The sequence below is a fragment of the Paenibacillus sp. FW101-FHT12H11 genome, assembly GCF_058790355.1.
In genome coordinates this window covers 1-98,576 of sequence record NZ_JBYTCO010000008.1, presented here as the reverse complement: position 1 = coordinate 98,576, position 98,576 = coordinate 1, and the positions used below count along the sequence as shown (strand labels likewise).

Annotated in this window: 90 protein-coding genes and 2 pseudogenes; 65 read left to right on the top strand and 27 right to left on the bottom strand. The window is 46.8% G+C overall.

Annotated features, from left to right (window positions below):
- Positions 1-328: 328 nt before the first annotated feature.
- On the bottom strand, positions 329-976 hold the full coding sequence (locus tag AC3WTJ_RS24870; RefSeq protein ID WP_492524104.1) for a transcriptional regulator: 648 nt from the start codon (positions 974-976) through the stop codon (positions 329-331).
- 516 nt (positions 977-1,492) lie between these two features.
- On the opposite strand from AC3WTJ_RS24870, the gene AC3WTJ_RS24865 reads away from it, so the two are divergent.
- The 6 genes from AC3WTJ_RS24865 (at position 1,493) to murI (ending at position 7,371) form a co-directional block, all read left to right on the top strand.
- Positions 1,493-2,572, top strand: a complete 1,080-nt coding sequence (locus AC3WTJ_RS24865) for a lactonase family protein (protein WP_492524103.1) — start codon at positions 1,493-1,495, stop codon at positions 2,570-2,572.
- 1 nt (position 2,573) lies between these two features.
- Complete coding sequence (locus AC3WTJ_RS24860; RefSeq protein WP_407868067.1) at positions 2,574-2,891, top strand: MGMT family protein; 318 nt, start codon at positions 2,574-2,576, stop codon at positions 2,889-2,891.
- Positions 2,892-2,984: 93 nt separating this feature from the next.
- Positions 2,985-4,985 carry an MASE4 domain-containing protein gene (locus tag AC3WTJ_RS24855; RefSeq protein WP_492524102.1) on the top strand — a complete coding sequence of 667 codons (2,001 nt, stop codon included), beginning with the start codon at positions 2,985-2,987 and terminating at the stop codon, positions 4,983-4,985.
- A 151-nt stretch (positions 4,986-5,136) separates the two neighbouring features.
- Positions 5,137-5,667, top strand: a complete 531-nt coding sequence (locus AC3WTJ_RS24850; RefSeq protein ID WP_492524101.1) for an ATP-dependent Clp protease proteolytic subunit — start codon at positions 5,137-5,139, stop codon at positions 5,665-5,667.
- A gap of 125 nt (positions 5,668-5,792) precedes the next feature.
- Entirely contained in the window at positions 5,793-6,614 is an 822-nt protein-coding gene (locus tag AC3WTJ_RS24845) for a Cof-type HAD-IIB family hydrolase (RefSeq protein WP_492524100.1), read from the top strand.
- Positions 6,595-7,371, top strand: coding sequence for a glutamate racemase (gene murI, locus AC3WTJ_RS24840; protein ID WP_492524099.1), 777 nt, complete (start codon positions 6,595-6,597; stop codon positions 7,369-7,371). The genes AC3WTJ_RS24845 and murI overlap by 20 nt, the downstream gene beginning before the upstream one ends.
- A gap of 80 nt (positions 7,372-7,451) precedes the next feature.
- Here the strand turns inward: murI and greA are convergent, their stop codons facing one another.
- A complete protein-coding gene (greA, locus tag AC3WTJ_RS24835) occupies positions 7,452-7,922 on the bottom strand; it encodes a transcription elongation factor GreA (RefSeq protein WP_315952457.1) in 471 nt (156 codons plus the stop codon).
- A 152-nt stretch (positions 7,923-8,074) separates the two neighbouring features.
- Here greA and AC3WTJ_RS24830 point away from each other — a divergent pair, with 152 nt between their 5' ends.
- A complete protein-coding gene (locus AC3WTJ_RS24830; RefSeq protein WP_492524098.1) occupies positions 8,075-10,063 on the top strand; it encodes a hypothetical protein in 1,989 nt (662 codons plus the stop codon).
- Positions 10,064-10,573: 510 nt separating this feature from the next.
- Positions 10,574-12,325, top strand: coding sequence for a sensor histidine kinase (locus AC3WTJ_RS24825; RefSeq protein ID WP_492524097.1), 1,752 nt, complete (start codon positions 10,574-10,576; stop codon positions 12,323-12,325).
- Between the two features lie 51 nt (positions 12,326-12,376).
- On the opposite strand, the gene AC3WTJ_RS24820 is transcribed toward AC3WTJ_RS24825, so the two are convergent.
- On the bottom strand, positions 12,377-12,886 hold the full coding sequence (locus AC3WTJ_RS24820) for a metal-dependent hydrolase (protein WP_157321961.1): 510 nt from the start codon (positions 12,884-12,886) through the stop codon (positions 12,377-12,379).
- 300 nt (positions 12,887-13,186) lie between these two features.
- Here AC3WTJ_RS24820 and AC3WTJ_RS24815 point away from each other — a divergent pair, with 300 nt between their 5' ends.
- From AC3WTJ_RS24815 to AC3WTJ_RS24785, 7 genes are all read left to right on the top strand, one after another.
- Positions 13,187-13,456 carry a late competence development ComFB family protein gene (locus AC3WTJ_RS24815; protein WP_127450117.1) on the top strand — a complete coding sequence of 90 codons (270 nt, stop codon included), beginning with the start codon at positions 13,187-13,189 and terminating at the stop codon, positions 13,454-13,456.
- 228 nt (positions 13,457-13,684) lie between these two features.
- Positions 13,685-14,716, top strand: a complete 1,032-nt coding sequence (locus AC3WTJ_RS24810; RefSeq protein ID WP_127450115.1) for a BMP family lipoprotein — start codon at positions 13,685-13,687, stop codon at positions 14,714-14,716.
- 90 nt (positions 14,717-14,806) lie between these two features.
- Positions 14,807-16,306 carry an ABC transporter ATP-binding protein gene (locus AC3WTJ_RS24805; RefSeq protein ID WP_492524096.1) on the top strand — a complete coding sequence of 500 codons (1,500 nt, stop codon included), beginning with the start codon at positions 14,807-14,809 and terminating at the stop codon, positions 16,304-16,306.
- Complete coding sequence (locus AC3WTJ_RS24800) at positions 16,299-17,366, top strand: ABC transporter permease (protein ID WP_157321957.1); 1,068 nt, start codon at positions 16,299-16,301, stop codon at positions 17,364-17,366. The genes AC3WTJ_RS24805 and AC3WTJ_RS24800 overlap by 8 nt, the downstream gene beginning before the upstream one ends.
- A complete protein-coding gene (locus AC3WTJ_RS24795) occupies positions 17,350-18,273 on the top strand; it encodes an ABC transporter permease (protein WP_492524095.1) in 924 nt (307 codons plus the stop codon). The genes AC3WTJ_RS24800 and AC3WTJ_RS24795 overlap by 17 nt, the downstream gene beginning before the upstream one ends.
- A 21-nt stretch (positions 18,274-18,294) precedes the next feature.
- Positions 18,295-18,972 (top strand): sulfite oxidase-like oxidoreductase, encoded by a 678-nt coding sequence (locus AC3WTJ_RS24790; RefSeq protein WP_157321953.1) that lies wholly within the window; start codon positions 18,295-18,297, stop codon positions 18,970-18,972.
- 1 nt (position 18,973) lies between these two features.
- Positions 18,974-19,696: a nucleoside phosphorylase gene (locus AC3WTJ_RS24785; RefSeq protein ID WP_492524094.1), complete on the top strand. Its 723-nt coding sequence runs from the start codon at positions 18,974-18,976 to the stop codon at positions 19,694-19,696.
- A 109-nt stretch (positions 19,697-19,805) separates the two neighbouring features.
- Here AC3WTJ_RS24785 and AC3WTJ_RS24780 read toward each other — a convergent pair whose 3' ends face one another.
- On the bottom strand, positions 19,806-20,453 hold the full coding sequence (locus AC3WTJ_RS24780) for a response regulator transcription factor (protein ID WP_127450103.1): 648 nt from the start codon (positions 20,451-20,453) through the stop codon (positions 19,806-19,808).
- On the bottom strand, positions 20,450-22,774 hold the full coding sequence (locus AC3WTJ_RS24775) for a sensor histidine kinase (protein ID WP_492524093.1): 2,325 nt from the start codon (positions 22,772-22,774) through the stop codon (positions 20,450-20,452). The genes AC3WTJ_RS24780 and AC3WTJ_RS24775 overlap by 4 nt, the downstream gene beginning before the upstream one ends.
- A 74-nt stretch (positions 22,775-22,848) precedes the next feature.
- Between AC3WTJ_RS24775 and AC3WTJ_RS24770 the strand changes: the two genes are divergently transcribed.
- The 4 genes from AC3WTJ_RS24770 (at position 22,849) to AC3WTJ_RS24755 (ending at position 25,725) form a co-directional block, all read left to right on the top strand.
- Positions 22,849-23,034 (top strand): hypothetical protein, encoded by a 186-nt coding sequence (locus AC3WTJ_RS24770; RefSeq protein WP_492524092.1) that lies wholly within the window; start codon positions 22,849-22,851, stop codon positions 23,032-23,034.
- Positions 23,035-23,258: 224 nt separating this feature from the next.
- Complete coding sequence (locus tag AC3WTJ_RS24765; RefSeq protein WP_157321945.1) at positions 23,259-23,429, top strand: hypothetical protein; 171 nt, start codon at positions 23,259-23,261, stop codon at positions 23,427-23,429.
- On the top strand, positions 23,419-23,793 hold the full coding sequence (locus AC3WTJ_RS24760) for a hypothetical protein (protein ID WP_492524091.1): 375 nt from the start codon (positions 23,419-23,421) through the stop codon (positions 23,791-23,793). The genes AC3WTJ_RS24765 and AC3WTJ_RS24760 overlap by 11 nt, the downstream gene beginning before the upstream one ends.
- 165 nt (positions 23,794-23,958) lie before the next feature.
- Positions 23,959-25,725 (top strand): methyl-accepting chemotaxis protein, encoded by a 1,767-nt coding sequence (locus tag AC3WTJ_RS24755; protein WP_492524090.1) that lies wholly within the window; start codon positions 23,959-23,961, stop codon positions 25,723-25,725.
- Positions 25,726-25,778: 53 nt separating this feature from the next.
- On the opposite strand, the gene AC3WTJ_RS24750 is transcribed toward AC3WTJ_RS24755, so the two are convergent.
- The gene (locus AC3WTJ_RS24750; RefSeq protein WP_492524089.1) at positions 25,779-26,996 is read right to left on the bottom strand and encodes a PASTA domain-containing protein; all 1,218 of its coding nucleotides are present in this window, start codon (positions 26,994-26,996) and stop codon (positions 25,779-25,781) included.
- 466 nt (positions 26,997-27,462) lie between these two features.
- Between AC3WTJ_RS24750 and AC3WTJ_RS24745 the strand changes: the two genes are divergently transcribed.
- From AC3WTJ_RS24745 to AC3WTJ_RS24735, 3 genes and pseudogenes are all read left to right on the top strand, one after another.
- Complete coding sequence (locus tag AC3WTJ_RS24745; protein ID WP_492524088.1) at positions 27,463-29,115, top strand: hydroxysqualene dehydroxylase; 1,653 nt, start codon at positions 27,463-27,465, stop codon at positions 29,113-29,115.
- A gap of 103 nt (positions 29,116-29,218) precedes the next feature.
- Positions 29,219-33,907 (top strand): annotated as a pseudogene (locus AC3WTJ_RS24740) (AAA family ATPase); the annotation flags it as partial.
- A gap of 54 nt (positions 33,908-33,961) precedes the next feature.
- Positions 33,962-34,414 carry a sensor histidine kinase gene (locus AC3WTJ_RS24735; RefSeq protein ID WP_397369258.1) on the top strand — a complete coding sequence of 151 codons (453 nt, stop codon included), beginning with the start codon at positions 33,962-33,964 and terminating at the stop codon, positions 34,412-34,414.
- Positions 34,415-34,487: 73 nt separating this feature from the next.
- Here AC3WTJ_RS24735 and AC3WTJ_RS24730 read toward each other — a convergent pair whose 3' ends face one another.
- Entirely contained in the window at positions 34,488-34,826 is a 339-nt protein-coding gene (locus tag AC3WTJ_RS24730; protein ID WP_492524087.1) for a L,D-transpeptidase, read from the bottom strand.
- 138 nt (positions 34,827-34,964) lie between these two features.
- On the opposite strand from AC3WTJ_RS24730, the gene AC3WTJ_RS24725 reads away from it, so the two are divergent.
- The 9 genes and pseudogenes from AC3WTJ_RS24725 to AC3WTJ_RS24685 all read left to right on the top strand — a co-directional run bounded on the left by AC3WTJ_RS24725 (position 34,965) and on the right by AC3WTJ_RS24685 (position 41,971).
- Complete coding sequence (locus AC3WTJ_RS24725) at positions 34,965-36,131, top strand: iron-containing alcohol dehydrogenase (protein WP_492524086.1); 1,167 nt, start codon at positions 34,965-34,967, stop codon at positions 36,129-36,131.
- On the top strand, positions 36,128-37,051 hold the full coding sequence (locus AC3WTJ_RS24720) for an EamA family transporter (RefSeq protein ID WP_492524085.1): 924 nt from the start codon (positions 36,128-36,130) through the stop codon (positions 37,049-37,051). Before AC3WTJ_RS24725 ends, AC3WTJ_RS24720 begins: the two co-directional genes overlap by 4 nt.
- Positions 37,052-37,350: 299 nt before the next feature.
- Positions 37,351-37,485 (top strand): annotated as a pseudogene (locus tag AC3WTJ_RS24715) (hypothetical protein); the annotation flags it as partial.
- A 100-nt stretch (positions 37,486-37,585) separates the two neighbouring features.
- Positions 37,586-37,879, top strand: coding sequence for a hypothetical protein (locus tag AC3WTJ_RS24710; protein WP_492524317.1), 294 nt, complete (start codon positions 37,586-37,588; stop codon positions 37,877-37,879).
- A gap of 158 nt (positions 37,880-38,037) precedes the next feature.
- Positions 38,038-38,832, top strand: a complete 795-nt coding sequence (locus AC3WTJ_RS24705) for a hypothetical protein (protein ID WP_492524084.1) — start codon at positions 38,038-38,040, stop codon at positions 38,830-38,832.
- Positions 38,833-39,419: 587 nt separating this feature from the next.
- The gene (locus AC3WTJ_RS24700) at positions 39,420-39,803 is read left to right on the top strand and encodes a carbohydrate-binding family 9-like protein (protein WP_492524083.1); all 384 of its coding nucleotides are present in this window, start codon (positions 39,420-39,422) and stop codon (positions 39,801-39,803) included.
- Positions 39,804-39,981: 178 nt separating this feature from the next.
- Entirely contained in the window at positions 39,982-40,392 is a 411-nt protein-coding gene (locus AC3WTJ_RS24695; RefSeq protein WP_492524082.1) for a pentapeptide repeat-containing protein, read from the top strand.
- 23 nt (positions 40,393-40,415) lie between these two features.
- Positions 40,416-41,174: an AAA family ATPase gene (locus AC3WTJ_RS24690; RefSeq protein ID WP_492524081.1), complete on the top strand. Its 759-nt coding sequence runs from the start codon at positions 40,416-40,418 to the stop codon at positions 41,172-41,174.
- A gap of 2 nt (positions 41,175-41,176) precedes the next feature.
- Entirely contained in the window at positions 41,177-41,971 is a 795-nt protein-coding gene (locus AC3WTJ_RS24685) for a sporulation protein (protein ID WP_492524080.1), read from the top strand.
- Between the two features lie 65 nt (positions 41,972-42,036).
- Here AC3WTJ_RS24685 and AC3WTJ_RS24680 read toward each other — a convergent pair whose 3' ends face one another.
- Positions 42,037-43,824 carry a cache domain-containing sensor histidine kinase gene (locus AC3WTJ_RS24680; protein ID WP_492524079.1) on the bottom strand — a complete coding sequence of 596 codons (1,788 nt, stop codon included), beginning with the start codon at positions 43,822-43,824 and terminating at the stop codon, positions 42,037-42,039.
- On the bottom strand, positions 43,825-45,468 hold the full coding sequence (locus AC3WTJ_RS24675) for a response regulator (protein WP_492524078.1): 1,644 nt from the start codon (positions 45,466-45,468) through the stop codon (positions 43,825-43,827).
- A 220-nt stretch (positions 45,469-45,688) separates the two neighbouring features.
- Between AC3WTJ_RS24675 and AC3WTJ_RS24670 the strand changes: the two genes are divergently transcribed.
- The 6 genes from AC3WTJ_RS24670 to AC3WTJ_RS24645 all read left to right on the top strand — a co-directional run bounded on the left by AC3WTJ_RS24670 (position 45,689) and on the right by AC3WTJ_RS24645 (position 51,589).
- Entirely contained in the window at positions 45,689-47,074 is a 1,386-nt protein-coding gene (locus AC3WTJ_RS24670; RefSeq protein WP_492524077.1) for an ABC transporter substrate-binding protein, read from the top strand.
- A gap of 74 nt (positions 47,075-47,148) precedes the next feature.
- The gene (locus AC3WTJ_RS24665; RefSeq protein ID WP_492524076.1) at positions 47,149-48,045 is read left to right on the top strand and encodes a carbohydrate ABC transporter permease; all 897 of its coding nucleotides are present in this window, start codon (positions 47,149-47,151) and stop codon (positions 48,043-48,045) included.
- Positions 48,046-48,054: 9 nt separating this feature from the next.
- Positions 48,055-48,948 (top strand): carbohydrate ABC transporter permease, encoded by an 894-nt coding sequence (locus AC3WTJ_RS24660; RefSeq protein WP_492524075.1) that lies wholly within the window; start codon positions 48,055-48,057, stop codon positions 48,946-48,948.
- Positions 48,949-48,991: 43 nt separating this feature from the next.
- The gene (locus tag AC3WTJ_RS24655) at positions 48,992-49,918 is read left to right on the top strand and encodes a dihydrodipicolinate synthase family protein (RefSeq protein WP_492524074.1); all 927 of its coding nucleotides are present in this window, start codon (positions 48,992-48,994) and stop codon (positions 49,916-49,918) included.
- Complete coding sequence (locus tag AC3WTJ_RS24650) at positions 49,915-50,598, top strand: N-acetylmannosamine-6-phosphate 2-epimerase (protein WP_492524073.1); 684 nt, start codon at positions 49,915-49,917, stop codon at positions 50,596-50,598. The genes AC3WTJ_RS24655 and AC3WTJ_RS24650 overlap by 4 nt, the downstream gene beginning before the upstream one ends.
- A 16-nt stretch (positions 50,599-50,614) precedes the next feature.
- Positions 50,615-51,589, top strand: a complete 975-nt coding sequence (locus tag AC3WTJ_RS24645; RefSeq protein ID WP_492524072.1) for an ROK family protein — start codon at positions 50,615-50,617, stop codon at positions 51,587-51,589.
- A gap of 154 nt (positions 51,590-51,743) precedes the next feature.
- Here AC3WTJ_RS24645 and AC3WTJ_RS24640 read toward each other — a convergent pair whose 3' ends face one another.
- Both AC3WTJ_RS24640 and AC3WTJ_RS24635 read right to left on the bottom strand, forming a co-directional pair.
- Positions 51,744-52,202, bottom strand: coding sequence for a discoidin domain-containing protein (locus tag AC3WTJ_RS24640; protein WP_492524071.1), 459 nt, complete (start codon positions 52,200-52,202; stop codon positions 51,744-51,746).
- 104 nt (positions 52,203-52,306) lie between these two features.
- Positions 52,307-52,726, bottom strand: a complete 420-nt coding sequence (locus AC3WTJ_RS24635) for a phage lytic cycle repressor MrpR family protein (RefSeq protein ID WP_492524303.1) — start codon at positions 52,724-52,726, stop codon at positions 52,307-52,309.
- 277 nt (positions 52,727-53,003) lie between these two features.
- Between AC3WTJ_RS24635 and AC3WTJ_RS24630 the strand changes: the two genes are divergently transcribed.
- Positions 53,004-54,335, top strand: coding sequence for an APC family permease (locus AC3WTJ_RS24630; RefSeq protein ID WP_492524070.1), 1,332 nt, complete (start codon positions 53,004-53,006; stop codon positions 54,333-54,335).
- On the opposite strand, the gene AC3WTJ_RS24625 is transcribed toward AC3WTJ_RS24630, so the two are convergent.
- The 3 genes from AC3WTJ_RS24625 to AC3WTJ_RS24615 form a co-directional block, all read right to left on the bottom strand.
- The gene (locus tag AC3WTJ_RS24625; protein ID WP_157321893.1) at positions 54,319-55,206 is read right to left on the bottom strand and encodes a LysR family transcriptional regulator; all 888 of its coding nucleotides are present in this window, start codon (positions 55,204-55,206) and stop codon (positions 54,319-54,321) included. The two genes, AC3WTJ_RS24630 and AC3WTJ_RS24625, sit on opposite strands and share 17 nt — an antisense overlap.
- Positions 55,207-55,287: 81 nt before the next feature.
- Positions 55,288-56,046, bottom strand: coding sequence for a twin-arginine translocase subunit TatC (gene tatC, locus AC3WTJ_RS24620; RefSeq protein WP_492524069.1), 759 nt, complete (start codon positions 56,044-56,046; stop codon positions 55,288-55,290).
- 28 nt (positions 56,047-56,074) lie between these two features.
- Complete coding sequence (locus AC3WTJ_RS24615) at positions 56,075-56,302, bottom strand: MerR family transcriptional regulator (RefSeq protein ID WP_492524302.1); 228 nt, start codon at positions 56,300-56,302, stop codon at positions 56,075-56,077.
- A gap of 231 nt (positions 56,303-56,533) precedes the next feature.
- Between AC3WTJ_RS24615 and AC3WTJ_RS24610 the strand changes: the two genes are divergently transcribed.
- The 7 genes from AC3WTJ_RS24610 to AC3WTJ_RS24580 all read left to right on the top strand — a co-directional run bounded on the left by AC3WTJ_RS24610 (position 56,534) and on the right by AC3WTJ_RS24580 (position 61,936).
- Entirely contained in the window at positions 56,534-58,141 is a 1,608-nt protein-coding gene (locus AC3WTJ_RS24610) for a flavin monoamine oxidase family protein (protein ID WP_492524068.1), read from the top strand.
- 20 nt (positions 58,142-58,161) lie between these two features.
- Positions 58,162-58,722: a RidA family protein gene (locus tag AC3WTJ_RS24605; protein WP_492524067.1), complete on the top strand. Its 561-nt coding sequence runs from the start codon at positions 58,162-58,164 to the stop codon at positions 58,720-58,722.
- 20 nt (positions 58,723-58,742) lie between these two features.
- Positions 58,743-58,955 carry a twin-arginine translocase TatA/TatE family subunit gene (gene tatA, locus AC3WTJ_RS24600; protein WP_127450046.1) on the top strand — a complete coding sequence of 71 codons (213 nt, stop codon included), beginning with the start codon at positions 58,743-58,745 and terminating at the stop codon, positions 58,953-58,955.
- Positions 58,956-59,255: 300 nt separating this feature from the next.
- Positions 59,256-59,561 carry an AraC family transcriptional regulator gene (locus tag AC3WTJ_RS24595; protein ID WP_492524066.1) on the top strand — a complete coding sequence of 102 codons (306 nt, stop codon included), beginning with the start codon at positions 59,256-59,258 and terminating at the stop codon, positions 59,559-59,561.
- A 44-nt stretch (positions 59,562-59,605) separates the two neighbouring features.
- Positions 59,606-60,307 (top strand): right-handed parallel beta-helix repeat-containing protein, encoded by a 702-nt coding sequence (locus AC3WTJ_RS24590; protein WP_492524065.1) that lies wholly within the window; start codon positions 59,606-59,608, stop codon positions 60,305-60,307.
- A 189-nt stretch (positions 60,308-60,496) separates the two neighbouring features.
- Positions 60,497-61,339 carry an SDR family oxidoreductase gene (locus AC3WTJ_RS24585; RefSeq protein WP_492524064.1) on the top strand — a complete coding sequence of 281 codons (843 nt, stop codon included), beginning with the start codon at positions 60,497-60,499 and terminating at the stop codon, positions 61,337-61,339.
- Positions 61,340-61,426: 87 nt separating this feature from the next.
- Positions 61,427-61,936: a hypothetical protein gene (locus AC3WTJ_RS24580; RefSeq protein WP_492524063.1), complete on the top strand. Its 510-nt coding sequence runs from the start codon at positions 61,427-61,429 to the stop codon at positions 61,934-61,936.
- 298 nt (positions 61,937-62,234) lie between these two features.
- On the opposite strand, the gene AC3WTJ_RS24575 is transcribed toward AC3WTJ_RS24580, so the two are convergent.
- Positions 62,235-62,546 (bottom strand): hypothetical protein, encoded by a 312-nt coding sequence (locus tag AC3WTJ_RS24575; RefSeq protein ID WP_492524062.1) that lies wholly within the window; start codon positions 62,544-62,546, stop codon positions 62,235-62,237.
- 134 nt (positions 62,547-62,680) lie between these two features.
- Entirely contained in the window at positions 62,681-63,688 is a 1,008-nt protein-coding gene (locus AC3WTJ_RS24570) for a LacI family DNA-binding transcriptional regulator (protein ID WP_492524061.1), read from the bottom strand.
- Positions 63,689-63,809: 121 nt separating this feature from the next.
- Between AC3WTJ_RS24570 and fucU the strand changes: the two genes are divergently transcribed.
- The 7 genes from fucU to AC3WTJ_RS24535 all read left to right on the top strand — a co-directional run bounded on the left by fucU (position 63,810) and on the right by AC3WTJ_RS24535 (position 74,034).
- Entirely contained in the window at positions 63,810-64,235 is a 426-nt protein-coding gene (fucU, locus tag AC3WTJ_RS24565) for an L-fucose mutarotase (protein WP_492524060.1), read from the top strand.
- 83 nt (positions 64,236-64,318) lie between these two features.
- Positions 64,319-66,109: an L-fucose isomerase gene (locus AC3WTJ_RS24560; RefSeq protein WP_492524059.1), complete on the top strand. Its 1,791-nt coding sequence runs from the start codon at positions 64,319-64,321 to the stop codon at positions 66,107-66,109.
- A 1,281-nt stretch (positions 66,110-67,390) separates the two neighbouring features.
- Entirely contained in the window at positions 67,391-68,713 is a 1,323-nt protein-coding gene (locus AC3WTJ_RS24555; protein WP_492524058.1) for a response regulator, read from the top strand.
- A gap of 112 nt (positions 68,714-68,825) precedes the next feature.
- Positions 68,826-70,250 (top strand): ABC transporter substrate-binding protein, encoded by a 1,425-nt coding sequence (locus AC3WTJ_RS24550; protein WP_492524057.1) that lies wholly within the window; start codon positions 68,826-68,828, stop codon positions 70,248-70,250.
- A gap of 66 nt (positions 70,251-70,316) precedes the next feature.
- Positions 70,317-71,228 carry a carbohydrate ABC transporter permease gene (locus tag AC3WTJ_RS24545; protein WP_492524056.1) on the top strand — a complete coding sequence of 304 codons (912 nt, stop codon included), beginning with the start codon at positions 70,317-70,319 and terminating at the stop codon, positions 71,226-71,228.
- Positions 71,225-72,106, top strand: a complete 882-nt coding sequence (locus AC3WTJ_RS24540) for a carbohydrate ABC transporter permease (RefSeq protein WP_492524055.1) — start codon at positions 71,225-71,227, stop codon at positions 72,104-72,106. The genes AC3WTJ_RS24545 and AC3WTJ_RS24540 overlap by 4 nt, the downstream gene beginning before the upstream one ends.
- 143 nt (positions 72,107-72,249) lie before the next feature.
- Positions 72,250-74,034: a sensor histidine kinase gene (locus AC3WTJ_RS24535; protein WP_492524054.1), complete on the top strand. Its 1,785-nt coding sequence runs from the start codon at positions 72,250-72,252 to the stop codon at positions 74,032-74,034.
- 361 nt (positions 74,035-74,395) lie between these two features.
- On the opposite strand, the gene AC3WTJ_RS24530 is transcribed toward AC3WTJ_RS24535, so the two are convergent.
- Entirely contained in the window at positions 74,396-74,590 is a 195-nt protein-coding gene (locus tag AC3WTJ_RS24530; RefSeq protein WP_157321866.1) for a hypothetical protein, read from the bottom strand.
- 112 nt (positions 74,591-74,702) lie between these two features.
- On the bottom strand, positions 74,703-75,575 hold the full coding sequence (locus tag AC3WTJ_RS24525) for an AraC family transcriptional regulator (protein WP_492524053.1): 873 nt from the start codon (positions 75,573-75,575) through the stop codon (positions 74,703-74,705).
- Positions 75,576-75,819: 244 nt separating this feature from the next.
- On the opposite strand from AC3WTJ_RS24525, the gene AC3WTJ_RS24520 reads away from it, so the two are divergent.
- The 6 genes from AC3WTJ_RS24520 to AC3WTJ_RS24495 all read left to right on the top strand — a co-directional run bounded on the left by AC3WTJ_RS24520 (position 75,820) and on the right by AC3WTJ_RS24495 (position 81,662).
- The gene (locus AC3WTJ_RS24520; RefSeq protein WP_492524052.1) at positions 75,820-77,013 is read left to right on the top strand and encodes an LLM class flavin-dependent oxidoreductase; all 1,194 of its coding nucleotides are present in this window, start codon (positions 75,820-75,822) and stop codon (positions 77,011-77,013) included.
- Positions 77,014-77,059: 46 nt separating this feature from the next.
- Complete coding sequence (locus tag AC3WTJ_RS24515; protein WP_492524051.1) at positions 77,060-78,361, top strand: ABC transporter substrate-binding protein; 1,302 nt, start codon at positions 77,060-77,062, stop codon at positions 78,359-78,361.
- A 1-nt stretch (position 78,362) separates the two neighbouring features.
- Positions 78,363-79,238: a carbohydrate ABC transporter permease gene (locus AC3WTJ_RS24510; protein WP_492524050.1), complete on the top strand. Its 876-nt coding sequence runs from the start codon at positions 78,363-78,365 to the stop codon at positions 79,236-79,238.
- A 20-nt stretch (positions 79,239-79,258) separates the two neighbouring features.
- Positions 79,259-80,074: a carbohydrate ABC transporter permease gene (locus AC3WTJ_RS24505; RefSeq protein ID WP_492524049.1), complete on the top strand. Its 816-nt coding sequence runs from the start codon at positions 79,259-79,261 to the stop codon at positions 80,072-80,074.
- A gap of 269 nt (positions 80,075-80,343) precedes the next feature.
- A complete protein-coding gene (locus tag AC3WTJ_RS24500; RefSeq protein WP_492524048.1) occupies positions 80,344-81,351 on the top strand; it encodes an LLM class flavin-dependent oxidoreductase in 1,008 nt (335 codons plus the stop codon).
- 92 nt (positions 81,352-81,443) lie between these two features.
- Positions 81,444-81,662, top strand: a complete 219-nt coding sequence (locus tag AC3WTJ_RS24495) for a hypothetical protein (protein WP_315952367.1) — start codon at positions 81,444-81,446, stop codon at positions 81,660-81,662.
- Positions 81,663-81,715: 53 nt separating this feature from the next.
- On the opposite strand, the gene AC3WTJ_RS24490 is transcribed toward AC3WTJ_RS24495, so the two are convergent.
- The 4 genes from AC3WTJ_RS24490 to kduI are packed head-to-tail and all read right to left on the bottom strand — an operon-like array spanning position 81,716 to position 84,942.
- Entirely contained in the window at positions 81,716-82,546 is an 831-nt protein-coding gene (locus AC3WTJ_RS24490) for a sugar phosphate isomerase/epimerase family protein (RefSeq protein WP_492524047.1), read from the bottom strand.
- Positions 82,547-83,299, bottom strand: a complete 753-nt coding sequence (gene kduD / locus AC3WTJ_RS24485; protein WP_127450001.1) for a 2-dehydro-3-deoxy-D-gluconate 5-dehydrogenase KduD — start codon at positions 83,297-83,299, stop codon at positions 82,547-82,549.
- 18 nt (positions 83,300-83,317) lie between these two features.
- Positions 83,318-84,073 carry a DeoR/GlpR family DNA-binding transcription regulator gene (locus tag AC3WTJ_RS24480; protein WP_127449999.1) on the bottom strand — a complete coding sequence of 252 codons (756 nt, stop codon included), beginning with the start codon at positions 84,071-84,073 and terminating at the stop codon, positions 83,318-83,320.
- A 35-nt stretch (positions 84,074-84,108) separates the two neighbouring features.
- Entirely contained in the window at positions 84,109-84,942 is an 834-nt protein-coding gene (gene kduI, locus AC3WTJ_RS24475; protein ID WP_127449997.1) for a 5-dehydro-4-deoxy-D-glucuronate isomerase, read from the bottom strand.
- Positions 84,943-85,116: 174 nt separating this feature from the next.
- Here kduI and AC3WTJ_RS24470 point away from each other — a divergent pair, with 174 nt between their 5' ends.
- Complete coding sequence (locus AC3WTJ_RS24470) at positions 85,117-85,272, top strand: hypothetical protein (protein ID WP_315952360.1); 156 nt, start codon at positions 85,117-85,119, stop codon at positions 85,270-85,272.
- Positions 85,273-85,558: 286 nt separating this feature from the next.
- Here AC3WTJ_RS24470 and AC3WTJ_RS24465 read toward each other — a convergent pair whose 3' ends face one another.
- On the bottom strand, positions 85,559-86,425 hold the full coding sequence (locus AC3WTJ_RS24465; protein ID WP_492524046.1) for an AraC family transcriptional regulator: 867 nt from the start codon (positions 86,423-86,425) through the stop codon (positions 85,559-85,561).
- A 132-nt stretch (positions 86,426-86,557) separates the two neighbouring features.
- Here AC3WTJ_RS24465 and AC3WTJ_RS24460 point away from each other — a divergent pair, with 132 nt between their 5' ends.
- Positions 86,558-87,394, top strand: coding sequence for a phytanoyl-CoA dioxygenase family protein (locus tag AC3WTJ_RS24460; RefSeq protein ID WP_492524045.1), 837 nt, complete (start codon positions 86,558-86,560; stop codon positions 87,392-87,394).
- Between the two features lies 1 nt (position 87,395).
- On the opposite strand, the gene AC3WTJ_RS24455 is transcribed toward AC3WTJ_RS24460, so the two are convergent.
- Positions 87,396-88,619 (bottom strand): aspartate aminotransferase family protein, encoded by a 1,224-nt coding sequence (locus tag AC3WTJ_RS24455; protein ID WP_492524044.1) that lies wholly within the window; start codon positions 88,617-88,619, stop codon positions 87,396-87,398.
- Between the two features lie 217 nt (positions 88,620-88,836).
- Between AC3WTJ_RS24455 and AC3WTJ_RS24450 the strand changes: the two genes are divergently transcribed.
- The 5 genes from AC3WTJ_RS24450 to AC3WTJ_RS24430 all read left to right on the top strand — a co-directional run bounded on the left by AC3WTJ_RS24450 (position 88,837) and on the right by AC3WTJ_RS24430 (position 94,508).
- Positions 88,837-89,796, top strand: a complete 960-nt coding sequence (locus tag AC3WTJ_RS24450) for an AraC family transcriptional regulator (RefSeq protein ID WP_492524043.1) — start codon at positions 88,837-88,839, stop codon at positions 89,794-89,796.
- Between the two features lie 67 nt (positions 89,797-89,863).
- Positions 89,864-91,369 (top strand): alpha-glucosidase/alpha-galactosidase, encoded by a 1,506-nt coding sequence (locus AC3WTJ_RS24445; protein ID WP_492524042.1) that lies wholly within the window; start codon positions 89,864-89,866, stop codon positions 91,367-91,369.
- 139 nt (positions 91,370-91,508) lie between these two features.
- Positions 91,509-91,826 carry a cupin domain-containing protein gene (locus AC3WTJ_RS24440; RefSeq protein ID WP_145657127.1) on the top strand — a complete coding sequence of 106 codons (318 nt, stop codon included), beginning with the start codon at positions 91,509-91,511 and terminating at the stop codon, positions 91,824-91,826.
- Positions 91,827-91,900: 74 nt separating this feature from the next.
- Complete coding sequence (locus AC3WTJ_RS24435) at positions 91,901-93,745, top strand: cache domain-containing sensor histidine kinase (RefSeq protein WP_492524041.1); 1,845 nt, start codon at positions 91,901-91,903, stop codon at positions 93,743-93,745.
- 4 nt (positions 93,746-93,749) lie between these two features.
- Positions 93,750-94,508 (top strand): response regulator transcription factor, encoded by a 759-nt coding sequence (locus AC3WTJ_RS24430; protein ID WP_492524040.1) that lies wholly within the window; start codon positions 93,750-93,752, stop codon positions 94,506-94,508.
- 29 nt (positions 94,509-94,537) lie between these two features.
- Here the strand turns inward: AC3WTJ_RS24430 and AC3WTJ_RS24425 are convergent, their stop codons facing one another.
- The 3 genes from AC3WTJ_RS24425 to AC3WTJ_RS24415 are packed head-to-tail and all read right to left on the bottom strand — an operon-like array spanning position 94,538 to position 97,428.
- Positions 94,538-95,599, bottom strand: coding sequence for a TRAP transporter substrate-binding protein (locus AC3WTJ_RS24425; RefSeq protein ID WP_492524039.1), 1,062 nt, complete (start codon positions 95,597-95,599; stop codon positions 94,538-94,540).
- A gap of 33 nt (positions 95,600-95,632) precedes the next feature.
- Positions 95,633-96,925 (bottom strand): TRAP transporter large permease, encoded by a 1,293-nt coding sequence (locus AC3WTJ_RS24420; protein WP_492524038.1) that lies wholly within the window; start codon positions 96,923-96,925, stop codon positions 95,633-95,635.
- Positions 96,925-97,428 (bottom strand): TRAP transporter small permease, encoded by a 504-nt coding sequence (locus AC3WTJ_RS24415; RefSeq protein WP_492524037.1) that lies wholly within the window; start codon positions 97,426-97,428, stop codon positions 96,925-96,927. The genes AC3WTJ_RS24420 and AC3WTJ_RS24415 overlap by 1 nt, the downstream gene beginning before the upstream one ends.
- Between the last annotated feature and the right edge of the window lie 1,148 nt (positions 97,429-98,576).

Here is a 98,576-nt window from a genome sequence, read left to right as displayed (position 1 = left end):
GAAACCAGCCAAATGTGAAGAAATAAGGCCCTGTAGTTCCCCAACTCTGTTTGCCCCCCCACTATTCGGCGAAATAGTGGACTGTAGTTCCGCTCTGTGGGCTGAGCAGCCAACTTAGCTCAATTGGTGACGTCGCACCCAACCGCCAGCCCCTAATAAAGCCATTATCACCCACGAATATTCGCTGATGCTGCGCTCTTGAACAAACTTAACTAGCAGAGGAGAGGAGAGGAGAGGAGAGCTCCTCCTAACGCTACTGTCGCGAATGGGACCGGAGTTCCCTACAGCCGTCATATAGTAATTCCGCTATGTTGGCAGCTTCCTCCCACTAATCATTCAACCGATACGTGCGAGCACGAGATTGCCCGCTCGAGACAACAAAAAGCTGCTTGTCGCACAAGCCATGCAAAATTTTTCTGGCATATTTGCTGCTTACTTGAAGATGAGAGGCAAGGTCCGAGGGGGAGAGGGGGCGCATCATTCGTCTTGCGAATCGAATTGCTTCGCTTTCGGCCCATGTGAGGGGGAGCGGAGTATAGGCAGAAGAGATGAATAGCCCAACTAAAGAAAGTATCAGCTGCTGACACAACTTAGGCGAATCCACAATTGACGGGTAAGCGATAGGCATGACCAACCAGCCGTCTAAGGCAAGATGGCAATGCCGCTGGCAGAGATCCTTGAACCGCCAAAGTTCAATATCTCGTGCATGCGTGCTGTAGCCTTGGACTTCGATCGCCCCTCTAGCATCTCCTGGCATGTACGCAAAGTCCAAATAACGGTATCCGTTCGCCAAGTCGCGCACTTCCCATTCCGGATACAAATGGTCAAAGTGTCCAATAATCGGAAACCATACCGCACGTAGAAATTCCATTTCCGCGTGTCCCAAACCCTGCTCCAAGCGCTCTCGCCTGCGCCTGTTAGTCTCCGCTGCAATTTGTGACGCCATGAAATCTTCAAATGCTTGTTCAAATCTCATTATGAATTCCTGCTTTCTCCATTAGATTTTGGTTGTGATAAAACACAAAACGCCGCCTCCACCTGTTCGTACAGGAGAGAACTCCTGCGAACCAGATGAAAGCGGCGTGTGCTTCACGACCAGCTAGTACTATAATTTTTAGTATAATGAAAACCCGGCCATTACGCCAGTCTTTTTAAAGGAACTACAGGACACTATTTCTTCGAAATACGCCCTTTCCGCGATGAGTGGGAACTACAGTCTGTTATTTCCTTGCATTTTGACAGAAACCAGACAAATGTGAAGAAATAAAGCCCTGTAATTCCCCTCCGGACACATATTCCCCGCTGTTCACCGGAATAACAGCCCGTAGTTCCCTACCATGATTATGTATATGCAGTGGAGGAGAAGGTCACGTTTTTCCTATGGAACCCGCCCCATCACCCGTCCAACGTATCCTAATCCCAGACATATTGCTCCTGAGGACGGGATTTGAGATAATGCACATAGGAAATTGATAGATAGGAGATGGTTATTATGTCTAAGTCCCAAAAAACGTTAGCATTTATTGGTTCCTATGCGGATTCAAGCAATCCAGGCGTGTATACCTGCCAATTTGGAGAAGGGAATGGAAGTCTGGAAGTCCTTCATGAAGTGGATGGCTTGCAAAATCCTACGTTTTTATCCGTTGATAAAGAAAATTGGAGGCTTTACGCGATATCGGAAGGAACGGGTGCAAACGGTCAACGCTGCGGAGCAGCAAGCTCCTATGACATCGACACGGTCTCGGGGAAATTAGCCTTTTTGAATAATGAGATTACGCTTCCAGCAACGACTTGCCATATCCAGCTTGATCATTCGAATCAAGTCGTTATGGTTTCGAGCTATCACGGGGGCATGGTGGGCTTATCGCCTGTTCTGGCGGACGGACGAATTGGCGAAAATGCAGATATTCAGCAGCATGAAGGCTCCAGTCTTTTGGATGTGCAGGATAGACCGCGTGCTCATTCCGTTTTCTTGGATCGTACGAATACTTATGTAGGCGTTTGTGATTTAGGATTGGATAAAATAAAGCTGTACAAGCTGGATCTTGCTGCGAAAAAGCTGCATCCTCATAGTGAAGTGTCCGTCGCTCCAGGGTCAGGCCCGCGGCATTTTGCCTTTCACCCATCTTATACATATGGTTATGTAATCAACGAGTTAGGCTCAACTGTAACAGCTTTCAGCTACAAAGAGGAGCAGGGCGAACTTACTGAAATTCAAACGATTTCTACGCTGCCAGAGGCGTTCGAGGGTGAAAATGCTTGCGCGGATATTCACGTTTCTCCGGACGGCAAGTATCTTTACGGCTCGAATCGCGGGCATGACAGCATAGTTGTGTACGCCATTGATGCGGATACAGGCAAATTGTCTCCTGTTGAATATGCGCCTACGCTAGGGAAGCATCCGCGCAATTTTGCCCTTTCACCGGACGGGGCGCATCTTTTAGTCGCAAACAAAGACTCCGATAACATCGTATCGTTCGCAAGAGATGCAGCAACTGGGAAGCTGTTGCCAACCGGAAGTGTGCTGACGCTGTCCAAACCGGTATGCATCAAATTTGCCATCGTAGATTAACATGACACCATACACGGAGCGTGTGATCCAAATTATCCGTTCTATTCCTGAAGGGAAAGTGATGACCTACGGGCAGATTTCGCGCCTTGCAGGAAGTCCTCGAGGAGCCCGGCAGGTTGTGCGAATATTGCATGCCATGGGCAAGAAGTATAAGCTGCCCTGGCATAGAGTCGTGAATGCGAAAGGTGAAATTGCGATTCCAGATGATGAAGGAGCGGAGCTGCAAAGCTTTCTGCTTCAATCAGAGGGCATTGAGCTCATTGAGGATCGCTTAATCTCGCTTGAACGCTACCAGGCTCACATGGAAGAAAATACGTAATCTGTCACATAAGAAGCCTCATTTCTTGCCACAATAAGAAGTGAGGCTTTCGTACCGTGTAAGCACTAAGCTTAGCATTATCGGGGGTTTATCATGAGTCAACATCAAGCGCTGCCTGTGGCGGTATACAATTTATTAACGATGCCGTCCAATCGTGCGCAGCGGCGGTTTGCATATATCATTGGGGTTCTAGTAACCCTTATCTCTTTGTTCTCAGTACCTTTTGTCCGCATGCAGCTAGGAGAAATGGCGGCTTTCCAGCCGGCTATTTTTTCTACGGTCGTTTGCTTTGAACTCATTACAGCTTACGTAATCTATAGTCAGTTTAAAATCTCCCGCCAACTCGCCGTGCTTGCTCTTTTTGCGGGTTATTTGTTCTCGGCGGGCATGAGTTTAGTTTACATCCTCGCATTTCCCCGTGTTTTTGCTGACAATGGGGTGTTCAACTCGGGACCACAAACGTCCGTGTGGGTGTATGCGCTTTGGCACATAGGTTTTCCCCTGGCAGTCCTGCTTTATTTGCGGCTTGACGCCAAACATCGAAATGTACGGTACAGCGCTCGCAAGGCAAAGATAGCCGGCTGGTGTACATTTATCGGGACAATCGTTTTGCTGGCCGTATGCACGTTGTTTACGACGCATTTCGTCGAGCTCCTGCCAACCGTTTTGTCACAAGGACAGCTGTCTCCCGCATTTGTTAAGCTTGTTGGGATTCCAATCGTTGTGCTTACGTTCATCACGTTGCTCGTCTTTTACATTCGGACTAAAGCTAGTACGGTAACCTCAACATGGCTGTGCGTAGCAATCCTAGCGATGATGCTGGATGTGATCATTGTTCTTTGCGGGGGAGGGCGTTTCAGTCTAGGTTGGTATGTGGCGAAGTGGAACTCCTTTGTATGCTCGAATGTTGTGCTGGCCGGCATGATCTATGAATTTACGAAAATGTATCTGAACATGGCGGATCTTTTTAGAAAAGTCAAAGACAGCGAGTATAGCTATAAAGTGCTTCTTGGGGAAAGCCAGCAAGCGGAAAGGACGATCTCCGAACAGAACACGATTATCGAACAAATGTTGGAGTCCAGTCATGAAGCTATCATCATGTGTGATACCGTAGGCAGAGTTATTTTTGCAAACCGCCGCGTCGAGCTTTTTTTTGAAAAGCCGATTGGCAAAGGGGACTGTTTGTCCACGTATTGCGAAGGCATGCTAGCGTCAGACACTGCTTTTAAAGTCGTCGTTGAGGCCTATTTCAACCAAAGTATACCGCCTTTTCAAAAAAGGATTTCAAGAGTATCGCTTTCCGGCGAAATGAAGCATTATGAATGTTACGTCAATCCCATTGTGGACGAGGGGGCTGACACGCTCAGGGGTCATTTGTTCGGATTCAGGGACCGGACCGAAGAGGAGCGGATCGATGAGATGAAAAATGAATTTGTCTCCATCATTTCCCATGAAATCCGAACTCCGCTATCTTCTATTATGGGATTTATTGAGATTTTGGCGACCCGGAACGTTACGGAGGACAAGCGAGTCAAGTACGTAGAGACGATTCATAAGGAATCAATGCGGCTGTCCAATCTAATCAACGATTTTTTGGACTTGCAGCGATTGGATTCAGGACGGCAGCTCTTTCATTTTCAAACGCTCAACGCAGCTCATTTGCTAGGTGAAATCGTGGATCAATGGCAGGGGAAAGACAATCATGAGATTGAACTGCATGTCCTTGATGATTTCCCTATTATTCACGGGGACGAAGAACGTCTCAAACAGGTTTTTCATAATTTGATCTCCAATAGCATCAAGTACTCTCCTGATCGATCGAAGATAGATGTGTATGTGGAACGTGAGAATGGCCGTGTCCTCATCAAAATTCAAGACTATGGACTCGGCATTCCGGCCGATGCGTTGGATAAATTATTTGCGAGATTTTACAGGGTAGACAATTCGGATCGCAGGAAAATCGGGGGAACGGGACTCGGGCTGTCTATTGTTAAAGAGATTGTAGAAGCTCATCACGGTAAGGTGTTGGTGGAGTCCGAGTTAGGCAGGGGTTCGATTTTTACGGTTCAATTCGATGAGCACATAGATAGGTAGCCTGCTTACAAAAACCTAAATGAATCTGGCCCCGTGCCAGGTTCTTCTCTTTTTCGCCCAAAAATAAGCAAAAACAAACAAAAGTGTTACAAAGTCCAACTGTCGGGAATAGACTAACTGTATCATAGGCCATAGGACAGGAGGCATTTCGATGAATGAAAGAACCTTATATCTATTCGATGGCATTAACAAAAGCTCTGTGAAAACGATTGTCGAGCAAATCATGAAAATAAACCAATTTGATGATGACAAAGATAAGAAGGAAAAAGATTTTAAACGCGTTCCCATCGACGTCATTATTAATAGCAACGGGGGGAGCGTCTACGACGGTCTAGGCCTCATTAATGTGATCGAAAATAGCAAGACGCCTGTACACACCTACGTGTATGGACTAGCTGCCAGCATGAGCTTGCTGATCGCTGTGAGTGGCCACAAAAGGTATGCCGGCAGGCTCAGCACCTTTATGTATCATGCCGTTTCTACGCATATTGACGGTCATCTGGAGTATTTGAAGAATAGAGTGGATGAAACGCAGAGGCTGCAAAATATTTATGATGAATACCTTTTATCTAAAACAAAGCTAACCCAAGATGAGATCCTTCGTGTTCAGGAGCATCAGCGAAATTGGTATCTGAGTCCTGAGGAGGCTTTATCCTACGGTGTGATTGATGAAATTGTATAGAAATTGGAGAGAGAAGCCTGGGGGATTCTCTTTTTCTTTGTTTTTTATCTCTTTTTGGTGTTTAATGAGAGAAAGAGAGAAGGCTGACAGCGACAGCTGCCGCCAAGTGCAAAGGAGACCCAACTGTGTATAAAATTGTGTTTTTTGATATCGACGGTACGCTTGTCAATGAGGAAAAACAGGTTCCAGCTTCCACAGTAACCGCTATTCACCAGTTAAAGCAGCAAGGCATTGAACCGGTGATTGCTACCGGACGAGCCCCATACTTCATTAAGCCCTTGGCTGAGCAGCTCGGGATCGATTCCTATGTTTGTTTGAACGGCGGATATGCCGTGTATCGTGGGGAGCCGCTGTACAGACGCATCATTGCCAAAAGCAGCATTGAAGCTTTGGTCAAACTTGCCGCGAAGTACAAACATTCTCTCGTATTCGAGGGGGAGCATCAGTTTTTTACGGACACGGAAGATCATCCATTCGTAACAGGATCCGTTTCGTCGTTGAAGGTGGATTTGCCAGGGTATGACCCGGATTTCTGGAAAACGAACGATATTTATCAGATTTTCCTGCATTGTGAAGATACGGATGAACATTTGTATGAAGAGCTTCAAACGGAATTTAAGCTGATTCGCTGGCATCAGCATGCGATTGACGTTTTACCGGCTGGAGGTTCCAAAGCCCAGGGGATTGCAGCACTGCTTGAGCTTGTAGGCATTAAACCGGAAGAAGCGGTTGCATTTGGCGATGGCTTGAATGATATGGAAATGCTTTCCTTTGTTGGGATGGGCATCGCGATGGGGAACTCCCACAAGGATTTGCTTCCTTATGCCGATCATGTGACGACGCATGTGGATGAAGATGGCGTTCGCAATGGACTTATTACAGCAGGATTGCTCTATCATCGAAAGAACAAGATCAGGGTGAAAACAAATGAGAATAGCTTTTTTTGATTCAGGAATAGGCGGAATTTCCGTCTTACACGAAGCCATGAAGCAATTGCCTCATGAAGACTTTCTATATTTTGCAGATACGCTGCATGTGCCATATGGAACGAAATCGAAGGATGAAGTCCTTTCTTTCGTGAAACAAGCGGTTGAAACCATCAGCAAGGAAGAGGTTAGTGCACTCGTTATTGCTTGTAACACGGCAACGAGCATTGCGATCGCAGAGCTTCGCAACATCTACGACATGCCGATTATCGGTATGGAACCTGCGGTGAAGCCGGCGCTTGCCATGAACCGTTCTTCGGGAAAACGAGTGCTTGTGCTCGCTACACCGTTAACGCTCAAAGAGTCCAAATACCGGGAGCTTGTTTCCCGTATCGATGACATGCACATGGTGGATTCGCTGCCAATGCCGGAATTAGTTCAATTCTGTGAGCAATTAAACGTGGATAGTCAGCTAATTATTGATTATTTTCATACCCAGTTAGCTTCGTTCGACCTGAGTATGTATGGTACGTTAGTCCTTGGATGTACGCATTTTCCCTTTTTCCGAAGCGTATTGAAAAAGATTCTACCGGATCATATCCAAATTGTTGATGGAAGCGCAGGGACAGTGAACCGGCTGACTCAGCTGTTGAGTGATCGAGATCAACTTCTTGGCAAAGGACATTCCGATCTGAAATGGATGTGCTCGGATGGTAATCCTGAGTACTTGGAGAAGATGCGGAAAGCACTGGAGCTTTTTAAAGTCGCTGGGGAATAAGAGTTGAATAGGAGAATATTAAAAGGGCTGTCGTCCAGTAGGTATATCTACTGGACGACAGCCCTTTCGTGTTAACTAGACTATACGCGAATCTCAAGCAGTTCGTAGGAGATAACACCCATTGGCGCATTGACGCTGATCGTATCGCCAACTTTTTTGCCCATGAGCGAGACGCCAAGCGGGCTTTCGTAGGAGATTTTATTTTCATTGACATTTGCTTCAGAGGTACCGACGATTTTGTATTCGATTTTCTCGGCGAATTCTACATCATTAAGGACAACAGTGGATCCTACTTGAACTTTAGATGTATCCAGATTCGTTACAACGCGCGCCTTTTTTAACATTCTTTCGATGGTCAAGACTCTCGTTTCCATGAAACCCTGTTCTTCTTTGGCCGAATGGTATTCACTGTTCTCTTTCAAGTCACCGTAGCTAATGGCCGTCTTAATCCGGCTTGCCAATTCTTTGCGTTTAACGGTTTTCAGTTCCTCAAGCTCAAGTTCTAAACTGCGTAATCCTTCGGGAGTTAGGATGATTTCATCATTGGACATTTTTACAGCTCCTCATGTATTCGATACTTGTTATAGTACTAAAGTAGCGAGGTCAAGTAAAGTAATCGTAAAAAAGCAACTTATTAACCAAGAGAACGTCTAAATAGTGGAAGTATTTTCCTTGAAATGGATGCGGAAGCGGTGAGTTTACGATGATGAAAATAAAATTGTTCACATTCACGGTTGTTGCAGCAGCAATGGGTTTGGCTGGTTATGTGTCCCAAGCAGCTGCGGATACGATTTTTGGAGGTTCTTTTGGTCCAGAGGGGCTTCGATTCCCGGCCGAGATAGAGCTGCTGGCTGACACACCTTATTACGCTGCGGCGGATACGTACAACACGGATCCTGAAGGAACGTTTGCTCCGCAGGCGGTGCATGTACTGGAAACCGAAAGCGCCTGGTCGATCGGCGAGGCGACTTGGAAAATCGAAACCATGTTCGGACCTCGTTGGATCAGGCCAAAACCTTGGGAAATCGAGATTGCACCGCCTAAGCGGATCACGCTTTTAGATGAAACACCGCTTTATCGCAGTCCAAGCACGAAAAATGATCCTGTTGCCGCTTTATCCCCCCAAGAGGTGGAAGTGACAGATGCTGAAAAGATGTGGTTCTACACCAACGATCCCAACCGCAAATCTTGGATTAAGGTGCATACAAATTGGTTAGGCGATCTATGGGCGTTTATTCCAATTAATCAAATTGGCACTGTTCACGACGTTCAGCGCAAAGCACATTATGATAATCTTCCCGTAAAAAGCGACCTTGGCGCGGCAATGGGCATAGGTCAGCAGCAGATGGACTGGTCTTCGACGACAGCTGGAGATTTCACGATTCTCCATGAATTTACAACGATATATGATCGCGCTTTCGAAGTTCAAACCGATCAAGGGACAGTCTGGACGCGGGACAAAGGAGTGACCATTCTTCCGGCAGATGAAACACTGAAAATTGTGCGAGAAACGCCGTTATTCCCTACTGTCTTCGCGGGGATGGCAAAAGAAGATGCGGTGCTTAAAGACGAGACGGTCACTGTTTTTGAGAAAATCGCAGAACCCTTATGGACGGGGAGAGGTCCATACGAAATTTGGCATAACAGCACCTGGTATCATGTGCGTTCCTCGAAGGGAACGGGCTGGGTGAACAAGTTGGTCGGTGATCCCGAGTCTGCCGTTCCTGTCCATTGGAAAGTGGCGATTAAGGATTCGAAAGAGCTGTATCGCTATCCGGATATGCCGTTTAACGATACGACATTGCTTTTGCGTAATCAGACCATGGAAGCAACAGAGGCATGGAATCCACCGAACGGCGGGTCTATGTGGTTGAAGGTACATGTGGATAACCGAACGGGGTGGATTCCATTTTGGAGCAGTACGCAGGATTCAGTGTGGGATGAGGATTCCCAAACGATCGCTCATGCTGCAAATGCAGGTTTAAATGTGTTCGGTACGGTAATAACCGCACAAGATCGTTTGCAATTTTTCACAGGTGAGCAGATAGGTTACATTGAAAAAGGTCAATCTTATTTAAGTTTGAAGCAGCTTGCCGAACGGCTTCATTATGAAATTAGCACCGCCACAGATAAGGATGAGGTTACACTCAGCAGAGGTGACTATGCCTTCGATTTGCAAGCGAACCTGAGCAGCGCTGTGGTACACTGGAAGGCTGGAAAAGGTAGCACGGTTTCTCTGGAAAAGCCTGTTGTACGTAACGAAGACGGTTGGTATTTGAATTTGAAAGATGTGATATCTCTTTTTGGATTAACGCAGGGATTTGCCGAAAAGGACTACAGTTTACTCGAAAGCAATTATACCGTAAAGGAAGCTGACACCCAGGTAACCGTGAATAACGGACGATTGGAACTACAGGCATTTGTGGATGACTGGATCAGCTCGGGAGATTACGACGCAGGTAGAGTGCCGCCGCTTCAACTGGCAATCATCGAGGACGGAGATGACGGAGGCGCCGAGCACATTCCCCAGATCACAGGAATTGTGAATCAGCCGAACCAAGCTTCAGGTGTTACCCTGTTTAGCTTGAAAGCATCACGCCCGTTAGCTATGGGGACACATCGAGTCGATGTTGTCTTGCGCATAGGCGAAAGAATCATTTGGAAGAAAAGTGCTGAGATAGCGGCTAAGTAACCTAAACATGTAACCTTGTTCCAGAATGGAAGTGGGTTGTATTCTCCTTTTGGCATTGAGTAGTTGACTCTCCAACTAACTTGGAGGAACTACCGTCCGCTATTTTGGAGAAAAGCGGAGTTTTGGCTGTCCGTGAAGAACTACAGGGCGTTATTTCTTTGCATTTGACTCAATGTTAGCCCAAAGTGAAGAGATAGCGTCCCCTAGTTCCCTCGCGCGCGCAAAAGGGCGCATTTCGCAGAAATAAAGCCCTGTAGTTCCGTTTCAATGAGGAAGAAACCAACGAGAAATCCACCCCTAATTTCCATCCTGTTTCTTGGTAATTTTCCCTATCTTACCAATGGTTTATAAACCGCAATATTAATTGATAGACAAGGCTTTCCTATCCTACTATACTACTGAAAGGGACAACTAATTTCGGATAGTGTCGAAAAAAGTTTTACATAAGTTTTACATAGTGTCGAATTTGTAATATTCATTTTACAAAATATAGAAAGTGTGAACATCTTCATGAGAATAAACTCCAAAGTCATCTACATCACCTTAATTATCGTTATTCTGTTGCTGGTGACGAATAATACCTCTTATTACTGGTATACGAAATCACTGTTAACGGAAGCCTTATCGATGAGGATGGAGTCGACGGCCAACCAAATCCGCACATCCATTGAACTGTCAGAGGAAGGTTCCTTCTTCGTGGAAGATTTAGTTGGAGAAAAGCTGCGCGCTGTCGCACTTTTCGCCGCGAGCAAGCTTGATCCGGATGCCGATAAAGTATCCAATGAACAATTGGTTCAACTCGCCAAACAAGCGGGTGTCGACGGCTTCTCGCTGATGAAGCGCAGTGGTGTTGGAAACGATATCATGGTCGCCAAGTCATCGGAACCCAAAGAACTTCAAATCAAAAGCACAATTCCTTTCGGCTATTGGTTTACGGCCTTTGATCAATTGATGACGAATCACCAGGTCTCGATTCCTGAAGGTCAGAAACTGCCGAATTTCTGGTCCGGCATTTACGAGGTTCCAGCTTCAGGCTCCAGCAATGTCAGTAAATTCGGGTACTATTACGACGGTTCAACCAATTATATTATTTGTGTGTTTGTGAACGCCGATAAAATTCAGCGGTTTAAAGAAATCGTCGGTGCAGACACCGTTGTAAAGAAAACGCTTGCGGCCAATCAGGATATTTTGGAGATTTCTGGCCTGCATGGGGTTACGTTCGGTTCTAAGCCAATTGAGTACAAAGGCAATGACGGCTCATCTTTCATTTCGGTGTATGATCGGCCGCTGCTGTTCGGTTCGTACAACATTACGAATGACAAAGATTTGAAGTATTACAAAGAATCCATTGAAAATAATAAACCGGTTAGCGTTGTAGAGAGTTGGAATGGGAAACCGATTCTCAAAACATTCATGTACGTCCCGGTCAAGAACAAACTGACCGAAATCCAGCGAGAAGTTCCCTATGTCATTTCCATTACGTCGGATTATCAATCGATTCAAGAGACTTTAAACAAACAGCTCGTTCAGCTTATGCTTGTCGTTGTTCTGTTTACGGTTTGCAGCTGCATCTTTATTTATTTTGTTTTCCGATTTATTACCAAAAGCCGTGAAACCGCGGTTCAATCCACACAAGAAATGTACATTCAAAATGTGGATTTGATGTTTGCTACGATTCGCAGCCAGCGGCATGACTTCTTAAATCATGTGCAGACCATGTATGCGCTGCTTGCAAATGGCAAAAAAGAAGACCAGATGAAGTACATGAAAGAGTTGCTGGAAGAAATCAATGAAGTGAACGATATTATTCGTATCGGCCATCCGGCGATCGCTGCTTTGATTCAAGCGAAGTTTGCGCTTGCTATGCGGACGAAAATTGATTTTACTTATGAATTTACAGGCCTTGATGGTTTAGCTTTAGGGGTAAAATCCGTTGATCTCGTGAAAATTATCGGAAATCTGATTGATAATGCTTTTGACGAGGTGAATAAATTCCCGCCAGGTGAACGGGAGGTCATTGTGAATGGATGGTCGGAGTCGAATCAAGTGACGATCTCTGTTTCCAACCCCGTGCTGCCGGATTTCCAAGTAGAGGACTACAATCAAATGTTTTCGATCGGCTACAGCACCAAAGGTGACGGTGAGCATCAAGGATTAGGCTTGTCGGTCGTGAAGGAGCGGATTGAGCACTACAAAGGGACAATCGAAGTATGTGTGGAGGATGGCTGGATTTGCTTTAAAATATCCATTCCTATGCAGTAAATGTAAAGCCCCTTCCTTTTCTGTTTAAGACAGAGAAGAAGGGGCTTTTATTTATTTTTGCAGCATGGGGTACACATAAAGCATAAAAGGGATCAGTAAGGTGACGGCCAAAAGCAGCCAACGGAATACGGTTTCGCTTGTAGATCCGGTATCAATTGCGATGAATTTCGGCAATAAACGAATTTTCATCGGGAGCGGCCAGAATAGTTGAATGCCTCGTTCATTGAGCAAATCAATAAGCGGATGCGATGCATAAGCGACGATGAAAACCCAGAAGTACAAGGGCGACATCGGCAATGAGATCATCATTAGCAGGAGGATAAAGACAATCGAATGGGTTAGCGTCCGATGCTTGACCTTCAGAATGCGAAGCAAGGCAGATAAGGGGAATAAAACCTTGGCCATCGTCGAGCCTGGTTTGTCGACATCAGCCAGCGTTCCTGCCAAGCAGCCCAGCAGAAGAGCTCCGGCCGTGTCCCATGAGAAAAAGCTTACATCTTGATAAGCGAGTACGAGTTCTGCCGAGATGAAACCGGCAATACTGTGTGTTTTTTGCAGCATAAGTTAACCCCTAAGTCTAATTTATTTATAACTGTATAGCATTCGAAGCAGAAACGTATTTTCAGTCGGAATCTGCTCACACCAAGCATATGCAACAAACAGCGTATCACATTCTAGTGAATGTTGTGGTCATTTCTTTGAAATTGGGATGAGAAATCGTTGATTAGGGTGCTCGGAACTAGGATTAGTTACCTACCATGAGTCAATAATGATGGGGTAACTAGTCTATGAGCACTTTTTGAATATAGGTTTATACGTTATAATAGACATATAGTTGAAATAGTGAAGGAGCTAACTCCGATGCCAGTCTTTAATGCGATGGAAACGATCGTCGTCAATATGTTTGATGAGTTTCAGAAAAATTACGAATTGAAATGCGATTGTAATAAGTGTAAAGATGATATGCTAGCGCTTGCTTTAAACAAAATCCCGCCTAGATATACGTCAAGTGAAAAGGGCGCATTGTTTGTTAAAGGCATATACATTAACCCGCAGTTGCAATCCGATGTTATGCGTGAATTAATGGAAGCTGCGAATATTGTGGCTGATCATCAGCATCACGAAGTCTAGTAACATACATAATTTGAACAAAGCTAGTCTCCATCTCAGGAGGCTGGCTTTTTTATATAGCATGTCATTCGACAATATAGTATAATTATCGACGAGTTTCGTATATTTCGAACATAATTCGTTAATATTTGTCGAGCAAAAAAATACTTTGACTAAATCCGAGTTATTTAGTAGGATATACAAAAGAATGTTGTACATAAAATATAATCACCAAGGGGAGAGATACACATGAAAAAAGCTTTAATTTCTATGTTTGCTGTTACAATATTGCTAACTGGCTGCGCAACTGCAAAAACAGACACAGCAGCACCGGCTGCGGAAGCAACGAAAGCTGCTACAGCTAAGTCAGATAAGAAAGTTATCTTGATTACACCGGAGAAAATTGGTTTGAACCCATTTTTCGCACAAGAGGATGAAGGTGTTAAGAAAGCTGGACAAGAGTTTGGCATTACGGTTAAAACAGTAGAATCCACGGATGCAAGCGCCATTGAACAAAATTTACGCGCTGCCGTTGCCGATAACTATGATCTCATCATCACCAGCTCTTTCGAGTCCGAAGATGCTCTTAAGAAAGTAGCTGCTGAGAATCCGAAGAAATCCTTTGCCATTATTGATACGGTTGTCGATCTTCCGAACGTTCGCAGTGTAGTATTCCGTGAGCATGAAGCTTCCTACTTGCTAGGTGCGGCAGCTGGTCTTGCTACTAAGAAAAATGTCGTAGGTATGGTTGCGGCACTTGATATCCCGCTGATCAAGAAGTACACCGTTGGCTTCCAAGAAGGTTTGAAAGCAACGAATCCTAATGCTAAATTCATCGTTAACTACGTAGGCAGCTTCACGGATCCAGCGAAAGCAAAGGAATTAGCATTAACGCAATTCTCACAAGGTGCTGATTTCATCGCTGCCGCTTCTGCTGTTGGTGATTTGGGCGTATTCGAGGCTGCGAAAGAAAAAGGCTTCTTCACATCCGGACAAGATATTGACCGTACAGTAACGGATCCACAGCATATCGTCCTTTCTCAACTAAAAGGAACTGATGCCGTGGCTTACCAAACGGTGAAAGACTTCGTAAACGGCTCGTTTAAATTCGGTTCCGTCGATTACGGTTTGAAAGAAGACGGCGTTGGTCTTACTTTCGTAACCAAAGACAGCAAATCTACGCTTAGTCCTTTCATTGGACAAGACGTAGTTACGAAGGTTAAAGCGATTCGCGATGATATCGTTTCTGGCAAAGTGAAAGTTGAAAATCCAGTTAAATAATCAGCACGATCATTTCATATCGACCATGGGAACTGTTTACGGAGACGTAAACAGTTTCCTCATGTCTAGACAGAGGAGCGAAAAACCGTTATGCTGCTTCAAATGCGTCAAATTACGAAAACATATGGCAATTTAACAGCGAATTCAAATGTTGATTTTTCGCTGCGTCAAGGTGAGATTCATGCATTAGTCGGGGAAAATGGAGCTGGAAAAACAACGCTAATGCGTATTTTGTACGGCATGGAGCAGCCAACGGCAGGCGACATTCTTTTGAATGGCAAAAAAGTGGCCTTCACGAATCCTACGGATGCGATCCGTCATCGAATTGGCATGGTGCACCAACATTTCATGCTTTTTCCCTCTTTTACAGTGGCTGAAAATATTGTGATCGGGAATGAACCTAAGTCAGGGCTCAAATTTGACCGCAAAAAGGCCGTCAAGCAAGTTGAGGCATTGTGCGCGCAGTATCGTCTGCCGATTGATCCGAACAAGAAAGTGGCGGATATTCCGCTTGGCATGCAGCAGCGTGTGGAAATTTTGAAGGTGCTGTATCAAGGTGCGGACATTATTATTTTGGATGAGCCGACGGGGGTATTGACGCCGCTTGAAGCGAAGGAACTCCTCGTTATTATGCGGAACTTGGCCAACCAAGGGAAGAGTTTTATTATCATCACGCACAAGCTGCATGAAGTGATGGAAATTGCTGACCGGGTTACCGTTCTACGTGATGGGAAAGTAACAGGAGAGCTGGATGCCGGGGCAACCAATGTCGAGGAATTGTCCAAGCTAATGGTGGGCAGAGATCTGCTTCCTACGTCCAAAAGTGATGTGAAACTTGGTGAAACCGTTCTACAGGTCCAAGAGGTCTCAATCATGGGAGACAAAGGCAAGCCCGTTCTGGATAAAGTCAGCTTTCATGTCAAAGCTGGGGAAATCGTGGGTATCGCAGGTATTTCAGGGAACGGTCAATCCGAGCTGATTCAAGCTATTTCCGGTCTGCAATTTATTGACCATGGGGAGATTCGATTGCTTGGCGACAATTTGAAGGGACTTTCCGTACGGGAAATCAGAGACATTGGTCTTTCGCATGTTCCGGAGGATCGTTATCAATGGGGTGCGGCGAAAGAGGGCACTGTCTTAGAAAATGGGACGATGGGGCATCACAGAACCACCAGCCGTAAAGGGTTTTTACAAGGGAAAGAATTGCGGCAAATGGTGGGTGGCTTCATTCAGCAATTTCAAATTAAAGCAGGCTCGCAGGATGCGAAGGTGAAGTATCTGTCTGGCGGTAATCTGCAGAAGTTGATCGTAGCCAGAGAAATTGCGCAGAAGCAACCCTTTCTGATCGCAGCAGAGCCCACTCGTGGCGTCGATATTGGCGCGATGGAGCTTATTCACGAAGAATTGCTTCGCAAACGTGACGAGCAAGGCGCGATATTATTAGTTTCCTCGGAGCTAACAGAAATTCTCAAGCTTTCAGATCGGATTATCGTCATGTATGAAGGACGAATCGCTGGTGAGATTTCTGCCGAGAACGCAACGGAGGAGCAGATTAGCTTGTGGATGGCGGGAGGAGTTTCTCATGCTTAAAAGTCGTTTCCCTATAAGCGCTTGGGTCCAACCGCTGCTTGCCGTCATCATCGGCTTAATCGGCGGTGCGATTGCCATCTCATTGATAGGCGGATCCGTAATTGATACTTATGCACAGATGTGGAAGGGTGCTTTCGGCAATTTCTTTTTCATAACGAATACGCTGACCCGAGCCACACCGCTGATTCTCGTAGGTTTAGGCGTATCGATCGCGTTCCGTGCAGGTTTTTTCAACATGGGATCGGAAGGTCAAATGATTCTGGGCGCATTATCCAGCGCGATGATCGCAATTTATTTGCCTGGGCCAGCCTTATTTAAATTGTTGGCAGCTATACTCGGCGGAATAATTGCCGGCGGCATATGGTCGGCTTTTGCAGGTTGGCTGGACGCCAAGTTCAGAATGAACTTGATCATTACAACACTGCTGATGAATTATATAGCTGCTTTATTTGCAGGCTACATGGTTGCCTATCCTTTTAAGGATAAAACAGGATCAGCCGCTCTCGCTCAAACGATGATGATTGAGAAAGGGGTCTGGCTGCCCAAACTATTTCAAGGGATGAGCATCCACGGTGGATTTATTATTGCGATTGCACTCGCGGTACTCCTGTATCTGTTTATTAAATATACGGTTGCCGGTTATGAAATTCGGATGTTAGGATATAATCCGCTTTTTGCCGGGTATGGAGGCGTGAACAGAGGGAAAGTGATGCTGGCCAGTATGTTTGCCAGTGGCGGGTTTGCCGGGTTAGCCGGCGCAATCGAAGTTCTTGGCATGCAGTATCGATACACAGATGGCATGATAACGAACCCTGGTTATGCCTGGTCCGGCATTATGGCGACACTGCTTTCAGGCGCTCATCCGCTAGGTACGGCAATTGCGGCCGTTCTGCTTGCAGCTTTGCAAACTGGAGGTATGGGGGTTGAACGGAACACGAGCATCCCTTTAGAGATTTCAAGTGTTATTCAGTCTTTGCTTATCTTGTTCGTTACAGCGAAATTCAGCTACACCCTTTGGAAACGACGGAAAGGAGGCAAGGGCGATGCAGCATCTTCTTGATGTATCCTTATTCAGTTCAATGATTCGGATGGTGGCTCCGATTCTGCTGGCGGCACTCGGCGGGGCGATTTGTTCCAGAGTCGGCTTGTTTAACGTAGGTTTGGAAGGTTTCGTGTTAGTCGGCGCATTCTCAGCGATTGTGGGTAATTTTTACACTGGAAATGTATTGGCTGCTGTTCTTATTGCCGTTGCGGTTACGATGCTCTTTTCCTTGATATTTGCTTATATCAGTATTCATTTGCAAGCGAATGTCATCGTTGTCGGTATCTCGTTTAACTTCTTGGCGTTGGGTTTGACTGCGTTTAGCTTGCGAGCGATTTTTCATGTCAAGGGCGCTTTCTATGATAAAAATATGATCGGATTACCGAAATGGGATATTCCGTTCATTAAAGATATTCCCGTCGTCGGCGACATTATTTCCGGGCATTCACCGCTTGTATACTTGGCCTTTATCCTTGTATTTGTCCTACAGTATTTTCTGTTCAAGTCTGTTCTGGGATTCCGATTGGTCGCGGTTGGCGAAAATCCGATTGCCAGCAAAAGTACCGGAATCAAGGTAAATCGGATGCAGTACTTGGCGGTTCTTATCTGCGGAGTGCTCTGTGGACTCGCTGGCGCTCAGCTTTCACTGGGGCAAGTGACGATGTTTACGGAAGGCATGACGGCCGGAAGAGGATTTATTGCTCTGGTCGCAACGATGTTAGGCCAAGCGAATCCGATTGGTGTCATGGCATCCAGTTTGCTTTTTGGATTGATGGATGCGTTCAGTATCCGATTGCAGGGATTCTCCCTGCCTACTCATTTTACACAAATGCTGCCTTACGTCGTGACTTTGCTAGCGATGCTTTTCTTCCGGAGAAGCAATTATTTGGCTGATGCACAGAAGGCGAATGGCAGTTCCCGATAAGGGAGTAACGGAGGATGACAGATGCACAAAGATAGCAAAGCAGAGCGCATCAAGCGAATGAATATTCCCGCTGTTGATGTTCCGCAGGAGATTGCAGACAGAGTTCCACCTGGACAGGCTGTCACAGAGAGATTTCCCATTCTTCACGAAGGTGAAGTGCCGAAATACGATATGTCCACATGGTCGCTGCGTGTGTTCGGTGAGGTTGCGGAGGAGAAGTCGTTTAGCTATGAAGAATTGCTTGCGTTACCTCGGACACAAATCGTCTGCGACATTCATTGCGTGACGCGTTGGTCTAAGCTGGATACGGTTTGGGAAGGCGTGCTCTTCCGAGATTTCCTTAAGCTTATCAACGTTAAGCCAGAAGGTAAGTATGTGATGCTGCATGCTGATAATGAGTATGAAACGAACGTTCCGCTCACGGACCTAATGGGAGATCACATTTTGCTGGCCATGAGCTATGACGGCAAACCGCTTACGCCTAAACATGGTTGGCCGCTTCGTCTGCTCGTACCGCATTTATATTTCTGGAAAAGCGCCAAATGGATTCAGGGTATTGAATTCATGAAAGAAGACCGTGAAGGATTCTGGGAGCGTAATGGGTTCCATAATGTCGCAGATCCGTTTCAAGAACAGCGCTTCTCGGGGGAAGCGATTCCGATTCCGGAAGACGAGTGGGTTAGAAAGGAGTTCGATTAAATTGAAATTATCCATTTTACAGGTAAACACAGAGGATTTGAGTCCATACGCGATTGTTTGCGGGGATCCATTCCGAGCAGAAGCTATCGCACGTAAGTTGGACAATGTTCGTGAGCTGGCCTTCAGCAGAGAATACCGGACTTTCGTTGGTGAAGCGTCTGGCGTAGCGATTACCGTTGTCAGCCATGGCGTTGGGTCGCCAGGAGCTGCGGTTTGCTTTGAAGAGTTGATCAAAGGCGGCGTAAAGACGTTGATTCGTGTTGGAACCGCAGGCTCTTACTCGGCAGAAGTCCCTCCGGGGAGCTTGGTAGTGAGCACGGCAGCGGTTCGGGAAGATGGCTTGACACGTCAGTTGGTACCGCTAGGCTTCCCGGCAGTAGCCGATTCAGATGTTGTACGGGCACTGTTTGAAGCTGCAAGCGAGACAGACGGTCTGGTGAAAAAGGGAATTACCGTCACGTTGGATGCCTTTTTCCAAGGTGTGGAGGAATTCCCTCATCGGAAATACAAGCAGGCGGGCGCCTTGGCTGTTGAGATGGAAATCTCTGCGTTATACGTCATTGCAGCACTCCGCGGAGTGCGGGCCGGAGCGATAGTCGCATTGGATGGTTACGCAGATGCGGATCTGAGAGAAGTGTATGATCCACATACAGATGTGGTTTCTGGTGCTGTTGAGCGGGAAATTGATGCTGCTATACGTGCTATAGTTAAATTGAACCAGTAAGATGTACAAAATAGAAAAGAGGTCAATCAGCGTAAGCTGGCTGACCTCTTTTTGCTACTGCGTCTGACTTATCTGTGGTACCAGCCGCTCGGCTGAAGATTCCCTTTCCTTACCTGCGGTTAACATCAAAAATGTGCTTGAACTGATTGAATTTATCCACCGCTTGCGCACGGGATTTCACGCCTAATTTCTCGTAAATTTTCCGAACATAATTATCGACCGTACGTTTGCTCATATGTACTTCATCCGCCATCTGTTCATTGGTTAAGCCTTGAACAATCATCGTCATCATATTCACTTCATCATCGTCCAATAAATCCGTCTGGTGCAAATTCCCGCTCGATACTCTCATCTTGTGGAAAACAGGAACAGGTACAACTGTAAAGTTCTCCATCAACAGAGTGACCAAGCTCTTGATGAGCGTCCCGCTGGACTCCTTAGAGATGACCGCGCTAACCTCCAGCCCAATCAAATGGTTATAGAGATGTGATAATTCGATGCCGGAGAAGATAACGAGATGTGTCGTGGGATATTTACCTTTAATGATCTTGGCAACTTCATCTCCGTACTGATCCGGCAAATTAAAGTCCAGAAATACAATATCCGGCACATGCAAGTCCACAAGTTCTAGGCATTGTTTGGCATTGCCTGCAATCCCGACAATTTGCACGCCGTCAATTTGTTTGAGCGTACTGGAAGTTGCCTCAGCCATTAAAGGGTGATCATCTACGATTAAAATTTTTGATTGCTTGTTCATGCAGTACTTCCTTCCTGAGTAGGTATGGGAATCCGAATGGTGAGTTCAACGCCGCTTCCCCGATCGGAGAGAAGCTCTAGATGTCCACTCAAATGTAAAACACGGCTTTTCATCTGCTCTAGTCCAAAGCTGGTGTTAGCAATAGTTCGTTGTCTTTTGTCCTTAGCGAGAGCGTGCGGGTCAATGCCAACCCCATCATCCCGATAAAATAAACACAAGTTATCATCAGCGACAGCCAGTTTAATGATGACTTTGGAGGCGTTTGAGTGTTTCTTGGCATTGTGCATAAGTTCTTGAAAGATACGGAAAATATGCTTTTTAATATCAATATCGAGCCTTTCAATGATCAAAGTGCCATCCACGTGGAATTGCGTTTCATATTCGTTTAAGCCAATATCCAGATCCAATGTCGCTTGTATGGTTTGAATTAACCCAATATTTTGAAGCAAATGAGGATTTAATTCAAAGCAGCTTTGACGCAAGCTTTCATTAACCAGATCCAGGTGTTTGATCGCTTGAACCACTTGCTGTTGATCCTCGTTATTATTGATAAAAGAAATTAATCTTCTACGTACTAATAAAATGTCCTGCATTGTCGTGTCATGCAGATCCGTAGCAAGCCTGTATCGTTCTTGTTCCTGTAGTTCAAAAAGCGATTTGCGAAGCCAAACAACGTCCTGTCCAGCCTCCTCATTCGGAATTTGCGAAGCCAGATCATGCAGTTTAACCGTTAATTTACGGATCAGATAGATATTTTCCAAGCTTACCGCCAAATAAGAAATGATCAGGCTTAACCACTGGCGTTCCTCCAGACTTAGCAGGGTGTTGGTTTTTTTTCTTGCTGTGACTAAGTAGCAGGAGTACTCTTCGTTTTGATTAATAACAAAAATAGAATATTTCGAGTCATCCAATCGATTTTCACGCAAGTATTGTTCGATTTCGTTTAAATCCAAAACGCCTTCGCCAATGGTTTCCATGGAATGCGGGTATTGAAAAACGATGGCCCCACCGTAGACGTTGAGGGTACTTACGATATCTACCAGAATAATATCTTTTAATTCGCGAAAACTCGTAATGGTCCGCAAGTTTCTTGCAATTTTCTTAAGGGCAAGCTGCAAGTAAAACTTTTTGGGAAACATGATAGCATCCAGTTTTGTGACAAAATATTCAAGTACATAAAGCAAGAAGGAAATGGTTGTTAAAATAAATAAGAAGCTTAACGACATGTTTTTCACAGTGACTTCATTACTAAAGATCAAAGCGATCATGAGCACGATTAAAGTAGTTGGCACCATTGAAATAAGCGACGTGTACAGAATGCGGCGAAGCAAGATATGAATATCAAACAATTGCTTGGTGACGATGATATAAGTAAACGATAATGGAAAGAACACCACAAAATATCCCGTATAAAGCGATTTAACGAGCGGCGCTCCTGTGAACAAAATGGGTAGGAAAGATAGAAAAGCTAACGGCGCAGTCGAAATAAAGAGGGCGAACCAGACAAGCTTGATAATGGCCTGTATGGAAGAATTCTCCCGTCGATATTTGAAAAACACATAAAATAATAATCCGATATTCAGTAAGAACCCGCACAAAAATAAAAGTAGGACACAGCGATAGTCTAATATATAAAACTTATATGTGTCCAGCGGCGTGAAATAGATGCATCTACCAATAAAAGTGAGAAACATGAAGCTATAGACATATTTCAAATAGGCGGTTGGCAGTGAGACGCCGCTTTTTTCTTTGAAAAATAAAGTAAGAAAATGAACGAAGACAAATGGCATGATCATCACAAGATTGCTAATCAGCACTTTCGCCAAACTATCTCCGCGAGCGGAAGGGGGGATGCACATGAAAATGATGCCTACAATGAGAAAAACAAGCGATAGCAGACGAGCTGATTTGGAGTGGGGTATTTTCCACAGGATCATAAAAGACACACAAAGACAAATAATTTCTCCGAACAAAGAGATAAAGTCGAAAGCAGGTTGAACAATCTGTTCTAATGAAATCGTTATTTGCCGGTCATTCCTGGAGATGGTAATCGTATCCGCTTGCTCGATCGTGGCCCATTTTTGGACAATGTTGTTTTCGTTAGGGGCTTTTCCGTTTACAGCAACGATTTTGTCGCCAACTTGAAGTCCCAGCTCCAATCGGATGTTGTTTTCTTGAAACGATTTGATATGCCATTCCATTAGTTCATTTCGCTGTAATTGAATTCCGAAGAATGTGTATTGGAAGGTGACGAATAAAAACCAAATCTGCAAGCCTGCTAAACAAAAAGATAGAAGAATTTTATATAATTTGTGATTCAATCACTATATCTTCCTCTCATTCACTGCTATAATAGCAGTTGTTACTTAATTTGGGTGAATTAGGGGGTATGTGTATGATTAGTGCAACATGGTCACCGGATTTATCAACCACCATTGCTTCTTTGAAAAAATTGGGTTTGAGCGAAAGATTGTCCGCACTTCAAGGTCTGACAGGTGTTTCGGGTTGCGAAAAACAGGCAATTATGAAAACGTTTACCAATTCTAGAAAGAACGAACCGAAAGAAGAATTTTGGTTTTAGTTCATGTACACCGTTACTTAATTTTACCAAATCTCTCAAAAAGATTGCAATTAGATTTTTAAAATCTAGCTGCTATCTTTTTTTTTGCGCAAAAAAATGTGCGTTTATTTGAGAATCGGAGGTGTATTTACGAAAATAATTATTGCGCTGATATTTAGAGCGCTTCGATATATGATGTAAGTAGGCAATTTTCCAAAATCATGTAAATAAGGAGGGATTTCATAATGAATAACGAACAGTTTGAATTTATGTTTGATACGGTGTTAACGGATGTTGTTAAACAAACCTACAGCACGCTTTCCCTGCCCTCAAAAGAACAAATCCAAATTTCCATGAAAAAGATGATGGATATGATCGAAGCGAATCACCGGTGGAATACTGGGAATGAGCGATAAGAAGATGAATCGGTGGAGTACTTACGAACCTTTGGCTGCTGAGCTAGGCGGTAAACAAATCGCCGATCTGGTCGTAACCGGTCATGCTCATTCCCGATTTGGCGAGCGCGTTACGCATGAAAAAGCGAATCTCGAAGAGGTTAACTTATTTGTACGGAAGAAGCTTGAAGATGAGCGAATTAAGCCCAGTAACGGCAACGAACCGACGATGTTTATCATTGATGATGATGTAGAGATGGTGGCTGAATTTGAGCTGATGGAAGAAAATGAGCTTCGTGCAGGCCATTCACGGTATAAAATGATCGTCGTTACCTTCCTAGGACGCTTGTCTGATAACAGTGAATATACGGATTTACAATCTTAATATAAATTTCAAAATGGTTGGACAGAGCAATTCTGTCTGATCATTTTTATTTATAAGGGACCTTTGAACTAAATTCCTGTTCATAGAAGAAGGATTTTCCATATCATTGTCGAAACAATTGTCGAAAACAATCGAAATAGATGATGAGGATAAGGGGAATATCATATGTTACATAGTGTTCGATGGTTCAGAAAACACTTGGTAGTTCGTATTGTAGCCGCTGTTATGATTGTTGTTTTGGCACTGTCCGCCGGTTATATCACCATGGAATTCCGCAATGCCAAACATGCGGGGAAGGAAGCGATAGCTAGTTACGGTATTCGGCTTTCAGATAGCTATACCAAAGGAATGGATATTGGCCAAATCGAACAATTTTTGAAAGACCCCAAGGAAAATGATCTCTATTGGCAAATAAGACAGCAGCTGGATACATATCGTACGCAAATCGGAGCGCTATATGTCTATTTGGTTCGTTTCGATGACCAGCACAAACCTCTCATTATGATCGATGGACAGCCTAAGGGGTCGGACGTCGCATCTCCCATCAATGAGGAGACGGACATCGCGGCAACGGAAGTTGAAACACTGTTGAAGGGCGTTTCGGCAAGCTCGGCGATTATCGATAATCCGAAATACGGGAAATACATCTCAACCTATACCCCTGTGAAAAATGCCGAGGGCAAAGTGATTGCTGTTCTTGGCATTGATACGGAGGCGGGCGTGACGGAGCAAATTTCCGCCAGTGTCATTAAAAGCAATCTGCCGATTTATGGATTGATGCTTGTTCTCACCATACTTGGACTTGGACTTGTTACGCTCGTAGTCACCCGTGCCCTTCTTCCTTTGCAATGGATTGGGGCAGGTGCGGAGAGCATAGCAAAAGGAGACTTCTTAAGCGCAAGAAAGCAATTAGCTGCTAATCCGGTTCGCTCTATCGATGAAATCGGAACCGTATACCGCGCGATGATGAAGATGTCTAACGACATTAATGATATGCTGCGAACGATTGTATCGCAGGTCTCGCATACGTCGGAGCAGTTTGTAGTGACCACGCAGCATTTCAATGTGCAAGCTCACCGTTTGCTGGAGATGAATACGAATGTGAATACATCCCTCCAAGTGGTGGCTGACGGCGCTAATACCGTACAGTTCAGCACCAACGAGAGCGCTCGGTCCATGGAAGAAATGGCGACGGCTATTCACCGCATTTCCGAAGCTTCCTTGACCGTTGCCGACGCATCCAACAACGCGCTGCAAAGCGCGCAATCGGGGCAATCGATCGTTCAGAACATGAACGGACAATTCGTGACGATTACGACAGCTACGCAAGAAGCAATCGATCGTGCGGCCTCCCTTCGCGGCCACTCGAAGGAGATCGGTATTGCCTTATCCGCCATTTCCGATATCTCGGAGCAAACGAAATTGTTGGCCTTGAACGCGTCGATCGAAGCCGCAAGAGCCGGCGAACATGGAGCGGGCTTCGCGGTCGTAGCCGGAGAAGTGCGCAAGCTGGCGGATCACGCTGCGGAATCGGCGAAGCTGATCGCGTCCTTATTGCAAAATATTCATCGTGAGACTGAGCGTATGGGAGAGGCGATGGAAGCAGGTCGGAGCGAAATTCAAACGGGCGCTGATCTTTCCAGAAAAGCAGAAGAGTTTTTCCGTCATATTGTGGAACAATTCCGCTTCGTTTCCCATCAGATCCAGGAGATATCTTCGGTAACGGAAGAAATGTCTGCGGGTTCTGAGGAAGTCGCAGCTTCCGTTGTCGATATTGCGCATATTGCGAAATCATCATCGGACGGCACAACGAACATCCATAAGTTGACCCATGAGCAGCTCAAAATAGCGCAAGAAATCGCTGATTCGGCAGATGCGCTAAGCGGGCTTACAGATGAAATGCGAAAGTCTATCGATCAAATCAAGGTATAGTTGAATGAGAAACAGCCTCTCTGGATGAGAGGCTGTTTTGTTACTTCCTACCTTTACTGGCTTTGCTTGCTCACCCAGAACGTTACACTATCGCCCTGGAATCCTTTGGTCCCAGGCTGAGGGTCTTGCTTAAAGACCGTACCGTCAGGAGAATTACTTGCTTCAATGACAAAATTATAGCGTAGTCTCAAGGCTAGGGCTTCTTGTTCAGCATCAGCAAGAGCTTTCCCAAGCAGATTGGGGATCTCTACCTCCACTGGCTGCTTATTGGCATCGCCAACTGTTTTCGTTGGTACAGGCGTGGGGGTTGGGGTACTCGTCTGTGGAGTCGGCGTAGCGGTCTGCACAGGCGTATTAACAACAGGCTGCTTCTTCTCTGAAGAAGGCCAAAGGATCCAACCGGCAATAGCCACAACGAACACGGCAGATGCTCCGATACCAACTTTACGTAGCCGGTTCTTTGTGTAACTTTGCTCGGTTTCTTCGTCCTCATCCATATCCTCTTCCTCGTTGGCGGCCACCTGCGCCTTCTGAGATCGGGATGGGCGATGAATGGGTGAGGCGAAAGCTTCTTCCTTGAAGCTGGAAGGCTGCAAGCTGCGCAAACCAAATACGAAGGAGGATAGGGAAGCTTGGCCTTGACAGATGAGCTTCACTAGCTTGATGAGGGCAGCTTTCTGCTCGGGAGTAGCCGAAGGGATAGGCGTACGCTCTAACTGCGTATGAATTACTTCAAACGGAGTTGTACTCGGCTGCGTGCCGCTAAAGAGTTGAAGCATCAAGCGGCAGAGCCCGATTGCGCCTTGTGCCTGCGCATCCCCCTCGTCCCAATAATTGATAACAGTAAGCTTATAATGATCATCTAGCCACAGGTTTTCGGCGGCTACGGAGAATCCGGTAATCCGTTCCTCCAAAGCATCGAGCAAAGAGACTCCCAGATCTGCGATCATCGTGATGATTTGATGGAATGTCCACGGTTGTTTATGGATGACGCGAGAAAATAATGCTCCTGGCTTAGCTTGTAAAATAATGGTTACAGAATCTTCTTCTACGGAAGTGTCCAGAATATGCTGAAAACCGTCGTGGATGAAAGCAGCCTTGTGATGAAGAGTTCGCATATAATCTGCGCCAATCTGTCCGGGAACAAGCTTTATGTTATAAAGAAGAACTTTACGAGTCAGAAATACATCTTCTCCATCATGAAGAGTGCCCTGAGGTAAACTGATGATCCGGGTTCCCGGTATGTATCGTGTACCCATCTTGTTATGCATGGAATATCCATCCTCTCTTGATGGCATCATATGAGCATTGCCTATATTATATATGATTCGGTGAGATATAGGAATTTTGGTATCTTGTTTGCTGCAATAACAATAGAAAAGCGAATTTTTTAGTTAAAGATTATGATGATCGTTCGGAATAGGCGGGGTGAAAATAGGAGTAAAGTCGAGTTAAGATCAAGAGGTGAAGCTAATTCCTTCATAGACTTTACTGTACACCTTTTTGCCTGGTTTTGGAACAAGGCTTTAGAAAATTAAACGAGAATTTTATATTTCATAGCTTATCCAGGCTACAATACATGCGAAAAAAATAACAAGACCTAATTTTGCTGGAAAAGGGTAACGTTTTTCAGTTTTTTTCTATTTCTATTGAACCAAAAGTCTATGATTCGAATTGCCTAGATGGTATGATAGTTTACAGATAATTTTACAATATGATCCAAATCGAGGGGGAATTATGGTGAAAAAAGTCGCAATTTTGGGTGGCGGCGTCGCTGGAATGAGCGCAGCGCATGAATTAATCACAAGAGGTTATGAGGTATCGGTCTATGAATTTAAGACTATACCCGGCGGAAAAGCAAGAAGCATGCCGTATGTAGGAAGCGGAACTGACGGGAGAAGAGATCTCCCAGGCGAACATGGCTTCCGATTGTTTCCACGTTTTTACAGACATGTAATTGATACTATACAACATATTCCCTATGAAAACGGAACCGTGTATGATAATTTAATGGAAGTGACAAGACTCGATATTGCGACTTTCACGGCACCTTTGCTTCCATTGCTCGCGAAGATTGAGTTCAGCCTTGATAACTTCCTGGTTGTTATCCGCGATCTTTTCGATAATAATCTGGGTTTGACAATGGACGACATGGAGCAGTATGGACGTAAGTTATGGCAAGTTATGACCTCCTGCGAGGAGCGTATCCGCGAGGAATATAACCTGATCGATTGGTGGACATTCATCGAGGCCGAGCAGCAATCCCCTGCTTTCCAGAAAATATTTGCAGGTTTCACCAAAACCCTTGTTGCCTGCCAATCCAAGATTGCCAACACGCAAACCGTAGGTCCAGTAGCTACACAGATGACTTTGGACATCACAACGCCAGGGACGAGCTTTGTCCGGCTTCTGAACGGTCCCACGAATGACAAATGGGTGAACCCGTGGTTATCCTTTTTAACAGAAAAAGGCGTTGATTATCACTTGGCTGCAAAAGTAGAGAGCATCGAGTGTGTTGACGGAGTCATTCGCAGCGCGAAGGTGACGGAGAACGGACAAACGTTTGACGTTGAAGCGGATTACTACATTGCTGCATTCCCGGTAGAGGTGATGGGGAAATTCATCACTGGCGCAATGCTGGAAGCAGATCCAAAGCTTGCCGGCGTTCAAAAGTTGGTTGATTCTGTGGCGTGGATGAACGGGATCCAGTATTATTTGAAAGAGGATGTTAAGATTACGCACGGCCATGTCATTTACTTGGATGCGCCTTGGTCGCTCACATCTGTTTCGCAGAAACAATTCTGGCCTGATGTTCATCTGAGCGAGTATGGCGACGGTACGGTTAAAGGTATACTGTCCGTTGATATTTCCGATTGGGATACGCCAGGGATTCTATATGGTAAACCAGCTACACATTGTACGGCTGAAGAAATTAAAGAGGAAGTCTGGGCACAGATGAAGAAAAGCTTGAATGTGGACGGCGCCGTCATTTTGGAGGACGAAGTTCTGCATTCCTGGTTCCTGGATACCGATATCCAATTTGATAATCCTGATCACGCCTGCACGAATATGGAGCCGCTGCTGATTAACCGCGTAGGAACTTGGGATTACCGTCCAGAAGCTTATACGGCTATTCCGAATTTGTTCCTGGCGGCGGACTACGTTCGTACGAATACGAACCTTGCCACGATGGAAGGCGCCAATGAAGCGGCGCGCCGTGCGGTGAATGCGATTCTCGAACGAGACGGTTCGAAGGAAAAGCCATGTAAGATTTGGGAAATGTACACCTTTGAGCTGGGGCACCTCGACATATTGAAGCCGTATCATATGCATGACAAGCACCGTTTTGAGAAGGGACTTCCTTGGGACGGCAAGATTTTAGGTTTGTAATACATAGCAGATCACATATCACTCCAGGCCAACGCGCTCCTTGATTGTTAAGGGGCGTTTGTCTGTGAAAGTACCTGGCAGCAAGTTTTACTAGGAGGATTTTATGTTAATTTTGCCGGAATTTGAATTGATTAGACAGATTTATCAGGGCGACCGGACCGTGCTGTTCCGAGCCATCCATAAGCCGACTATGGAAAAAGTCATTATCAAAACCCTTCGGTCGGATTTTCCGGTTTCTGCGGATGTAGCACGACTGAAGCGAGAATACGAAATTGGCAAAATGCTCGACATCGCCGGCATTGTGAAACCGCTGGGGCTGCCTAAATATCAGAACAGCATCGCGCTTGTTTTGGAGGACTTTGACGGCGACACCTTATCGGCTTACTTTCCTTTGTTTCGCCAGTCGCTTCAGGCTTTCTTAACGGCTGCGATTCAGTTGGTCAAAATCGTCGGGAATATTCATCAGCGATATGTGATACACAAAGATATTAAGCCAAGCAACATCATTACGAATCCTGATAAAAAGATTATGAAACTGGCAGATTTCAGCATCTCCTCCTTTACCAGAGAGCGCCAGGAAATGTTAGATCCGCATCAACTTGAAGGAACACTGAGTTATATGTCCCCGGAACAAACAGGCCGCATGAATCGGATTATCGATTATCGCTCGGACTATTATTCGCTAGGGGTTACTTTTTACGAAATGCTCACGGGCCGGCTTCCTTTTCAAACCGAAGATCCGGTGGAGATGATTCATTGCCATTTTGCAGTGACGCCGATTTCTCCTGACAACATAAGAATGGACATACCGAAGCCGCTTGCGGAGATTGTCATGAAACTCCTGGCCAAAAACGCCGAAGACCGCTATCAAAGTGCTTACGGGATCATTCAGGACCTTGAGCATTGTCTGATGATGGTCAATGCGCCGGACGAAATCCAAGACTTCACCATTGGTCTCTACGATATGACCGATATGTTCCAAATCCCGCAGGGGTTATACGGGCGTTCCCAGGAAATCGAAAAGCTGCTGCATGTCTATTCGCGCGCGATTCATGGCTCCGTAGAAGCCGTGTGGGTGACGGGGGAGTCCGGTTACGGCAAATCGTTCCTTATCGCGGAGACGATGAAGACGGTGATGAAGGACAATAGCTGGTTCTTGGCCGGGCGTTTTGAACCCGGCAAACAGCATGTCTCCTACCACGCGCTATCGAGAGCGCTTCGGCAGCTGGTCCGTCAGCTTCTGACCGAGAAGGACCAACAAATCGAAGAGTACCGAGGACAGCTGCTCAAAGTGCTGGGAACGAGCGGTAAAGTATTAACCGATCTCATTCCGGAGCTGGATCTGCTGATCGGCGAACAGCCTAATGCGAAGCAGCTCCCGCCGCAAGAAACGCAAAACCGGTTGCATTTCTTATTACAGCAATTTTTGCTTATCTTTTGCTCGAAAGACAGGCCTATCGTCTTGTTTCTTGACGACTTGCAATGGGCGGATGCGGCCTCCTTGCAGTTTATCGATCTGCTTCTAAACGATTCACAGATGAGGCATTTCCTATTTATTGGGGCTTACCGAAGCGAACACGATACCAATTGGTTATCCTCCACACATGTTCAACTGCTCGATAAGCTGCCGGAGCGGCTTGTTGCGGAACGCATTGTGCTGAAAGCACTGGAAATCGGCGATGTCAAGCAGTTGGTTGCGGAGTCATTAAAGACGGAAAACCATCAAGTAGCCGAGTTGGCTCAGCTGATCCTGCAGAAAACAGGAGGCAATCCCTTCTTCGTTAAGCAATTCCTAACAGCCTTATACGAGCAAAATTTGCTTACCTACAGCTACGAAGCCAATCGATGGATTTGGGATATGAATGAAATTCAAAAGTTGCGAATTACAGACAATCTCATGTTCCTTTTGGCGGAAAAATTGCTGCGTATGCCGTCCAGAACGCAATATTTATTGCGTCAGGCAGCCTGCTTAGGTGCAACCTTTGATCTCGAGGCGCTTGGCATCATTGCGATGACGTCATTTGAGGAAGTTTTACAGGAACTGGAAGTTTCCATTCAGACGGGTTTGATCATCCCCGTGGGTACGGATTATAAATTTTATACGGATTCGCAAGGCAATTCCGCCGCTCAAGACATTCGCTTCATGTTCGTGCATGATTCCATCCAGGAAGCTGTATACGGTTCGATCGAACAAGCCGATCTGCCTGAGACCCATTTGCATATTGCGCGCAAGCTGCTGGAGTTTTTGCCAGAAGCACAAATTGAGCAGCGCTTATTCGATATTATCAACCATATGAACTTAGGTTCCGAGTTGTTGAAAGATCGCCAGGAGCTTGTCAGTCTGCTCGAGTTTAACTTGCGGGCTGGCCGTAAAGCGAAATCTTCGAATGCCTATCGTTCTGCGCTGCAATATTACAACAAAGCTTTGACGTTATTGAATCTGGTAGAAAATAAGGAGCTGGAGGATCTCAGCTTCTCGATTCGGCTGGAAAAGTCCGAAGTCCTGTATTTGAACGGCCAAGCGGATGAAGCGGAAACTTCCTATGGGCAGCTGCTCCTGGATGCCCGAACGAATGAGTTAAAGCTGGAAGTGTATAACTTACAGGTTATTTTGTACACCAACGTCGGAAAGCAGCGTAAAAGTGTCGAGGTTGGTCTAAAAGCCTTGGCTGAACAAGGGATTCGGATTCCGAGCGAACCGACGAGCGCGAATATTTTTCTGGCTTATCTCAATCTCAAAGCAAAGATTGGGCGCAAAAATACGCTGCAGCTGTATGATCTGCCCATCATGGAGGATGAATACCGCTTCAAGTTGATGAGTTTGATGATGAGTATTGCTGTATCGGCCTATTTTGTAAATACGAACTTATTCGTGCTTTTCATGTTCATCATGACCAAACACGCGCTAAAATACGGCAATACGCCGGTTATGGCCTACGTGTACGGTTCCTATGGATTAATCCTTGGCTCAGGTTTCGGTGATTATCAGTTAGGCTACCAGTACGGCCAGCTTGGCGAGAGATTGAATGCCCGTTTCCAATCCCATCAATACCGCAGTAAAAGCCACTTTTCCTTCGGGTTGTTTGTTACACCGTGGGTCAAACCGCTGCAAGTTAGCTTGGAGCATTTGAATGAGTCGTTCAAAAGCGGAATTGAAGACGGAGATCTGGTTTTCGCAGGCTACGCACTGACCTACCAGGTGTTGGCTAAGGATTTTCAGGGCGTGGCGCTTCCGGAAGTGCAAGAAGATCTGAATAAGCACTATCGTATCCTGGAGCAAACCAACCATCATGACACTCTGCTTATGTTAGAAATGCTGCGTATGGTGATTCAGAATCTGGAAGGAAAAGCCGGAAATCCCCTGATCGTCGGTACGGACGAAGCAGCGGAAGAGCGGTTTGTCCAAAAGCTGATTATCCACCCGAATCAAGTCATTTTACATGAGTATAAGGTTAAAAAAATGATGCTGTATTTTTTGTTCGGTCAATACGACGCTGCTCTAAAGACGGGCAAAGAAGCAGAGCCGATGCAGTCTGTCTCTTTCGGATTGTTCCACATTCCCGAGAACTATTTCTATTATGTTTTATCCATTGCCGCTGTGTATAAGGATGCAACCATCTTTGAGCAGAAGCTTTACGCCAAGCAAATAGGTAAAATGCTGCGCAAAATGGACAAGTGGGCGACCCACTGTCCAGAAAACTTCCTGCATCTCAGCTCCTTGATGCGTGCCGAGTGGAGCCGTGTCACGGGGAATTTCCAGAAAGCCGAGCAGGACTATGAGTTGTCCATCCGGCAAGCAAGGGAGCAGGGCTTCATTCAGCATGAAGCGATCGCCTGCGAGTTGGCGGGGAGGCTCTACAAAGATGCCGGCCGCGAGAAGATCGCTAAGACTTACTTCATTGATGCTTATTATGGCTATTTAAGCTGGGGAGCTAAAGCGAAAGCCGATGAGTTGAAGCTGCGTTATCCAAACTATTTGACCTCACTGAAGGAGCAGCAGGACTGGAGTACGACGAATATCAGTGACTATTCGCTGCAGGCGTTGGATTTTATGACGATTATGAATACGTCAAGGTCCTTATCCAGTGAAGTCAATTTGGAGCAGCTTATCAAACGGTTGATGGAAATCGTTACTTATTCATCAGGCGCAGAGCGAAGCATCCTTGTTCTGAAGGAGAAGGAAAGCCTGTATGTCGAGGCGGAAATGCTAGCGACGGAAGGCAAAGATTCCTGTACGGTGAGTTCGGTCGCTCTGGAAACACGGGAAGATCTTCCGGCCGCTGTGATTCATTTCGTTGCCCGGACCAAGGAAGGCGTCGTGCTGGATGATGCCGCGAATAAAGGAATCTTCACGCATGATCCTTACATTCGCGCCGCTGAGGGTAAATCAATTTTCTGTGAACCGATTCTGCATCAGGGCAATCTCGTCGGCGTCTTTTATCTGGAAAATAATTTGATTCGCAATGCGTTTACGTCGGACCGCCTTGATATTATCAAGCTGCTGTCCGCACAGGCGGCAATTTCGATTGAAAATGCCAGACTGTACAACGACTTGGAATCCAAAGTAAAAGAGCGTACGAATGAATTGATCCTGATGGAGACTTCGCGACGCGACTTGCTCTCGAATATTTCTCACGATTTGGGTACGCCGCTGACTTCCATTCAGGGTTACGTCGAGGCGATTCTTGACGGCGTGATTCAGGAGCCCGAAGAACAAAGAAAGTACCTTTCGGTTGTGCATATGCGCATTGTGGGTATCCAACGCCTGATTACCGATCTTTATCAGCTGAGCCGCTTGGAAACCAAGCAGTTCCATTTCCAGCTCGCGCCTACTTCCTGTCAGACCATGGTGCGCCAACTGTTTGCCAAATATGAGCTGGACTGTGCCAATGCGGGTATCACCTACACGCTCGATATGGCGAAGTCGGAAGATGAAGAGATGCTGTTAACCGTTGATACGGATCGGATCGAGCAGGTGTATGCCAATATTATTTACAATGCCATTAAGTTTTCCGCCAAAGGCGGCTTCATTCATGTGCATGTGGACATCAAAGGCGATCCGCGACAGCTTGTGATTCGGGTGACCGACACAGGCGTGGGGATCAGCGAAGAGGATTTGCCGCACATTTTTGAACGGTTCTATAAGGTTTCCAAATCACGCAGCACATCTGGCGGAAGCGGGCTTGGCCTTGCGATTGCCAAAGAGATTGTCCAATATCATGGCGGACAGATCTGGGCGGAGAGCCGTCTAGGCAAAGGCTGCAGTATCTCGTTCTCTTTACCGGTACACCGAATTTAATGAGGCTGATGTCTCGAAAAAATCAAAAAAGAGGCTGTCCCTTGGTCATTCTGATGACTGCCGGGACAGCCTCTTAGGGTCGTATCGTCACACGGGTATGAATGGGCACGAGTGCGGCAAGCTCAAGCACGTCTTCGTTGTACATTCGGATACATCCGTGAGAGGTACGTTTGCCAATGGAGGAAGGGTCGTTGGTGCCATGAATACCGTAATGCGGCCTGCTCAGCCCCATCCAGAAAACGCCGAAGGGTCCGCCGGGATCTGGCTGCTTATTGATAATCGTATATTCGCCTAAGGGTGTTCGGGTGAGCATTTTGCCGATCCCTACGGGGAAACCACGCACAACGCGATTAACATCAAGCAAATATAATTGGAAATCGGACAGGTCTATAATAATGCGGTAATTAGGCATGGATATTCACCTCGGTCTATCTTATGTAGGTACATGAGAAAGGAACAGGGCGCCAAACCTTTTTCGAAATTAAAACGGACTTGTGGTATACTCCTTTAGTTAGTTATCAGATATCAGTCATCCAAGGGAGCTACAATCATGCAATCTTTTTTACAATTTAATCCAACGAAATTATGGTTCGGCAAAGGGCAAATTGAGCAGCTGGCGCAGGAACTAGGCACTCCTGGCAAGAAGGTGCTGCTCATATTTGGCGGCGGAAGCATTAAGAAAAATGGCGTTTACGAGGCTGTTAAACAGCAGCTTGACCATATGCAAGCGGACGTGCATGAAATGTCAGGCGTTGAGCCGAACCCGCGGCTTACGACAGTGAAGAAGGGGATCGAACTGTGTCGGGAGCACGGTATTGAGCTGATTCTAGCGGTAGGCGGGGGCAGTGTGATTGACTGCGCCAAAGCGATTTCAGTCGGCGTTTATTATGAGGGAGATGTGTGGGATATTATTACGCGCAAGGCGGTCCCTGCTAAAGCACTGCCGTTCGGAACGGTACTAACGCTGGCGGCTACGGGTTCCGAGATGAACAACATTTCAGTCATTACCCACTGGGACAAAAACGAGAAACGCGGCTGGAGCAGCCCATTGGCCTATCCGGCTTTCTCCATTCTTGACCCGGAGTTTACGTATTCGGTGCCTTTGGATCAAACGGTATACGGCATTGTGGATATGATGACTCATGTGCTTGAACAGTATTTCCACCTTACCGAAAATACGCCAATGATGGATCGTTTCATGGAATCGGTTCTCTTGACGATCATCGAAGCTGCGCCTAAATTGCTTGAGAACTTGCACAGTTATGAGCATCGCGCAACGATCATGTATGCGGGAACTACGGCTTTTAACGGGTTATTATCAAGCGGGACCGATGGCGGAGATTGGGCATCTCACCAGATCGAGCACGGCTTGTCCGCGGTGTATGATATTCCGCACGGCGGAGGTCTCGCCATCATTTATCCGAACTGGATGAGACATTGTGCCGAAGACGATCCTTCACGGATGACCAAGCTGGCGCTGGCTGTGTTCGGTGTTGATCCTACTGGCAAAACCGATCACGAAATTGCGTATGAAGGCATTGAAGCGCTGCGTCAATTCTGGAATTCGCTAGGCGCGCCGAACTGCTTAGCGGATTATGACATTAGTGATGCCAGACTTGAGGAATTAATTCATAAGTCCTTCATGAAGGAGCAAGTGGGGAGTTACAAAATCATGACGCGCGATACGGTCAGAGATATTCTGACGAAATCGCTATGATGAAATATTATTTGTTCGTGCTGGCTGGCGCATGCAGCTTCGGATTGTTATCCACATTTGTCAAAAAAGCGTATGAGTCGGGCTTCCATGTGGGGGAAGTCGTTGGCAGCCAAAATTTGTTCGGCGTGCTGATGATTTGGACCCTGGTTCTTGTTACTGCCAAATCCAATCGAGGCGCCAGCGCTGAGACCAAGAAGTATAAAGTGGCGCCGCGGCAAGCCTTGTCGCTCATGGCCGTCGGAACCACCTCCGGTTTAACGGGCATTTTTTATTACGCAGCTTTGCAGTATATCTCAGCTTCCTTTGCCATTATTCTTTTGTTTCAATTTACTTGGATCGGTATTTTACTTGAAGCGATAACAGAGCGGAAGCGGCCTGGGAAAGAAAAAATATTCTCGCTCATCATCCTGTTTGTCGGAATTATTATGGCAAGCGGATATTTGGGTGGCGGGCAAGAAGCGCCGTCATGGATTGGCATCAGTCTGGGGCTTCTCTCTGCGCTAACTTATGCTTTATTCATTATGTTTAGCGGCAAAGTTTCAAACGAGGTTGCGCCAATTACTCGCAGCGCGATCATGCAGTCAGGATCGTTAATCCTGGTTATGCTGGTGTATCCGCCGCATTTTCTGTTTAACGGCTCTTTACATGAAGAACTTCTGCCTTGGGCGCTGCTGCTTGCATTCTTCGGCGTTGTCATACCGCCGTTGTTTTTCGCGATTGGCGTTCCTCGGATCGGCGGCGGCATCGCGACTATTATGAGCGCGGCGGAATTGCCGACCGCCGTTATCATGTCCTTTGTCGTGCTTCATGAAACCGTCCATAGCATACAATGGATCGGTGTTATTATTACAATGGTTGGCATTGCTTTGCCAGAATTGATGAAGCTGCGAAAGCGGCGGAGTCAAATGGGTGTAAACTAGAATCAGGTGAACTCTGCATCGTGATGATGAGGGAGTTCACCTTTTTGTTATGCGTCAAAGTATGATTTTTTACTTCGGTAATCGTAGGAAAAGTGCGATTCTGTTAGAACATGACATTGCTCAAATTGGGCAGGAGATTAAGAAATAACTTAAATTTTCCGTAACTTCGGCGGTTAGCCGAGCGCGCGAGGGTGTAACACAGTATCCTAGTTGTTATTCAGAAGCCTTGGAAATATCAAGATTCCGCGTATATTGTCGGATGGGAAGCACATCTTGACGCTGATCAGACATCGGAAGCGATGAAACGATCCTACCGGTATCCGATTCAAAAGGAAGAGCTTCTGACCTACTTGAAGCCGCTTCTTGTGGGTAAAGATCCGCGCCGTATCGCAGATATATGGCAAACCTCCATGGTCAGCTCCTACCGGCGCAACGGACCTGTGCTGAATAACGCCATCGCCGGTGTCGATATGGCGCTGTGGGACATTAAGGCAAGCTGGCGAATATGCTCGTGTTTGAGTTGCTTGGCGGCAAATGCCGCGAAGCGGCGGCGGTCTACCGCCATGCAGACAATGCGATCCGCAGGAAGTCGAATATCATGTTCGCGCTTTCATCGAGCAAGGCTACTGGTACTTGCGCTGCCAGATGGGCGGTTACGGCGGTCGCGGCCATCAACTGCATTCGCCGGAGAATGCACAGCCCGGCGTTTATTTTGACCCGCAAGCCTATTCGCGCAGCGTGCTTCATCTCTTCGAGCATATGCGCCTGCAGCTTGGCGGCATCATCAATTCACATAACATATTTTCACATTTAACCATTGATATGTAAATTCTCCGATTCGGAAAAGCTTATATAAGCCCATTCATATATGCTATAAAAGATACATAATTACCAAATAAATCTTTTTATTTTCAAATAAATGGACATCTATTATTCTTAGGACACCAGCTGGTAATATATTCTATTTATTTAGGAGGAAGTTCAAAGTGAAAAACCTCAAAGTCATCTTATCCGGAGTTCTATCTGCTGCAATTATTTGTAGTATCAATGGGTCTATTTATGCTTCACCTATCAATTCTGAGCCCATTAATAATGTCTCCATTCGGGAAAAGTCACTTTATACTTCTGATGGAAAATTGCTTGGTTCTGTTAAAAGAAAAACAACAGTAGAAATAAGTAAGAAAGGAAAAAGTGTTTTGTTTAATGTTATGGAAGATGATGACTATCAACTTGAGTCTGAATATGCCAATATAAAAGAATATAGGGAGAAATTCTCCGATTCTATAAAAAAAGATAGTTATGAATTAACAAGTGATAAAAAGCTATATGCAAATGGGAAATTGGTAGATGAAAACATGAATTCTTTTACTGCTCTCTCTGGTGACACAGGAGGCGTACCCGCTTATAGCCATTACTATAGCACCAGTGACTGGAGTAGCTATACCTTTGCAAGTTATAGCGACGTAGATTGGACAGGAACAGGTACAGATTTTATAAGAGGTGCAGGATCCAATATTCAAAGGACTACTACTCCTTCAAATTCATTTTTTAATTCAGCAAAGTCCTCCGTTGACTCCTTTGAGGATAATTATAATGATTTTAAATTTAATAATAATGCTCTCTTGGCATCTTTAGGACTTTTACTACTTACATGGGAAACAGTTATTGGAGCTATTGCTGCAGGAGGATCTGCTGCTATCACTGCAGTTCAAATAGTTGATAACTTTAATGATATGGAAGATGATATTGGGGATGCTTACGACTATATTTCACATTTTTAAAAGAGTGGCATTTTCTGGTATAATTTGAAGTGGAAGAGCAATATTTTATTAGTATTGCTCTTCTCTAAAAAATAAAGAAAGGAAGAGAACTATGCTTACAATTTGTGCCTTAGTGTTGTTTATAATGATTATTGGATGGGTTATATATAGAATGTTTAAGTATAGTTTTAAAAGACTGAATAAAGAAAATATTGGGTTAATAATTATATCTGGTATTTTGTTGATGGTGAGTGATATTCAAAACCCTTTATATTACTTTTTGCTAGCGGTGGTTATAATTTTATTACTCATTTATGTTTATTTTTTGGTTAAGAAAGGACGAAAGTAAGAACATATGTACCTTTGAACACTAGTAGCTCGACTCCTTGCAAAAATGCATTAAACGTATGCTTTCAAGAAAGTTGTCACACTTCCGAATTTATTCAAATTATAATTAATACGACTCTTCAATGACTCGTTCTTCTGAACGTAGCATTTTTTGCTTTTTATAATAAAAAATAGGGCTACCCTATATTTCCAACTTATATGTTAGCTACAAGTTGGGTTCACCTTCAAGAAATGTTTAGCTTAAGACTATGCCAAAGCATGTGGATCAAAGTTTCCCAGCCATCTATTTCCGGTTTGCCTGCGAGGATGATTACGTCTCAGCCACAATGAAGAATCGTGATGACTCCCTCTGCGAAGAAGATGTCGTAGAGGTATTTATTTGCGATACGGGCAAGTTTTCGGAGTACAAAGAGTTCGAGGTTTCTCCGGCAAATGTGACCTTTGACGCTATCATTCATTATGATCCTGCCCGTCCACCGATTCAGGTAGTTAGAGAGTGGCACGCGATCGATTGGAAGACAGAGACGAGAGTTTCTGAGAGAGATTATGTGTTCATTTGGGAATTGCTGCTGGGCAACTTTTCAGTTGGCATTCCCTCTATGGGCGATGTATGGCGAACTAATTTTTTTCGCATTGACCGGTGATGCGGTCAACCGGATGAATTTGCGGCTTGGTCTCCTGTGGGGACGATGCAATTTCATACGCCGGAGAAATTTGGCTTCTTGCAGTTTGCCTGAGAGCCATTTTCGTGTAAAGTTAACTGTGAGCAATTTATTAGATGTCCATGGATATGAATCTGCTGAAAAGGCGAGGTTGATGAGAATGAATTTGAAAACGGAGCAATTGAATTTGCATATGGCGGATATCACGGGTTCAAAGTTTGAAAAAGTGAAAGCGGAGGATCTTGTTTTTGACGATGTGAATCTTGCCAACACAAAGATTCATAATGCGAATATGAGCGGCATGGTATTAGATGACATCAATATGCAGAAAACAAAGTTTTCGAACATCAACCTTTCGAACACGAGCATTCAGAATGCCAACTTCAACAACGCTCAGATCGAACATGTTCATCTGGTTGATACCTCATTTACGAAATGCAAACTAGCCAATACCAAGATAGCCAACTGTGATTTGACGGATGCCGAGCTTACAGATTGTGAACTCAGGGGCATGAAAATCAATGGCATTCTTGTTGAAGATTTACTCAAAAACTATTCAGCTAATCAATAAGTCATGAGCAGCAGGAGGCACGAATGCCATTTTTACAGCGAATTACCTTGAACTGGTCCGAGTTGTCCGAGGAAGATCAAGCGGCATTTCCGTTTAACATTAGGCCCATTCGCCAAATCGATGAACTCAGATTCAGCTCGAATGTCACCTTTTTTATCGGAAATAATGGTTCGGGGAAGTCAACGCTGCTGGAGGCAATCGGTGTCTCCTGCGGCTTTAGTGTAGTCGGAGGCCGGGATTTAACGATTAAGAAAGAAAAAGATGATGAATCGCTGGCGAATATCATGAGATTATCGTGGCTGCCCAAAGTCAGCCATGGACTCTTTTTCCGGGCAGAGACCTTTGATACGTTTGCCGGTTATATCGATGAGTTGGCGAAGGATCCGTATATTGGATTTCAAGCTTACGCGCCATACGGCGGCAAATCCCTGAATGAGCAATCGCATGGCCAAGCCTTTTTGACCTTTTTCCGAAACAGGTTCGGCCGTAAAGGCTTGTACCTGTTGGATGAGCCCGAGTCGGCGCTTTCGCCGCAGAATCAGCTGGCTTTTCTCAGTATGATTCGGGAATTGGAGAAATCAGGCCAGGCGCAATTTATTATAGCTACGCATTCCCCGATCATCATGGCGTATCCAGGCGCGCAAATTTTGCAGTTTACTGAAACCGCCATTGAGCCAATCTCGTATGAAGATACGGATCATTTCAATTTAACGAGAGATTTCTTGAATCATCGGGAGCGCTATTTTCGGGCGCTGTTTGATGAGGATGAAGCGGAGGAATAAGCATGTCTTTTTTTAAGAAAATGATGGCTAAAGTAGGGATTGGCAATATTGAAATCGACACGCAGTTCCATACGGAGGCTTTCGTTCCCGGGGAGCTTGTAGAGGGAGTCATCGTTGCCAAAGGCGGCAGCGTAGAGCAGAAAGTGGACAGAATTTATTTTCAAATTATGACGGAATACCTCAAGCCGGCCAATAACGATGCGAATCGAATGCACAGAGAAACGGTTGTGATTGCCAATATTCTGTTAGGCGAAAGCTTTGTTTTTGAACCCGGAGAATCGGTGGAAATTCCTTTCCATTTCGTACTTCCGCATGAGACGCCTATTTCTATTGGCGTGAGCCCAATATGGATCCGTACAGGCATGGATGTGGACAACGCGGTTGATCCTTCCGATCGTGATCCTATCGAAGTGTTGGCTCACCCGCACACGTCGGTTATTTTTGAAGCGTTGGAGGAACTTGGTTTTCATTTGCATAAAGCAGAGAACGAATATTATCCGCAGCGTAATTATCATCTGCCTTTTATTCAAAATTTCGAATTTGTACCGTATCAAAATGGGGAATACCGCAGCTCCGTGGATGAGTTGGAACTTGTTTTCTACCCGGATGAGAACGGGGTCGAAGTTCTCCTGGAATTCGACCGCAGAACGCGGGGGTTCGGCGGACTTTTAGCGGATATGCTGGATACGGATGAGTCCCATCACCGTTTCTTTTTCAGCGTAGACGAGCTTGAGGAAGGTGCTGAATCCGTGGCGGATCAGTTCCGGGGCATTTTTGACGATTTACTGGATCGGTAACATACACGCCATGCACGAAAGGGACTGTCTCAAAAGATCATGTGATCTTTCGAAACAGTCCCTTTTTATTTCATCGGAAGGCGAATGATTACCGTCGTGCCTTGCCCCGTTTGGCTGTACAAGGTCAAGCCGTATTGTTCGCCGAAGTAGAAACAGATGCGATCATGAACATTTTTAATTCCGATATGGGCCTCGTCTAACGCACTGGAAGGCTGCGCGAGCCTTAATTGCAGCTGTTGCAGCTTTTCTTCGTCCATGCCCACACCATTGTCTTTGATCATGATGAGCATATCATTGCCGGATTTGACCGTGGATACTTCAAGCAAACCTGGCCCGCTTAATCGCTCCAACCCATGCACGATCGCATTTTCGACGAGTGGCTGGAGGGAGAAGTGAATGACCTGCAGTTCGGCGCTCTCGTCCGCAAGCTTCTCGGAATACTGGATTTTATCACCAAAGCGGAGCTGCTGGATTTTCACATATAACCGAATATGCTCAAGCTCTTCACGCAGGGATACGGTTTCTTTGCCGGTCTGGATCTGAATGCGGAACAGGCGGCCGATCATGCCGACCATCTCACTAATTTCCCGCTGTCCGTTAATGACGGCTTTCATTTGGATGGATTCGAGCACATTGGCGAGAAAATGAGGATTAATTTGGCTTTTTAACGCGCCGAATTGAGCTATTTTTTGCTGCACCATCGCCGTAGCGGAACGCTCGATATAGCTTTGTAGATCCTCCACCATTTTACGGATGCCCTGATACAGCACACCGAATTCATCCTGACGGTCGCTGCTTAAATCAACGTCGAATTTCCCTAACCCGACCAATTTAACCTGTCTGCTAAGCAGAATAATCGGTTTGGTCACACGCGCGGACAGGATAAACATGAAGAGAAGCGCTGTGCCCAAGGAGAGGAAGGCTAAGGTCAGAACTATTTTAATCAAAATATCGGCTTGCTTGGTCATTTCTTTCTCATCGATATATTGAATGACTTTCCAACCGGAATACGAAGAAGTTACAAAGTTAATATACGAGTCAACGCCTGAGAAATTGGCATAAAAACTCCCCGTTTCGTTACCCAGCATGGATTGAATGGCTTGCTCCTTAAGCGTTGCCGACAAATCGCTTATCGACTGATTGCGGTTGGAATTGTAAATCACGCCGCCTTTATCATCAATAATGATGAAATTCCGCTTCCGATCTTCCGATAGCTTCAAGATTTCCCTTAGAGAATCCAGACGAATGTCAATGAGCATGACACCGATAGGCTGTTTGCTGCCTACTTTGTTAATGACTCTAGCGATGGAAATAACCGATTCTTTGGCATTGACCCGATGAAAAGGAAGATGTGCGCCAAAAAGTACGATTCCCCCTGCTTTTTGCTGTGTCTGAATATACCAGTCTTCATGCGAAAAATCCTTCACATCGTAGTCGGAACGATTGAAATTCATCGAGTAAAACATTCTGGAGCCTGCGTAAATTTGAACGCTGTCCACGTTCTTGATCGTCATCTCGATAGAGCTGATAAAATGCTCGATAATGTTGCCGTACACAATCATTTGATCGTTGCCGCTGTCCTCGCCAGCTAGGGTCCAATGCTCCAGCGCTCCTTGCAGCTGTCCGTCCATTTGTGCGTTCAGCGTGCCTTTTTCGATACTTTGCAAGTACTGATCAATGTTGAAGGACAAATTTGTAAGAATTAAGTTGGAGCTGCTTTGGTATTCGTTTTTGACAGCTTGTATGGAAAATAAGTAGATGATAACGGAAATGATTAACAAAGGAATTGTAATAATCAGGATCATCAGCACAAAAATTTGCTGGTTGACGTGCTTCATCCGCCATTTCAACATTTAGGACCAACCCCATTTTTTGCGGTATTCGGTGGGTGTCATTTGGGCGATGATGCCAAAGGTTTTGACGAAATGCTTGTAGCTTTTGTATCCGCACATCGTACAGATGTCCGTTACTAATAAGTCAGGCTTCTTTAACAGCTCCTGAGCGTAGGTTATTCGGATTTCCGTGACAAACCGCATGTAATTTTTATCTAACTTTCTTTTGAACAGGCGGCTTAAGTAGGAAGGATTGTAGAAAAAGCGGTCTGCGACCATTTGCAGCGTCACATCTTCCGCAATGTTCTGCCTAATGAAAGAGGCGATGTGTTCAAAAATAAGCACGTCCTGCTGCTGATCGGGCAACGTGCCATCCCGGGACAAGGTTCCGAGCTGCGCCATCCAATCCCCGAGCCAGTCGAAAAGAGCTTCGAATGTTGAGAAATCATCCGCGAAGGCAAGGCTTAACAGCTTGTCGCTGTAGACGCTTTCAAACGGGATGTTGTTTTTATTGGCAAACGGAATGCAAACGCCGATGAGTTCCTGCAAAAAGGCAAGCCAACGTGCAGGCGCCATTTGCGGCATATGTGCTAGACTGTCCTTCTCAAATCGGTGCAAGAGTTTTTTGATTTCCTCTGCATTTGCGCTTTCCAAGCAGGCGTAAAGCTGTTTTTTATCTTGATCATCCAAATGAATGGCGGATGTTTTGCTTGCATGTCCCGTCTCGCCAACGGCTGCAAGAAACACGTGCCGGCCAGTTTCATAATAACGCTGCCATAATGCTTTGTCCGTCTGGTGCAGCAAATGGCCTAATTCAGGCAGCTTGACTGTTGGTTCCCCGATGGCCATGAAAATAGAAGTTTGGCTCACTTCTCCCGCTTGCTTTAACAAACGCTCCAGTTGTTGAAAAGCAAGTCGATGATCGACCTCTGCATAGGGGCTATTTAAAATTGCAAGCCCGTATATCTTCGATCGATACATATAGGTAATAATTTGACGTGCCGTTTCAGTCGAATACAGTGACGAAATCGTATCATCAATCCAAGTGGCCGCCATCTGCTTGATGCTATTTTTGGCAAGAGAAGCAGCTGTTTTCATAGGTAACCACGAGACCACAAAAGGAGCATACCCATAGTTGTCGCTTTGGAATTCAAAGATCTGCTGCAGCTTTCCCTCTTGGGCCACAGCGAGATCAGGTTCCTCCAGCAAAAGTTGAACCCATTCGCTGCCCTTGGACAGCTTGCTTTCATGGATGAGCTCGGAGTGGGTTTCCCGCTTCTGCTCCCTAGCTACAATTTCTTGTAGACAACTTTGGATCGTGGTCAGACTTTCTTCGTATTCGAGCGGTTTAAGCAAAAAGGCATGAACGCCGCCCAACCGTATGGCTTGCTGCGCATAGGCAAATTCATTGAATCCTGTCAAAATGACAAACACCGTATCCGGGAGCTGGGGGCGCAATTGCTCAATCATCTCAAGCCCATCCATCTCCGGCATGCGGATATCCGTAATAATGAGATGAGGTTTCTCTTGCAAGGCCATTGTTAGGCCAGTTTTGCCGTTGTCCGCTTCTACAATATGGGAGACCTCAAGATCCTGCCAGTTAAAATAATGCTTGATGCCTGTGCGAATGAGTGGCTCATCCTCGACAATGAGTAGTTTATACATAAGATCCCCCGAAAGATTATGGCCTGCTCTGTTCTTTTTCTAAATTATATACTAAAATCGCTACAAAACGTGTTTGAAAAAGATCGAAAAGCAAATAGGTCAGAATACGACCATAGATGTAAAACCAGTGGGATTTTGCCATGGATGGATATGTTTTATGCTTAAAGCAAGGAATGAAAGCGAAATCATTCGTTCCTATAACGATAATGGGGGTACTTAGATGAGAGCAATGAAAAAAGGGCTGATGACCGTTTTAGGCGTAGCGCTAGTAGGATCCCAATTGGTTGCATGCACCAGTAATTCGGAGGGAAGTAAACCGGCAGCAACGCCGGACGCAGCAACGCCTGCAGCGACCCAAGCGGCTGCTAAGCCCGTCGAGATTACTTGGTGGAACTTTCCCAACTTCCAAACGTTGGACGGTGAAGTCGGCAAATACGAGAAACAAATCATTGCTGCATTTAATCAAAAATATCCGGAAATAAAAGTCAATCTGGAAATGATTACGTTCGATGGAGGCCCGCAAAAGCTGAATGTCGCGATTGCGTCCAACACGGCGCCTGACGTCATTTATGATGCTCCAGGACGTATTATTGATTGGGGCAAGAAAAAATTGCTCGCGCCTTTAAACGACATGGTGACCCCGGAAGTTAAAAATGACATTGCTCAGGCATTCTGGAAGCAATCCACCGTCGGCGATCAGATCGTCATGTATCCGCTGAATACGGGACCGTTCATGATGGCTGTGAACAAAACCGTGTTTGAGAAAATCGGCGCCCTCGATCTGCTTCCGCTGAACAAACCGGACAGAACGTGGACGGTAGCGGAATACGAAAAAGCGCTGCAGGCTGTGAAAGAGAAAGCGCCGGATATGATTCCAACGGGCTTCTTCGCGAAAAGCACCGCAGGTGATCAAGGCACTCGCGCCTATTTGGCTAACATGGGTGTTTCAAGATTCCTGTCTGAAGATAACTCGAAAGTTGCGATCAATACCGAGAATGCCGGCAAGGCGCTGGATTGGGTTGTAAAAGCAACCAAAGACAAAATTAGTGTAGCAGGAGCAGCCTCGCTGGCAGCGTCTGACGTTAACGATTTGTTTTTACAAGGGAAGCTGGCCTTTACCCTGAACTACTCGCCGGTCTTGAAAGCGCAAAACGTGGCGAATAAAAAGGTGCCGTTCGAGGATATCTTGCTGCCATTCCCGACACTGGATGGTTCGAAACCTAAGCTTGAGCCGTTCCTCGGAGGGCTTGCGATTTTCAACAACGGCAATGCCGATAAAATTGCAGCTTCCAAGAAATTTATCGATTTCGTTGTCAATGATCCCGTTTGGGGCAAAAAGAACGTCATTCAGACCGGTGGTCTATCCGCACGTACGTCGGTAACCGGCTTGTATGACGACCCTGAGTATAAATACGCGGACTTGGCGCGCCAATTTATCACAGATCCTCCGACAATTGCAGACGGCTATGCGGAAATCCGCACGTTCTGGTTCCCAGAGCTGCAGCGCGCATTGACAGGAACGGCAACGGGGAAAGAGGCGCTGGACGCCTTTGCGGCTAAAGCCAATGAGGCAATTGCCAAAGCGAAAGCGCAAGTTCAAAAATAAGCAGCATAAGCAAGGGGAGCAGCGCAGCAAGCGGCGCTGCTCCTGCACTAAACACGAGAAATGGGGAAAAGGGAATGGAAGCAACGGTTAGCAAATCGAGAAATATGGTCCTGCGCGACTGGCTGATGAGCTATCTCTTTTTACTTCCGGCGTTTGGATTTTTTCTGATTTTTGTCGCATATCCGATGCTAAAAGGTATTTACATCAGCTTTTTCGATTATTCTTTGAGGACTTTTGATTTTATTGGCTTAGATAACTACGTTTCCTTGATGCATAACGAAACATTTCTGAAGTCCATGCGAAATACGATTTTGTTGGTTGTTATTGCGGTGCCGTTCGTCATCGTATTTTCCATCTTTGTAGCCGTCAATATTTATAAAATGAAAGAGTTTTCCAGGTCGTTTTTCCGTGGTGTATTTTACTTGCCTGCCGTATCCTCGGTTGTTAGCATTACGGTCGTATGGGGTTGGATTTATCATCCCAACTACGGAATTTTGAATTATATCATCGGTCTATTTGGTTTCGATCCTATATCATGGTTAGGCGATACAAGAACTGCGTTGCTCGCGATCATTGCTGTTTTGATTACAACGTCTGTCGGACAGCCCATCATTTTGTATGTCGCTTCACTGGGCAACATTCCTACCTCCTATATCGAAGCGGCGGAGATCGATCGTGCAACCCCGTGGCAAATATTCACCAAAATCGTATGGCCGATGCTCATGCCGACGAATCTGTATGTGATTGTCATTACGACAATTAACACGTTCCAGTGTTTCGCATTAATTCAGCTGCTGACTTCGGGCGGTCCCGTTTACAGCACATCTACGGTTATGTATGGCGTGTACGAGCAAGCTTTTATGCTCGGGCATTTCGGCCTTGCTTCCGCCATGGGCATTATTTTGGCGATCGTAATTGGTATCATATCCGTGATTCAATTCAAATATTTTGGCAGCGATGTTGAGTACTAGGAGGTCATCATGACAGTAAATACACATGTGCATACACACACCGGCAGTGTCAGAAAACAGCGATACACCGGAAAAAAACGTACATGGACGCCGACGAAAGTGGTCTCCACCGTGCTTTTAATTCTTTCTACGATTGTTTTTATTTTTCCCTTCTATTGGATCATGACCGGCGCATTCAAAATTCAGACGGTCGCCACAGCGATACCTCCTGAATGGTTTCCGCTTCAACCGACACTCAGCAATTGGCTTGAATTGTTTAAGAACCCGATTTGGCGTTGGACGCTGAACAGTTTCACTATCTCTATCGTGGAAATGATTGCGGTTTGCCTCGTTTCTTCGACGGCCGGCTATGTGCTAGCGAAGAAGCTTTTCCCTGGACGGAGAATTATTTTTACGATGTTCATCGCGGCGATGGCGCTGCCGAAGCAAGTTATTCTCGTTCCGCTTTTTACGATGTTGGCGGATTTCGGTTGGGTTAATACGTATTATGGGCTTATTTTGCCAGCGATCGGCTGGCCATTCGGTGTGTTCCTGATGAAGCAGTTCGCTCAGACCATTCCAGGAGAATTGATGGAAGCGGCCAAGATGGACGGTTGTTCGGAAATCCGCTTGTTCTCCACCATTATTTTCCCCTTGCTCAAACCCGCACTTGGTGCGCTTGCCATCTTCACGTTTATCGCTTCCTGGAACGATTATTTCAGTCAGCTCATTATGATCCGCTCGACGACGATGATGACATTGCCGTTAGGTGTATCCATGATGACGACGCAGAGCGAGTTTATGACGAATTATGGTGTACTTATGGCCGGAGCTGCACTCGCCTCGGTTCCTATGATTGCAATTTTCTTGGTCTTCCAAAAGGCCTTCACACAGGGCATTACAATGGGTGCAGTAAAAGGATAAATAAAGGCATCGAAATTCCTACAAAACTGGAGGTAAATGCATCATGAAATCCTATAATTTAGATCGATTTAGAGGGATTATAATTGCGATGTATTCTTGTTACGATGTTTCGGGTGAAATTGATTTGGCGGCAGCTCGCCGTTTAGCTAGGTATTACGCCGACTCAGGCGTCAAAGGTTTGTATGTCGGCGGCAGTTCCGGTGAAGGTATACTGCAATCTGTGGTTGAACGCAAGCTGATGCTGGAAGCCGTTATCAGCGAAGTCGGGGATGAACTGACGGTCATCGCGCATGTCGGTGCACCTGCTACGCGTGATAGCGTGGAGCTTGCCCTTCATGCGGAGAAAATTGGAGCGCACGCGGTTTCCGCTGTTCCGGCCATTTATTACCGATTGTCGGCGCCAAGTGTAGAGGCACATTGGCAGGCGATCATCGACAGCACGGATCTGCCTTTTATCATCTATCATATCCCGCAAACGACGGGCTTTCAGTTATCCGTGGGCCTGCTGTCCAAAATGGCAGCCCAAGAAAAAGTCATCGGCGTCAAAATCTCCGCAGAGAGCACATTCGAGCTGCAGCAGTTCAAAGCGGCCGGCGGCGAAGATTTCCTCGTTCTCAACGGGCCGGATGAACAATATTTGGCCGGCAGAAGCATTGGCGCAGATGGTGGAATTGGCGGTACATACGGCGTTATGCCGGAGCTTTTCCTCCACATTGAAAATTGTTATGCGCAAGGGAAGATGGCGGAGGCAATGAAATGGCAGTTTATTGTAAATGCACTGATCGTGGAGTTATTGTCATTCCCATCCTTGTATGGCGCCTGCAAAGCCATCTTGAAACTGCGTGGCTATGACACAGGTGAGCCGAGAATGCCGCTGCTGCCGGTTGGGGAAACGGATCTGCCCCGTATTCATACCTTGAACGAGCGAATTCTAGGTTTTGCTGCGCAAGTGAAAGGAGAAGGGCTGTGACAGAGAGATCAGGTGATCTGTTCCCTGCAAAAGGCTTGATCGTATCTTGTCAGGCGCTGCCTCATGAACCGCTGCGGGGCGGAGATACGATGGCCAAAATGGCCAGAGCTGCTGTGGAAGCAGGCGCAGTCGGCATCAGGACGAATGGCGTGTTTGACATTTTGGCCATTAAGCAGGAAGTGTCGGTGCCGGTTATTGGCCTTATCAAACGCGATATCGCCGGCTCGGACATCTTCATTACGCCTACGATAAATGAAGTGCAAGCGATAGTCTTAGCCGGTGCGGACGTCGTGGCGCTTGATGTGACGGATCGCGAGGGCCGTCTGGAAGCCGTGAAACCATTGATTGCTCTAGCCCGCAAGATGGGCGCAGCGGTCATGGCGGATATTTCCACGCTGGAAGAGGGGATTGCTGCAGAGCGTCTAGGTGTGGACTTGATCGGCACCACGCTTTCGGGGTATACCTTTTACAGCCGGCAGTCGGATGAACCGGATTTTGAGCTGCTGCAGCAGCTAAGCGAGGCGGTCAAGATCCCGGTTGTCGCAGAAGGGCGGATCTGGACGCCGGAAGAGGCTGCGAAAGCGCTGGAATGCGGAGCAGCTAATGTCGTTGTCGGCAGCGCGATTACCCGGCCGCAATTGATTACGTCTCGATATATCAAGGCGATGAGCCAAGAATAGGGCAGGGGGAGAATTGATGGAAACAATCCTATTTGATCCCTATTCGGATTATGCAATAGGCGTTGACATCGGAGGCACGAAAATGAATGCCGGGGTGGTCAGCTCGAATGGCGAGGTCTTGTTCACAGTTAGTTTGCCGACGTTGGCAGGGGAAGTAGACACTAAGGATCGTGTTACGCAGACGATTCAGAGCTTGCTCTCCGAGGTTGAGGCTGTCAAACCCGGATGCCGATACAAAGGAATCGGTGTTGGCAGCGCAGGACAAATCGACTGGTCGACCGGACAAGTTCGGTCCGCCTCTGAGCTGCTCCCGGGCTACACCGGGACACCGCTGAAGGTGCTGCTGCAGGCGCAGTTTCAGCTGCCCGTCACGGTGGATAATGACGTGAATGTCCTGGCTTTGACGGAGAAACACCTTGGCGCAGGCAAAGGAGTTCGTCATTTCCTGTGCGTGGCGCTCGGGACAGGAGTCGGCGGCGCTGTTGTCGTTGATGGACATCTTGTGCATGGCTGCTGGGGCGCAGGCGGGGAATTAGGCCATCTCTCGGTGGATTGGAACGGAGCGCCTTGTTTGTGCGGGGGCAGAGGCTGCTTGGAGCGATATGCGTCAGGTACGAATATTGCTAGCAGAATGAAGGAGAAGCTGGTTGCACTGGGTGAGGCTCCGGTTGCTATGGATTCGCGAGAAGTTTTCTCGCGCTGGCAGTCTGGCGACCGCGTGGCATCGGAAGTCATGGAGGAAACCATTGCTGCCCTCGGCTCGGCGCTGGCGTCGCTTGTTCATATCTTTAACCCGGAGTTGATCATTATGGGCGGCGGCGTTGCTGAAGCTGGCGATAGATTCCTGGATGCCATAAGGAAAGAGGTGGCTGCTAGGACCATGCCGTCCATGCATGATGGGGTCAGGATCGAGAGGGCTTATCGTGGGAACTGGAGCGGGATGATTGGGGCTGCTTTGCAGGTCTGGGAGTATGCTGATCCTGCGATTTGATAGGATTGAATGCCGTTGTTACTTTCAGCCCAAAAACCGGGAGCAACTCCCGTTTTTTGGGCTGAAGTGGATTTCTCCTGCTGAATAGATGTAAGAATCGGCGTTAAAGATCTCCGATTAAGAACTGCGATCCGAGACGGTCTCTTTGCGTTACCTAATTACCGTAAAAATCAACTTCCGTTATGGAGTTCCACCCGTTGCCGGATGAATTGCCGTGACCGACGATGCGGACATAGCGACCCGCCGTATCCGTGAAGTCATAGGTCACTTGCGATAGGGTTGTGGTGCTGATTTTATTCGTTAGCAGCGGGGTCCAATTCGTATTGTCCGATGAAATCTGGACATCGAAGGTTGTCGTGCGAATGTCGCCTTGATGGAAGGCGATCGAAGCATAGGCGACGGTTTTGCTGGCGCCCAAATCGTATTTAATCCATTGACCGTCACCCTGGGAGGACCAGCGTGTGCTTAAGTTGTTGTCAAGCGTATTCGTGGCGACATTCCCGTCATTACCGCTATCGCTAACGGTAGAAACAGTTAGGAGGGTTGGTGTCGGCGTCGAGACGAGCAGTAGTTGGGTGGATTTCCTCCTGAAAACGTTGGATTTTTCAAACATTTTCGTACATAAACAATAAAAATAGAACATTACGCTACGATATAAGGGTAGGTTGGCGGGAAATAGCTATCAAAAAAAGAGGCCCTAGGGCCTCTTTTTTCATGTTAAGCATGTGCCGCTTGTTTAATCTCTAGTCTGGTCGTAGTTAAATATGTAAGCTCCGGCGTCGCAAACCTTTCCGCTAACTGCCGAAGGCGCATATAAATGGTTCTTAAAAGTACGCAATCCATCTGAGTAATCATACACCGATTTGCGATGAAGTCGTCCATGCTTACTTTGATCAGGTCGTCGCTGCTGCGTAGATCGGTGACCTTTTGTTTGGTTGGATGGCCGAGGTGAGCGGCATATTGCGTTTGGAGGATGGCCTTTTGAAACAAGTCGACACAACGTTTGGATACGTGTACTTGTCTCTTGGCTCCGAAGGCGTCAGTGACGGTGAGCAGCTGCTTCTTGGCGTCTAAGGAGCTCTTTTTTAAATAAACGATTTCGTGGGCCTCAATGCCCTCGACCAACAGGCGGATAATAATGGCGTCCTGCGGATTTGTACAGCCAACCTCAATGTGTTCGATTTTCTCAAGTGTAAGAATACGAAATCAACTTCCCTTCCCAAGTAAAAATGATTTTCTGTAAAAGTTTCATGCGGCTTTCAGTAATAAGCAACTATATAAACTATGCAGGTGCAGGTAAGATTTATGCCGGATTACAAAAAAAATTAATGTTCAGAAAATAAGCAGGGAATGTCGGGTGCATGAAGAATTGGGTTGTTAACTTTGTGAATAAAGTTGTGAGGGGGTTGTCATTGTGGCGAATGAAGAAGCGGATTTGAAAAAGGTATTAGGGTTAAGGGACGCAATTGGCATTGCAATTGGTCAAATCATTGGTGCAGGCATTATGTCCATTACCGGGATCGCCATTGGCTTAACGGGGACGGGGGTGCCGCTTGCTTTCCTGCTTTCCTCGATTTTCATGCTTATTATTACGATTCCACTTGCGGTACTAGGATCTGTTCTGCCAACAACAGGAGGTATGTACACGTACACAAGCCGACTGCTATCTCCGAATGCAGGGTTTGTTTATCTGCTTTTATTCACTTTCGGCCATTTGACGATAGCGGTGTATGCCATCTCATTTGCACAATATTTACAAGGACTTATGTCAGAGGCGCCAATTATGCTGGTTGCCTTCATTATTCTCACATTTTTCTATCTGATTAATTTGTTCGGCGTAAAATTCATGTCATCTTTGGGCAAATGGTTGGTTGTGATCAAGCTGCTTTCTCTGCTCGTTTTTATTGTGTGGGGAGTGACGGAAGTCGATTACTCAGTGTTTCATCCGAAGGAGATGATGCCGGGTGGGTGGACGGGGCTGCTAACGGCTGTAGGGATGACCTCCTTCGCTTCCGGCGGCGCTTATGCGGTTGTTGAAATGGGTGGGGAGATGAAGCGTCCTCATCGGGATATTCCGCTTGCCATACTGATTAGCAGTAGCATCGTGGCACTGTTGTACATTGGCATTGGCATTGTGGCGACTGGTGTTTTGCCGGTTAGCGAGGTTGCGGGAGAGTCGCTTGCTGATGTGGCCAGAACAATATTGCCCCATCCGTTGTTTTTGTTTTTTATCGTTGGGGGAGCCATGTTCGCGTTAGCTTCAACTCTGAATGTGACCTTCTCTTGGGTGACGAGAGGAATGCTGGTTGCGTGCCGGGACGGTTGGTTTCCTGCCGCATTCGGCGCCGTCAATCGCAGATTCGGCACGCCGCACTGGCTGCTGACGTTCTACTATTTACTCGGCGTCATACCGATCGTGACGGGCGTATCCTTAACGACGATTTCTCAGCTTGGTGTCGGCATCCTGCTTTTTTCCAGCATTTTTCCTGTCCTCTCGGCACTTCAACTGCCACGCAAACATCCGGAGCTTTACCGTAATGCTCCCTTCACCATGAAACCAACACTGCTATATATCATTGTCTCCGTGGCTGTTATTTTACTGGTGTACCAGGGTTATTTACTGCTAAGCCGGTTGTCGACGCCATTAATTATCGGGAATGTCATGCTGTTCATCGCTTCAATTCTCTATGTGAAAATTGTTAGCAGGCGAAGAATCGGTCGGTTAGAAATTAATTTAACGCAATAATCGCTTTTAATTCTTTGGCGAATTCTCTGGATGCGATGGATTGATGGCGATTTCTTAACCTTATGGAGCAGAAGGTGACATCCATGTCTTCTCCGGTGATCTCTAGGGCAATCGTGTTGCCTGTAAGAATATAGGGATCGTATTTCAAACCGAGTTCGGTATAAAAGCCAATCGCAATACCCTCAGCGATCACGCGCTTCGCTGCTTCCGAGTTTCCGAGTTTGAATAAAATGTTCGGTTCCCCGTATTTTCGGAGCTTTTCAATTAAGTGTTCCGAATTGAGCAGAATAGGTTGATTCGCCAGTTCCTCAATGGAAATGCTTGTCCGATGAGCAAATGGTGAATTTTTGCCTACACACGCCATAACTCGGTTATCCATCAGCTTTTCCACTGTTAATTGTTTATTGTTCTCTTCGTGCTGTTTGGACAAAGCGATTAACCCCATGTCAACGTTGCCGGAAAGAACCTCTTGTTTGATCTGCTGGTAATCCAGTTCAAGCATCTCTAACTCAACCTCAGGGTGTTTTTCTTTAAAAACCGCTAACGCTCCTGGGAGAACGCTTAAGCACAGGCTGGGTATGGACGCAATGGAGAGGAGCCCAGAGAGTTCCTTGTCATGATGGCTGACAGACTCCCGAAGCTCCTCTACTTTGCTGATGATTTCTTCTGCTTTACTGATGATTAGCTTGCCTTCCACGGTAGGTGCGGCACCAAAACGGGATCGATTAAAAAGTTTAACGCCAAGTTCCTCCTCTAAAGAGACGATGGCTTGTGAAATATTGGGTTGGGAAACATGCAGCTTCTCAGCTGCAAGCGAAATGGATCCTGTTTGGTTGATTTCAATCATATACAGCAGTTGTTCGATACGCATAATTCACCCTGCCCCTGTAGGATATCTTGGTGTAAATATATCCCATACATCAAGGGAAGGCAATGATAATGAAGGCCTATTTTAATAAGAAGGAAGTTCTGCGCTTAGTTTGCTGCTTTCGCGGATTTGCGCGTTAAACACGAAGCGGGAGAGCACGACGCTGATTTCATATAAAGCAAATAAGGGTACGGCGACCATCAGGTGTGAAATAAGATCAGGCGGTGAAATGAGGCTGGCCGTGATGACGAGAACGAGGTAGGCGTACCGGCGAAATTTGTGCAGCAGCTTCGGATTGAGCAGCTTGATTCGCGTCAGGAACATCACGACGATCGGCAATTCGAATGCAATGGATAAAGGGAGCACGATGTTCAGCATAAAGCCGAAATATTGAGCGACGCCATACGTTTGGGTTAAACCAAGGTTTTCCGTGATGCGCACAGTAAATGTCATACACATCGGGAAAACGACGAAGTAAGCAAAGGAAAGGCCGATGATAAAGCAGAGAAACGTATAAGGGATATAGCGAAGCGTTGCGCTTTGTTCTTCCTTCGTAAGACCTTCTTTCACGAAGCCCCATAATTGAAAAAGGATAAAAGGCAGCGTGATCGTAAGCGAAATGACGAAAGCGATCATCATATAGATGCGAATGCCGTCCATGGGAGAGAACACATGCCAACTCATAGTAGATGCCGGTGGTGTCTCTTTAAAATAAAGGAGAATTTTCTGTGCTGCGAAAAAGCCGCCGATCATAGTAAGAACCAGCACGACCAAAATTCGAATGATGCGGGTACGGAGTTCGGATAAATGGTCAACTAATGACATCATTTCTTTTAGTTGCATAGAAGGCGCCTCCAACTCTCAGTTTGCCTTACGAACCTGCCAGCATGCGCTTGAGCTCAAGGGTGTGGAAGCCGTCCGACATTTTCGTATGAATGTCCATAATTATCTGAATATCCTCGAACGAATATTTGCGAACGCCGCCTTTGCTCCTCTCCGGGAAAATAAGCTTCCGATCCTCGTAGTAGCGAATTTGCCTTTCTGATAATCCGGTTAATTCACTGACCACTCCGATTTGTATTACTTTCTTTTGCGTCATCTTCGTTATCATCGTTATCCAACCTCCAATTATGTAAGTTAAACTAACATGTAAGTGACGTAAACATAAGTAAACTCTATCATTTCGGCAAAAGTAGATCAAATAACCCCTTTTTATCCTAGTATAAGTTTAATTTATGTAATGTTATCTTACATAAACTAATGACGAAACCATTTTCCATTGGTATGTTTAAGGTGCGGTTTATCCAAACACGAACGAGGAGATGGGAGCATGGAGAAGACACCGATCAAAGAAGATCAAATTACACGTAGACAATTTTTGACCACAGTCGGAAAAGTAGGAGGGTCAGCCGCACTTTTCAGTGTAATGGGTACATTAGGTTTGTTATCCCCAGAGACAATGAAAGCAGCCGACTATACGCCTCCCTCAGGCTGGGATCTCACATCTACCAATCGTAATGGTAAGAAAGTCATCATTTTAGGCGGAGGGATTGCAGGTTTAACAGCTGCCTATGAACTAGGAAATGCGGGGTATCAATGCACCATTCTAGAAGCTAGAGCTCGTGCGGGTGGTAGAGCGTGGTCGGTTCGCCGAGGAACGTCGGTCACGGAAATTGGCGGTACCAAGCAAGTGGCCCGCTTTGATAATGGCATGTATTTTAACGCAGGACCAATGCGGATTCCACAGTTTCATGTAACTTTGGATTATGCCCGTAAATTCGGCGTAGCAATCGAGCCTTTTAACAATGTGAACGAAAGTGGCTACTATTACAATGAAAATGTTGGCGAACTATCGGGTGTGAAAATTCCAAAGCGCCAGGCGAAAGCGGATGTAAGAGGGTATGTTGCAGAAATGTTGGCGAAGGCAGTGAATCAGAAGGCGCTGGATCTTCCACTAACAACAGAAGAGAAAGCGAAGCTCGTCGCATACTTGAAATCCGAGGGAGATCTGAATGCGGATCTGTTCTACAAAGGCTCGGAGCGGGCCGGCTACACCGAGGAACCGGGCGGTAAATTCGACTCCGGCGTTCGGAAAGACCCTTTTAGCTTAAAGGCCATCATTAATTCCGGTTTTGGGCAATTTTTTAGCAGTGAATATTCCTATGATCAACAAATGATGATGTTCCACCCGGTTGGCGGGATGGATATGATTGCCAAAGCTTTCGAGAAGCGTGTCAGCGACAAAATTGTCTTCCATTCCGAAGTGCAAGAAATTAAACAATCGTCTGACGGCGTAACCATTCTGTACAAGGATTTGAACACGGGTGCGGGTAAAGAGATTTCAGGAGACTTCTGTATTTGTACGATTCCGCTGCCTGTTCTCACTAATATTAAGGCTGATTTCTCCGCTGAAATGAGGACGGCGATTTCGAAGATTGCTTACGCATCTGCAGGTAAAATCGGTCTTCAATTCAAACGCCGCTTCTGGGAGGAAGATGAATTCATCTACGGCGGAAGTACATTGACGAATATGGATATTTCCAGCATTTATTACCCGCCTACCGACTATTTTGCGAAAAAAGGGCTTCTGCTCGGTTACTACGCCTTCGGCGGAAATGCGGATAAACTCGGCAAAATGACGCCGGCCCAGCGCGAAGATTATGCATTAAGCCAAGGCGCCAAAATCCATCCGCAATATTATAAAGAGTTTGAAGCTTCGTTCTCCATTGACTGGAAGAAGATCAAGTATAATCTGGGCGGATGGGCGTCCTATACGGCGGATGATCGTAAAACTTACTATCCGACGTTATGTAAGCCGGACGGCCGCATTTATTTGGCGGGAGAGCACATCAGCTATATTACCGCTTGGCAAGCAGGGGCTATCGAATCTGCAAGAAAAGTGGTCACCGAGATTCATGAGCGCGTCATGAAAGAGTAGACAAAGAGGAGTGATGAACGATGATCTTAACTAAAAAAGTGAAAACCATAGCAGCTGCCACCATAGGTTCATGCCTCATTTGTGTTAGCGCTTATGCAGCAGGAGCTGAGAAGACTAATAAATACGCAGCGGAGCCTATTAATGAAGTCGAGTTCTACGGTAATCCGAGCTCGTCGATTTCTGCGGGCGTATCCGTCCCGGCCGGCTCTTCCTATTTGTTTACAAGCGGTACCGTGCCGCCGGTTATTAATAAGGATGGCAAGACCGTCTATGAGCGTTACGGAGATACCAAAACGCAAGGTATCGGTATTTTGAAGGAAATTGAAAAGCAATTGAAGGAGAAAGGCTTGACGCTTGCCGATGTCGCTTATCTGCGAGTCTATGTGACAGCTGATTCCGCCAAAGAGAACAAGTTTGACTATCAAGGGTGGTTCGATGCTTATGCCCAATTCTTCGGCACGGAAGCCAATCCCGTTAAACCGGCGCGTTCCACAGTAGGCGTGGCAGGCCTTGTCAGCTCTGACTGGTTGATCGAAATCGAAGCGGTAGCGGTGTATCCGAAACATCATAACCAAGACTAATGAAACGGAGTTGAAGATCTATGCTGCAAAATATCGGGTTTCCAGGCCTTATGTTAATCTTAGTTGTTGTGCTGGTGCTATTCGGGCCTTCCAAGCTTCCGGAGCTTGGGCGCGCTGTTGGACGTACGCTGCATGAGTTTAAGAGTTCGGCGAGGGAGCTTGTTTCCGAAGGCAAAGAAACAGCTGACCACATCGAGAAGGATGATAAGCTGCTTGATAAAGCAAAAGCTTAATCTGACGGCGTGAAAACAAGAAACCTGTACCTGCGATCCTCCTTATTTGCGAGGGAGCAAGTGCAGGTTTTTTTGCCTATAAAAAACACTGGCAAACCTAGGTTTTACACAATTGCAGGAAGGCTGGATGTGATATAGTGTGCTCACGCAAAAGGCTGCCATTTCATTCCATCATTTGGAGGGATCGCGATTGAAGCTAAGCACGAATGTTGATGTGAGGAAAGAACCATTTCACTTGAACCATTACAAGATCTCTGGAAGCAGTCATTACAATGTCAGGCTATTGGGGAGCAGCAGCATGTGGCAGCTTTATTTGAGCGGCTTCACGAGAAACTGGCGCGTACGCTCCTTCATAAACAGGAAGAAGAGTTCGTTTTATCGCTTTTAGCTATTCTTCAGGGGATTGAGCATGTCAGGAAAAAGCTGTATAGCGCCGGTATCATCGCGCAGGAGGTCGGCTTTCTGAATGGGTCTTATTTCTGCCGAGTATTTAAAACAGTGCTGGGGATCACTCCGAAGACCTACCGTCTGCAGCCGGCGACCCAGGCGGTCAAGGGTTATTCTACTCAGGTAAAAGCGGGACATCTGCCAATCCGATTATCTTGAAAAGCTGCGATGCTGCAAACCCTGCAATCCTCAAAGGCGTGAATGTGAACGATGGTTCCTATGGCATTCACCTGACAGGTGATTACTGGCAAATTCGCGATATTGAAATTACAGATGCTCAAAAAGGAATCATCATTGACAACGGAAACCGCAATCTGCTTAACAATGTTGAAGTTCATTATGTTGGGGACGAAGGTGTGTATTTCCGTGACGGCAGCTCGAACAACACACTGGAGTATTCTTTGATCTATGATACCGGCAAATACCAAGCGGGTTACGGTGAAGGAGCTTATGTAGGTTCGGATTCCAGCTCGGATTATGAGCATGTTGTGACGGGAAATGTGATCTCTCACACGAATTTTGACGGTGGGATTACCGCTGAGCATATTGACGTAAAAGAAGGGGCCAGCGGTACGATTATCGAGTGCTGTACGTTCAACGGTACCGGCATTAGCGGAGCGAACAGTGCCGACAGTTTTATCGATATCAAAGGTGTAAATACAATCGTACGCTATAATCAAGGGTACAGAAACGGTAATGCCAACGTGTTGGATGCCTTCCAAGTTCGTACCCATGGCACGGAGTATGCGACAGGTACGAATAATGCTTTTAACAATAACACGGTGAATTTGGATAGCTCAACAGGCTATGTAGTTTATGCGACGAGCGCTGCTACGGGGACGACGGCTCAGAATGACACCCGGACGGGCGGAGGCAACTTGTATAACTCCAATGTGAATAAATGATAGTGAAGAAGGAGAAGTCCCTGTTGTGGGGCTTCTTTTTGTTTGAAGGGAAGAGGGATTAAAATGCTTGCGTTATGGGCATGCAAGAGAATAATTGCTCTCGCTGAATCACTTTTGAATATCGACATTGTGAGGTTTGTGTGGGATTATGTAGGGTAGTGATTGCTAGATGAGGGGGTGGTGGCGGAGATGGGAAGTACACGTGGAATCGCACTGGTGACAGGTGCATCCAGCGGTTTCGGCTTGTTAACGTCAATTACGCTGGCTCAAAAAGGGTACCATGTGATTGCGACGATGAGGGACTTGAGCAGGAGTGATTCTTTGCTGCTGCAAGCTGAAAAGACAGGCGTAAACTCATCCATCGATACTATGCGCTTAGATGTAACGATTCAGACATCGATTGAAGAGGCTGTTTCTGCTATCATGAAGAAGTATGGACGAATCGATGTGCTGATTAACAATGCCGGCTTCGCTGTTGGCGGCTATGTGGAAGATGTACCGATGGAAGCCTGGCGGTCCCAATTGGAAACCAATGTGTTTGGGGTCATTGCGACGACCAAGGCCGTTTTACCGATCATGCGCGCTAACCAATCAGGCTGTATCGTCAATGTGAGCAGTGTGAGTGGAATGTCGGCCTTTCCCGGGTACGCACCGTATAGCACATCCAAGTTCGCAATCGAGGGCTTTAGCGAATCCCTTCGTTTGGAAATGCTGCCGTTTGGCATTCGTGTACATCTGGTTGAACCGGGAGCCTACCGCACGGAGATTTGGCGAAAAGGTTTCGAAGCTATTCATACGACGGAAACATCGCCATACTGGCAGCAGCTCGGCAAGGTGCTGGCGTATTCGCGGAAAGCGGCCATGACCGCACCCGATCCGCAGGAAGTTGCAGACGCAATCGCGCGGCTGGTGGACAAGCCGGGAGCGAAACTTCGTTATCCGCTTGGCCGCGGTGTGCAGATGGGGCTTTGGGCTAGGAGTTTTTTGCCATGGAAATGGTATGAAGGCCTCTTACATCGATTGTTGAAATAACAATGTCGGTGGTAGCGGTAGAGGTAGTGATAGGGATAGCAACAGTGACAGGGAGTCCAGAACGCAGAAAATCAAGGAGTGAAATGAATGTCTCGCAAGTGGGAACGAATGGTCAGTAAAAATGCTAAGAAAATCAATAAGGATAGGTCCAAAAGAGGGATTGCCCCTATTTCTACGGATCCTGATCGGGCTGAAGTATTTAAGGGCAGAAGCATTATGTTAGCTTTGTTTTTCGTTCTGATTTCCGTCTTTCTATTGTTAACTTTGACTAAAACGAGTGGGGACACCATGTATTGGTACACAACTTGCGCATACATGGTAGTAGGTTTGTTCGTTTATTTCATTCGCAGACCTTATCTGAAGGTGAGCAAGACGAGCTTGTCAAAGCGTGGATTTGCCAGAGAGCTGGTACTGGGCGCGGATAACATTAACGAGATCGTATATGCGCCAGGACAGGTGATTATTCATCTGAAAGGCAAGTCCCCGCGTTGGGTGTACAACAGAACGTTGAATCGTTTTGATGTGGCGGCCATGGCGGGCAGATTGAAGAAATTTGCTGAGCAGAATCAAGTTGCTTTTGTGGATAAAACGGTATAGGCATGAATGAAGCTGTCTTCTTGGGTCTGATGGACCTTTGGAGACAGCTTTTTTTTGTTTGCCGTGCAGATGAGGGAGATAACGGAACTCCAGGGCGCTATATTCGATGTAATTGGCCATTTGAGACATTGTAAGGGAACTGTGGGGCACTATTTTAAGGTTTTTGGATAAAATGGGGTGAATTCGCTGGAATAAGGCCCTGTAGTTCCGCTTCTGCTGCTAAATCGCCTGTTTGTCAGAGAATAGCGTCTTGTAGTTCCGTTAAATGTTGGCCGCCGTACTCAAGCGGATGCCGGGTTTAATCATATTTATCATCGTCAACTCGGAGGACATTATCCATGATCAACTCGGCTTCTGTCTCAAAGTTGAGGTGGAGCGGCGCGGGGAGGACAACAAGGATGTCCTGCACCATCTCCAAATTCATCAGATCGTCGATGGATAACGGCCGCGGCTCTAATGCTTGGACCCATTCACGGAAAACATCGATGAATAGGTAAAAAGAGGACTGGAATTGGTCAGCGACCGCTTCCTGCTCATCGTTACGCGAGGCTGACATGGCGTTCCAGTTGTCGATAGTTGTTTGCAGGGCTTCTTTAACGTTTGGATTCATGGGATCTCCTTTAATAACCTGTGAATTTTGCTGGGTGTGAGGCGTAAGAGTACGCGGTGATATTTTACATAGTCGCGGAGTGCGGCAGCGAACCGTGTGCACATGTAGCGATGCTTCTCATCGTACCAGATGCCTCACGCCAAAGCTTGCGTAGATGAACGAATGAGCAGCTCCGAAGGCAGGATCATCTTCCGATGCTCCAGCGTTGTTTCACCTTCAATGCGCTCAATGAGCAGCTGCATGCCTAGTGCGCCGAATTGATAGGCCGGCTGTGAAGCTACGGTCAAAAAAGGATTTAAGGCATCCGTGGGGCCGAAACCATCGAAGCAAACGACCGAGAGATCGCTAGGAACCTGTAGGCCGCGTTTTCTCAGGGCTTGAATGGCGCCTATGGCCAGCATGTTGTTGGCTGCAAAAATGGCGGTAGGCGGATTCTCGTGATGGATCAGCGCATCAAGCGCCGATTCATCTTGAAAATCCCGAAAATTTCGGTGAATCACGAGCGAATCCTCGACAGCAAGCCCACTGAGTAGATGTGCTTCGCGATAGCCTGTATATCGTAGACGAGCGGTAGATACATCAGGGGAACCGTTAATCATGGCGATCCGACGATGCCCGAGCTCAATCAAGTGCTCTACGAGCTTTCTTGCGCCTTCTTTGCTGTCCCCAAGCACGAGATCCGCTTCAATGCCCGGAATTTCACGGTCGAGTACGACGAAAGGAATGTTATGTTTTTGCAGCTGCAGCAAATTCTCGAGCGAGTGATCCCCGGTAGGGGCGAACAGGACGCCGTCCACACGGGTAGACAACATCATATCGACATAACCTTTCTCCTTGGCGTAGTCCTCATCGCTATTTGCGAACAACAGCCGGTAACCGGCTCGAAGTGCGGCATCCTCAGCCCCGCGGGCGAGTGTTGTATAAAACGGGTTCGTAATATCTGTTATGAGTAGTGACAGAATTTTCGTCTTTTGAAGGACGAGGCTGCGAGCCATTGAATTTGGAATATAGTGAAGTTCTTCCATAACCTTCTTCACACGCTTGCGCGTGGCTTCGCTGATGCGGCCCGTGTTATTGATAACTCGGGAAACGGTCATGGCGGAAACACCGGCTTTTTCAGCGATATCATAAATTGTAATCAAATAGCGTCACCTTTTCATTCATGTATTTGTCTATTGTATAGAAATTAAAGATTGACAGCAAGGTTTAAAGTTGCTAATTTTGAGTTATCGATAACACATATTTTTAGAGGAGGGCTTGAATATGCTAAAAGGAATACCGCCTATTTTGTCACCTGAGTTATTGAAGGTGTTGATGGAGATGGGCCATGGCGATGAGATTATTTTTGCGGATGGAAACTTTCCGGCAGCAAGCCATGCGAATCGTCTGCTTCGCTGCGACGGCCATGGCGTTCCGGATTTGTTGGAAGCGGTTTTATCACTGTTCCCTCTGGATACATACTGTGAACAGCCGGTAGCTTTAATGGCCGTTGTCCCCGGTGATCAAGTGGAAACGCCGATCTGGGGCGTATACGAAGAAATCATTCAAAAGCACATGAAACCGGAGATTGAGTATGTTGAGCGCTTTGCTTTTTATGAAAGAGCCAAGAAAGCTTATGCCATTGTAGCAACAAGCGAGAAAGCTTTATACGCCAATGTTATTTTGAAAAAAGGTGTCATTAGCTCGTAATTTGAATTATCGATAACCCTAAAAGTTGACATGCGATAGAACCATATAAATCTCAATAACCCATTACTGAGGAGGTTAAAAACATGGCAAACAGCAATCATAGATGGAACCAGGATTTCCCGAAGATCGGGATCAGACCAGCGATTGACGGCAGAAGAAAAGGGATTCGCGAATCTCTGGAAGAAATAACGATGAACATGGCCAAAGCCGTAGCGGCACTATTGAGCGAAACTTTGAAATATCCAAATGGCGAACCTGTTGAATGTGTCATCGCGGACACTTGCATTGGCGGGGTAGCGGAAGCGGCAGCCGCAGCCAACAAATTCTCGAAATCCGGCGTAGGCGTGTCTATTACGGTTACTCCTTGTTGGTGCTACGGAACAGAAACAATGGATATGGATCCGTCCACACCGAAAGCGATCTGGGGCTTTAACGGTACAGAGCGTCCCGGCGCTGTTTATTTGGCGGCAGTTTTGTCCGGTCACGCACAAAAAGGGATTCCTGCCTTCGGTATTTACGGGAAAGATGTGCAGGATGCCGGTTCAGCGGACATTCCTCAAGACGTTCAGGAGAAATTGCTCCGTTTTTCTAAGGCCGGTCTTGCAGCCGCTTACATGAAAGGCAAATCGTACTTGGCGATTGGCTCCGTTTCCATGGGGATTGCGGGTTCGATCGTGAATGAGGAGTTATTTCAAAACTACCTGGGTATGCGCAACGAGTATGTCGATATGTCGGAGCTGGTTCGCCGCATAGAGGAGGAAATTTTTGATCCAGAAGAGTATCAATTGGCGCTAAACTGGGTTAAAGAGAATTGCGCAGAAGGGCCGGATAATAATCCAACCGCCATCCAAACAACACGTGAAAGAAAAGATCAAGACTGGGAGACTGTTGTGAAAATGTCCATGATCGTCAGGGACTTAATGATAGGCAATCCGCGCCTGGCCGATCTTGAATTTGGAGAAGAAGCGCTTGGTCACAACGCAATCCTTTCCGGCTTCCAAGGCCAACGCCACTGGACGGATCATTTCCCGAACGGCGACTTCATGGAAGCGATCTTGAACACATCCTTTGACTGGAACGGCAAACGCGCGCCGTATTTGGTTGCTACCGAAAACGACAGCCTTAACGGGGTTGCGATGCTTTTCGGTAATCTTTTGACGAACACGGCGCAAATTTTTGCAGATGTAAGAACATACTGGAGTCCTGACTCCGTTAAACGGGTGACGGGGCACACATTAAGCGGGGCGGCAAAGGACGGCATTCTTCACTTAATCAACTCGGGTCCAGCAGCACTCGACGGTACAGGTGAGCAGTCGCGTGACGGTCAGCCTGCCATGAAACCTTATTGGGAAATTACCGATGAAGAAGTGGGCAAATGTCTGAAAGCGACATCTTGGCGCCCGGCTTCCCTCGAATATTTCCGCGGAGGCGGGTACTCGTCAGACTTCCTTACCAAAGGTGGAATGCCAGTAACGATGTCCCGAATCAACCTTGTGAAGGGCTTGGGACCTGTCCTGCAATTGGCCGAAGGTTACTCCGTGGATCTGCCTGAAGATGTTCATAAGACATTGGACGATCGTACGGATTCAACATGGCCGACAACTTGGTTTGCTCCGATTTTGACAGGTGAAGGGTCATTCACGGATGTGTACTCGGTTATGGATAACTGGGGTTCGAACCATGGTTCCATCAGCTACGGCCACATTGGCGCAGATTTGATCACGTTAGCGGCGATTTTGAGAATTCCGGTTTCTATGCATAACGTGGCCAAAGAGCAAATCTTCCGCCCGCGTGTTTGGAGCAATTTTGGAACGTCCGATCCGGAAGGTGCGGATTTCAGGGCTTGCAGCTCTTTTGGTCCTTTGTACAAGTAGGAGGAATTGAGTTGCCGCCTCGTTAGTGCACTTAGTGCACATCCTTAGAATATGCTGGCCGTCGATTTCGGGGCCAGCAGCAGAAAACCCGTTCTCATCGGTATTTGATGGGGGCGGGTTTATTGGTGTTTGGGGAGAGACTGGGCGTCTGCGGCTGGGCTTGGCCGGTGGGGTTATTTGAGAGGGAGCAATCGGCTCTCTCATTTGTTTATGTTAGTTTAAGAGCGAGCTATCTGCGACTTTCGGAGGGGTTAAGTGTGTGAGCGCTGATGAAATCAACGCTCAAGTGAGGCATCTTGAGGCGTGCAGCCTCAAGAAAAGAGCTAAGGTGGCTTCGAAGCCACCTTTGAGGAACTGCAAGCCGCTATTTCGCAGAAAAGCGGCGATAGAGCTGTTGCAGGGGAACTACAGGGCTCTATTTCAAGGTCTTGGGCGGAATATCCGCCGAAAACCTCGAAATAGCGCCCCACAGTTCCCCTTCTTTATGAAAAAGGCGCATTTCGCAGAAATAGCGCCCTGTAGTTCCCATCTGCGGTTGGGCCGAGCCGGCAGAGATATTTAAGAGGGGCAATCGAGCCCCTCAATTGTTTATGCTAGTTTAAGAGCGAGCTATCTGCGACTTTCGGAGGGGTGAACGCATAGGAATGCTGATTTCATCAGCGTTCTAGTGATGCCTATTGGGGAAGGATGGGAGATGGCGAAAAGTGTTTGGTAATAAGTGATTCATGGTGTGGTCTGAACAGAAATGAGTCTTTCATATAAGTTGCTTATGTCGGTGCTGCTTTGGTGTTCGATGTGATGCGAAGTGATGTAATGGTTGTGCTAGGATTTTGAGGCAAGGTGCCGGACATCGGAAGTAGTAAGTAAGTAAGTAAGTAAGTAAGTAAGTAAGTAAGTAAGCAAGTAAGTATAAAAGACATATAAGCAGCAGTCAACTCCAAGTAGAACAAAAAGGGAATGGATATGGGGTGGAAAAGCGTAGCGCCCGTATTTGAAATCGTGTTTAAACCATAAATATAAATTCAAAAGAAACACGATTTCAAGAAACGGTTGGAACCCCATATCCAATTCCCTCCCCGTGCTCAAACGTAGGGGTTTATGGCAATTTTATTCCCGCACTTAGGTTCCCGCACTTAGGGTTCCAGTACTCAGACTCCCGAGGGTTTATGGCAAGGTTCACATAGTTACATCCGACACAATAAACGTAATAAAAACCATAGGAAAGCCAATTGTTGTACAATAAAATGAAGAAGATGCATGAAAAGAATACCGAGGTGAACTATGGTAAATATTTTAGTTGTCGATGATGAACCTATGATTTGTAAAGGTGTAGCAACCATTTTGAAGCAATCCAAGCTGGATGTTGGCGAGGTTTTTATTGCATATAACGGGTTTGAGGCGCTCGATTTCATCCATTTGGAGAAAATCGATCTCGTGTTTACCGACATACAGATGGAAAAGATGAACGGCATAGAATTAATTGAAAATATATTCATGGAAGATCCATCGATTCCGATTGTCATTTTATCCGCTCATGGCGAGTTTGAATACGCCCAGAAGGCGATTCGTTTCGGAGCCAAGGAATATTTGGTGAAGCCGATTACTCCGCCGCACCTGATTGCAGTAACAGCGAAGCTGCTTAAGGAGAAGGAAGAAAGGCAGCAGCATTTTTCCAATTGGGAAGGCAATCGTACGTTGGCGGACATTACGACGCTGGAAATGAACTACTATTTGAGCGAGATTGTCACGGGAACCGTGCATGAATCCGAAGTGCCCGATATTAGGGAGAAGCTCGGGAGTCGTGCGTCCGGCACCCATTACAGCATGCTGGTGATCAAGTTATTTTTAAACCGGGGCGGCATTAGAGATGAGGAGATTGCGACGCTGAAGGACCGTAGTCTTCTGAAGTACGCCGCTTTGAATATTATTGAAGAGACCGCAAGCCAGTGGAGCCATCTTGTTTTTAACACGCATAATTCCACGTTTTCCTTGTTGATGCAAATTCCTGAGGAAGAGAAACAAGGAACGCTCAGTATTAATCAGATGCTGATGGTCGCTCAAATGATTCATGCGAATTTGCAAAAATATGTGAATGTCAAATGCCAAATCGGCATCAGCCGTATTCAGGAAGGCATCATCAAGTGGCCCGTCATCTACCAAGAAGCGATGGAGAGCTTGATGTGGGGAGAGACGCAGAAAGACCATTATATGTTTTACATAGAGGATATCGGCAAAACGACGAATGAGCAGAATTTAACGAACACGCAAGTGGACGAAGCGAATAATCGCATTGTTTTTGAGACGAAAACGTATATTGAACATCATTTTTGCGATAAAGGGTTGAAGCTGCAGGACATCGCAGACAGTGTGCATTTGAGTCCCAATTACTTGAGTTATTTGTTTAAAAGAGTGATGGGCCAGGGGATTTGGGATTATGTGACCGGGCTGCGTATGGAAAAAGGGAAACAGCTGATTCTCACGACAGATAAACGCCGATATGAGATTTCGGAGGAAATCGGGTACGAATCGCCGGAGCATTTTAGCAAAATATTTAAAAAACATTTCGGGATGAATATTTCGGAGATCAAAGTGGCGGGACCGTAATATGCGACATGATTAGCGTAACAAGGCACATCGCAAGGCTGCCGGGATACCCCTTATAATCGGAATTGTAGCAGCAAACGTAACTAACATGATTTTGAAAGGGGAACCAAATATGAGAGGTAAGAAGACATCCGCAATTACGGCGATTGCCCTGACGGTCTTTTTGGCAGGATGCGGCACATCATCCACTACAACGAGCGCGCCAAGCGCGAGTCCTGCCGCAACGGGAGCAACCAACGCTTCTACGGCAACGCCTGCGGCCAAAAAGGTGACCATCACCGCCCAAGGCTTCAAGCCGGACCAAAAAGAGAAAAATGATCAACTGGATCAGCGGATCGCCCGTTTTAAAGCGAAAAATCCGAACGTTGAATTTAAGAAAGACGACTGGCAGTACAATCCGCTTGAAATCGGGATCAAAATGGCTTCAAACAGCGCTCCGACCGAATACACAACGTATGCAACGGAAGGCAAAGTGCTTGTTGATAAGAAATGGGTAGCGGACATCACCGATTCCATGAACGCCTGGGAGCACTCGAAAGACATGAATGATCTCCTCTCCAAACCGTTCGTTGTGAATGGCAAAACGTACGGAGTGCCGATCGATGGCTACGTTATGACGATTACATTGAACAAGAAATTGTTCAAAGAGAAAGGCGTGGAACTGCCGCCTATGGATTGGACGTGGGATGACCTTCTTGCCGCTGCGAGAAAAATCAACGATCCGGCCAAAGGTATTGCTGGTTTTATTCCAATGGGCAAAGGTCCTGAAGCGGGCTGGAACTGGACGAATTTCCTCTATGCAGCGGGCGGAGATGTGCAGAAGCTCGACGGTGGTAAAGTCGTAGGAATCTTCAATTCCGATGCAGGTTTGAAAGCGCTTGAATTTTATAAAAAGCTGAAAGATGAAAACTTGATTCCACAAAACTGGGCACTCGGTTACGGGGATGCACTAAGCGCATTCTCTCAAGGACGCGGCGCGATGGTCATGTGCGGAAGCGGAAATGCCGCAGATGCTGCGATTAATGAAGGCGGTATCTCCAAAGAGGATATGGTGGTATATCCGATGCCGGCGCTTACCAAAGGCGGCAAACATACGGGCGTTCTCGGCGGCAACTACCGCGTGATCAATCCGAAGAGCGACAAAGATCAGCAGACTGTGGCTTTTAAATGGATCACGGATGAGTACTTCACGGACGATTTCTTGAACTCCACGAAAAAAGAGATCGAGGACCGTAAAACGAAAAACCGCGTCTACATTCCGCAGCCGATCAACTACTGGAAAGATTCCTCCGATTTCGGTAAGAAATACACGGACTTATTAGCGAAATATGACAACGTCTTCAAATACGATCCGCAGCTGCTCAGCCTCTGGGACGGTAAGCCGGAAGCCCAATATGAAGCGCAAAAGTATTACACAGAGATGGCCAATGTGATCCAAAAAGTGTTCACAACCAAAGATGTAGATTTGAAAAAAGCTCTGGCAGATGCGTCGAATAAAGTGCAAACGGAAGTCTTTGATAAAGTGAAAGTCGAATAGCGACCGGAACAATCGGATCTAAGCTGCCTTTGCGGTTTAGGTCCGATTTCATAAGGAGTGTTGGAGATGGATGCAGAACTAAGTGTACAGCCTGTCGCAGCGGCAAGCGCCGTTAAGAAAAAGATTAATTGGTATTTGTGGGGAACGTTATTCATCATCCCGGAGATTGTGTTGTTTATTATATTCTTGTGGGTGCCGATTATAAAAGGGATTTTCTACAGCTTTTACAATATTGATTTTGTGGATGGCAATCATTTTATTGGCCTTGCAAACTATCTTCGTATTTTTCAGGATGAGCTTCTGCTGATATCTGTCAAAAATACCTTGTATTATATGGCGCTGGGTATCGTGATCGGCTTCTGGGTCCCACCGCTCGTTGCGATCGCAGTCACGGAATTAAAGTGGTTTCAGGGGGGAGCGCGCATTATCGGATACTTGCCCAGTGCGATTCCCGCTATCGTTTTGTACGGCATGTGGCAGTGGTTTTATGATGCAGTAGGTCCGATCAACTCTTTTTTGCAAACGTTGGGGCTTCCTCAACTGCAATTCTTCAGCCCTAAGCTCGCTATGGGTTCCATCGTTCTGCTGGAAACGTGGCAAAGCTTCGGGGCGGCTACACTCATCTATATCGCCGCTATCGTAGGAATTCCACGAGATATCTACGAAGCGGCGGAGATTGACGGGGCGAGCGTGTGGCAGCGAATCCGCTACATCACCTTGCCTAGTATCCGAACCTTGATGCTGCTCCTGCTGCTTCTGCAGGTGATTACAACGTCACAGGGCTTCCAAGCGCAGTTATCCATGACCGATGGCGGGCCGAACAATGCTACGTTGACGTACCTGCTGTGGCTCAACCATACGGCATTCCGGGATCTTGATTTTGGCAAAGCAAGCGCGATGGGCAGCTTAATGTTTTTTGTTTTAATCCTGTTGTCTGTGTTATACAATTTGCTGCAGCGTAGAGGTGAGAAGGCATGAAGCAAGAAGAGCGCGGCATTATTTCCAGATTTGATATGAAAAAAGGCACGGTACGCACGGGCTACACCATTATGGTGGTGTTGATGCTTTTTATGGGTGTAACGATGCTGTACCCGTTTTTCAATACATTTTTCGGTTCATTAAAAACGAGGGAGGAATTTTTCGCTTTCCCTCCGACCTTCTTCCCAGAGAGCTGGGTTTGGACCAACTATAAGGATGCTTTTACCGGATTCGATCTTCCCTTGTTGACATTTCTCAAAAATACCGTGTTCATCTATGTCGGCAATGTGATCGTTTCCCTACTGTTGATCGGATTAGCGGCATATGCGCTGTCGCACTTAAAAGTTCCTTTTAAACGATGGGTGACGCTGTTTTTCTTTTCCACGCTCCTCATCCCGCCGGCCACGTACGTTGTGCCTAACTTACTCAATTTGAAAAGCCTCGGGATGCTGAATACCTACTGGGCGTTCTGGCTGCCGGCTGCGGCAAATGCGTATTTCATGCTGCTGCTCAAAAACTTTTTTGACGGCATTCACAAAGAGATTCTGGAAGCGGCGAGGATAGATGGCGCAACCGAATTCAGCTCCTTCATCCGGATTGCTGTTCCGCTTTCAACACCGATTATCGGTACCCTGTTGATGTTAATCTTTTCGGCGACGTGGAACGATTTCTACTGGCCTAGTCTCGTGATGTCGGAGAGAGGGATGTATCCCTTGGCTACCGGGATTTATCTGTATGTCGTTTATTCGACATCGGTGATCCCGTGGAGCGTCCGTTTCGCAGTGCTGACGATGGCGATGCTGCCGCCGGTGGTGTTTTTCCTCGTTTTTCAAAAATTTATTATTCGTGGCATTTCAGTTTCCGGCGTAAAAGGATAAGCAAATAACGTCATCAGAAACTATTTCTGGTGGCGTTTTCTTTTGCTTAAAGGAGAATGTCTCTGAGATCGCGAAACTAGGTGAAAGCAAGGGATATCGGGAGTATGACCTGATGAAATGGCTGGAAAGGAAAGGTAATCCTTATGCGAAAAATGCTGCGTAATATGAATCTGATGAAAAAGCTGATCGTCCTGCTCATCTTATTCGTTGTCATCCCGATATTGGTTCTGGATCTGGTTGTCGCCAAAAAGCTGGAGTCCATTACAGAAGAGCAGGTGGGCAACGCCTTGCTGCAATTAGTGCGGGGCAGCCACTTAACGTTGGATCGGGAAAGCAGCGATTTTGAGGAAAAGACGGAAAAAATCATGATCTCTCAGGAGATTCAACAGCTCGCTAGCATCCCCTCCTCATCGGAATATGAGCGATTTGAAATCTTCAAGACGCTGGATAAATATTTGAGCAATTATTCAACGAATGCGATTCGTTATTCCATGTTCTTTTCGGACACCGATAAGCAATATTCCTTCGTGCCGAATTCGGATATTTTAAACAATGGGATCTTTTATGCGACGGATTTGAATGCGCTCTCTTGGTATAAATCGGTGAGTCAAGCAAAGGGGAAAGGGGTACTTCGCGTCATAGATAAATTCGGTTATAATCCGAATAACGTGAAAACGGTTGCTTATTTGCGGCAGCTTAACAGCATTTATAACGGAGAGACGGTCATCGGTTACTTGCTTGTGTCGGGCATTGAGACGCCTTTGCAGCAGGATTTTTCGCCCTTTGATAAATATGCGGATGGGCAAGTGATGCTGCTGGACCAAGAAAATACGGTGCTCGCCACCAACACGGAGAAATTCCAGATTGGCTCTACAGTGCCCGCAGCTGCGGATAAAGTGGAGGGTGTTTATAAGCTGAAAGTAGCCGGCGTGGAGTACATGCATGTGCTTCATACAAGTGAGGCTACGAACACGAAACTGCTCATGAGGGTGCCTGTTCAATCGATTATTATCGATCATATTAGTGTGCAGCGTCTCGTGGATTGGATTATGTTTATTTACTTCTTGATTTTATTTTTGGCCAGCATCTACTTTATTCAATCGATTTTGAAGCCGATTTCGAGGCTGGCGCGTATTACCAATTCCTATCATCCAGGCAGGCCGCTCGCCATCTCCATGCATTCGGAGAGTAAAAATGAGATCGTGCTGCTCAGCAATCATTTTATCAGGATGACCGACCGTTTGAATCAGACGATTTATGATCAATATGAGCTGGAGTTAAAACATAAGGAAATCGAGTTATCGATTCTTCATACGCAAATTAATCCGCATCTCCTGTACAACACGCTGGAGTCTGTTTATTGGCATACGTTTATGGAAGGCGCGGCGGAATCCGCTGAAATGATTAAAGACTTATCGCTAATTATGCGAATTGGGTTAAGTAAAGGAAAGCTGTTGATTCCGGTCATGGGGGAAATGAATCATGCGGAGGCCTACGTCCGCTTGCAATTGTTCCGCTATGAGTACGCTTTTCAGGTGCATTGGGACATTGAGGAGGAGGCCAAAAAGTATCTCGTGCCGAAGGTCATCTTGCAGCCAATTATTGAGAATGCCATCCTGCATGGCATCAAGCATATGAGTCAAGACGGGGAGTTGTGGATTACGGTGCGCGTGCGGGGTGGTCTCGTCATGATCAGCGTGGAAGATAACGGTTACCGGCAGGCGGATATTGAGATGCTGAATGCGATTTTAAAAGGCAAAGAAAACAATCGCGGGTTCGGTATTATTAACGTTCAGAAGCGGATTCAGCTGCATTTTGGCAGCAGCTACGGCTTGCGCTACAGCCACAGAGAGGATCAAGGCGTGCGTGCCTTGATTGAGATTCCGGCTATCCTTGATGAGAACGAATGGAAGCAGCCTCCGGCCTGAGGCTTGGGAACTACTGCGGGTGGAGTAGTCCTGGCTCGGTACAAATGCAGTCGTGCAACCGCTTATCGTCAGGGAACTACAGGCCTCTATTTCATGGAAAAGGCATGCTTTCCGACTGTGAAGGGAACTAGCGTCCGCTATTTGCTATTTTAACCCGGAAATCTTGCCATGGAGGCGAAATAAAGCCCTGTAGTTCCGCTCGGGAGGAAATAGGTTGAATTCCCCGAGAATAGCGGACGCCAGTTCCCTCTGACTGAAAACTAAGCGGAAATTTACGCTAGATTATCTGAAATCTAACAAGCAAAAAACCTAGCGGTATAAAAATACCACTAGGTTCTTTCACGTGAGGCTATGTTTAAGTTTAGTTTTGCGGTAAACCAAACTCGCTATTCGTTGATGTAGTGGGATCAGTAATATCCACATATTGATCGACCGTGTCCAGGACCTGACTCAACTGCCAGCGGCTAAAAATAACATGGTCTGAAGAGATAGCATTATAGGTGCTTTCTTCTTTACTAATCTTAAAGCCTCGGTAATTCTCATAAATGGTTCTCATTCTGATCTCTCCCTCGCTTTGATGTATATCTTAAACTATCATCAATCGCAGATTTTTGGTAGAGGTGTAAATTGATAGATATTGTCAATTCTTGGCTTATTTCATGTAAATATCATGAATTGCTTCTATTTTGCTGCCTATAGAGGGTTGGGGGCATCCCGATTTGCTTCTTAAACGCTTTAGAAAAGCTAAATAAATCAGGATAGCCAACGGAATTTGCAATTTCGGAAAGTGTGTATGCCGTTTGCTCCAGTAGCAGTTTGGCTTCATTCATTTTCAAGGTTTGGAGGTACTCCATCGGGGTGACCCCGTACGTTTTGCCGAATTGTTTGGTAAAATGTGTTCTTTCTACGCCAACATGATCCGATACTCGCTGTACCGTGATTCCTTCGGCATAATGGATTTGCATATAGGAGAGGCCCATCTGCAGCCAGGTAACGGAGCGATTTTCGTGATTGGCCGCAGGCCTGTGCATGCCTGATAATGAATCAAAAACACGATACAGATGATTCAGTCTCGTCAGATCTGTTGCTTGGCGTTCTCCTTCGCTGACTGCGCTTATGAAGTCCCACATCAGGCTTAGAGCTTGCTCGGTTGCAGCGCCCGAGAGATGAGGCGAGTGAGGGCTTAGCCCGATTCGTTCCAACAAATGAAGCGACTGCTTCCCGTCAAAAGCTACGAAAATTTTACGCAGCGGATTGCTCGCGACGGTCACATACTCATGCGTCACCTGTGGAAATAAACAAAACATATCTCCTTTGCCCAGTAGGAAATTCTGATTGTTTTGATAAAATGTCCCTTGGCCGTCCAGCACGAAAATCAAATAATAATAGGGCGTCGTCCTGGGACCGATATGATAATTGGATTTTGCGATATTATGGCCGATGCGGATGGGCCACACATTGCCTGCTTTTTCAAATTCGGAAGGGGTAAAATAGTAAATCTCCAAATACTCATGATGATCTTCACGCATGTTTTTCCTCATTGACTACACCTCTTTTTCACATGCCCAGCCCAATTAACTTTCATGAAGTAAGCAGAATGACAACTCCATCATAAGACCAAAAGCCACAAATTGACAAGTTGAAAATAACACGAAATGACATTGACCACGCCCGTGGTTCGTTGTTATGATACAAATACATTCTATTCCTACCTATTTTGTAGGATTTTGACCAGACAACTGGAAATAACAAAATAATAACATCAAGTCGACAGGAGAGCCTGAGATGACACTTCATAAAGAGATTGAGTTTGGTTGGTTTTTGCCGACATCCGGTGATGGTAAGTATGTTGGGGTAGCCCCGGAGCGGGAAGCTACGTTAGATTATTTAATCGATGTTGCCCAAACGGCAGAACGATCCGGATTTGAATTTGTCCTGATTCCAACCGGAGGCGCTTGCTTGGACGCTTGGGTGGTGGGCTCAGCGGTGATGAGCCATACGACGACTTTGCGGCCGTTAGTTGCCGTACGTCCCGGACTGGTGGCCCCTGTACTGGCAGCGCGGATGGGAGCGGCATTGGATGTGCTTTCCGGAGGGCGGGCTATGATTAACGTCGTAACCGGCTCGTCTGTGCAGGATTTGGAAGAATTAGGGGATCCATTAGCACATGCCCATGATGAAAGATACGAGCGGGCTAGAGAGTATGTAGAAGTGATGCAGCAAGCTTGGACGCAAACCGATGTCCTCGCGGCTTCCGAGTTTGCGGATGTATCGAAGAATGAACAGGTGGAAAAAAGCCAGCTTTACCAAGGGAAGTATTATCAATTCAATCGTCCCGTTTCATCCCCGTTAACGGTTCAAAAGCCGCATCCGCCTTTTTACCTGGGAGGAAGTTCGCCTGCTGCCAAGCGATTGGCTGTTGAGGTGGCCGACGCGTATTTGATGTGGGGCGAACCTCATGATTGGATTCGTGAACAGATCAGTGAGATCGAAACGGTTCGGGCCGAGTATACGGCAGAAACAGGAGTGAACCGTCCTCTTCGTTACGGACTGAGAGCGCAAGTGCTCGTTCGTGAAACGGAAGAAGAGGCTTGGGCAGCAGCTTGGGAGAGCATCTCCAAGGTGTCGCCAGAAGCGATTGCGCAAGCGCAAGCGTCGTTTGCCAAAACAGATGCGACCAATCAGCAGCGGCAGAACGATTTGAGAGAGCTTTCGAAGGATCAACAATTTGTCGTAGGACCCAATTTGTGGACGGGTTTATCCATTGTCCGCTCCGGTGGTGCAATCCTCCTTGTCGGCACAGCCGATCAAGTTGCGGATCGATTGGTTGAATACGCCGAATTAGGCGTCTCATCATTCATCCTTTCCGGGTACCCTCATCTGGAGGAGGCAGAAACATTTGGTCAAGCTGCACTTCCGTTATTCCGTGAGAAATGGCAATTGAAACTGCAAGAGGCCGGAGTGCCATCTAACGCATAAAGCAAGCAACATCGTAACGAAACATTTTTAATCAGGAGGTCTTTCCATGAAAAAACATAAAAGAAAGAGCGGGTTCCTCGTTGCTACGATCACATTGCTCTCCATCCTTACGGCAGCATGCGGATCGAATACAGACACCGCTTCAACACCAGGAGCATCTACCGGAGCTGGCGCGACAACTGCTGCTTCAGGCAAACCTGTAACGATTAGCTTCTTGCATTGGCGTGGAGAAGACGTGAATTCCTTGAACGGCATTATTGCCAAATTCCAAGCTGAGAATCCGAACATTAAGGTCGAGATGCAAACGATGCCCTCGGAGCAGTACCAATCCACCGCGCAAGCCAAGCTGGCGGACGGTTCTGTAGGTGACGTGTTCACAACGTTCCCTGGCGCGCAGTTCGAAGCGTTATCCAAGGCAGGTATTTTCACGGATTTATCTTCGGAAAAATTTCTGAGCAATTATAACGATACCCTTATTCAAGTGGGCAAAAAAGACGGTAAACAAGTGGCGGTGCCCTATCAGCTGGTTTACAACGATCCGATTTATAACGTCAAACTGTTCCAAAAGTTTAATCTGACCCCGCCGAAGGACTGGGAAGGCTTTCTGGCTTTATGCGAAACATTGAAAAAGAACGGCATTATTCCAATCGCTTTTGCAGGTGCGGATATCGGCCCGGGGCAATTTATGAATACGATGGTGATGAACAATGAACCAAGCGCCGATATTTTCACTAAAGTCGAAGCGGGTCAAGCGAAATTAACCGACGAGTTCTGGGTCAAAACCTTAACGCAATTCAAGGAGCTTAACGACAAAGGTTATCTCCAGCCTGATGCGTTGGGCACAAAGGATGCAGCAGCAGGGGCTCTTTTTATCCAAGAAAAAGCAGCCATTCTGGCCAGCGGATCCTATCAATTAGCCCAAAACAAAAAGCAAAATCCGAACTTGGAGCAAAAACTGCTCGCTCCTATCACAGTTGCTGCTGACCAGGCAAAATATGAAGGTGTCCACACTAGTACGTTTATGCTAGCCGTGAATAGCAAATCCAAGCATCCGGCTGAAGCCAAGAAATTCATTGAATTTTTGAGCCGTAAGGAGATTGCGGGGACGTATGCGAATGAGACGGGGCAAAATGTAACGGTCAAAGACGTTCAGTACACATCGCCTGAGCTTCAGGTAGCGACAGAGTGGGCAGGAAAGAAAACACTCTTCCAGCCGCGCTTCAGCATCACGAATGCTGATAATCAGAAGGCGGTAACGAATTCGATCCAGGCTGTGCTCAGCGGTAAATCGCCTCAGGATGCTGCGAAAGAAGCGCAAGCAATTATCGATCAGCATCTAGTTAAATAAGATGACCCATAATCGCCGTGTGTTATGGCTGTTCCTTCTGCCGGGAACGCTGCTGTACTTGTTTTTATTCGTAGGGCCGACATTAACCGGATTGTTTTACTCGTTTACAGATTGGGACGGCGTATCGCCGTCCTATCAGCTTGTCGGGTTGAACAATTATGCCAAAACGCTGCATAACATCGTCTTCCAGAAAGCGCTCTGGAACAATACGAAATTCATGCTGACGGTTGTGATCGCGCAAACGCTGGTGTCCTTGGCACTAGCCATGCTGCTCGTGAAAAACAGTAAAATTCACGTGCTCCTGCGCGCGCTTTACTTTTTCCCGACCATCCTCTCGTCTGTGGCGGTGGGGTTGATTTGGTCGTTTATGTACGATCCTTCCTTGGGATTAATTAATACCTTGCTCAACCAAACTGGGCTTGGGGCATGGGGCCAAAATTGGATTGGCGGCGTCAAAATCGCGCTCTACGCCATAGCTGGTGTTCAAGTCTGGGCGCATGCCGGGCAAATGATGATTGTATTTATTGCCGGCCTGCATGCGATTCCGGAAGAGTTATATGAGGCGGCGAAAATAGATGGGGGCACCAGGTGGAAAGTGTTCCGCAAAGTAACCTGGCCGTTGCTGGCTCCGTCAGCGACGATTGTTGTTGCTTATACGACGATTCAGTCGTTTAAAGCTTTTGATCTAATCTTTACCATGACGGACGGCGGACCTAATTATGCGACCGAGATTTTGACAACCTACATTTATCACACGGCTTTTGCTAACTATTCGTTTGGCATGGCTTCTGCCGGTTCTGTTTTGTTCCTTATTTTGTTGTCTGTTTTGACGGTCCTGCAGTTCAAAGCGCTGCGTGCAGACCGTGTTTCGTATTAATCCAAAAGAGGTTGACCAATATGGGAATGAAATGGTTTGGTCGCGCTGTGCTGCTGCTGTATGCAGTCATTATTGCAGCGCCTTTATATTTTGTATTTATTTCGTCGTTTAAGTCGACGCAGCATTTTTTTGCTTCGCCGCTGGGCTGGCCGAAGCCGTTCACTGTGTCTAACTTTACGTCCATGTTCAAAGGCCAGACGATTATCAAGTATTTTTGGAACAGTGTAGAAGTGACGTTAGGCACGGTATTGATTGAGCTGCTGCTGGGCAGCTTGATCGCCTATGCGATTTTTCGATTGGGTGGCAGACTCGCAACGATATTGTTTGCTTTGTTCCTTGCAGGACTCATCGTCCCGTCTCAGGTGAACATGCTGCCCATCTATTCGCTCACGCACAAACTTGGCTGGTCGGACAGCTTATACGGCTTAATACTTGTATCTGTTGCCATGCTGATGCCTTTGACAGTCTTCATGCTGAAAGGTTTCATGCAGGTATTGAGCAAAGAGATTCTGGAAGCCGGCAGCATCGATGGGGCCGGCGAGTGGACATTGTACTCGCGCATTGCCCTGCCTTTGTCGGCGCCTTCACTGGCCGCTACGGCAACCTTTTTGTTCGTCATGGTATGGAATGATCTGCTCATTCCAATGCTGCTCATCAACAGCAAGTCGAAGCTCACGCTTCCGCTTGCTATGCTGCAGTTTCGAGGGGAATACGTGACGGATTACCCGATGTTGTTAACGGGCGTCGTGATCACAGCGGCGCCGATGGTTGTGCTGTTTTTATTTCTGCAGCGTTATTTTGTAGCTGGCGTGATGGCGGGGTCGTTGAAGGGATAAGTGGATGGCAACCGTTAGTTTTCAGTTTTTCGCTAAGCGCAGGCTGTGCAGTTGAAAGAGACGAGGGTTGGCATTGGATGAAATCCAACGAGAAGGCGATATTTCGCCTGAGAAGGGTGTTTATATTGGATTTTGTCCAATGAGAACTCGTGAGAACTCGACGTCATAGATATTCCATATCGTTTTGGAGCCAGTCAAAGCAGGATGCTTGACTGTTTTTTGCTATTCTGTGCTTTCTTGTGTTACAGTTAGAGGTGAGGTGATCGACGATGTTTAAATTGGGTATTTTGGACCAATCACAAATAGGGGAAGGCCGCACCGCGGCAAATGCGCTGGCCGAAACGACGGAGTTGGCGCAAGAAGCGGATAAATTAGGGTATTCGCGGTATTGGGTTTCGGAGCACCATGCGTCACAAGCGCTTGCGCACTCAAGTCCAGAAGTGCTTATTGCACATTTGGCTGCCAAAACGAATCGTATCCGGTTAGGATCCGGCGGCATCATGCTGCCTCATTACAGTGCTTATAAGGTGGCGGAGAACTTCCGGCTGCTGGAGGCCCTTCATCCGGGACGGATTGATGTTGGTCTTGGCCGCGCACCAGGCGGAATGCCGATATCCACGCGCGCTCTGCAAGAGGGGAAATATACTAGCGTAGATCAATACCCGCAGCAGGTTGCTGATCTAACGGGCTATCTATATGACTCGCTGCCGCCAAGCCACCGTTTTGCGGCTCTGCATGCCTCGCCAATCATTGAGACGGCACCGGAAATTTGGCTGTTAGGCTCTTCCTATGACAGTGCCCGAATAGCGGCTGATCAAGGAGCTGCTTTTGGTTTTGCGCAATTTTTTGGCAATGCGGATTGCGAGCAGGCTTTGCGGATTTATCGCGAGAACTTTAAACCGTCGATTCTGAATGAGCGAGCACACTCGCTTGCAGCGATTATGGTGATTTGCGCGGATACGGAAGAAGAGGCCAAACGTCTGGCTTCGAGCTCAGATTTATTTTTCCTCTCCCTGGGCCGCGGCGCACTGCTGCCATCGTTTCCTTCGGCTGAGACAGCAACAAATTATCCTTATACACCGGGGGATCTGGCCTTGATCCAAGACCGCCAACATAAGCGGATCGTGGGTACACCGGAGCAAGTTAAAGCCCAAATGATCAAACTTAATGAAGCATATCAAGCTGATGAATTAATGGTGGTTTCACCCATTCATGATGTGGCAGCGAGAATCCATTCCTACCGGCTTTTAGCTGAAGTATTTGACATGCAGGGCTGATCTTGTTAAGTACCTCTTGGTGTAATCCGCTAATAAAAATTTGCGTTTTTCTGCTCTTGCCCTTACACTTAAACAAAAAATGGAGTGGTGAGATGAGCAAGAACAGAGTTTGGAATAAAGGTAAGCGCAATGGGGGCGGCGGACCGGCACCTGGAACGGGTTATAAAGAGAAGCTGGCTGAGGCTGCAAGGGCTGAAGGTAAAAATCCGGAGATTGATTACAATAACCCGATTAATCAAGTGCGGCCAATGAAACGCGACAATTGGGTCGAACGGCCTGTTCGCGTCGTACGGGAGCAACCTAAAACATAAATAAAAAACCTATTCGATCTTCTGAAGATCGGAATAGGTTTTTTTAGTTTGTTTTAAGACATAAGACTTCTAACAAAATGGAAGGCATCGTTCATCGTTTCGTCGGTAAGCTGCTCTAATGAAATGTCAACACCCGGCTTTGCACGATGAAGCTTTTCCAGAAATGATTTGGTTTGGAAAATACCTTCGCCAGAACGGACAGACTTCAGATTGCCGTCTTGTACGATAACATCCTTCAGATGTGCCAGAACAATGCGATCTCCGAAAGCTGCAAATGCCTGATCCAAGAATGCCTCTTGTGACTGAATGGCAGTTGGAGGAAGCAAATTAACGGGATCAAAGACGACCCCTAAATTGCTCGACGGGACTTCTTCCAGAATACGCACCATTTTCTCCGTACTGGATAATGTGTGCGTGAAAACTGGCTCAAGACCAATGTGAACACCCCAACGCTCCGCTTCCTCCGCCAGTTCCTCAACGGTTTGCTTAAGAAGTTCCCAACCGATAGCTTCATAACGCTCGGGATCCTGCGCGAGATAAGTCGTCAAATCCGCCGTTTCCGTTGCTACGATGGACGTTCCGAGATCTCTGGCATAACGCAGATGTTCTTTGAATCTGTTGATTTCATGGCGACGCTGCTGCGGATCTGGATGAATCGGATTGATATAGCAACCGAGTACGCCGATCCGGATACCAGCGCGCTGGAACTGTTCGCCAATATGATTGGCGAGTCCAGGGCTGAGCTTGCCCAAACTTGTGTCGATATCGCTGATGGCTTTGCTTAGAGCCAACTGCACGAAGTCAACGCCTCGTCCGCGCAGTTTCTCTGTTAATTGATTCAGTGGAAGATGACCGACAGTGTGAGCTAGCGTCCCGATGCCCATCTATCTCGCCATCCATCCGCCGTCCACGCATAATACGTGTCCGTTCATATAATCCGAAGCGTTAGAGGACAAGAAAACGACAGGTCCTTTGAGATCTTCAGGTGAGCCCCAACGGCCAGCCGGGATACGCTCTGTAATCGATTGTGTACGCTTCTCATCTTTCAGGATTGGCGCGGTATTGTTTGTTGTCATATAACCAGGTGCGATGGCATTGACTTGAATGCCTTTGCCTGCCCATTCGTTCGCTAATGCTTTCGTAACACCGGCAATCGCATGTTTACTAGCTGTGTAGCCAGGTACGTTAATGCCGCCTTGGTAAGTCAGCATAGAAGCAATGTTGACGATTTTGCCGCTGCCGCGCTCGATCATGTGACGGCCGATCAGCTGGCACAGGAAGAAAGCGGAGTTCAAGTTCAGGTCGATGACATCGTGCCAATCTTCACGGGAGTGGTCAACAGCCGGTGTGCGACGAATGATTCCCGCGTTGTTTACAAGAATATCGATGCCGCCATAAATGCCGACAGCTCGGTTGACGACATCTTCAAGGATGTCTTCGTTACTTAAATCAGCTGCGATCAGCTCCGCTTTACCGCCCAATGCGCGAATCGCTTCAACGGTTTGTACGCTTTCGGAAGAAGAGACAGCAATGACGTTAGCGCCTGCTTCAGCAAGCCCGATGGCCATTGCTTGACCTAGACCGCCGGAAGCTCCGGTTACGAAAGCTGTTTTTCCTGCTAAGTTAAAAAGTGTCATGAAACATACTCCTTTTCACTAGTGAGTGACGATTTGGATGCCGGCATCACGGTATTGCTTGGCCGTTTCTGCAGGCAGATTACTGTCGGTGATAATCAGGGCAACCTCAGACAAAGAGGCAAAAGTGCGCAGGGCGCATTGGCCGAATTTGTAGTGATCGGCGACGCCATAGACAGCTGCGCTGGATGCAATCAATGCACGTTTGTAGTCGGCATGATCGCTCGTATAAATCGTAAAGCCGTGCTGCAGATGAACGCCGGTCGCAGAAATGAACGATTTCTGAATGTTCAGCGAGCTCACATAGGCAACAGCCTCAGGCCCGGCAAGCATATTCCGCGTTCGGTATCCGCCAGGAACAACAAGCCGGATTTCTTCCTTATGAAGGAGCTCGGAAATAATGTATAAATCATTGGTCACGACAGTAAGCGGCTGATTGTCCAGCCGCCTAGCAATCTCAAGAGTTGTGCTGCCGCCGTCGAGGGCAATGATGTCTCGAGGTTGAATGTAGCGAAGGGCAATCGTCGCGATTTCCGATTTTTGATCGGCATGTTTGACGATCGGCTCCTTCGCCGAAAGAATGCCAAGCTGATCGCTTTGAGCGAGCATAGCGCCGCCATGAATGCGGACGAGCAGCCCTTTTTCCTCCAGCTTGGCCAAGTCTTCACGAATTGTTTTGCCTGTTACGTCCAGTCGTTCACTAAGTTCGTTAACCGTGACTTCTTTCTGCGCCAGGAGTATTTCCATTATGGTTTCGTATCTGCGTAAAGGGTTCATCGATGATCATCGCTTTCCAAAAGAGAGATTACCGATTATTTTAAATCTTTCATAGCCACGGCGTCCATATCGTCGAACATTTGATTTTCGCCGGCCATGCCCCAGATGAATGTATAGTTATTAGTGCCAACGCCGCTGTGAATCGACCAGCTTGGGGAAATGATCGCTTGCTCATTGCGCATAACAACGTGACGTGTTTGTTGCGGCTCGCCCATCATGTGGAAAACAACCGCATCTTCCGGCATGTCGAAGTAGAAGTAAACTTCAGAACGGCGGTTATGTGTGTGTGAAGGCATTGTGTTCCACATGTTACCCGGTTTAAGAAGAGTCATACCCATAACTAGTTGACAGCTTTGAATGCCATCCAAGTGGATATATTTGTAGATTGTACGTTCATTGGATGTATTAATGCTGCCCAGATGTGCTGGAGTCGCTTCGCTAATTGCCGCTTTTACCGTTGGGTATGTTTTGTGAGCAGGCGTTGAGTTGAAGTAATATTTAGCCGGATCAGCCGCATTTTCGCTGGCAAAAGTAATGTCTTTCGAACCTAGTCCGATGTAGATGCAATCTTTGGAATCCATGTTGTAAACCGTACCGTCAACCGTAATCGTCCCGCGTCCGCCTACGTTAATGATACCGATTTCGCGACGCTCCAAGAAATAATCAGCCGCCATTTCTTTTTTATCGGCTTGCAGCTGCAGGGAACCTGTAATCGGAAGAACGCCGCCAATGATAAAACGGTCAACGTGGGAGTAAACTAGTTTAATCTCGTTTGGAACAAATAAAGCGTTGATTTGAAACTCGGATTGCAAGCGCTCTGTGTCAAATTGTTTAACTTCGTTCGGGTGTGATGCGTAACGGATATCCATGTGATAATCGCTCCTTGGAATGGTTTATTTATGTTGATATAGGTTCATATAGGTTTAATTTACTCCAATCAGCCGGATTAAGCAAGTGTTTTCGAACGAGGTTACAATTCGTACCATCGAAGTGCATAAAGGAGCAAGATTAAGGAAAAAACAACCCTACAGGAGGTTATGTCTATGGATAAAAGTCATTATTTCGACCATGTCTGCAACGATACGATCCCGACGAAGCCAGAGGAAGAAAGTACGACGCCAACCGATTTGGTCAGTGACGCGGTCGAGGAAATTATGGACAATATCAAAAGCGCCTTCTCGACGAACGAGCGGGATTAAGAAAAAGAACGAAGCGGGTTGCTGCTTCGTTCTTTTTTTGGTTTCGCTGTGGGGGCAGACGCAGAGGGGAACTACAGGGCGCTATTTCTGCGAAATGCGCCTTGTTTATAAGGAAGGGGAACAGTGGGGCTCTATTTCATAGTATTTGGCGAAAAATCCGCCAAATACCTTGAAATAGAGCCCTGTAGTTCCCTAGCAACAACATTATCGCCGCTTTTCTGCGAAATAGCGGCCCGTAGTTCCCCTAAGGCTGACTCAGCCACCTTAGCTCTGTTCGCAATACCCTTCACCCTCCGCTAGACATCCGCCACTGCATAGGCGTCATCCCAATGATGCGCTTAAACACAGTGGCGAAATGCTGGGAAGAGGCGTAGCCAAGCGAATTTGCGATCTCGGTAATGGTAGCGCTGCTCTCAGCGAGCAAGCTGCAAGCTTTTTTGATTCGCATCCGTTCGATATAACTCATGGGAGGCAGTCCCGTATACGACTGAAAAGTCCGAAAAAAGTGGGAGGGACTGACGCGGACAATGCCCGCCAATTCATCCACATCCGGCCGCCATTCTGGCTCATCCTCGATGCGGCGGAGCAGCAGGTCGAATTGGCCGGCCAGATCGTCCGCAAGCGAAAACATACGCTCATTCGCCTGCACGATGGCAAGCAGCAGCCCCATAACTGCCTGGCGTACGGCGGTGGAACGCATAGGGCTGTTGCTGTTTATTGCGTCGCCTAGCTGCCTGAAGCCTTGAATGGCTTGCAGGCCGATATGGCGAACTCGCGGGAGCATCTGCAAAGCGCTAGCGATGTTTTCGCTTTCTCCCAAAGGGAGTCGGAGCCAATCTTCCGTATGGGGAGGCGTGACGATGAACCACCAAAACCGGCTCGGTTCTATGACATTGAAACCACCGCGATGCAGCTCGCCCGGGCAAGTGTGAAAGACATCGCCAGCTTTGGTTTCATAGACTTGTCCGTCCAGCTCCCAGCTCGCTTTCCCGCGTTCTATCAGTACAAATTCATAGCCGTCATGTTGATGGTAGGAGAGGGGGAGCGCCGATTTGATTTCATCGAAGCCGAAAAGGACCAACTCCGGAACATCAGGAATCGATGCTTGTAACTCGGCATCATAGGTCCAGCGGGGACTTTGTTTGGCAACCACAGGCAAGCCTCCTTTTTTGAACATGTTCTTATTTATCTTCTATGTTTCTCATACTACTCAGCAGGTCTGTGAACGTCAATAACCGGCAGAACCCGTATGATGAAAGCAAGACGAAGAAGGAGGCATGTTACTATGACTACGCAAGCAGAAAGAACTTATAAAATTACAACTCAGGATAAGGAAGTATTCGATCGGGATGGCTATTGGATTTCACCGAATCTGCTGGATGATGGACAGATTGAACGACTTCGGGAGGCGCACGAACGCATTTGGGGTGGTGATTATGATGGGGACGGGCTTCCGATGAACCATTATCGGCCAACTTCCAACCCTGACGCCCTGCGCAAGCTGGACAACGGTTGGTGGATTAATGATGAGGTTCGCCGTACCGTCACCGATCCGTTGATCGGGGAGCTGGCGGCAGACTTGCTGCAAACAGATGAAGTTCGACTGTGGCATGATCAGGTCATCTATAAACCGGGTGTCGGTGACAAAGTGACGGCGGTAGGCAATGTGGGTTGGCATCAAGATTATGGCTACTGGCAGTGTTCCAGCAATCCGGGCATGGTGACTGTCTGGATTGCGCTTCAGGACACGGACCTGACCAATGGCGGGATGAAGACGATCGTCGGTTCGCATAAATGGGGGCTGATTCCGGATAGCGATACGTTCTTTAATCCCAACATGGAAGAGCTCCGGGACAAATATGCCGCAGGCCGCGATTGGGTGGAAGAGCCCTGCATTTTGAAGGCAGGGCAGGCTAGCTTTCATCACGGACTAACGTTCCACGGGTCCGGTGCCAATACAACGGTGGAGCCTCGTTTGTCAATCGTAGCGCACTTGATGCCGGGTGGCACAAGCTATCGAGCAGGCGTTCAGCGGCATGACAATATCCGGCTGTTGGGGCCGCGCCCGCAGCAGGGGCAGCTTTTTGCGAACGACTATTTTCCGGTTTTGTTCCAAAGATAAATCAGCCTCGTAACGCTACATCTTTGAAAACTTGATCCATCACGTCGCACAAAAGAGTCATCATCTCGTCGATTTCCGCTTTCGATACAATCAAAGCGGGCATCAACCGGATGGTACTCGGACCCGACGAGTTAATCAGCAAGCCGGCTTGCAGGCAAGCGGCTGCCAGTTCGGCACCACGCGGTTCAGGAAGATCAAAAGCTAGCAATAATCCTTTTCCGCGGATATCGGTCACACCGTATTGCTCCTTAAGACCATGCAGCTTTTGCAGCAAATAAGCTCCTTGCTCTGCGGCTTGCTGAGGAAGCTTGCGCTGAAGCACTTCGCCTACGACAGCAAGGCCAACGGCCATGGCAAGCGGTTGCCCGGTATAGGTGCCGCCTTGGTCGCCTGCTTCAAAAAGATTATACGCTTCTTTCGTAAGCATCGCCGATAACGGAAATCCGCCGCCAATCCCTTTGGCGAGTGTGAGCACATCAGGCATTACGCCGTAATGTTCGTAGGCGAACATGGTTCCAGTCCGGCCAATTCCGGTTTGCACTTCATCGAACATGAGCAAAACCTCCTGTTCGTCGCATAAGGCGCGGAGTGCTTGGATGTAGGCGGAATCAGCTTCATAAACACCGCCTTCGCCTTGGATGAGCTCGACTAATATAGCGCAGGTATGCGGAGTGATCGCTTGTTTCATGGCTTCAATATCGTTATAAGGTACTTTCACAAAGCCGGGCAGTTGCGGAGCAAACATATGCTCCCAGCCGGCCTTTCCTGTTGCGGCCGTAGCAGCCAACGAACGCCCGTGGAAGCTGCGCTTCGCGGTAATAATTTCGTAAGCGCCATTTTTACGGACAGCCCCGTATTTACGGGCAAGTTTAATCGCACTTTCATTGGCTTCCGCACCTGTGCTGCCAAAAAATACGCGCTCTAACCCCGATAAGTCCGTCAATAGACGGGCAAACTCAACCATCGGCTTGTTATAAAAGCCCGGACTGGCGTTAACAAGCTTGCTTGATTGCTCCAGCAAAGCATCTGTGATGACTTTAGGCGAATGTCCTAAATTGGTAACCGCCCACCCCCCGATAAAATCCAAATATTTTTTCCCGTTCGTATCCCAGAGATACATCCCTTCGCCGCGTTCCATAACGACCTGAGGTCGGTTTGCAACGAATAGAATCGAGGCATTCGCCTCAGCCAATAATTCATCTGTGCATGATTTTTTCTTGTCCACATAGACACATCCTTTATAATAAAAATAAGAAATAATGAATAATTATACATAGTATCGTATTTTTATTCAATCATAAAATTAGCAGGATTGTCCATTTTTATTTGGGCTAGGTATGCTCTGCTCTAGGGTGTATGCAATTGACTGCCAGACGATTTTCTTTTTATTAATAGGGGGTTACAATGACGATAGGAATGACAACGTTTTGTGGAAGGGAAAGATGACGTTTATGCCTGATAACGAATCGTTATTTCCGGCTCTCTTAATGGAATCGAACGGTCACCCGCATGTGATGGCGTACTATTTTAAACAATGGCAAGGCTTTGAAATGCCCTTTCATCGTCATGATGCCACTGAAATTATGTATACAATTCAAGGATATTGCGAAATTGAGGTTCAAACTGAGCCGGCGCATACCGAGAAGGTCGCGCTCAAAAAAGGCGAATTTATGATTATAAATGCCAACGTCCCCCATCGGTTGCTCGTTGATGCAGCTAATCCATGCAGAATGCTGAATGTAGAATTTCGTTTTACGCCAAATAAAGGGGTATACCCCTCTATTCAGCAATTGGCTGCCGAAGATGACCTGTTGATCGCCTTACTGGCGTCAGAAGCTCCTTATTTGGTGCTGCGGGATGGGGATGAAGTCTACCATATTATGAAAAGCTTGGTGCTTGAGCTGGATAAAGCAGCGAATAAAAGCGACTTGATGGTTCAACTCCTGATCACACAACTGCTGATTCGTATTGCACGGCTTTGGCGTGAAACAGTCAATAGCGGAGAGGCGCAGAGTGAAAGATATGTGAAGATTTCGATGGAGTATTTGCATCAGAACTATGACCGGGATATCCAAGTGAAGGATATTGCCGGGGCTGTTAATTTGCATCCAGGGTATTTGCAGCGGATTTTCAAAGCTTTGACTGGACAGACATTAATGGCTTATTTAACCGGCATTCGGATGGAAAAGGCCAAGATGCTGCTCCTCGAAACCGATGTGCCGATTTCCGATATTTGTGAGTACATCGGAGTTGGAAGCCGGCAGTATTTTCATATGCTTTTCAAAGATTATACGGGTCTTACGCCTACCGATTTTCGTAAATCCATGTATGCGGAGAAACGAAACTATCCGAAAGAAGTTAGGATTTTTGACAAAAGTGAGACGAGGAAGTTAGAAATTTGATAACGGTTTCTCTTTCGTGCTTGATACAATGTGAAAGGTAGAGAACACGATAGAGAGGGCGATAAGCATGTCATTTAAAGTGGCTTTTATTGGAGCAGGAAGTATTGGTTTTACACGCGGATTACTAAGGGATTTATTATCAGTTCCTGAGTTTAAAGATATTCAGGTCGCTTTTACAGACATTAACCAACATAATTTGGATATGGTAACTGAGCTGTGCCAAAGGGATATTGTAGAGAATGGTCTGAACATTAAAATTCAAGCAAGCACGGATCGCAGGGAAGCTTTGAAAGACGCAAAATACGTGTTATGTACGATTCGCGTCGGGGGTCTGGAAGCTTTTGCTACGGATGTCGATATCCCGCTCAAATATGGTGTTGACCAGTGCGTCGGGGACACGTTATGCGCCGGAGGCATTATGTACGGTCAACGCGGAATTTCGGAAATGCTGCGTATTTGCGGAGACATTCGCGACGTAGCTTCGCCGGATGTGCTGCTGTTAAATTATGCGAATCCGATGGCGATGCTGACATGGGCTTGCAATACGTACGGCGGCGTACGGACAATCGGGTTATGTCACGGCGTGCAGCACGGCCATCGTCAAATTGCTGACGTGTACGGTTTGAAGAAAGAAGAAGTCGATATTATCTGTGCAGGAATTAATCATCAAACTTGGTACGTACAGGCCCGCCACCAAGGCAAGGATCTGACGCAAGGCCTGCTTGAAGCGTTCGAGAACCATCCGGAATATGCCCGCACGGAGAAAGTGCGCATCGACATGCTCCGTCGCTTCGGCTACTACAGCACAGAATCCAACGGGCATCTTAGCGAGTATGTGCCATGGTACCGGAAACGCGCTAGTGAAATCCAAGATTGGATTGATCTAGGGAGCTGGATTAACGGTGAAACGGGCGGTTATTTGCGCGTATGTACGGAAGGGCGGAACTGGTTTGAGACGGATTTCCCGAACTGGATGAAGGATAAGGCAATGGTTTACACGGCAGAAAAGCGTAGTGAAGAGCACGGTTCCTATATCATCGAGGGCCTTGAAACCGGCCGTGTGTATCGCGGACATTTCAACCTGGTGAATAACGGCGTCATCTCGAATCTGCCAAATGATGCGATCATTGAAGCACCGGGTTATGTGGATGGCAACGGGATTTCGATGCCGCACGTAGGAAATCTGCCATTAGGACCTGCTGCCGTATGTAATGTCAGCATTTCTGTACAGCGTCTGGCTGTAGAAGCAGCTGTGCATGGTGACGATAAACTGCTTCGTCAAGCGTTCATGATGGATCCTCTTGTTGGAGCTGTCTGCAATCCGAAAGAAATTTGGCAAATGGTGGATGAGATGTTGGTTGCCCAAGAGAAATGGCTGCCGCAGTACGGAACTGCCATTGAAGAAGCCAAAAACCGCCTTGCCGCTGGCAATCTCATTCCTACCCGTGATTATGAAGGCGCAGCGCGCTTGAAGGTGAAAACAGTGGAAGAAATGAAGCAGGACCGGCAAGCCGCTAACAAAAATGCGGGTGAAGCAGACAAAGGGAAAGACCGTGCGGCTGTTTCATCCTAATAAGAAATGTAATGTTCGTTTATTTTCAAGTATGTTCATTTTGGTTCTTTTGGGTTATAATTAGTTTTGTAAGTGAAGGGCCGCTTGCGGCCCTTTTTTATTTTTCTAGGATCGTTTAAATGGGAGAGGGGAAAGGTAGATGTCGAATATTGGCGTGTGGGAACCGGCTGAACCGGGCGTGAAACGCTGCATTTTGAAAGCTGAAGTCGGGTTAATGATGATGGAGGTTCACTTTGAGCCAGGAGCTGTAGGATATCAGCACAGCCACGTGCATGAACAAATGTCCTATTGCCTGAAAGGCAAAATTGAGTTTACGATAGATGGTGTTGTGACGGTCATCGAACAAGGACAAACGGTTTACATACCTAGCGGAGCGCAGCATGGCGTAACAGCTTTGGAAGCATCTGCTTTGCTGGATGTATTTACACCGATTCGTGAAGATCTTGTGAAACGTTAACCAGTTGCTCTTGCAACTGGTTTTCTTTCTTTTAATGTGAATGCGTTTACATCGATGCACGGGAGGAGGCAATTATGGGTAGAAAAAGCCGCCGGGCTTGGACGTGGTTCTACAGAAGTTTGTTTTTGCGCGATCGGCCATTGACCATCAAACTACTCGTATATTCCGCTATGTTGGTCGTTATTCCGCTGGTTATCGTTGGGCTCATTTCGTATCAGAAGTCGTCAGAAGTGCTGCGCGAGGAAGCTAGTTTAAGCAACGAACAAATTATTGAGCAGGTGAAGCTGCATATCGAATATTACATTCGGGATTTCGAAATCGACTCCATCCGGATGCAAAATCATCCCTCCATGCAGCAGTTTCTTCGTATGACGAGTGAGCAGGAAGTGCGGGATTCCGGCATTCGCGAGCCGATGATGCAGCTTCTGAAAGATACGGCATACTCCCGCTCGGACATTTCCCGGATTATGCTGATTATGGAAAATCAAACGGTGCTCGACACGAGTATGGATAAAAATGTGACACCTGCGCTGCAGCTTATCGAAGAGCCATGGTTTGCCAGCGTGCCGTCCAACAGCGACATCATGCTCATTATCCGTCCGCCTTCGGAACGGTATGAGCTTGAAGATGTGCCAGTCCTCTCCATCGTGAAGCGATTGGTCAGTCCCAATACCTTAGAACCTGTGGCCACGCTCATCATGGAAGTGAATTTTAAACGCATTCAAGAAATTGCTGAACGTGTAACGATTGGCAGAACAGGGTATTTATCGATTCTAGACCCAAACGGAAGGTATATTTATTCCCCGGAGTACACGGATATTGGCCACTTGGCGGCGTGGGATCAGCTGGACTATATTTTGCAGCAGGAGAGCGGCTCTTATCAGTCATTAACCGGCGATAAGCCCTTTTATACGTTTAGCCGATCGTCCTATTTGAATTGGCGGTTGGTAACGACAATCCCTGAACATGAATTGACGCACGGAACACAATATATTCGGCAAACCATTTGGTGGACGGTAGCTGCGACACTCGTTATCGCTTATCTAATCGGGATTGGCTTTGCGACAAGCATCGTTCGGCCGGTGCGGGCTCTGCAATATTTTATGAAACGGGTAAAAGAAGGAGATTTTCATGCTCGGGTGGACATCGAATCGAAGGATGAGATTGGGCAACTGACGAATGATTTTAATAAAATGGTGGAAAAACTGCAAATCTTACTCGATGAGATTTATTACTCCCAGCTGCGGGAAAAGGATCTTCAGCTTCGCCAGAAGGAAACCGAGCTTAAGGTGCTCCAATCCCAAGTGAATCCTCATTTTCTTATGAATGCTTTGGAAACGGTGCGGGGGATGGCGCTGGAAAAAGATATGACCGACATTTCAGTGCTAGTTGCCTCCTTGGCGAGGCTGTTGCGCTACAATTTGAACCATGCGGGTGCTACGAGCTCTGTGCAGCAGGAAATTCATATTTGTGAGATGTATTTGCGGATACAACAGTACCGTTTTGAAGAGAAGCTCAGTTACGAGTTTCAAATCCCGCATTGGGCGGAAAATCAGTTGATTGCGAAGTTTGCGCTGCAGCCCTTAGTGGAAAATTGCGTGATCCACGGCATCGAGACGAGCGACCGTCAGGTTCATATTACTATTTCCGCTAAAAAGCTGGATGAGCAGCAATTCGTCATCGAGATCCAAGATACCGGGACGGGGATTCCGGCAGAAAGGCTGCGTGCTTTACAGCTCGATTTGCTGCAAAAGGATATGGTTGCAGCCGTTTCACAGATAGGTATCGTGAATGTGCATCGGCGCATCGCCTATTTATTCGGAGAAGCTTACGGGTTAGAGCTGGAAAGCCTTGCAGGCGCAGGAACGACCGTTAGCTTGAAATTGCCGCTGGGACTTGGGCTGCGGGAAGGAGCGTAGGGACATGTATAAAATCATTCTCGTCGACGATGAAAAATGGGTTCGGGTTGTGCTGCGCAAGGCTGTGGAGCAAACGAAACTCCCCGTTACGATTGTGCAGGAATGCGCCAACGGCCTTGAAGCCTTGGATGCGGTGCAGAAGCATGCGGCGGATCTAGTGATTTCGGATGTGAAAATGCCGATTATGGACGGCATCGGGTTGGCTGAGCAGATGGTGGCGATGACAGCCAATCTGGTGCTTGTGAGCGGTTATGACGATTTTCAATTCGCGCAGAAAGCGATTCGCTACGGGGTCAAAGATTATTTGCTGAAGCCGGTGGAAACGGAAGCGATGGCGGATTGTTTGGAGCGATGGATACAAAGTAGAGCGCTGTTAAAAGAGGCGGCGGGAGGCATGAATGGTTCGCTCGAAACGGCCGAAATGTCAGTTATCGAGCAAGTACAGCAGTTTGTAGCTGCTAATTTAGCGAAGGATATTACGTTAACCGATGCGGCAGCTTTGGTTCATCTGAATCCCAGCTACTTAAGTCAGTTGTTTAAGCAGCAAACGGGCGGCAAGTTTGTTGACTATGTCATCCTCATGAGAATGGAAGAGGCGAAGAGGCTGCTTATCAAAACCGCCCTGCGCGTATCTGAAATCGCCGAGAGGCTGGGGTATGGCGATATTGCCTATTTTAGCAATACGTTTAAAAAGCTGACGGGGAGCTCTCCACTGGAATATCGGAAAAATGGAGGGAAGCTGCAAGAGCCAAAAGGAACCTGAGCTGATCTCAGGTTCCTTTTGGTTTGTTATTACTTTCTCGCCTTTTCAATAGCTTCCAACGTTTCTTTGTACTCTGCGCGGTACTTCTCAATAACCGGCTTTACTGCGTCCTGCCATGGCTTGAGATCAGAGACATCGGTAATCGTGACCCCAGCCGCTTTGACTTTGGCCTCGGAGTCTTTCTCGAATTTATCCCATTCGGCTTTTTGCGTTTTGACGGATTCGATGGCTGCTTTTTTGATCAGCGCCTTGTCATCATTGCTCAGTTTATCCCAAGCTACTTTGGAGATCAAAAGCACTTCCGGCACACGTTGATGCTGGTCTAGAATGAGATTTTTCGCCTGCTGAAAATGATTGGATGAGAAGTAGCTCGGATAGTTGTTCTCTGCGGCATCGATAACGCCTGTTTGCAGAGCGTTGAACACATCTCCGTACGGCATTGGTGTTGCATTCGCACCGAGCGCATTCATGAGATCAATGTTCACTTTGTTTTGAATAACGCGAATTTTAAGTCCTTTGAGATCAGCAATGCTTTTGATAGGCTTCTTGGAGTAGAAATGACGCGCTCCGGAGCTGTAGTAAGCAAGACCTTTCATACGCGAAGTTTCCAAACTGTCCAGCAGCTTTGTGCCTTGTTCGCTCTCAAGAAACTTCCATTGGTGATTGTCATTGTCGAAAATATAAGGCAAGCTGAACACTTCATATTGCTTGTTGAAGCCGCCAAGTGCTCCGGTGCTGACACGGGTGAACTCAATCGCACCCAATTGCACCTGTTCGATAACAGCTTTCTCTTCACCGAGCTGGGAGGCAGGGAAGACGTCGATTTTGATGCGGCCATCGGAGGCTTGATTGACGAGTTCGGCGAATTTTTTATCGCCAAGAGTTGTCGGATAGTCGGCGGGATGTGTTTCAGCCAGACGAAAAGTCAGTTTCGGACCTTCCGCTTTTTTGGCTGCTGCAGGGCTGGCTGCTCCCGGAGCTGTTGTCGAGCTGCCCGTTGTCGGAGTGCTTCCCCCGCCGCAAGCGACTAGCAGCAGACTTGCACCGAGCATCGTGCTAAGTGCGGTTATATATGATTTTTTCATTTTCATATTGGTGATCCCCTTTTTCATAAAATTAGTTGGTCATTTCATAAGATTTGGCAGCCACATCACAAGACCAGGGATATAAGTCAGGATCATGAGCACGACGCACATGACATAGAAGAAGGGCATCATGGCTTTGGTGCCTTCGGAAATGGAGATATTGCCGATGGCGGAGCCGACGAATAAAACGGTTCCAACAGGAGGCGTCAGCAATCCGATGCCTAAGTTTAACATCATAATGATGCCGAAGTGAACAGGGTCCATCCCAAGCGCGGTGACGACAGGCAGCAGAATCGGCGTCATGATCAGGATGAGCGGAGCCATATCCATAGGTGCGCCAAGCAAGAGCAGCAACACGTTGATGATCAGCAGAATGATGATGGGGCTGTCGGTGATGCCAAGCATCCAATCCGTCAGCATGCCGGGAACTTTGAGGAAGGCGAGCACATAACTGAAGGTAGCGGAGGCGGCAATGAGGAAAAGCACCATCGCGACGGTTCGGAACGTGCGTTTCAGGATGACCCACATGCGGCTGATCGGAATATCCCGATATACGAGAAAAGTTAGGATAAAAGCGTACAAACACGCTAGCGCGCCGCTTTCTGTAGCCGTGAACCAACCGGTGAAGATTCCGCCAAGAATGATGACCGCTGTTAAAAGAGAGAGCAGGCCGTCGCGCACAATTTTGGGAATGTCCCGCAGGGGAACGGCCTCGCTTTTGGTATAGCCGCGCTTAATGGCGATGAAATAGCTTGTGATCATAAGCGATACGCAGAGGATCAAGCCAGGAACGATGCCCGCGAGAAAAAGCGAAGCAATCGAGATCCCTCCTCCGGCTGCCAGAGAATACAGCACGAGATTATGGCTTGGCGGAACGACGACGCCTTGAATGGCGGCGGAGACGGTGACACCTACGGCATAGTCGGTGTCGTAGCCTTTTTTCTTCATCATGGGAATCATGACGGAGCCGATCGAGGAAACATCCGCAATGGCGGAGCCGGAAATGTTCCCGAAGAACATGCAGGCAACGCAGTTGACCATGGCTAAGCCCCCGCGAATACCGCCTACGAGAACTTGGGCCAGATTGATGAGGCGTAAGGCCATCTGGCCTTCGCTCATGATTTGGCCGGCCAGGATGAAGAACGGGATGGTCAGAAGCGAATACGAATTCATCCCTTGAATCATCGTCTGGCCAACGGTAGCCAGCGGCACTTTCAAGTAAAGCAAAGTGAGCAGCGATGAACCGGCTAAAGCTAGCGAGATCGGAAAGCGCAGGATGATCAGGAGGACGAAGACGACGCAAAGAATGAGTATGGCAATGGTCGGATCCATTAATGGTTGCCTCCTTCTTGAAGATTGACATGCCGCTTCGTTTCGATCCCAAACAGTTGCAGCAGCGCATAAGCACAGGTCATAACGCCAGTGATCGGCATAATGACATAGAGAGTACTGTTGGGCAATCCGGTGGCCGGCAGTTCGGATTCATTCATCATGACAGTGAAATCCCAGCCATAGAACACCAGATAGATTCCGAAAGCGAGGATGACTAACTCGATCACTTTATCCAGTACTTTGTTGATGGATGCTGGAAGCTTATGCGTGAAGGAATCAATGCCGAGATGAAGCTTTTCTCGAAATCCAATCGCAATGCCCATGAAAGAGAACCAAATGAGCAGCAGCATGGTCACTTCTTCGGACCAGAAAAATACGAAATCGAACAGCTTGCGCGTCATCACCTGGACAGTAACGATAATAATCATGCTGAGCAAACCGATCAGTGCGGCTGATTCGATGAAAGTATCGATGCCTAATGCTATTTTGCGAAGTAACCGCATCGTAAGCGACCTCCCTTCTTTTATTTTGTAAGTGCTTTCATTTGGGTTGGTTTAAGTATAGCGTCCCAGCGCTTGGGCTGGTACGCCATTGCTTTTAGGTTTTTTTGTAGTTTTTTTAGGAGATTGGGGGAGGACAAGAAGGGAGGAGTTGTCGAGTGGAGTGAGAGGAGGAGTGTGTAGAATGATGAGAGGAATGTGTAGAGTAGCAAGAGGAGGGTTGAGGTGTGGAGTGAGTAGAGTAGCAGTGGTGTAGAGTGAAGAGAGGAACGTGTAGAGTAGCAAGAGGAGGGATGAGGAGCAGAGTGAGTAGAGTAGCAGTGGTGAAGAGTGAAGAGAGGAATGTTTAGAGTAGCGAGAAGCGGGTTGGGGAGTAGAGTGAGTAAAGTAGTTGTGACGCAGAATGAGGAGGGGAAAGAGAAGAGTAGTGAAGAGAGAAGTGAGAAGTGAGAAGTGAGGTGGAGAGGTGGCCATGCAGTGGAGTAAAGACAGTGCTCCTTAGTGCCGTACTGCACTATATTGCAGTTTGTACAACCAAATGGGAGTCTATCTGGCTTTTTACTCATCTATGTTGTAGTTTATACAACCATTTCGCATGAAATGGGCACTTTTTTGTCATTTCGGGTTCAAATGATTGTATTTTGTGCAATGAAGATGAGATTGCAGCGGAAAAAGCGTCTGTATATTGTAAAAAATACAACGGGGCGTTGGCTTTAATGTGTTCATCGGGGGGAGGTGATGAGCGATGCTAAATAAAGCGGACGTACGGCTTTTTACTCACTCGCCTACATCTAATTAGCTACTCTCTTTTACTTCTACGCTTCTGCACTCCTACTTACCTTTACTTCTACTCACCTTTACTTGTACTCAACTGCACTCTAACACTCCTAGACTTCTACACTCCTAGACTTCTACACTCCTAGACTTCTACACTTCTACACTTCTGCAACCCTATGCTCCTGCACGCCTGCACCCTACTCTCCAATACACTAACTACTTCCTCTCCCCCTCATTGGACAAATTCCAATGAACACAGCCTAAAAATGCGCAAATTTAGTTTTTCATTGGATATTTTCCACTACGTTTGCGAGAAACCTAACATCACTCAAAAAAATGAATAACATTACTTATATTTCAAAATATTTACATAT

Bases quoted from the DNA above. Each gene is read 5' to 3' on its own strand.
- AC3WTJ_RS24870 (WP_492524104.1), bottom strand. From the start codon at position 976: ATGAGATTTGAACAAGCATTTGAAGATTTCATGGCGTCACAAATTGCA.
- AC3WTJ_RS24865 (WP_492524103.1), top strand. From the start codon at position 1,493: ATGTCTAAGTCCCAAAAAACGTTAGCATTTATTGGTTCCTATGCGGAT.
- AC3WTJ_RS24860 (WP_407868067.1), top strand. From the start codon at position 2,574: ATGACACCATACACGGAGCGTGTGATCCAAATTATCCGTTCTATTCCT.
- AC3WTJ_RS24855 (WP_492524102.1), top strand. From the start codon at position 2,985: ATGAGTCAACATCAAGCGCTGCCTGTGGCGGTATACAATTTATTAACG.
- AC3WTJ_RS24850 (WP_492524101.1), top strand. From the start codon at position 5,137: ATGAATGAAAGAACCTTATATCTATTCGATGGCATTAACAAAAGCTCT.
- murI (WP_492524099.1), top strand. From the start codon at position 6,595: ATGAGAATAGCTTTTTTTGATTCAGGAATAGGCGGAATTTCCGTCTTA.
- greA (WP_315952457.1), bottom strand. From the start codon at position 7,922: ATGTCCAATGATGAAATCATCCTAACTCCCGAAGGATTACGCAGTTTA.
- AC3WTJ_RS24830 (WP_492524098.1), top strand. From the start codon at position 8,075: ATGATGAAAATAAAATTGTTCACATTCACGGTTGTTGCAGCAGCAATG.
- AC3WTJ_RS24825 (WP_492524097.1), top strand. From the start codon at position 10,574: ATGAGAATAAACTCCAAAGTCATCTACATCACCTTAATTATCGTTATT.
- AC3WTJ_RS24820 (WP_157321961.1), bottom strand. From the start codon at position 12,886: ATGCTGCAAAAAACACACAGTATTGCCGGTTTCATCTCGGCAGAACTC.
- AC3WTJ_RS24815 (WP_127450117.1), top strand. From the start codon at position 13,187: ATGCCAGTCTTTAATGCGATGGAAACGATCGTCGTCAATATGTTTGAT.
- AC3WTJ_RS24810 (WP_127450115.1), top strand. From the start codon at position 13,685: ATGAAAAAAGCTTTAATTTCTATGTTTGCTGTTACAATATTGCTAACT.
- AC3WTJ_RS24805 (WP_492524096.1), top strand. From the start codon at position 14,807: ATGCTGCTTCAAATGCGTCAAATTACGAAAACATATGGCAATTTAACA.
- AC3WTJ_RS24800 (WP_157321957.1), top strand. From the start codon at position 16,299: ATGCTTAAAAGTCGTTTCCCTATAAGCGCTTGGGTCCAACCGCTGCTT.
- AC3WTJ_RS24795 (WP_492524095.1), top strand. From the start codon at position 17,350: ATGCAGCATCTTCTTGATGTATCCTTATTCAGTTCAATGATTCGGATG.
- AC3WTJ_RS24790 (WP_157321953.1), top strand. From the start codon at position 18,295: ATGCACAAAGATAGCAAAGCAGAGCGCATCAAGCGAATGAATATTCCC.
- AC3WTJ_RS24780 (WP_127450103.1), bottom strand. From the start codon at position 20,453: ATGAACAAGCAATCAAAAATTTTAATCGTAGATGATCACCCTTTAATG.
- AC3WTJ_RS24770 (WP_492524092.1), top strand. From the start codon at position 22,849: ATGATTAGTGCAACATGGTCACCGGATTTATCAACCACCATTGCTTCT.
- AC3WTJ_RS24765 (WP_157321945.1), top strand. From the start codon at position 23,259: ATGAATAACGAACAGTTTGAATTTATGTTTGATACGGTGTTAACGGAT.
- AC3WTJ_RS24760 (WP_492524091.1), top strand. From the start codon at position 23,419: ATGAGCGATAAGAAGATGAATCGGTGGAGTACTTACGAACCTTTGGCT.
- AC3WTJ_RS24755 (WP_492524090.1), top strand. From the start codon at position 23,959: ATGTTACATAGTGTTCGATGGTTCAGAAAACACTTGGTAGTTCGTATT.
- AC3WTJ_RS24750 (WP_492524089.1), bottom strand. From the start codon at position 26,996: ATGCATAACAAGATGGGTACACGATACATACCGGGAACCCGGATCATC.
- AC3WTJ_RS24745 (WP_492524088.1), top strand. From the start codon at position 27,463: ATGGTGAAAAAAGTCGCAATTTTGGGTGGCGGCGTCGCTGGAATGAGC.
- AC3WTJ_RS24735 (WP_397369258.1), top strand. From the start codon at position 33,962: ATGGTGCGCCAACTGTTTGCCAAATATGAGCTGGACTGTGCCAATGCG.
- AC3WTJ_RS24730 (WP_492524087.1), bottom strand. From the start codon at position 34,826: ATGCCTAATTACCGCATTATTATAGACCTGTCCGATTTCCAATTATAT.
- AC3WTJ_RS24725 (WP_492524086.1), top strand. From the start codon at position 34,965: ATGCAATCTTTTTTACAATTTAATCCAACGAAATTATGGTTCGGCAAA.
- AC3WTJ_RS24720 (WP_492524085.1), top strand. From the start codon at position 36,128: ATGATGAAATATTATTTGTTCGTGCTGGCTGGCGCATGCAGCTTCGGA.
- AC3WTJ_RS24710 (WP_492524317.1), top strand. From the start codon at position 37,586: ATGCCGCGAAGCGGCGGCGGTCTACCGCCATGCAGACAATGCGATCCG.
- AC3WTJ_RS24695 (WP_492524082.1), top strand. From the start codon at position 39,982: ATGAATTTGAAAACGGAGCAATTGAATTTGCATATGGCGGATATCACG.
- AC3WTJ_RS24690 (WP_492524081.1), top strand. From the start codon at position 40,416: ATGCCATTTTTACAGCGAATTACCTTGAACTGGTCCGAGTTGTCCGAG.
- AC3WTJ_RS24685 (WP_492524080.1), top strand. From the start codon at position 41,177: ATGTCTTTTTTTAAGAAAATGATGGCTAAAGTAGGGATTGGCAATATT.
- AC3WTJ_RS24680 (WP_492524079.1), bottom strand. From the start codon at position 43,824: ATGTTGAAATGGCGGATGAAGCACGTCAACCAGCAAATTTTTGTGCTG.
- AC3WTJ_RS24675 (WP_492524078.1), bottom strand. From the start codon at position 45,468: ATGTATAAACTACTCATTGTCGAGGATGAGCCACTCATTCGCACAGGC.
- AC3WTJ_RS24670 (WP_492524077.1), top strand. From the start codon at position 45,689: ATGAGAGCAATGAAAAAAGGGCTGATGACCGTTTTAGGCGTAGCGCTA.
- AC3WTJ_RS24665 (WP_492524076.1), top strand. From the start codon at position 47,149: ATGGAAGCAACGGTTAGCAAATCGAGAAATATGGTCCTGCGCGACTGG.
- AC3WTJ_RS24660 (WP_492524075.1), top strand. From the start codon at position 48,055: ATGACAGTAAATACACATGTGCATACACACACCGGCAGTGTCAGAAAA.
- AC3WTJ_RS24655 (WP_492524074.1), top strand. From the start codon at position 48,992: ATGAAATCCTATAATTTAGATCGATTTAGAGGGATTATAATTGCGATG.
- AC3WTJ_RS24645 (WP_492524072.1), top strand. From the start codon at position 50,615: ATGGAAACAATCCTATTTGATCCCTATTCGGATTATGCAATAGGCGTT.
- AC3WTJ_RS24640 (WP_492524071.1), bottom strand. From the start codon at position 52,202: ATGTTTGAAAAATCCAACGTTTTCAGGAGGAAATCCACCCAACTACTG.
- AC3WTJ_RS24625 (WP_157321893.1), bottom strand. From the start codon at position 55,206: ATGCGTATCGAACAACTGCTGTATATGATTGAAATCAACCAAACAGGA.
- tatC (WP_492524069.1), bottom strand. From the start codon at position 56,046: ATGCAACTAAAAGAAATGATGTCATTAGTTGACCATTTATCCGAACTC.
- AC3WTJ_RS24615 (WP_492524302.1), bottom strand. From the start codon at position 56,302: ATGACGCAAAAGAAAGTAATACAAATCGGAGTGGTCAGTGAATTAACC.
- AC3WTJ_RS24610 (WP_492524068.1), top strand. From the start codon at position 56,534: ATGGAGAAGACACCGATCAAAGAAGATCAAATTACACGTAGACAATTT.
- AC3WTJ_RS24605 (WP_492524067.1), top strand. From the start codon at position 58,162: ATGATCTTAACTAAAAAAGTGAAAACCATAGCAGCTGCCACCATAGGT.
- tatA (WP_127450046.1), top strand. From the start codon at position 58,743: ATGCTGCAAAATATCGGGTTTCCAGGCCTTATGTTAATCTTAGTTGTT.
- AC3WTJ_RS24585 (WP_492524064.1), top strand. From the start codon at position 60,497: ATGGGAAGTACACGTGGAATCGCACTGGTGACAGGTGCATCCAGCGGT.
- AC3WTJ_RS24580 (WP_492524063.1), top strand. From the start codon at position 61,427: ATGTCTCGCAAGTGGGAACGAATGGTCAGTAAAAATGCTAAGAAAATC.
- AC3WTJ_RS24575 (WP_492524062.1), bottom strand. From the start codon at position 62,546: ATGAATCCAAACGTTAAAGAAGCCCTGCAAACAACTATCGACAACTGG.
- fucU (WP_492524060.1), top strand. From the start codon at position 63,810: ATGCTAAAAGGAATACCGCCTATTTTGTCACCTGAGTTATTGAAGGTG.
- AC3WTJ_RS24560 (WP_492524059.1), top strand. From the start codon at position 64,319: ATGGCAAACAGCAATCATAGATGGAACCAGGATTTCCCGAAGATCGGG.
- AC3WTJ_RS24555 (WP_492524058.1), top strand. From the start codon at position 67,391: ATGGTAAATATTTTAGTTGTCGATGATGAACCTATGATTTGTAAAGGT.
- AC3WTJ_RS24550 (WP_492524057.1), top strand. From the start codon at position 68,826: ATGAGAGGTAAGAAGACATCCGCAATTACGGCGATTGCCCTGACGGTC.
- AC3WTJ_RS24545 (WP_492524056.1), top strand. From the start codon at position 70,317: ATGGATGCAGAACTAAGTGTACAGCCTGTCGCAGCGGCAAGCGCCGTT.
- AC3WTJ_RS24540 (WP_492524055.1), top strand. From the start codon at position 71,225: ATGAAGCAAGAAGAGCGCGGCATTATTTCCAGATTTGATATGAAAAAA.
- AC3WTJ_RS24535 (WP_492524054.1), top strand. From the start codon at position 72,250: ATGCGAAAAATGCTGCGTAATATGAATCTGATGAAAAAGCTGATCGTC.
- AC3WTJ_RS24530 (WP_157321866.1), bottom strand. From the start codon at position 74,590: ATGAGAACCATTTATGAGAATTACCGAGGCTTTAAGATTAGTAAAGAA.
- AC3WTJ_RS24525 (WP_492524053.1), bottom strand. From the start codon at position 75,575: ATGAGGAAAAACATGCGTGAAGATCATCATGAGTATTTGGAGATTTAC.
- AC3WTJ_RS24520 (WP_492524052.1), top strand. From the start codon at position 75,820: ATGACACTTCATAAAGAGATTGAGTTTGGTTGGTTTTTGCCGACATCC.
- AC3WTJ_RS24515 (WP_492524051.1), top strand. From the start codon at position 77,060: ATGAAAAAACATAAAAGAAAGAGCGGGTTCCTCGTTGCTACGATCACA.
- AC3WTJ_RS24510 (WP_492524050.1), top strand. From the start codon at position 78,363: ATGACCCATAATCGCCGTGTGTTATGGCTGTTCCTTCTGCCGGGAACG.
- AC3WTJ_RS24505 (WP_492524049.1), top strand. From the start codon at position 79,259: ATGGGAATGAAATGGTTTGGTCGCGCTGTGCTGCTGCTGTATGCAGTC.
- AC3WTJ_RS24500 (WP_492524048.1), top strand. From the start codon at position 80,344: ATGTTTAAATTGGGTATTTTGGACCAATCACAAATAGGGGAAGGCCGC.
- AC3WTJ_RS24495 (WP_315952367.1), top strand. From the start codon at position 81,444: ATGAGCAAGAACAGAGTTTGGAATAAAGGTAAGCGCAATGGGGGCGGC.
- AC3WTJ_RS24490 (WP_492524047.1), bottom strand. From the start codon at position 82,546: ATGGGCATCGGGACGCTAGCTCACACTGTCGGTCATCTTCCACTGAAT.
- kduD (WP_127450001.1), bottom strand. From the start codon at position 83,299: ATGACACTTTTTAACTTAGCAGGAAAAACAGCTTTCGTAACCGGAGCT.
- AC3WTJ_RS24480 (WP_127449999.1), bottom strand. From the start codon at position 84,073: ATGAACCCTTTACGCAGATACGAAACCATAATGGAAATACTCCTGGCG.
- kduI (WP_127449997.1), bottom strand. From the start codon at position 84,942: ATGGATATCCGTTACGCATCACACCCGAACGAAGTTAAACAATTTGAC.
- AC3WTJ_RS24470 (WP_315952360.1), top strand. From the start codon at position 85,117: ATGGATAAAAGTCATTATTTCGACCATGTCTGCAACGATACGATCCCG.
- AC3WTJ_RS24460 (WP_492524045.1), top strand. From the start codon at position 86,558: ATGACTACGCAAGCAGAAAGAACTTATAAAATTACAACTCAGGATAAG.
- AC3WTJ_RS24450 (WP_492524043.1), top strand. From the start codon at position 88,837: ATGACGTTTATGCCTGATAACGAATCGTTATTTCCGGCTCTCTTAATG.
- AC3WTJ_RS24445 (WP_492524042.1), top strand. From the start codon at position 89,864: ATGTCATTTAAAGTGGCTTTTATTGGAGCAGGAAGTATTGGTTTTACA.
- AC3WTJ_RS24440 (WP_145657127.1), top strand. From the start codon at position 91,509: ATGTCGAATATTGGCGTGTGGGAACCGGCTGAACCGGGCGTGAAACGC.
- AC3WTJ_RS24435 (WP_492524041.1), top strand. From the start codon at position 91,901: ATGGGTAGAAAAAGCCGCCGGGCTTGGACGTGGTTCTACAGAAGTTTG.
- AC3WTJ_RS24430 (WP_492524040.1), top strand. From the start codon at position 93,750: ATGTATAAAATCATTCTCGTCGACGATGAAAAATGGGTTCGGGTTGTG.
- AC3WTJ_RS24425 (WP_492524039.1), bottom strand. From the start codon at position 95,599: ATGAAAATGAAAAAATCATATATAACCGCACTTAGCACGATGCTCGGT.
- AC3WTJ_RS24420 (WP_492524038.1), bottom strand. From the start codon at position 96,925: ATGGATCCGACCATTGCCATACTCATTCTTTGCGTCGTCTTCGTCCTC.
- AC3WTJ_RS24415 (WP_492524037.1), bottom strand. From the start codon at position 97,428: ATGCGGTTACTTCGCAAAATAGCATTAGGCATCGATACTTTCATCGAA.